The following is a 115,343-nucleotide window of genomic DNA, read 5'->3' on the forward strand; positions in this document are numbered from 1 at the left end:
GCCGTAAGGCGATGTATACGGACTGACGCCTGCCCGGTGCTGGAACGTTAAGGGGACCGGTTAGTCGATCTTTTGGGTTGGCGAAGCGCTCACCGGCCGCTGCCGGGCCCCGCCAGGACACCGCGGCGAGCGGAATCCCCCGCGAGGGCCGGGACCGGGCGCGGGGCCCCGGCCGCACGGGGGCCGGGGCACCCCCGCGGACCTGCGGCGACACGGCGGACGCCGGAGCGTCACGCCCGGGCCGCGGGGGCCCGCGTGGCGCCGGGGCGGAACGCGGGAGGCGCGGCGCGCCCGGTGCACGGCGGCGCGGCGGCGCGCGGGGTCCGGCGGCGGGAATGCCGGGAGTCGGGTTACCGTTCGAGGGGCCGTTGCGGGATTTCGCCGTTTGACACAGGGGCGGGTTGTACCGTCACACTCCGCAGCGGGGGAGCGTCACAGCGGGGCCGCGCCACGGGCTCCGTGGGCCGGCGCCGTACTGTCGTAAGAGGTGCAGCAGTCGTACGGACCCGCAGGGCCCGTCAGTCGCACGGACCCGCAGGGCTCATCGAGCGTCGACCGGAGAGAGAAGAACGAAGTTGTCCCCGACCAGCGAGACCGCGAACGGCGGCCGCCGACTCGTCATCGTCGAGTCGCCCGCCAAGGCCAAGACGATCAAGGGGTACCTGGGTCCCGGGTACGTCGTCGAGGCGAGCGTCGGGCACATCCGCGACCTGCCGAACGGGGCCGCCGAGGTCCCCGAGAAGTACACCGGCGAGGTGCGCAGGCTCGGCGTCGACGTCGAGCACGACTTCCAGCCGATCTACGTGGTCAACTCCGACAAGCGCTCCCAGGTCAGGAAGCTCAAGGAACTGCTCGCCGAGTCGGACGAACTCTTCCTCGCCACCGATGAGGACCGCGAGGGCGAGGCCATCGCGTGGCACCTCCAGGAGGTGCTCAAGCCCAAGGTCCCCGTCCACCGGATGGTCTTCCACGAGATCACCAAGGACGCGATCAGGGCGGCCGTCGCCAATCCGCGCGAGCTCAACACGCAGATGGTCGACGCGCAGGAGACCCGCCGCATCCTCGACCGGCTCTACGGCTACGAGGTCTCGCCCGTCCTGTGGAAGAAGGTCATGCGCGGCCTGTCCGCCGGCCGCGTCCAGTCCGTGGCGACCCGGCTCGTCGTCGAGCGCGAGCGCGAGCGCATCGCCTTCCGCTCCGCCGCGTACTGGGACCTCACCGGCACCTTCGGCACGGGCCGCGCGGGCGACGCCTCCGACCCGTCGTCGCTGGTCGCACGCCTGGTCTCGGTCGACGGGCGCCGGGTGGCGCAGGGCCGCGACTTCGGCGCGGACGGCCGGCTCAAGTCGGACCAGGTGCTCCACCTCGACGAGGCCAACGCGCGGGCGCTCGCCGCCGCGCTCGCATCCACCTCGTTCGCCGTGCGCTCCGTCGAGTCGAAGCCGTACCGCCGCTCGCCCTCGGCGCCGTTCCGTACGACGACGCTCCAGCAGGAGGCCTCGCGGAAGCTCGGCTTCGGCGCGAAGTCGACCATGCAGATCGCCCAGAAGCTGTACGAGAACGGCTTCATCACCTATATGCGTACGGACTCCACGACGCTCTCCGACACCGCGGTCTCGGCGGCGCGCGCCCAGGTCACGCAGTTGTACGGCGGCGACTACCTGCCCGAGAGGCCGCGCACGTACGCCGGCAAGGTCAAGAACGCGCAGGAGGCGCACGAGGCGATCAGGCCCTCGGGCGACCGCTTCCGCACCCCCGCCGAGACCGGCCTGAGCGGCGACCAGTTCCGGCTGTACGAGCTGATCTGGAAGCGGACCGTCGCCTCTCAGATGAAGGACGCCGTCGGCAACAGCGTCACCGTCAGGATCGGCGGCCGCGCCGCCGACGGCAGGGACGCCGAGTTCACCGCTTCCGGCAAGACCATCACGTTCCACGGCTTCATGAAGGCGTACGTCGAGGGCGCCGACGACCCGAACGCGGAGCTCGACGACCGCGAGCGGCGCCTCCCGCAGGTCGCCGAGGGCGACCCGCTGAGCGCCGAGGAGATCACCGCCGACGGCCACTCCACCAAGCCGCCCGCACGCTACACCGAGGCGTCGCTGGTCAAGGAGCTGGAGGAGCGCGAGATCGGCCGCCCTTCGACGTACGCCTCGATCATCGGCACGATCCTGGACCGCGGCTACGTCTTCAAGAAGGGCACGGCCCTCGTGCCGTCCTTCCTCTCCTTCGCCGTGGTCAACCTGCTGGAGAAGCACTTCGGCCGGCTCGTCGACTACGACTTCACCGCCCGCATGGAGGACGACCTCGACCGCATCGCGCGCGGCGAGGCCCACTCGGTGCCGTGGCTCAAGCGGTTCTACTTCGGCGAGGGCGGCGACGACGCGGGCACCGCGTCCGTCGCGGGCAACGGCGACGGCGACCACCTCGGCGGCCTCAAGGAACTGGTCACGGACCTCGGCGCGATCGACGCGCGGGAGATCTCGTCGTTCCCCGTGGGCGACGGGATCATGCTGCGCGTCGGCCGCTACGGCCCGTACGTGGAGCGCGGCGAGAAGGACTCCGAGAACCACCAGCGCGCCGACGTGCCGGAGGACCTCGCCCCCGACGAGCTGACGACCGCGTACGCGGAGGAGCTGCTCGCCAAGCCGAGCGGCGACTTCGATCTCGGCGTGGACCCGGAGTCGGGCCACCCGATCGTCGCGAAGGCCGGACGGTACGGCCCGTATGTGACGGAGGTGCTGCCGGACGGCACCCCCAAGACCGGCAAGACCTCAAAGAACACGGTGAAGCCGCGGACCGCCTCCCTCTTCAAGTCGATGTCGCTCGACACGGTCACGCTCCAGGACGCGCTCAGGCTGATGTCGCTGCCGCGCGTGGTCGGCACGGACGCGGACGGCGTGGAGATCACCGCGCAGAACGGCCGCTACGGCCCGTACCTGAAGAAGGGCACGGACTCGCGCTCGCTCCAGACCGAGGAGCAGCTGTTCGACATCACGCTGGAAGAGGCGCTCGCGATCTACGCGCAGCCGAAGCAGCGGGGCCGCGCGGCCGCCAAGCCGCCGCTGAAGGAACTGGGCACCGACCCGGTCAGCGAGCGGCCCGTCGTCGTCAAGGACGGCCGCTTCGGCCCGTACGTGACGGACGGCGAGACCAACGCGACGCTGCGCACCGGCGACACCGTCGAGGAGATCACGCCGGAGCGCGGCTACGAGCTGCTGGCCGAGCGGCGGGCCAAGGGGCCGGCGAAGAAGACCGCCAAGAAGTCCGCGGCGAAGAAGGCCACGGCCAAGAAGGCCACGGCGAAGAAGTCGACGGCGAAGAATGCCGCGGCCAAGACGACGACCGCGAAGTCGACCGCCAAGAAGTCGGCTGCGAAGAAGACGACGGCGAAGAAGGCGGCCGCTTCGGCCTCGGCCGGCGGCTCCGGCGGCGCGGAGGGCTGACGCCCGCGCCGGTCTCACCCGGTACGCACGGGCGGTGACGGAGCGTCGGGGCGGGTGTCCAGGTGGTCGCCGATGGGGTGTTTTCGCACAGAAACGCCGGAGGGCCCGCCGCGTGCGGCTCCCCGCGCGGGCGGGCGCCGTGCCCCGGCGTCCGTACGGGCCGGGGCCTCCGGGCGCCCGTGCCGTCCCGATAGGCTGGGCGGATGACGCGAGCCGAGCAGCCAACGGTCGTGGTCCCCGCCTCCGGCCACGACGCACTTGCCGCAGACTCACGGGAGCGCGCCGTCCGTTCTCTGCTGCGCCTGCCCCCGCTGAGGCGGCTGTGGGGCGCGCAGTTCGCCGGCGGCATCGGTGACGTCCTCGGGGTCCTCGTCCTGGTGGTGCTGACCCTCCAGGCGGCCATCTCCGACGGCTCTTTCGGGTCGGGGTACCGGGGCGTCGCGTTCGCGGTGGCCGCCGTGTTCGGCGCCCGGGTCGTGGCGACGCTGCTGTTCGGCGCCGTCCTGCTCGGACCGCTGACGGCGCTCCTCGCACCCGGCAGCGGACGGCCGCGCCCCGCCGACGGCGGCAAGGACGCGAAGGACGCGCAGAGCGCGCAGGGCGCAGCGAACGCAACCAGCAAGGACGCGAGGAACGCCGGGGAGCCGGGAGCCGCAGGGAAGACCGCGGGCGGGCCCGCCGCCGGCGCCTCGGTGATCGCGCCGGGCGACAGCCGCCCGACGCTCGACGCGGGCTCGGCGAAGGGCGCCACCGCACCCAAGGCCGCGAAGAAGCCGCGCCCACCGCGCGACGGCGGCCCCCTCGACCGCCGCTGGACGATGATCGTCACGGACGGCGTACGGCTCGCCCTGCTGATCGTCGCGCCGCTGTGGATCGACTGGACGCCGGACCGCGCGCTGCCGATCCTGCTCAGCACGGTCTTCGTCGCCGGGGTCGCCGAGCGCTTCTGGACCGTCGCCAAGGACAGCGCGGCGCCCGCCCTGCTGCCCCCGCCGCCGCCCGAGGGCGACGCGGTCAGGCCGCTGCCCGACCACCTCGACGCGCTGCGCAGGCTGTCGCTGCGCACCTCGTTCCTCGCGGTGCCGGCAGCGGCAGCCGTGCTGCTCGTCGCGACCCTGATCGGCAATCTGCTCGGCACCGGCGTCGAGTGGTTCTCGCTGCACCAGGTGGCGCTCGCCTCGTACGTGGCGGCCGGCCTGTTCGCCGCCTCGGTCTCCACGCTCGTACTCCTTGAGATCCCCGAGGGCAGGACCCCGCGCCCGCGCTCCCCGCTGGAGGGGCTGCGCCGCCCGGCCGCCGCTGGCCGGGCGCGCGACGCCGCCGGTGCCGAGGCGGGCGCCCGCGGCGACGCGGCGGGGGCGGCGCCCGTGGCCGCCGCCCCCGCCGCGGACCGCGGCCGTACCGGAGCCGTACCGCTGCTCGTCCTCGCCTGCGGAGCCCTCGCGGGGGCGATCACCTCGGCGGTCGCGGTGTCCGTGCTCGACGCCAAGGACCTCGGCGGCGGCCCCGTCGCCTTCGCGCTGCTCGTCCTCGCCCTCGCGGGCGGCACGGGCCTCGGCATCCGGCGCGGCCCCAAGGTGCTGCCCGCGCTCTCCCGCAACCGCATGATGGTCCTCGCGACCGCCGTCACCGGTGTCGCGCTGCTCGCCATGGGCCTGGTGCCCGACACGGCGACCGTGCTGTTCCTCGCGCTGCTTGCCGGGTTCTCCGCCGGTGTCGCCGCGAACGCGGGCCACACCCTCGTCGAGCTCCAGGCCGAGGAGCGGCGCAGGGCCAGGTTCGCCGACCACCTCCAGGCGGTCGTACGGGTCTTCATGGCCGTCGCCGCCGTCGTCGCGCCGCTCGTCGCTGCCGCCATCGGCCCGCACCGCCTCGCGGGCGGCGACTTCGTCTTCGCGCACGGCGGCGCCGCCTTCACGCTGATGCTGGTCGGCGCGCTGCTGCTGCCCGTCGCCGCCGTCGTCCTCGCCAAGACCGACGACAGGTCGGGCGTGCCGCTGCGGCAGGACCTGCTCGACGCGGTGCGCGGCGGCGCGGAACCGGTGCAGGCGTCCGCGGCGGCCGGCTTCTTCATCGCCGTCGAGGGAGGTGACGGCGCGGGCAAGTCCACCCAGGTGGAGGCGCTCGCCGAGTGGATCAGGGGCAAGGGCCACGAGGTCGTCGTCACCCGCGAGCCGGGCGCCACCCCTGTCGGCAAGCGGCTGCGGACGATCCTGCTCGACGTGTCGAGCACCGGACTGTCCCACCGCGCCGAGGCGCTGCTGTACGCGGCGGACCGCGCCGAGCACATCGACTCCGTCGTGCGGCCCGCGCTCGAACGCGGCGCCGTCGTCATCTCCGACCGCTACATCGACTCGTCCGTCGCCTACCAGGGCGCGGGCCGCGACCTGGCGCCCACGGAGATCGCCAGGATCTCGCGCTGGGCCACGCAGGGGCTCGTACCGCACCTGACGGTGCTGCTCGACATCGACCCCGCGACGGCGCGCGAGCGCTTCACGGAGGCGCCCGACCGCCTGGAGTCCGAGCCCGCCGAGTTCCACCAGCGGGTGCGCACCGGCTTCCTCACGCTCGCGGCCGCCGACCCCGCGCGCTACCTGGTGGTCGACGCGGGCCGCGAGCCCGAGGCCGTCACCACCGCCGTACGCCACCGGCTCGACCAGCTGCTGCCGCTCTCCGAGGCCGAGATCAAGGCCCAGGAGGAGGCGCGCAAGGCGGCCGTCGAGGAGGCGCGGCGCCGCGCCGAGGAGGAGGCCGCACGCGAGGCCGCGCGCAAGGCGGAGGAGGAGCGGCTCGAACGCGAGCGGCAGGAGCAGCTCGCCAGGCTCCGCGCCGAGGAGGAGGAGCGCAAGCGCCGCGAGCTCGAAGAGGCGCGGCAGCGCGAGATCGAGCGCCAGGAGGAAGAGGCGAGGCAGCGCGCCGAGGACGAGCGCCGCAGGGCCGAGGAGGAGCGGCGCCGCGCCGAGGACGAGGCGCGCAGGCAGGCCGAGGAGCAGGCCAGGCGCGCCGAGGAGGAGCGGCGGCAGGCCGCGGAGGCCGAGCGCAGGCGCGTCGCCGAGCGCGAGGCGTACGAGGCGGAGCAGGAGCGGCTGCGGCAGCGGGCCGCCGAGGAGGCGCGCCAGCGCAAGGAGGACGCGGAGCGCCGCCTGGAGAAGCAGCGCAAGGCCGAGGAGGCGCTGCTGCGCGCCGAGGAGGCCAGGCGCCGCGAGGCGGAGGAGGCCGCCGCGGCCGCCCGCGAGGAGGGCGTGTCCGCCGAGGACGACACCCCGCCGTCCGGTGTGTCGTCTGTGTCGCCGAACGAGACCACGGTCCAGACCCCGGTCGTACGGGACCCTGAGGCGGAGCCGCCGGCCGCGGAGGGCCCCGCCGACGCGGAGCCCGGCACGCGCCGCAGGCCCTCGTGGGCGGCGGGCGGGCCGGCCGCGGCCGGGGCTCCTGCGGCGGGCGTCGATGCGCCGTCGGACGCACCGTCCGACGCGCCGTCCTCTGAGGAGGAGACCACGACGCTGCCCCGGTTCGCGGACGCGGACGCGGAGCTTCCGGTCTCCGCGGACGAGCGCGCGGCGGAGGAGACCGCGGTGCTGCCGCAGTACCGCACGGACCCGGCCGACGAGACCGCTGTCCTGCCGCAGGTACGGGACGAGCCCGAGCGCGGCGCCGGCACCTCCGACCGCTTCCCGAAGGGGTACTTCAGGGACGAGTCCGAGGGCGGGGAGAGCGGCAACGAGCGCACCCGCGAGATGCCCCGGTACCGGGGCGCAGGCGCGGGCGACGACCGCGGCGCGGGCGGCGGCAGAGGCGAGCGCCGCAGGTCGGACTGGGCGGAGGAGACCCCGCTCGACGACCTGCCGACCCTCGCAGACGAGCTGCTCGGCCCGCACGACGACGAGGACGACGGCAGGGGCGGCAGGGGCAGGGGCCGCGGCGGGCGCCGCTGACGGCGGCGGCGCGGCCGCGGCCGGCGGTGCGGGTGTGGCCGCGGCCGGCGGCGGCGCGGGCGTGACTGTCGTACCCACCCGCCACAATGGGGCGGGACGGCGGACGTCGCGGCGCCGTGGCGTGGAGGCGTCACGACGCCGTGGGCGTCACGGGGCACGGAGCTGGGAGCGCGAATGCCGGTCTGGGACGACCTGGTGGGCCAGGAGCGGGTCGCCGCGTCGCTTGCGGCGGCGGCGCGCGACGCCGACAGGCTGGTCACGGCCGCGGAGCGGGGCGAGGAGCCGCCCGAGGCGTCGAAGATGACGCACGCCTGGCTGTTCACCGGGCCGCCGGGGGCGGGCAGGGACACGGCGGCGCGCGCGTTCGCCGCGGCGCTCCAGTGCGTCAGCCCGGACCGCGCGCTCGGCGGCGAGCCGGGCTGCGGGTTCTGCGACGGCTGCCACACGGCGCTGATCGGCACGCACGCCGACGTCGAGGTCGTCCGCACCGATCTGCTGTCCATCGGCGTGAAGGAGACCCGCGAGCTGGTCAGGCGCGCCCAGCTGGCGCCCGCGGGCGGTCGCTGGCAGGCCATCGTCATGGAGGACGCGGACCGGCTGACCGAGGGCGCGGGCAATGTGCTGCTGAAGGCCGTCGAGGAGCCGGCGCCGCGCACGGTGTGGCTGCTGTGCGCGCCGTCCGTGGAGGACGTGCTGCCGACGATCCGCTCCCGCTGCCGCCTCCTGGTGCTCGGCACGCCCTCGGCGGACGCCGTCGCGGACGTCCTCGTACGGCGCGACGGCATCGAGCCCGAGGTGGCGCGGGCCGCGGCGCGCGCCACCCAGGGCCACATCGACCGGGCGCGGCGCCTCGCCACGGACGAGCGGGCCAGGGCCCGCAGGAGCACGGTGCTGAAGCTCCCGCTGCGCGTGGACGACGTGGGCGCGTGCCTGCGGGCCGCGCAGGAGCTGGTCGACGCGGCGGGCGAGGACGCCAAGCAGGCCGCCGAGGAGACCGACGCGAGGGAGACCGAGGAGCTGCGTGCGGCGCTCGGCGCGGAGAGCGGCGGCCGGATGCCCCGGGGCACCGCTGGCGCCATGAAGGAGCTCGCCGACCGCCAGAAGCGCCGTTCGACCCGTACCCAGCGCGACAGCCTCGACCTGGCGCTCACCGACCTGACCGGCTTCTACCGCGACGTGCTCGCGCTCCAGCTCGGCTCGCGCGTCCAGCTGGCCAACGAGGACGTGCGCGACGCCCTCGACCGCGTCGCGCGCGCCTCCACCGCCGAGCGCACCCTCCGCAGGATCGACGCGATCGGCGCCTGCCGCGAGGCCCTCGACCGCAACGTGGCCCCGCTGCTCGCCGTCGAGGCGATGACGATGGCCCTGCGGGGCGGGGGCTGAGAGGGGCCTGCGGGACGGGGCTGAGAGCGGCGGCGGCCCGGCTCCGAGGAGGCGTACGTCCCCGCCGGACGGCCCGGCGCCCTCACCCGTACGGGCGTCGCTGCGCCGTTCCGTACAGGCGGGGCGGTTAGGCTCCCCCGATGGACACCAGGCGCCTGCTCCGTACCTCCGCCGCCGTGTTCGCGGCGGCCGGACTCTTCCTCTCCGGCTGTAGCTCGTCCTCCTCGGGCAGCGACCCCAGCCGGGGTGCAGGACCGGCGAACCGGGAGGCGCCGGCGCGGTACTACGACCAGAAGCTTGACTGGCACGCGTGCGGGGCGTCCGGGTTCCAGTGCGCGACGATGAAGGCGCCCCTCGACTACGCGGAGCCGGACGGCGCGCAGATCGGCCTCGCCGTCTCCCGCAAGAAGGCCACGGGCCCCGGCAAGCGCCTCGGCTCGCTCCTGGTGAACCCCGGAGGACCCGGCGGCTCGGCCGTCGACTACCTGCAGAGCTACGCGGGGATCGGCTACCCCGCCCAGGTCAGGGCGCGCTACGACATGGTGGCGATGGACCCGAGGGGCGTGGCGCGCAGTCGGCCGGTCGACTGCCTGACGAACCCGCAGATGGACGCGTACACCGAGGTCGACCAGACGCCGGACGACCCGCAGGAGGTGACGGCGCTCACCGACGCGTACAAGAAGTTCGCCCACGGCTGCGAGACGCGCGCCGCGAAGCTGCTGCCGCACGTCTCCACGGTCGAGGCCGCCCGCGACATGGACATCTTCCGCCAGGTCCTCGGCGACAAGAAGCTGTCGTACGTGGGGGCGTCGTACGGCACGTTCCTCGGCGCGACCTACGCGGACCTGTACCCGAAGAACACCGGCAGGATCGTCCTCGACGGCGCGATGAACCCGGCCCTGTCCTCGCGGGAGACCAATCTCCAGCAGACGGCGGGCTTCGAGACCGCCTTCGAGTCCTTCGCGAGGGACTGCGTCAAGCAGGCCGAGTGCCCCCTCGGCACGTCGTCGCCGCAGGCAGCGGAGGACCGTCTCAAGGCGTTCTTCGAGCAGCTCGACCGGGGGCCGCTGCCGACCGGCCAGAGCCGCAAGCTCACCGAGTCGCTCGGCACGACGGGCGTCATCGCCGCGATGTACGACAAGGGCTCCTGGCCCCAGCTCCGCCAGGCCCTGCGCAGCGGCCTCACCGGCGACGGCGCCATGCTGCTCGCGCTCTCCGACTCCTACTACGAGCGGTCCCAGAAGGGCGACTACTCGAACCTGATGTATGCCAACGCCGCCGTGAACTGCCTCGACCTCCCGCCCGCCTTCACCAGCCCCCAGCAGGTCGAGGCCGCGCTGCCCGCGTTCGAGAAGGCGTCCCCCGTCTTCGGCGAAGGACTCGCCTGGGCCTCCCTGAACTGCGCCTACTGGCCCACCCGCGCCACCGGCTCCGCCCACCCGGCCAAGGCCGAGGGCGCGGCCCCCATCGTGGTCGTCGGCACCACCCGCGACCCGGCCACCCCCTACCGCTGGGCCCGGGCCCTCGCCTCCCAGCTCGACTCCGGCCGCCTCCTCACCTACGACGGCGACGGCCACACCGCGTACGGCCGCGGCAGCGCCTGCATCGACACGGCGATCGACACCTACCTCCTCGACGGCACACCCCCCAAATCCGGCAAAAAGTGCACCTGACCAGCCCGAACGCCCCCGCCCCCGGGGTGTGCGGAGCACCCCGCGGAACTGTGTAGACTTGGCGTCGCCGCTGATCGCACCATGGTGCGACCGGCAGGCCGCCTTAGCTCAGTTGGCCAGAGCAACGCACTCGTAATGCGTAGGTCTCGGGTTCGAATCCCGAAGGCGGCTCACCTCAAGCCCAGCTCAGACAGTGTCTGAGCTGGGCTTTTCGGTTCAGCGGATGCGGCGGCGACGCTGGGCGCGTGCCGCGCGGGTGTCGGGGGTCTCAGTTCTGGTCTCAGCCGGGCCTGTGAGGCAGGTCCCCATCCACGCCTCGACGGTCGGTTTACGGCCCGCCGCGGGTGCGCGGCCCTGGTCCCGCTGGCGTTCCAGCTCCTTCACCTTGCGCTTGATCGCGGGCTCGGACTTCGCGCGGCGGTGGCGCCGGTCGGGGCTGCCGTCGCTTTTCACGCCCATCGTCACGTGGCTGTGCCACCAGCCATCGCTGCCGAGATAGATGGACGACTCCATGCTGGGTTTCCGGGGAAGGTCGTCGAGGCTGGCCCGGTAGGCCGCGAGGGCCCCGAGGCCGGTTGCGGTGTCGAGCTGTGCGCACAGGTGGGCGAAGTCCGCCATCCGCAGGTCGGTCGGGGTCTCGGCGTCGGCGGCGCGGACCTTGACGGTGAGGTCGAGGAGGGAGCCGAGCACGACGGGCAGGACTTCCGCGTTCTCCGTCCACAGCTCTGCCTCGGTGCGCCGGACGCGGGGCCGCTCCAGTCGCAGCGGCAGGAGCCGCTCGGCGAGGTCGGGGCGGATGACGCCGACGTCGATGCCGGTGAGGAGGAGGGGGCGGCGGTAGCGGGCGCGGAAGACACCCCCGTCCGTGAACAGGGCGCGCTTGACGTTCTCGGCTCCGGTGACGATGCAGCACATGGCGTCGGACAGGTCCGGCGTCATGTGGGAGAGGTTGTCCAGCGCGGTGACCCATCCGGCGGTGACGGCGGCGATGAGGTTCTCCTCGTCCTCGGGGGCGCGTCGCAGGTCGCCGGTCACGCCCTCGATGATCCGTACGAGCATCCGGCCGCCGGTCGACTTGCCCGCGCCCTGGGGGCCGGTGAGGAAGGGCGCGGGGACGGGTACGGAGGGTCCGAGGCAGCCGATGAGCCAGGCGATGGCGAGGCATTCGGTCTCCGCGGTGGCGAAGTTGCACAGGCGCAGCAGTGCGTCGATGCCCTTGCCGCCGGTGTCCTTGGCCGGCAGCGGGAGCTCTCCGGTGAGCTGGGTTCGTCGCCGGCAGACTTCGCGGGGGCCGAAGTCGACCACGAAACCGCCCGGCCGCCTCAGGGGCACGGCGAACGTGGTGTTCCGGCGGGAGATCGCCGCGGCCGAGGGCCCCGAGAGCATGCGGCGCCAGAAGATCCAGCAGTACCGCGAGGAGCTGGTCCATCCGTACTTCGCAGCCGAGCGCGGCCTGGTGGACGACGTGATCGACCCGCGCGACACCCGCAGGGTGCCGTGCGCCACGGTCGCGATGCCGGCCGCGAAGTCCACCTCGCTGCCCGGCAGGAAGCACGGCAACCCGCCGCAGTGAGGCACCTGTGCACACCCCACCCGCCCGACAGCACGACCGGAGGAACACGATGGACGAGCAGGCGACGACCGTATCCGATCTCCTGCGGGTGCACCGGGGCTCGGCACGGCGCCGAGGAACTGGCGGCGCTCATCGCCGTACTGCACTCGCGGGCCGGCGTCTTCGACGCGGAACCGCACCTGCCGGCGCACGGCGCGCGTCCCCTCGCGGGCCGGCGCCGGATCGAGCGCCACTCCGCCTACGCCGACCCGCGCGCCTGGCACCGCGGCCCCGGCGCCTGAGGGGGACGGGAGCCACCCCGGCCGCCGTGGGCCGGGGTGGTCGCTCATGCGGGCGGGGTGCCGTACGGGGAGGGCTGGTTGAAGATGACGGTGAGGGAGACGATCCGGGCATCGCGTACGGAGAAGTAGTTGGTCATGACGAGCTCGTCGGGCAGGCCCGTCTTGTCGTAGTCGCCGTCGTAGCGGCCGCGGACGATGACGTCGCCGTAGTGGTCGAGGACCTCGACGGGGTCGATGGTGACGTGGTCGCCGACCATCTCCTTCTGCACCCACTGGCGGACCGCTGCGGCGCCGCGGATCTCGCGCCGGTTGTCGTTGACGTACGCGTCCGGCGCGAAGGTCCTCATGACGGCTTCGAGGTCGAAGGCGTTGACCGCGCGGAGGTGCTCGGCGACGACTCCGGCCAGGGGGATCTCGGTGGTGGCCATGTCTCTCCTTCCGGCCCGGTGCTTCCGGGGGTGTGACCACCGTCGGCGCTGCCGCGGCCGGAGGGTCAAGGGCCGCCCTGTCCTGGTGTCTCCCCCTGGGGGAGAGTCCACACTGGTGGGATGACCGAGCTGCTGTCGATCGGGGACTTCGCACGGGCCACGCACCTGAGCGTGAAGGCGCTGCGGCACTACCACGAGCAGGGCCTGCTGGAGCCCGCGCGGATCGACCGCGCCTCCGGCTACCGGCGCTACGCCCTCGCCCAGATCCCCACCGCGCAGATCATCCGCCGCTTCCGCGACCTCGGCATGCCGCTCGACGACATCCGCGCCGTCCTGCACACCTCCGATCTCGCCGCCCGCAACGAGCTGATCGGCGGCCATCTGCGACGGCTCGAACGCGAGCTGGCGAGCACCAGGGACGCCGTGGCCTCCCTGCGCGACCTGATCGAGCACCCCGAGGTCGTGGCCCCGGTCGAGCACCGGCGCCTGCCGGCCCGGCGGGCCGCCGCCGTCACGGCGGACGTCGACGTCGCCGACATCGACGCCTGGTACCACGGCGCGCTCGGCGAGCTGTACGCCCTCCTCGACACCGTGCGCGCGGTGCCGTCGGGACCCGCGGGCGGGATCTACGCCGACGAGCTGTTCAGCCTCGAACGCGGCAGTGCCACCGTGTACCTTCCCGTGGCCGCCGGTCTGCGGCCGGCCGGCCGGGTGCGGCTGACCGAACTGCCGCCGGTGGAACTCGCCGTCATCCTGCACGAGGGCCCCGAGCAGGGCGTCGACCGCGCCTACGGCGCCCTCGCCGACTATGTCGGCCGTCATGCCCTGGCCGTGGACGGCCCCATCCACGAGTTCTATCCCGTCAACCGGCACCACACCGCCGACCAGGCACGCTGGCGTACCGAGATCGGCTGGCCGATCTTCGCGACCGCCGCCCCGGCGGAGCCCGGGCGGCGCGGGACCGGCCGGGGCCGGGAGGGCTGACCCTGCGGGCCGCCCGGGGGCGCGCGGCGTCAGCCGGACGCTTCGAGGGCGCCGAGGAGGGCGAGGCGTTCGGCGGTCGACTGGCTCCCGACCGTCGAGACGGCCTGCGGCGACTCCGGCGTCCCCGCGCCGCGCTGAGGGCGCGCGCTACGGGGTGTCCGCGTCCGCCGGGTCGGGGAGGTGGGCGTTGACCGCGCGGGCTGCGGCGGCCAGGGCGGGGATCTCCACGACCGTGATCCCGGCTTCCCGCAGGCGTTCGACGCCTACGCAGTCCGCCACGAAGGTCGCGGGTTCGCGCCAGGCGATGACCACGCGCCGGATGCCCGAGTCCAGGATGAGGCGGGCGCAGGGGCGGGGCCTGGACGCGCGCTGCGAGCAGGGTTCGAGCGTGCTGTAGAGGGTCGCGCCCGGCAGGGCGGGGTGGCCGGGGGCGAGCGCGGCCAGCGCGGCCTCCTCGGCGTGGACGTGCGGGTCGCCGTCCTGCCTGCTGTGGCCCCTGCCGAGTTCGCTGCCGTCGCCGGCCACGACGATCGCGCCCACCGAGTACGCGCCGTCGGACGGCGGGCATCGGCGCGACAGCTCGATCGCGCGGGTCAGCCATGCGATGTCCGCGTCTTCCCCAGCGGATTTCCGGGCGGTTTCCCGGCCGGTTTTCCGGGTGGGCTCCCGGGGGGTTTTCCGCGTGGGTTCCCGGGGGGCTTCCGGCATCACGTACGCTCCTTCGGCGCGTAGCGGAGCAGGACGACGTCTCCGACGCGTGCGGTGCCGAGCAGCCGCATCCGCGAGGTGCGGCCGGCGCCCGGGTAGGGGGCAGGGGCGAGGAAGGCGGGTGCGCCCGCCTCGCCGACCAGGACGGGCGCGACCGCCAGGTGCAGTTCGTCCGCGAGGTCGCGCGACATGAGCTGGGTGTGGACGGAGCCGCCGCCCTCGACCATCAGCCGCCGCACGCCGCGGCTTCCGCACTCGTCGAGTACGCGGTCCCAGTCGAGCGAGGGGCCCGTGCCGACCACCTCGGCGAGGCCGGCGAGGCGGCGGCGGAGCCCGCCCGCCACCGCGTCCACGGTGAAGACCAGCCGGTCCCCGCCCTCGTGCCACAGGCGCAGGGAGGGGTCGAGGTCCCCGGTCGCCGTGACGGTGATCCGCAGCGGGTGCGGCGGCAGGCCGCGGGCGGCACGGGCGGCCCGGCGGGCGGCGGAACGCACCAGGAGCCTGGGGTTGTCGCGGCGCAGCGTCCCCGCCCCCACCAGGATGGCGTCGGCGCCCGCCCGCACCTCGTCGACCCGGTCGAGGTCCTCGGGGCCCGAGAGGAGAAGGCGCTGCGGCCCCGCGCCGTCCAGGCGGCCGTCGAGGCTGACGGCCGCGGACAGCAGCACGTGGGGGCGCGCGGGCGGCGGCTGTTGTGGAGGGCGTACGGGCGCGGGGGCGCGCGGGTGGAGGGTCATCGGCGCGGTGATCCGTTCTGCCATGGCGTCCTCGCCGGCTGTCCTGCGGCCGCCGGGTCGGCGGGCGCGGTGCCGGTGAGGGCGTCGGCTGGGCGGGGCGCCGGTGCGGGCGCCGGGTGGATGCGGCTGGGCGGGGGGAGGACGCGGCTTGCGGCCGGGACGTCGGTGACCACGAGGGCGTGGGCCCCGACGAGGCAGTCCGCGCCGACGTGCACCGGGCCGAGGACGGAGGCGTTGGCGCCGACCACCACGCGGTCGCCGAGCGTCGGATGGCGGCGCTCGCCCGGCGGCCTGCCGCGGTCCCGCCACCAGCCGACGGCGCCGATGGTGACCTGGTGGTAGAGCGTGACGTCGTCGCCGATCACGGCGTCCTCGCCGATCACCACGGCGGCCCCGTGGTCCACGAAGAAGCGGCGGCCGAGCCGCGCCCCCGGGTGGATCTCGACGCCCCCCGACAGGGCCCTGCCGAGCAGCGACACGATCCGGGCGGTGCAGCGGTGGCCCGCGCCGTGCAGCCGGTGGGCCAGGGGGTGCAGCCACAGCGCGGGGAGGTACGACGAGAGCAGCGCCTCGCGCTTGCGGTGCACGGCGGGGTCGCGCTCGACCACGACCGCGAGGTCCTCGTGCATCCTGCGCCAGGCGGCCTTCAGGGCGCTCACCGGGCGCCTCCCGGTTTTCTGACGGGTGCCGGGCTGTCCATCAGACGTCCTCCGGGTCGTGCTCGTCCGCGGCGTACTCGACCGTGGTGTGGGCCTCGACGAACGCCAGGCGCTCGCGCACCTCGCGCTGCGTCGCACCGGTCACGACATAGGTGGCGAGGCCGCCGCCCGCCATGTGCGCCGGCCTGAACCACTGGCCGGGCTCCACGGCGAGCCGCCGCTCGACGAGCCACTTCCTGGGGACCGCGTCGTCGTCGATGCGGGCGACCTTGCCGTGCCTGCCGTAGACGAGGAGCATCCCGGCGGCCGCGCCGCGGCGCGGGTAGGCGGTGGTCGGCGCCTGGCCGAGGGCCAGGCGCACCATCGCCTCGTGGATGCTGACGCCCGTGACGGACCTGACCATCGCGCCGATGCTGCTGCCGCCTGCCCGGCAGGCCACCTCGCTGAAGACCAGCCGGCCGTCGTCCGTCAGGAAGGCCTCCAGGTGCAGCACGCTGTCGGTGACCTTGAACGCCTCGACCACCTGTTCCGTGAACCGGACGCACCGCGCGACCAGTTCGGGGTCGTCGAGGGTGACGGTGGACAGGGGCCTGCCCTCGGTGAAGGCGAGCGTCGAGGTCAGGTAGCGGGACGGTACGACGGTGTGCAGCCTGCCCTGGAACACCGCGGCGTCGATGTGCACCATGGGCGCGTCGATGAACTGCTCGGCCTGGCTGTACGTCAGGTCGGTTGCCCGGTCGGCGTCGAGTGCCCGCAACTCCGCCTCGTCGGACACGATGTGCAGTCCCGCGGAGCCGTAGCCCGCGCGCGGTTTCAGCACGATCCTGCCGTGGGCCGCGAGCAGGGGCAGCGCCTCGGCCGCGGTGTCCACCTCGGCCCACTCGGCGACGGGCAGGCCGCCGCCGCGCGCGACGGCCTTCATGGCCGACTTGTCGCGGAAGGGGACGACGGAGTCGGCTGAGGGGCCGGGGATCCCCAGCCGGTCCCGCAGCCGGGCAACCGGCAGCAGGAGCCCCTCGGTGAAGGCCAGGACGCGGTCGAGGCCGACCCTGCGGTGCACGGCCTCGGCGATGCCGTCGCGCAGTCCGTCGTCGCCGATGTCGAGCGTCATCACCTCGGCGCACTCGCCGGGCCTCGCCCGGTCCCCGAGCCCGGGCCGGGTGAGCAGGGTGACCCGGTAGCGCTCCGGGTCGAGCACGGGCCCGCCGTCCGGCATGCGGTACCAGTCGTAGCCGACCCGGTCGATGAACAGCACGTTCTCCCGTCGGGTGTGCAACATGACCTCCAAGGGGTCTGGTGGCGGGTACGGGACTGCCGCCGCCGCTCAGTCGCCGGAGCGCCGGGCCAGCACGAGGAGGTAGGCCCAGCCGGGGCGGCCTCTGGCGACCCGCAGGGCCGAGGCGACGGTGAAGCCGGCCCCGGCCAGCAGCGAACGGGCCTCGGGCTCGGTGAACTCGCGGGACAGCCGCCCGTCGTCGAGGACGTGCAGCCTCCCCTCCGACTCCTGCTCCCCGCGCACGAACAGGCTGACGCCGAGCAGCCCGCCGGGGCGCAGCAGCGCGTGCAGCGCTGCGAGGTGCGCGGGCTGGTCCTCGGGGAGCTGGTGGTGCAGCACCCCGTTGTCCAGCACGGCGTCGTACGCCCCCTCGTCGCGCAGGGCGCGTACGTCGCCGACGGAGAAGCGCACCCGGTCGCCCCAACGGGCCGTGATATCGGCCCACTCGGGCAGCTCGACCAGGTCGGCCGCGGTGACCCGGTGGCCCGCGGCGAGCAGGACCCCGGTGTCCCTGCCGCGTCCTGCGCCGACGTCGAGGACCCTGCTGTCGGGGGCGAGTCGCGCCAGGACCAGCTCCACCAGGTGCCGCATGGCGGGCTCGTCGGTCCAGCGGTCGTCCTCGCTCACGTACAGGTCGTGGAACGAGCGGCGCAGCAGCTCGCGGTAGGTCTCCGTCTCCGGGTGTCCACCGGTGGTGGCCATCAGCCGATACGCTCCCATTCCTCCGGGGTGCCCGCGTCGGGGAAGACGGTGAGCACGGTGGACGACGGGGGGAGCGAGGCGGCGATCTCCCTGGCCACGGCCCAGTTGGCGGCGGCCGAGCTGCCGATGCGCACACCGGTGAGGTCGCGGTACTCGGCCATGAGATCGAGGCACTGCGGATACGACACGTTCCTGTGCTCGATCTCCGCGTCGTACGCGGCCACGAAGGGCTGCTTGAGCCCGTGGCCGAAGCCGCCGGAACCGCCGTACTTGGGCAGCCCGTTGGGCGGTTCCTCGCTGCCGTAGGGGAGTTCGCTCGGACAGACGCCGACCGCGCGGACTCCGGGGAAGCGGCCGCGCAGCGCGCGCAGCACCCCGATCAGGGTGCCGCCCGTGCCGATCGAGGCCACCCAGGCCTCCGGTGTGCGCCCGCCGGACACGGCAGGTAGCGCGTCGAGGATCTCGGCGCCCGTGGTGCGGGCGTGGAAGGCCGGGTTGGCGGAGTTGCGGTGCTGGTAGAGGAGGGTCCAGTCGGGCTCCTTCTCGGCGACGGCGAGCGCGGTCCTGATGACCTCGATGAAGCCCAGGTCCGCCTCGACGAGGTCGAAGCGCGCGCCCCGTTCCTCCAGGGTGTCGAGGAGGCTGCGCGGGCTCGCGGACGAGAGGACGAACCGGGCGGCGATCCCGAGGTCGCGGCAGAGGCCGGACAGGGCGCGGGAGAGGTTGCCGCCCGAGTACTCCAGTACGCGCAGCTCCTCCACCGGCCGTTGCCCGTGCGCCTGGAGGGCCGCGCCGACCAGCGCGTACGCGACCCGGTCCTTGATGGATCCCTCGGGGTTGTGCCACTCGCACTTGGCGAGGACTGCGGCGCCGCCCGCGGGCCCCGGCGCCTCGATGAGCGGGGTGCCGCCGAGCCGGGCGCCGAAGGCGCGGAAGGCGGGGTGGCGCCGCTCCACCCCGAGGTAGTCCACCGCGGTGTCCACCGGCACCCATGGTGTGTCGATGGGTTCCACTGTTCGCTCTGTGCTGTTCACACGTCCTCCGCGAGGCGGAAGCCCATGGCGTAGATGGGCTTGCGGTACCAGCCGTGGCGCCGGCTGCAGCGGGTCAGGTCCCCATAGCGGGTGAAGCTGCCGCCGCGCGCCACGCGATAGGACTCGGCGTCCGTCAGCAGGTCGTCGGCGACGAACGCGCCGCCGGGGTAGGGCCGGTAGTCGTCCGAGACGTACTCCTCGACGTTCCCGCCCATGTCGCTCAGCCCGAACGGGCCCCGGCCCGCGGGGTAGATGCCGACCGGGGTCGTGCTGAGCGGCCCCTGCTCCACGGTGTTGGCGGCGTCGGCGGCGAAGGCCTCGCCCCACGGGTGGGCGCGGCCCGCGCCTGCCGCGTACTCCCACTCGGCCTCGGTCGGCAGCCGGAAGGGCCGGCCGGTCCGCCGCGCCAGCCACGCGGCGTAGGCGTCCGCGGCCTCGGGGGGCACGGTCCACACCGGGTGGTTCGCCAGGTGTGCCGGGTAGACGCCGAACTGCCAGGAGGTGGGCAGCCATGCGGCGGACGTGTCGGCGAGGAAGCCCCGGTACTCCAGGTTGGTGACGGGGTAGCGGGCGAGCCGGAAGGGCGCCATGTCCACCGGGTGGCGCGGGGTCTCCTTGGCGATCCACTCGGACCGCACCCCCACATGGCTCCACCGGGCGGTGACGCCCTCCACGTCGGCCTCGGGCAGGCCGATGGCGGCCCGGCCGCCCGAAATCGCCGCCATGGCGGGGGATTCGGGGTCGATGCGGGGGTCGCCGGCGAGCGCGAGCAGCGAGCCCGCCGTCCAGCGGTCGGCGAACGGGCGGTCCCCGTCCTCGGCGATCTCCGCGAGTCCTGCCGGGTCCGTGCCGCTCAGCCTGCCGTACGCCGCGCGGATGTCGGCGGGGTCGAGCCGGGACACGAAGGTGTGCGGCAGGCCCATGGCGGCCCGGTCGTCCAGCAGGTTGGGGTTGGTGGTCGGGGCGCTGCCCACGGTCACGACGGCACCTCGACCGGGTACACCGAGCCGTCGTACGACCCGGCGAGGAAGCGGTCGCCGTCCCCGTCGAAGCAGATCGAGGAGATGCCCGCCGTGGTGGGCCTGACCACGACGGGCCACTCGCCCGTGGCGCGGTCGTGGAGCGCCACCAGGCCGTTGTAGCCGCCGGTGGCGATGTAACGGCCGTCAGCGGACGTGCTGATGCTCTTGATGGAGTGGTCGTGCGGTGTGTCCACCACGTCCGCCGTGCCGCCGGTCCATATCCGCAGCTTGAGGTCGCGGCTGATGCTCACGAACTCGCCGGTCGCCGTGCCTGCGCAGCCGTTGGCGATCTTGTCGTGGGCTTCGGGGACCCGGGCGATCTCTTCGAGCGTCTCGGTCGAGAACCAGGCCGCCTCCGCGTCCGCGCTCACGGAGAAGATGACACCGCCCGCGGTGGCCACGCCCTTGACCGCGTTGGCGTGCAGCGGGAGCGTCGCCTCCAGGGTGAAGGCGCCGTCGTCGCCGAGTGAGAACACCAGCCCCTCGCCCGTGTAGGTGCCGATCACGACGTGCCTGCGGCCGGCGCGGTCGAAGGCCGCGCCGCAGTTCAGCGGGGACCTGTGCTGGTGTACGGGGCTGCCGGTGAGGGCGTCGAAGACCGTGCCCATCTGGCCGCCGGTGAGGACACGGTCGCCGACCGCGGTGAGGAAGTTGCACAGGCTCCCGGTGCGCGCCACCTCCCGGCCGTCCCGCCACAGCAGCCCGGCGTCGCCGATGGTGAGGGTCGAACCCTGGTGGCGGAGAACGGCGTTCACACCGAACGTCGGCTCGACACCGGCGAGGTCCCACTCCTCGGCCGCGATGTCGTACGTCGCGTACGAGGAGCCGAAGGTGGCGAACACCAGGGTCGTGTCGTCGAGGAAGGCGCAGGAGCGCGGCCACACGTCGCTCGGCAGCGACGAGGAGGCGACCTCGCGGAGGTCCTGGCCCGAGACGTCCCAGACCCGCAGCTTGCGGTCGTAGCTGAGGCTGACGATGAGTTCGCGGGCCGCGTTGTACACGAGGCGCTTGATGCCGGCGTCGTGTGCGGGGTGCGCGGTGGTGCCGGTCTCCTCGACCACCACGATCTCGCCGTCGTCGTTGCCCGCGTACACCGTCCCGGTGGAGGCCAGGGCCACGGTGTCCGTCTCGACCCCGCCGAGGTCGACGTCCTTCACCATGGTGCCGGTGGCGAGCGACCACCGCTTGACGGTCCCGTCGTCGCTCGACGAGATCAACTCCTTGCCGTCCGGGGACCATTCGACCGAGATGACATCGGCGGTGTGCCCCTCGAAGACGGCCTTGAGGCTGCCGTCGAAGCCGTAGACGCGGACATGGTGGTCGCGTGAGGCCGTCGCGATCAGCGGCTCCGCCGGGTGGAAGACCGACATCTCCACGTCGTCCTCGTGGTCGGAGAGGACGCTGACGAGCTTGAGGTCGGGCAGCGACCACAGGCGGGCCGTGTAGTCGCTCGACGAGGTGAGCAGGTACGCGCCGTCGGGGCTGAACGACACCTGGTTGGCCAGGTGGTCGTGGACGGAGCGGCTCAGCGGCCGCTTGCTCGCGGCATCCCAGAGGATGACCTGGTTGTCGTAACCCGCCGTGGCGACGTACGTGCCGGCGAACGCGGCGATCCCGCTGATGGGACCGGAATGGTGCATCACAGGGCCATTCCTTCGATGTCGATGGTGTGCTGGGTCTCGGAAACCTTCGCGCTGAGATAGCGGTAGTTGTTCGGGTTGACATGGGCCCCGGTGGGCACCGCGTGCCGGATCCGGATCCCGAGCGATGTCAACTGACGTACTTTGTCGGGGTTGTTGGTCAGCAGGTCGATCTCGGCTGTGCCCAGGACGCGCAGGATCTCCGCGGCCGCCGTGTAGTCGCGCTCGTCGGCCCTGCGGCCGATCGAGAGGTTGGCGGTGTAGGTGTCCTGTCCCTCGTCCTGGAGGCGGTACGCGTCGAGCTTGTTGTAGAGCCCGATTCCCCTGCCCTCCTGGCGGAGGTAGACGAGGTAGCCGCCCCTGTCGTGGATGCGGGTGAGGGCCTCGCGCAGCTGCGGACCGCAGTCGCAGCGCAGGGAGCCGAGCACGTCTCCCGTGAGGCACTCGGAGTGCAGCCGTACGAGCGGGACCGCCTGGGGTTCGCCGAGGCTGAGGGCGAGGTGCTCCCGTCCGTCGCTCAGGCCCTCGAACGTGATCGCTCTGACGGTCACCGGGCTGTCGAGTCCCAGGTCGAGCGGAACGGGAGTAACTCCGCGGATTCGAACCGACCCGGACACATTGTGACGAGTGTTCATTTCCTGGGTTTCGCCACTCATTCGCGCGCCTTTCTGACGGCCTGATGAATGGATTCGCTTCAACCATAAGGTGATCGACGCGACTGGCGAACAGGTGAAAATGAGCCAGGTCGCTGGCCAGAAACCGTCTGTCGTGCAAGCGGAAGGTGTTGCATCCTGCCTCGGGTGGTGTGACCGGGGAGTAACCCGGGATATCCGCATTCCCCCCACAGATGCTTCCCTGGAGTCGAGAATGTCGACTTTGATCTCTTTCACCCGAAGATGGCCCAGAATCTGGTTCTCGTCCTAGAGCGAGCCACGGAACGCGGCGTCCGGGAATCGCCCAGCAGTCGCAGAAGTGGCCGATCCGCAGCCGAGCAAAGGATATCCGGTGAAGATTCTCTGCATACTGGGAAGCCCGAGCCCCGCGGCGTGGTCCCGCCGGCTCGCGAGGGCGGTGGCTGACCTACTGCGGGTGAACGGCTGTGAAGTCGACGTGCTTGACCTGCGGGACATCCCCCTCGCCATGCTCGACACCGAGGCCTACGGCAGGGGAGGGGTCTATCCGCACGAGGGTGGCAGGGAGCTGCGCGCCCGCGTCGCGGCCGCGGACGGAGTGGTGCTGGCGACCTCTGTTTTCCATTCGAGCTACTCCGGCCTGCTCAAAAGCGCCCTCGACCATCTGGAAGCCGACGCGTTCGAGAACAAACCGGTCGCGCTGCTCGCCAACGCGGGTTCAGAGCGGGGTGCGACCATTGCGTGCGAACATCTGCGTTCCGTGGTGAAGGCACTCTCCGGATGGGCCGTTCCCATGCAGGTTGCGAGTTCGCAAGCGGACTTCGACGAAGAGACCGGGCAAATCAAACCCGGCAATGTGGTAAGGCGCTGTGAAATAATGTGTGACGAGCTGGTGAAATTCGTCGAAGCATTCTCCTCCCTGCGGGTTCCCCGTTGAACAGGAAGACGGCGCAACCCACCGAGGCGCAGGCGGCGCAGCAGGGGCGCTTCAGCACGGCGCTCCGCGCGCTCAGAGTCCGGCAGTACCGCAATTACCTGATAGCGGAGACCGTCTCCCTGATCGGCACATGGCTCCAGTTCACCGGGCAGATCTGGCTGGTCGTCCAGGTGCTCGCGCCCAACGACGGCTTCATGCTCGGTGTGACGTCCGCCGTCCAGTCGGCGCCGATCCTGCTGACCCTGTGGGGCGGGGCCATCGCGGACAGCCGGGACAAGCGCAAGGTGCTGCTGGTCACCCAGACCGTGTCGGGGATGGTGGCGCTCGGGCTCGGGCTCACCACCTGGGCCGGCGCGATCAGCCTCCCCGTCGTCTGGGTCGCCGCCTTCGTCCTCGGCATGACCAACTCCGTGGACTCGCCCGCCCGCCAGGCCCTCGTCGCCGAACTCGTCGACGACGAGACGCGGCCGAGTGCCGTGGCCCTCAGCAGCGCCGTGTTCCAGGGCACGCGGGCGGTGGGGGTGGGCCTCGCGCCGGTGCTCGTGGCGGCCTGGGGGCTGCCGGCGCCCTTCCTGATCAACGCCCTCTCGTTCGGTGTGGTCCTCTTCATCCTCGTCAGGATGAAGGTGCGCCCGGTCGTGCCGCAGGCCGACTCGCGCAGGGCGCTGGTCCGCGAGGGGCTCTCGGAGCTGCGGACCCGGCCCACCGTCATGGCGCCGCTGGTGATCCTCGCCGTCATGGCGGTGTTCGCGCTCAACTTCGACGTCACACTGCCGCTGCTCGCCACCAACACCCTGCACAGCGGGCTCGGGCTCACCAGCACACTGCTGACGGTGAGTTCGATCGGCGCCGTCGTCTCGTCGTTCCTCATCGCGACGACCCGCCAGGTCACCGACAGAACCCAGCGGACCTATGTCCTCGTGCTGGCCCTCTCGATGTGCGCGCTCGCCCTCACGCGCGTGCCGTGGCTCGCCATCGTCATCATGTTCCCGCTCGGCGGCGCCATCGCCGCGACGACGGCCAGCACAAGCACCCTGCTGCTCCAGCGCAGCGAACCCACGATGCGGGGCCGCATCATGTCCGTGTACGGGCTGATCATGCAGGGCTCGTCGCTGATCGGCGGCCTGATCCTCGGCGCGCTCGCCGACCCCGGCGTCTGGGGCGCCCCCGGCAGCCTCTACGTCGGCGCCGCCGCCATCGGCTTCGGCGTGGCCCTCAGCCTCCTGGTGCTGGCCGGCCGGCTGCCGCTGCTGGTCGCCGCGGCGGTCAGGAAGCGCGGCGCGGGCCGGGAAGCCGGCCGGGAGGGGGACACCCCGCGCGGGAGCGCCCCACCGGAGGGGGACACCGCGGAGACCTGACCCGCGGCGGCGTGGCGCGTCCCCCGGGGGACGCGTGTCAGCTCTCCTGCCCGTAGGCCCAGGGGGCGAGGATCACGACCCAGCCGTCGGGGTCCTCGAAGGCGACCGCGCCGCGGTCCGACCAGTACGGGTTGGCCGTCACCACGGAGCCGTGGCCCGCCGCGAGCACCGGCGCGGCCGCGGTCTCCACCGCGGCGGTGTCCCCGAGGTAGAGCACGACCTGGTTCTCCGGCGACGGCTCAGGTACGGCACCGCCGTCGTGGACCAGCTCCAACTGGACGGCGGCGTCCGGCAGTCCGATCACCACTCCGTCGTATCCGGCGTGCCCGGAGAACTCGGCGATCACCGGGAGCCCGAGCACCTCGTGGTAGAAGCGCCTGCACTCCGCCAGCTTGGCGGTTGGCCGAGCGAACCTCACGTTGGCGAGGGGGAGTTCACTCAGCCGGCCGTTCTTCGGCATCTTGCTCCTCAACGTCGCTGCTGCTGGCGGCCACTGTAACGCCGCCCGCCGCACGCGCCCGTGGCCCGTCCGCGGGGGCCCGCCCCCGCACACCGAACGCAACCCAGGGAGGCACCGTGAACACCCCGCAGCCCGACCGGACACCCCTGCAGGACACCACCGCCGGCTGGAGCGCCGCCGCCGAGGCGGGCGCCCCCACCGTGCTGGTCCTGCTGCGCCACGGCGAGACGGCCCTCACCCCGGAGAAGCGGTTCTCCGGGAGCGGCGGCGGCGACCCGTGCCTGTCGGCCACCGGCCGGGGGCAGGCGGCGGCGGCCGCCGCCGGACTCGCGGCGCGCGGCGGCATCCAGGCCGTGGTCTCCTCGCCCCTCGGGCGCTGCGTCGAGACGGCGGGCGCGGTCGCCGCGCTGACCGGACTCGACGTCCGCGTCGAAGACGCCCTGCGCGAGGCCGACTTCGGGGCGTGGGAGGGGCTCACCTTCGCCGAGGTCCGCGAGCGCCACCCCGCGGACCTGGCCGCGTGGCAGTCCTCGCCCTGGGCCCCGCCCACCGGAGGGGAGAGCTTCGGCGCGCTCGGCGAGCGGGTCGAGGCCGCGCTCGCCGCCCTCCGCACGCGCTTCGTGGGGCGCACCGTCCTCGCCGTCACCCATGTGACGCCCATCAAGACACTCGTCCGGCAGGCGCTCGGCGCACCGCCAGAGGCCCTCTTCCGCATGGAGCTGTCGCCCGCCTCGGCCTCTGTCATCGCCTACTACCCGGACGGCAGCGCCTCGCTGCGCCTCTTCAACGACACGTCCCACCTGCGCTGACGTCAGCGGGTGCGGCAGGACACCGGCCGTGGCACGGAGAAGGGCCGCCGCGTACCGGTACAGGTGAGTACCGGTACGCGACGGTCGGGCGGTGACGGGTCAGCGGGCCAGTCGCCCACCCCCTCCGGCAGTGGCACCTGTGGTCTGCCGGGCTGCGCCGGCGGAGGGCCGCACGTGCAGGGTGGCGGGGAGGTCGAGGGCCGGGTACGGGGTGTTGGTGGTGCCGAGCACGACGGTGGCCGTGTAGGTGCCCGGCCGGGTGATCCGCCCGGTCGCGGGGTCGAACCGCACGGTCACCGTCCTGGAGGCGCCGGGCGCGAGGGTGAACGTGGCCGGAGTCTCGGTCAGCCACGGCACGCTGGTGGCCTCCGTCTGGTCGTAGCCGGGCAGCAGCTCGACGCCGGTCAGCGGCGGTGAGGTGGCGCCGTTGCCGTCGTTGCCCCCGACCTTGTAGAGGCCCAGGGTGCTCGCGCCGCGGTACCCGGGGGTGCTGGAGGCGGGGAGCTGCGACCAGACGTCGGCCTCCGGGTCGTAGGCGTAGGTGGCGTTGGTGACGGCGTTGGAGTCGTCGACGACGCCCCCGGAGAGCACGAGCCGGCCGTCGGCGGCCGCGTAGGCCGTGCCCCAGGCGTCCTCGGGCAGGTCGGCGAGCCTGGTCCAGCTGTCGGCGTTGGGGTCGTAGGAGAAGGTGGCGGTGTGCGAGCTCTCGCCGTCGTACCCGCCGGCGCAGACCACCTTTCCGCGCAGCCCCCCGCACGCGAGCCAGGAGGTCGGCACCGGGTAGTCCGCGGCGCGGCTCCAGGTGTCGGACTTCGGGTCGTACTTCTCCACCTGCGTCGATCCGCAGGTGTACAGGCAGCCGCCGACGACATACAGGTCGCCGTCGAGGACCGCGGTGCCCGCGCCGGCGAGCGGTGCCGGGTTGTCGGCGACGGTCTTCCAGACGTCGGTCGCGGGGTCGTAGACCTCGGTGCGGGGGTCGGGCAGGTAGTCGGAGCCCCAGCCGCCGGTGGCGTAGAACCTGCCGCCGATCGTGGCGTACGCGGGTGCTTCCCGCACGTCGTGGGGGCTTGCCTTCCGGGTCCACGCCCCGGAGGACGGGTCGAGGGCGTACATGCCGGTCGCGTCCGCGGTGCCGTCGAACCCGAAGGCCGAGTACAGGGTGCCGTCCGAGCCGGCGTACGCGGCGCTGTCCTCCACGCCCGCGGGCAGGTCCGCCAACTGCTGCCAGGGCGACCCGGCAGCGGGCGCGGAGGTGCGGTGGTGCGGCGCGGCGGCTGGTCCGCCCGGGATGTCGCGCAGGGGGCTCACCCGGGCCTTGACGGTCCGCGTCGGGGTGGCGGCGCGCGCCGCCGCGTCCGCGGCGGGTGCCGCGCGTTCGGAGAACGAGACCTTCGCCGGCGCGGAGCCGGTGTTGGTGACGGTCACCCGGGTGGCGGTGGTGTGGCCGAGGGCGGTCGACCCGCTCAGGCCGGTGCGGCTGACGCGGATCCGGCCCGCCTTGAGGGAGACATCGGCCCGGGTCACCTTGTCCGCGGCGGCCCTGACCCGCAGGGTGGTGCTGCTGTAGTGCACGCGGGACGCGGTGAGCGCCTTCACGCCGGCGTTCTCGGTGAACAGCTGGTAGAAGCCGTCACCGAGTTCGGGGTCGCTCGACGCACTGCTCGATGTGGCCTTCTCCGCCGGTGCGGCCGCGTTGGTGACGGTGGCGGCGCCGACGCCCCGGTGGGTGTTGGCGTCACGGGTGTGCCCGGCGACCACGCCGCCGGGGATCTTGATGAGCGACGCCGGGCCGATGCGGACGTTGTCGATCTCCCACAGGTCGCCCCAGGAGGCGACGTAGCGGAAGCGCACCTGGACGCCGTGGGCTCCGGCGAGGGCGGGGACCGGGATTTCCTGGTGTCCGACGACGGAGTCGGTGGTGCCCGTCCACACGTTCGTCCAGGTCGTGCCGCCGTCGGTGGTGTAGTCGACGTAGCCGGTCTGGTGGGGGAAGCTGACGTAGAACGAGTCGAAGGAGACCAGCGGGATCGTGCCGGACGGGAAGTCGGCCGGGGGCGAGATCAGGGAGGAGTCCTGGCTCTTGCCGTACCCGTAGTAACTGCTGTCGGCGATGGCGAAGTGGTCGTCACCCGCGTAGTCCGGCTCGCCGCCCGGGTTGTCGAAGGCCCAGCCGCCGCCGTCGGTCGCGTTCTGCACCGTCCAACCGCGGGGCGTGGTGGTCCCGTCGAAGGTCTGGAGCTCCCCGCCGAACCGGGTCCTGTATCCCTCGGCGGTGCCGGCGAGGGTGTCGACGGCGAGGGCGGCGTCGACGGTTTTGTTCTTCCTGGCGACCTCGACCTGCTTCGCGGCCGGCAGGTATCCGGGGTAGGCGGCGTCGATGTCGAGGGTGTAGGCCGCGCCGACCGGCACCTTGAGGCGGTACTCGCCGGTCAGCGGGTCGGTGTGGACCGGGCTGCCGGGCACGCCCTTGAGGCTGATCGCGGCGTACAGCGGCCAGCGGTGTCCGGACCCGTCAGTGACCTTCCCGCTGATCGTCACGGTCCGTGCGGGCGTGAGGGCCACATTCTCGGTGGCCGTCCGCGCGTCGGCCACGGTGACGGCCGGGGCGGACCTGGTCACGTACCCGTAGGCCGAGACCGAGAGCCGGTAGCGTCCCGGTACCACCGTCAGGTCGTAGGTTCCGTCCTTGCCGGTGGTCGCCGAGTAGGGGCCTGCGGTGACAGTCGCCCCGGTGATGGGCGAGCGGGTCCTGGCATCAGTGATGACGCCCTTGAGCTCGCCGTGGGGCCCGCTGGAGAACGCCGCGGTCCCGTGCGGGGTCCCGAGGCCGGTCGGCCCGTCCCAGCCGGGGCCCGCGGTGCACCACCGCGCCGTCGTGCAGGTGCCGTTGGAACCGGAGGTGACGTCGTTGAGAGCCGACCGGTTGGTGTAGGGCAGGGTGTTGGGGTAGCTGCCGCTCGCGACCGGGCCGGCGTCGGCGTAGACGCCGGTGACGATCGGCGCGGCCGCGCTGGTGCCGCCGTACTGGGCCCAGCCGCCGGCCTGGTAGCTGTTGTAGACGGCGACGCCCGTCTGCGGGTCGGAGACGGCGGACACATCGGCCACGGCCCGCTGGTCGCAGCCGGTGTCCGCACTGTTCTGGAAGGCCGGCTTGGGTTCGTAGGCCGAGCAGCCCGACCCGGCACCGCCGCCGCTGCCGCTCCACACCGACTCCGCCCATCCCCGGGGTCCGCCGTCCTTCACCAGGCGCGTCCCGCCGACCGACGTGACGAACGGGGAGGCGGCCGGGTAGGAGACGCCGTATCCGCTGTCTCCGGAGCTCGCCACGACCGCGACGCCGGGGTGGTCGTAGTACGGGTCGAAGGACGTCGGCTCGGCGGGGTCTTCGCCGCTTCCCGACTGTGCGGTGTAGTTGCTGCCGTAGCTGTTGGAGACGTAGCCGGCTCCCAGGCTCACCGCCGTGTCGACCGAGGTGGCAAGGTCGGTGAAGTTCGCGGTGTCGGCCTCGACCAGGACGATCCTGGCCTGCGGCGCGACCGCGCTGATCATGTCCAGGTCCAGGGACACCTCGCCGGCCCAGTCCGCGTTCGCCGCCGGGTAGAGGTCCTGGGCGCCGCGCTGGTTGACCTTCTTGAAGCAGCCGTTCGCGGTGGTGCAGGCGGGCAGGCCGAACTGCCGGCGGTAGACGGCCAGATCCGCCTCCGCGCTGGGGTCGTCGTAGGCGTCGACGATGGCTATCGTCGCGCCCGCGCCGCCGTCGGACGGCAGGGCGTAGGCCGACTGGAGGTCCGCGGGCGTGTAGCCGACCGGCTGCTCGTCGAGCGGGCGGATTCCGGTGCGGTGCAGGGTCAGTTCGGCCCGCTGGGCGTAGCACTGGGCCTCGCCGGGAGAGGGGGTCGTGCACAGCTTCGTGACCGGGGTGCGGGTGTTCGTCACCGGCTTCCCGTGCAGCCGCGTGCGCTGGTCGCGCTGGGGCGCGGGTGAGGTGGGCGCCTGTGTGGCGTGCGGAGTCGAGGGGGTCGCGGAGGCACCCGCGGCCGTGAGGGTCATGGCGACCATGGCGAGGCCGAGCGCGGCGACTGACGCGGCGAGGCCGCGGCGCCGCCGCCGGCCAGGCCCAGGTGGTCTGGGCGCTGATCCGTGTTTCATTCCCGTTCACCTCTCGAAGAAGGCTGACCGGCGGCGCGCCCCGGGGACGAGCCATCTGACGAACCGCCGTGTTCCCGAGTCGTCCTGAAGGAGCCAGGAGACGTGATCTCAGGCCCCACCGCACCGCCCCTGCCGCACCGTCGCGGGCCGAGGGCGGGCTGTGGCTGTCCGGACGCACGGGAGCCTCGGAGGTCCGTGCCACGGCCTCCGCAGTGGTGCCTGATGCCTTGGAATGCTGCCAACAGGCATTCTGTAGCGACAAGAGGTTCCGGCTGGCCGGTCGTTGTCACGTGGCACATCACTGCCACACAGGGAGGCGTCATGGAGTTCGCCGTGCTCGGTCTGGGCGAAGCAGAGGAGCGGACGTACCAGGCCCTGGTCGCCAGCCCGCACACCACAGCCGCTGAGCTTGCTGCCGACATGGGCACGTCCACACCGGTGACGGCACACCTGCTCGCGGTGCTCGTCGCCAAGCATCTGGCGACGCGCAACGGGCGGCCCGCCCGTTATCTGGCAGCGCCACCCGACGTGACGCTTGCCCGTCTGATCCAGGAACGCGACCAGGACCTGAGTGCCGCCCGCGCCAAGGTGAACGCGCTCACGGAACTCCACCGCAACGCCAACAACGTGAGCGGTCCCGAGCTCGGCATGGAGCTCCTCACCGACCGTGCCGCGATCGGCGCCGCCGCCCGCCTGCTCACCTTCGAGGCGCGCGACCAGGTGCGCGCACTGGACCGGCCGCCCTATGTAGACCGGCCCGGCAGCCATCTTGAGGAGCAACTCGACCGCATGCGGCAGGGCGTGGCCTACCGGGTCGTCTACAGCCGGGCGGCGACCGAGTGGCCGCACCGGTTGAAGGACGACATTCTGCCCGCGCGGGAAGGTGGCGAGCGCGCCCGGGTCAGGCCCGAGCTGCCGATCAAACTGGTCATCCGCGACGACCAGGACGCCTTGATCCCCTTCAATCTGGGGCCAGGAGGACAGCAACTGGCGGTTCTGGTACGCCGGTCACCCGTCCTGACGGCTCTCGAAGCCCTCTTCGAGGCTGAATGGGACCGCGCCGTGGCGATCGACCAGGGCGGCGCCGCCTCCGATGCCCGGCCCCGGGAGGAGGCCGACGAGATCACCAGGTCGCTCCTCGCCCTGCTGACCACCGGGATGTCCGATACCGCCATCGCCCGTGCCCAGGGGTGGAGTCTGCGCACCACTCACCGGCGGCTCAGGCGCCTGATGGCGCAGCTCGGCGCCACCACCCGTTTCCAGGCCGGACTCATCGCAGGCCGCCGCGGCTTGATCTGAGGTCTCTCGTTTGGATCATGCCGGGCTCGCGTACCCCGGTGCCTCCCCCAGCCTCCGGCCGGGGGCACCCCCAGGCACCGGACCCCGCTCCCCCATCCGCCCTGATCCAAACGAAGGACCCTGGCGGCGTGCCGGGGGCCGCGGAGCGGCCGGCCCGGTCTGCCGGCTCGCGGACCCGCCCCCGCAGCGCCGGGTCAGGAAGACGAGAGGCGCATCGCCGAGCGGGCCCGGCAGGGCCGGGGCGTTCACGGCTCGGTGGCCGAGGCGTCCCGCGGCGGGCGCGCCGTGCGCAGGGCGTGGTCGGCGTCGGCGCGCGCCAGGGCGAGCAGGTCGGCCATGGCCGCAGCCGCGCGGTCCTGGTCGCGCTCGCGCACGGCGTCGAGGACGGCGCGGTGGCTGGGGACCGGGTCGCCCGCAGCGCCCGCCGCGCCGTGGACGAGACTGTCCCTGGCCTGGAGCGCGGCCTTCATGAGGTCGTCGAGCCTGGTCAGCATCTCGTTGCCGGAGGCGCGCAGGAGTGCGCGGTGGAAGGCGGCGTCGGCCTCGGCTGCCGCGCGCTCGCCGCGGGCCCCGGCCATCGCCCCGAGCGCCAGGTCGAGCGCGGCGAGGTCGTCGTCCGTGCGGCGCAGGGCCGCGCACCGCACCGCGGCGGGCTCGACGATCACGCGCAGCTCCTGGAGGTCGCGCAGCAGCGACTCGCCCTTGCCGCAGGCCACGCGCCAGCGGATGACGTCGGCGTCGAGCGTGTTCCACTCGGCGCGCGGGCGGACGAACGTCCCGCGCTTCTGCCGGGAGGCGACCAGCTCCTTGGTGGCGAGGACCCGCAGGGCCTCGCGCACGACGGTGAGGCTGACGCCGAGTTCGCCGACGAGCTCCCGGGGGTCGAGCGTGGCGCCCTCGGGCACCTCGCCCGAGACGACGCGGTAGCCCAGCTGCTCGACCACCCGGCCGTGCGTGCCCCGGCCCGCGTACGACGCCATGGCGCTCCGTCTCCTCGCTCCCCGCGGCGGTGGCCGCGCCCCCGCGGCGCTGCGGCCGCCTCAGAGGGCGATTATCGCCGCCCGTGCCCGTGTGACGCAGGTCACCATTGAGGAGCCTTATTAATTCATATTTAATGGCGGCCGTTCGATGGCGCACAGCCGCCGCCCGCACCCCCACGCCGGCGGTCGCGGCGCCGGGAGGAGGAGCCTGGATGCGTACGACCTCCGGCAGCCCCGAGGGGGAGCCGTCGCCGCCGGGGCGGCTCCCCCTGGTGGAGCGGATCGGCATACCCCGCCCCCTGGCGTGGGGCTATCTGGCCGTCCTCGTCTTCATGATCGGCGACGGCGTCGAGTCGAACTACCTGGAGCCGTACCTCACCGACTGGGGCTTCAGCGACCACTCCGCCGGCCTCGTCATCAGCGTCTACGGCGCGTTCGTGGCCATCGGCTCCTGGTTCTCCGGCGCGCTGTCCACGCTGTGGGGCCCGCGCCGGGTGATGCGGCTCGGCGCCGCGCTCTGGGTCGCGTTCGAGGTGTTGTTCCTCGCCGTCGCGCTCCCCAGCGGCAACCACGCGCTGGTGTACGTCTGCTACGGCCTGCGCGGGGTCGCCTACCCCCTCTTCGCCTACGCCTTCCTGCTCTGGGTGCAGCTGACGAGCCGCAGCGAGCTGCGCGGTTCTGCCGCCGGCTGGTTCTGGTTCGCCTACAGCGCCGGTCTTCCCACCATCGGTTCCGCCTTCGCCGCGGTGGCGATCCCGCTCGTCGGCGCGTACGCGACGTTCTGGCTCTCCCTCGCGCTTGTGGCGGCGGGCGGGCTCATCGGCTCCCTCGCCGTGCGCGAGGCGCACGGCACCCGGCCCGTCACGGCCGGCGAGCGGCCCCGCGCGCGGACCGAACTGCTGCGCGGGATCAGTGTGCTGAGGCGCTACCCGCGCACCGGTGTCGCCGCGCTCGTCCGGATGATCAACACGACGCCGTACTTCGGCTTCTTCGTCTTCCTGCCGTCCTTCTTCGGCGACCGCATCGGCCTGAGCACCTCCGAGTACCTGGCGCTCGTGAGCTTCATGGGCGTCATCGGCATCCTCGCCGACCCGGTGTTCGGGCGGCTCAGCGACCGCTTCGGCTGGCGGTACACCATCGCCCTGGCCGGCGGCGCCGGCTGCGCCGCCGGTGTGCTCGTCCTCTACTGGCTTCCCCAACTCGACCCCGGCAACTACCCGTTGGCGCTCGCCGCGACCGTGCTCTACGGCATCATGCTGGCCGGCTACATCCCGCTCTCCGCCCTGCTGCCCTCCCTGGTGCGCGAGGAGGACAAGGGCAACGCGATGGGCGTGTACAGCCTCGCCGCCGGCCTCTCCACCTTCGTCGGGCCGCTCACGTACGCGGTGTTCGACCCGCTCGTCGGCCACACCGGCGTGGTGCTGATCTACGCGGGGATGTACGCGGCGGGCGCCGTGCTCACCTGGCTCCTGCTGCGCGTCGACGAGGATCCGGGAGAGCTGCGGGCCGCCGCGGCGGCGAAGGAGGCCGCCACCGCGGGCGCCCCGCCCGCCTGACCCGCCGCCATCCGCGGGAGCGCGCCACGCGACCGCGCCAGAAGGACAAGCAACGAAGGGCAGGGACCACCATGACCGCCTCCGCCTCACCCTCAGGGGCCGCCGCCCCCGCCGTGCCCGCCCGGATGACGGGCGCCTACCTCCCGGGCGACGGCACGGTCGCGCTGCGCGAGAGAGCGGTGCCCGCGCCCGGCGAGGGGCAGGTGCTGCTGCGCACGCGCGCCTCCGGGGTCTGCGGCAGCGACATCCACTACATCTACAACGGCCACATCGGTGAGGGCGGCGCCGCCTACCGCGGCGTCGTCGCGGGCCACGAGCCCGCGGGGGAGGTCGTGGCGACCGGCCCTGGCTGCCGGCGGCTGCGCCCCGGGGACCGCGTCGCCGTCTACCACATCTCCGGCTGCGGCCAGTGCGAGGAGTGCTCGCGCGGCTACTTCATCGGCTGCACGTCCGAGCTGCGTGCCGCCTACGGCTGGCAGCGCGACGGCGGCCACGCGCCGTACCTCCTCGCCGACGAGAACACCTGCGTGCCGCTGCCCGAGCCGCTGACGTACGTCGACGGCGCGTTCATCGCCTGCGGCGTCGGCACGGTGTACGAGGCGCTGACGCGCATCGGCGTCAGCGGCGCCGACCGGCTCCTCGTCACCGGGCTGGGGCCGGTCGGCGCCGCCGCCGCGCTGGTGGCGCGCGCGCTCGGCGTCTCCACCGTGTACGGGGCCGAGGTGGTGCCCGCCCGGATGGCGTGGGCGCGCGGCCTCGGCCTGTTCGACGAGGTGATCGACTCCTCGGACGCGCCGCTCGACGCGGTGCGCGCCCTCACCCGAGGCACCGGCGTGGAGGCCGCGGTCGACTGCTCAGGCCACCCCGCGGCCCGCTCGCTCGCGCTCACGTCGCTGCGGGTGCGCGGCAGGCTGGCGCTGGTCGGCGAGGGCGGCCCGATGACCCTCGACGTCTCCGACGACGTCCTGCACAAGCAGGTGCTGATCTCCGGCTCGTGGGTCACCTCCGTGCCCGGCATGACCCGGCTCGCCGAGCTGCTCGCCCGCCGGGGCCTGCACCCCGAGGCGCTGGTCAGCGACCGCTTCCCGCAGTCGGACGCGGGCCTGGCCTACGAGGCGGCGGCGGGCCGGGCCGCGGGCAAGGTCTGCCTCGTCTTCGACGACTGAGCGCGACGGAGCACCCCAGCCAACGTCCCCGCACATTAATTACGAAATAAATATTGACCTGGCCACCGGCGGAATGGTGCAGTCCTGCCCGGAAGGCTCCCCCTGCCAGACCCCCGGGAAGAACTCATGACCCCCACACCGTCCGCCCCACCCGTCCCCGGCCTCGCGGCCCCCACCCGCCTGCGGCAGGTCGTCCTCGTCGCGGCCGCGGCGGCCATGGGCGGGTTCCTCTTCGGCTACGACAGCTCCGTCATCAACGGCGCGGTCGAGGCCGTGCGCGACAGGTACGACATCGGCTCGGCGGCCCTGGCCCAGGTCATCGCCGTCGCGCTGATCGGCTCCGCGATCGGCGCGGCCGTCGCGGGCCGGATCGCCGACCGCATCGGGCGCCTTGGCTGCATGCGCATCGCCGCGGCCCTGTTCTGCGTCAGCTCCGTCGGCTCCGCGCTGCCCACCGGCATCTGGGACCTCTCGGCCTGGCGGGTGATCGGCGGCTTCGGCATCGGCATGGCGTCCGTCATCGGCCCCGCCTACATCGCGGAGGTCGCGCCGCCCGCGTACCGGGGCAGGCTCGCCTCGTTCCAGCAGGCGGCCATCGTGACGGGCATCGCGGTCTCCCAGCTCGTCAACTGGCTGATCCTCAGGCTCGCCCACGGCGACCAGCGCGGCACGCTCGCCGGTCTGGAGGCGTGGCAGTGGATGCTCGGCGTCATGGTCGTGCCGTCCCTGGTGTACGGGCTCCTCTCGTTCGTGATCCCCGAGTCGCCGCGCCACCTCATCGCGCGGGGCCACACCGAGCGTGCGCGCCGGATCCTGGTCAGGCTGGAGGGCGAGGGGCCCGGGCTCGACGGGCGGATCGCCGAGATCCGCGACCACCTGGCGAGCGGCGCCCGCCCCGCCTTCCGCGCCCTGCGCGGGCCCGTGCTCGGGCTGCGCGGCATCGTCTGGGTGGGCATCGGCATGGCGCTGTTCCAGCAACTCGTCGGGATCAACGTCGCGTTCTACTACTCGGCGACGCTGTGGCAGTCCGTGGGCATCGACCCGGGCAGCTCGTTCCTCTACTCCTTCACCACGTCGCTCGTGAACATCGTGGGCACCGTCGTCGCGGTGCTGCTGGTGGACCGGGTGGGCCGCAAGCCCCTCGTGCTCTTCGGCTCTGCCGGGATGGCGGTGTCCCTGGCCTGCGAGGCGTGGGCGTTCTCCGCGCACCTCGTGGACGGCAGGCTCCCGCACGCCCAGGGCCTGGTGGCGCTCGTGGCCGCCCATGTGTTCGTGCTGTGCTTCGCCTCGTCGTGGGGCGTGGTGCTGTGGGTCATGCTCGGGGAGATGTTCCCCGTCGCGATCCGCGCCGCCGCGCTCGGCGTCTCCTCGGCCGCCGTCTGGGTCGCCAACTGGGTCATCACGGCGACGTTCCCCAGCCTGTCCGACTGGAACCTGGGCGGGACCTACCTCATCTACACGGCCTTCGCCGCGCTCTCCCTCCCCTTCGCCGCGAAGTTCGTCCGCGAGACCAGGGGCAGGAAGCTGGAGGACATGGGCTGAGCCCACCGGCCCTTCGGGGCGGGCCGGGCGCCCGCGCGCAGCCCCTGTCGGGGCGGGGCCCAGCGCCCGCGCGCAGCCTCCGTCGGGCGGGGCCGGACGCCCCGCCGGCAGCCCCCGTCCGGGCGGTCCCGGCGTCCGCGCGGGGCCGCTCGCCAGCATGTGGTCCCTTCTTGACGTGGACGGCTTCGACCTGTTTGGCTATTTGGTATGAAGGTCGGATCAACGCTCACGCGGCGGCGCCACGTCGACTACGGTCGTCTCGCCAGCACCTTCTGCTGTCCCGCCGCTCACTGAGGGCGCGCCTCTTCGTACCGCGGGCCCCTTCCGCCGCGGCCCCCGCGCCTTTGCGCCTCGCCCGTCCGGACCGCTGAAGCTCCGGACCGCCGCAGCCCCTCTCCTTCCGATCGCCCCGGCCCCGGTCCACGCTGTCCAGGGACGGCTCAGCCACTCGTGCCGCACGCCCGGCAGGACCGCCGTGCCCGGGTGTGCACGGCGGGGTGCTCCGGCGCACGCTCACGACGAAACGAGTGCTCATGGCCACCGTCCTGTCCCTCTCCGGAAGCCCGTCCGCCTCATCCCGCACCGCACGGCTCCTGCGCCACCTGGACGCCAGGGTCGCCGAGCACGGCCACACCGTCGTACCGCTCGACGTGCGGACGCTGCCGGCCGGGCCGCTGCTGCACGCCGACACCTCGGACCCGGGCATCGCCCGCGCCGTCGACCTGGTGGAGAGCGCCGACGGGATCATCGTCGGCACCCCGATCTACAAGGCGGCCTACTCGGGGCTGCTGAAGGCGCTGCTCGACCTGCTGCCGCAGTCCGCGCTCGCGGGCAAGACCGTGCTGCCGCTGGCCACCGGCGGGACGGCGACGCACGTCCTCGCCATCGACTACGCGCTGCGCCCTGTGCTCTCGTCGATGGGCGCCCACCACGTCGTGCAGGGCTGGTTCGTGCTGGACCGTCACATCACCGTCCACGACGGCGGGGTGAGCGTCGACCCGGCCGCCGAGGAGGGGCTGCACAAGGTGGTCGACCGGTTCACCCGGGCGCTGGCCGCGCACTCCTTTGACCTGAGCGCCGTCCGCTGAGCCCTGCCCCGCGTTTTTCTCGCCTCAGACCGTATAAATTATTTTTTACCTGAGGCGGGCCCGTACTCTTCCGCACCTCCTGGAGCACCCGTGTCCGTACGCGACCGCACGACCCTCGCCGTGCCACCCCAGCCGCAGGACTTCCCCGACAGCCCGCTGAGCCTGGCCTTCAGGCAGCCGCTGATGCTGGGCGTCTTCCTGCCGCTGCAGACCGGCGGCTGGTCCCAGTCCACGCTGCCGCGCGGCACCGACTGGACCTTCGACTACAACCTCGAACTCACCCGCCGAGCCGAGGACTTCGGCTTCGACATCGCATTCGGCCTCTCGCAGTGGCTGCCGAAGGGCGGCTTCGGCGGCGCGAGCCGGTACCGGGAGAACTTCCTCGACCCGTTCGTCTCCGCCGTCGCCCTCGCCTCCGCGACCCGCTCGATCCTGCTGCTCGGCACCATCCACGCGCTCTACGGCCCCTGGCACCCGCTGCACGTCGCCAAGTTCCTCGCCACCGCCGACCATGTCTCGGGCGGCAGGTTCGGGGCCAACATCGTGACCGGGTACGCCGACACGGAGCCCGCCATGTTCGGCATGACGCGCCCCGAGCACGACCGCAGGTACGCGATGGCCGACGAGTTCGTCTCCGTCGCCAAGGACCTGTGGGCGGGCGAGGACAACCTCACCTTCGAGGGCGAGCACTGGTCCCTGCAGGAGGCGTACGTCTCGCCGCGGCCCGCCTTCGGCAGGCCCGTCCTGGTCTCGGCGAGCGGCTCGCCCGCCGGATTCGCCTACGCGGGCCGCCACTCGGACATCGTCTTCATCTCCAGCCCGGCGGGCGAGCAGATCGAGGACGCGCTCGCCGCGCTGCCCGCGCACGTGCGGGCCGTGAAGGAGGCCGCGCTCGCCCAGGGCCGCGAGGTGCGCGTCATCATCAACCCGACGGTGGTCTCGCGGCCCACGAGCGCCGAGGCGCACGCGTACTACCGGGCCATCCAGGACCACGCGGACCTGGAGTCGATCGGCGCCTTCCAGTCGCGGCACGCGGCGGGCGACAGCAGGTCCTGGCTCGAACACACCGCGCGGGGCCGGGCCGTCGGCGGCCACCTGCACGTCGTCGGCTCGCCCGACGAGGTCGCGGAGCAGCTGGACCGACTGCACGCCACCGGCGTGGACGGCGTCCAACTCACCTTCTACGACTACCTGCCCGACCTCGACCACTTCGGCAGCGCGATCCTGCCGCTGCTTGAGGAGGCCGGGCTGCGCAAGCCCGTGCCGCCCGCGGGCGAGCGGTACGCGGCCGGCGCCCGCACGGCCCGCCAGGGAGGCGCGTCATGACCGCGGTCTCGCCGCCGGCCGTCGAGGGGGCGAAGGGCCCGGCGGTAGGCCGCGCGTCCTGGCTCGTCCTCGCCATCACCCTGGTGTTCTGGGTCGCGGACGGCTACGACACCTTCGTCCTGATCATCACGGGCAAGCCCGCCCTGCTCGACCTGCTCCCCGCGGGCCAGGCGGCCGCGGTGCCGCGCTACATGGGCTACCTCCTCGCCATCACCCTGGCGGGCTGGGCCACCGGCGGCATCGTGGGCGGCATCGTCGGCGACCGGCTCGGCCGCCGCAGGACGATGGTCGCGGGCGTCGCCCTCTACAGCCTGGCGACCGTGGTCGCCGCCACCACAGGTACCTGGTGGCTGCTCGGCGTCACCCGCTTCTTCACCGGCGTCGGCATCGGCGCCGAGTGGGGCGTGGGCACCTCGCTGCTCCAGGAGACCTGGCCCGAGCGGTGGCGCACCCGCGGCGCAGGACTGCTCCAGGCCGGGTTCTCGCTCGGCGGCCTCGTCGTCTCCGCGCTCTGGGTCCTCGTCGGCTCCACCTGGGGCCTGTCGTGGCGCTGGATGTACGTGTTCGGCGTGCTGCCCCTGGTGGTGATCGCCCTGGTGTACCGGCGCATCCCGGAGTCCGCCCGGTGGGCGAGCGGCGGCGGGCGCGGGGAGCGCGCCGGGCTGCTGCGCGGCGCGACGGGCCGCAGGTTCCTCGCCGCGCTCGGGGTGTCCGTCGCCATCACCGTGGGCTGGTGGGCCGTCTCCTCGTACCAGCCGACCTTCGTCGGCGGCCTCGTCGCCGACCCGCGCAGGACGGCCTTCTACACCGGCTGGGCCGGGGCGCTCTACAACGTCGGGGAGATCGCCGGCTGCATCGCCTTCGGCTTCCTCGCCGAGGCGTGGGGCCGCAGGGCGACCACCCTGGTCTTCCTCGCCGGGTCGTGCGTGATCGTGCCCGTGGTGTTCCTCGGGCTGCACGAGGCGGGCCCCGCGACGCTCGCGCAGCTGGCCGCCGGCCTGTTCACCGGCGGCCTCTACAGCTGGTACGCGGTGCACACGCCCGAACTCTTCGCGACGCGGATGCGGGCCACGGCGATCAGCGCGGTGTTCTCCGGCGCCCGCTACCTCGCCATGATCGCCTCCGTCGTCTCCGGCTCCCTGGCCTCAGCGCTCGGCGGCTTCGACCGGGCCGCCGTGATCTTCACGCCCGTCTACCTGCTGGGCGCCGTCGCCGTGCTGTGCCTGCCGGAGACCCGCGGCAAGGGGCTCCCGGCGTGAGCGCCGCGCCGTGGGCGCCCGCCCCGCCCCCCGTACCGAACCGCCCCCGCGCGCAAGGAGCGCACCGATGACACGTCCCGCCCCCGAATTCCTCTGGTACTACGTGACGCACGACGGCCCCTACCCGTGGGAGCCCGAGGGGCGCCGCGACATCAGGCTGCCCGACGTCACGGCCCTGGCGTCCGCGCTCGACCGGCTGCCCTACAGCGGCGCCCTGCTCTCCACGACCGGCCACAACGTGTGGGTCACCGGCACCGCCGCGGCCGCCGTCACCCGCGACTTCCGCCCGCTGCTCGCGCTGCGCCCGCAGTTCACCTCGGTCACCGAACTCGCCAACATGGCCGTCAGCTTCGACGACCTCTTCGACGGCCGGCTGCTGATCAACGTCATCAACTCCGAGACGCCGGTGTGGCGCCAGCACGGCATCAGGCTGGAGAACGACGAGCGCTACGACCTGCACGCCGAGTACTGGGAGGTCTTCAACCGCCTGGTGGCGGGCGAGACCGTGACCTACCGCGGCCGGTACGTGGACGTGGAGAACGCGCGGGCCAACCCGTGGGTCGAGCCGCGCCGCGACCACATCCCGCTGTGGTTCTCCGGCTCGTCGCCCAAGGCCCTCGACGTGGCGGGCCGGTTCGCGGACGCGTACCTCACCTTCTCCGAGCCCCTCGACCAGTTGAACGAGAAGACCGCGGCCGTACGGGAGAAGGCGGCCGAGCACGGCAGGTCGCCCCGGATCGGGCTGCGTGCCTCGCTGATCACAGGCGCCACCGACGAGGACGCCTGGGCCAAGGCCGACCGGCTGCTCGCCGCGACCAGCAGGGCCACCCTCGACCGCAAGCTCGGGCTGATCGCGAAGGGCGGCAACGGCGGCGGCACCTCCGTCACCCAGTCCCGCGTCTTCGCGCACCTGCCCGCGAAGGCCCTCGACGTGCTGCGCGACGGCGGGCTGCCCGCCGCACGCGACCTCGCCCACGACGACAACCTGTGGCCGGGCATCTCGCTGCTCCAGCAGGGGCCGCCGATGGCCCTGGTCGGCGGCCACGACAGCATCGCCGCCCGGCTGAAGGAGTACCACGCGGCGGGCGTCGACATCTTCATCCTCGACTCGCTGCCGCTGCTCGAAGGGGCCTACGAGGTCGCCGAGCACATCCTCCCCGCCTTCACGGCCCCCTGAGCCCCCTCGGGCATCCGCCCGAGGCAGGCCCGAACCCCCTTACCACTCCCACGACCTGCGCTCCCACGACCTCAAGGAGAGACACACCATGACGACGTACGACGACAGCGTCACCGTCACCACCACGCGGACGGCCGGCCGGTTCCTCGCCGAGGCGCGCGAGCAGTTCCTCGTCACCGACTCGACGGGCGGCCGCGGCGGCCTCGGCCAGGCGTGGCTCGCGGGCGAGTTGCTGCTCGCCTCGCTCGGCACCTGCGCCGTCAGCAGCATCACCCACTTCGCGCGGGAGGAGGAAGCGGCGCTCGACGACGTCGAGACCAGCGTCGGCTACATCCGCGACGCGTCCGACCCCACCCGCTACGAGGAGGTCGCGCTCTCCGTCACCACCTGGGGCGTCGACCAGGAGACAGCTCAGCGGCTCACCCGCCTCTACACCGAGAACTGTCCGGTGTACGGGACGATCTCGCGCGGCGGCAAGGTGACCGTCGCCGTGGAGGCGCGGCCGGGCGATCCGGCGCGCCGCGGGCCCGGTGTCGCGGGCATCGCGGCCCGTTAGGCTGGCGGGCATGAGTCTCGGCCCGGCGCACGCCCCCACCAAGAGCGAGGTCGCCTACCAGGCGCTGCTGCGCGCGATCAGGACGGGTGAGCTCGCGCCGGGCCAGCGGGTCGTACTGGCCACGCTGGCCGAGCAGTTGGAGATGAGCCAGACGCCGGTGCGCGACGCGCTGTCCCTCCTCGCCGAGCAGGGGCTCGTGGTGCGGCGGCCGAACCACACCACGGTGATCGGCGGCCAGCCCGCCGAGCGCTCGTCCGAGGTCTCCATGCTGCGCTCCATCCTGGAGCCCGAGGCGGCGATGCTCGCGGCCATGCGCAAGGACCCGGGCGACGTGGCGGGCATGGCGGCGGCCTGCGACGCCATGGACCGGGCGCTCGCCGACGGCGGCCCGTCCGCCACCGGAGACCTCAACTCCCGCTTCCACCTGGCGGTCGCGCGCGCCAGCGGGTCGCCGCTGCTCGCGGACTTCGTGGGCCGGGTCTGGCGGCAGATGCCGCTCGAAGGGCTGACGGCGAGCGGTCAGCTGGCCCGCGCCGCGCGGGAGCACCGCGCGGTGCTCGACGCGGTCGAGACAGGCGACAGGGACGCGGCGCGTGCCCTGATGGCGGAGCACGTCGGCCATGCGGCAGAGGCCACGGAGGACTATCTGCGCCGGGTCTCGCAGGGCGGCACGCGCGCCTGAGCGCCGCGGACCCGGCGGCCGCGCGCCTGAACACGGGCCGCGCGGCCGTGGCTCACGGGTTGACCCAGGCCGCGGGGGTGTCGGCGAGCGCGACCACGTCGGCGGGGAGCCGGCCGCTGACCACGTCGTGCAGCGTGACGCCCTCCAGGATGCGGCGGACACCGGCCCGCAGGGCGATCCACAGCGGCAGCAGCGATTCGGCGGGACCGGTGTACGAGAGGTCGGGCGGCCTGACGCCCTGCACCGAGACGAGCGGCCCTTCGACCGTGCGGATCACGTCCGCGATGCTGATCGAGTCGGGCGTCTTCGCCAGCCGGTAGCCGCCGTTCGCGCCGCGCTGGCTGAGCACGAGGCCGCCCCTGCGCAGGTCGTTGAGGATGGCTTCGAGGAACTTGTGCGGGATCTGCTGGGCCTCGGCGACCGCCTCGGCCGTGAGCGGCTCGCCCTCGCGCGCCGCGGCGAGCTGGAGGGCGGCACGCACCGCGTAGTCCGCTTTGGCCGAGATCCGCATGGGGTCATTATCCCGTATGCGTGCCGGAAGGGCGCACGCCGGTGCCCCGGGCGGCCGGGCGCGGGGAGGGGGTGCGGTGTCCGCGTGCCGGTCGCCTCATGTCCGATGGGCGGACGCGCCCTTGCACGGCGCGGGCCTCGTGCCCCATATTCCCTACTATTCAGATAGGAATAATGGGGAAGTGGTGGGACGGTGGGAAGCGCGATCGCACGACGGCTCGGGGCGCACCGGTGAGCGGCGCGGCGGACGACAGCGGGGTCTTCTGGCTGCGGGTCGCAGGCGAGCTCGCCGACGACCTCGCCGTCGACGCCGCCGAGCGCGACCGCGCGGGCAAGCCCCCGTACGACGAGGTGGCGCGGGTCCGCGAGTCGGGCCTGCTGCCCGCGCTCGCGCCGCCCGACGGCCGGGGCCTCGGGATGGAGTGGCCGACCGGCTGCGCGGTGGTGCGCCGGATCGCGGCCGCCGACGGCTCGCTCGGTGAACTACTCGGCCGGCACTACGCGTTGTCCTGGAGCGCCCGGTTCTTCGCCGACCCGGAGCGCGCGCGGGCCGTGGAGGCCGAGGCGCGCACCGGGCAGTGGCTGTGGGCGGGCGACACGGGGACGCCCTCCCCGCACGCGTTCGCCCCGGAGGCGGGGGCGGGCGCCTTTCTGGTGCGCGCCGTGCGCCGCGGCGGCGCCGTCCTGCACGGCAGCCGGGCCCTGGCCTGCGCCGTGACCGTCGCCGACCGGTTCGTCCTCGACGCGACGGCGGACGACACGGGCGAGCCCGTCGTGGTGCTCGTGGACCCGCGGCACGCGGGCGTCGCGCGCGAGCAGGCGCACGACCGGCTCGGCCAGCGCCTCGCCGACGCGGGCACCTGCCGCTTCGACGCGGTCCCCGCGGGCGCGGACGCCGTGCTCGGCCCGGCCGCCGCCGACGACGAGACGGCGGCGCCCTTCACTACGCTCGCGCCGCTCGCGCTGCGTCTTGTGCTCACGCAGGTGGCGCTCGGCATCGCGGAGGGCGCGCTCGCCGAGGCGGGGGAGCTCAGCCGCGCCGCGGCGCGCACCGCGCGGGCCACCGAGGACCCGGGCGGCCCGCTCGCCCCCGCGGACGGCGACATGCTGCGCGCCTTCGGGTCGCTCGCGCTCGCCCTGCACGCCGCCTCCGCCGCCGTGGCGCAGGCCACCGCGGCGCTGTCGGAGGCGCTGGGCGCGGGCCCCGGGCTCGACGAGGAGCGCCGCGCCCGCGCTGCCGTGCTGGTGGTGGCGGCGGAGGCGGTGACCGTCCCGGCCGCCCTGCGCGCGGGGGAGCGGGTGCTCGGGCTCGCCCGCGCGGAGGGGCTCGACCGGTTCTGGCGCGACCTGCGGACCCTGGTCGTACGGTCCCCCGAGGGCCAGGGGCTGCGCGCCATCGGCGAGCACTACCTGAGCGGCGCGCTCGGCGCGGCGGCCCCCTGGGCGTGAGGCGCCGCGGGGGCCGCGCCGTACGTCAGGCGCGGGGCACGTACTTGTAGCCCACGCGGCGCACGGTGACGATGCTGCGCCGGTGAGCGGGCCCCAACTTCCGCCGGAGTCTCGCCACATGAACGTCCACGGTGCGGCCGTCGCCGACGTGGTCGTAGCCCCAGACGTGGTGGATGAGCTGTTCGCGCGAGTACACCTGCCCCGGGCGCTCCATCAGGTGCGCGAGCAGGGAGAACTCCAGGAACGTCAGGTCGAGTTCGGCCCCGTCGACCGCGGCGGTGCGCTGGTCGGCGTCGACCAGGACTCCGTCCCGCACGAGCGGTGCGCGCGCGGGGACGGAATCGGGGGCGGGCTGCGGCGCGGGCATCTCGTCGATCGCCACGGCCTGGATGTGCGGCCTGAGGCCGGCGTCCGCGAACAGCGGCGCGGGGTCGGTGTCGGCGGGCAGCAGCACGAGGTAGGCGGTCAACTGCTGGGTGCCGCCCGCCTCGACGGGCTCCGCGGGTGTCGCGAGCCGGAGGCGGGGAGCGGTGCGCGGTACGGGGGCGGGATCGGCTGAAGGCAGCGCCGTGGTCATGGCGGTGGTCCTGTCCTGGTGGGCCGGTGGGGGTGGATGGCCCGTGAGGGCCCGCACTGGTCGACGCGGCCCGCGGCTGCACAGGGCCCGCGGGGGCGACCTCAGGAGCGGCGGCAGACCGCGCTGGCGACGCGACGGAAGTCGACGTGCCTGCGGCGTACGAGCGGCTGCTGCGTGCGGGTCATGCCCCCATGGTCCCGGCGGCATCGGCCGCACGTCAACGCCTTCCCTATAAAAACAGTAGGAGAAAAGACAGGAAGGGGCCGGCTGTCACGGTCGGCGACGCGAACGGGCCAGCCGTGTCACGCAAGGTGACGGCCCATGCGCCGCGAGGGACGGTTTGTTGCCGCAGTGTTGCCCTTTCGTGGCGGCTGCCCCTGGAGCCCCACGAGCGGTTCCTGGACGCCCGTGCGGCGTGCCACCATCCCGCGAGCGGCAGCACACCTTCCGCGCCGGCGCGGGGGCGCCGCGCGGGCACGGCGCCAGGCCCCGAGCGGGCCGGTGGCGCGGGGCTGCCGCGCGCCTCGCACCTGCACCAGCGGCCGGGAGGGCCGGTACATGATTGTCTTCGAGTCCGTGACCAAGCGCTACGCGGACGGGACCGTCGCGGTCGACGGGCTCGACCTCCAGGCGCCCACCGGGCGGACGACCGTCCTCGTCGGACCCTCGGGCTGCGGCAAGACCACCTCGCTACGGATGATCAACCGCATGGTCGAGCCCTCGTCCGGCCGGGTCCTGCTCGACGGCGCCGACACCGCCGACTCGCCGCCCGCGCAGCTGCGCCGCCGCATCGGCTATGTGATCCAGCACTCGGGGCTGCTGCCGCACAGGACCGTCGTCGACAACGTCGCCACCGTGCCCCTGCTGCTCGGCGAGAGCCGCAGGACGGCCCGCGCACACGCCCGGGAGCTCCTCGAACGCGTCGGCCTGCCGGGCGCGTTGGCGGAGCGCTACCCGGCCCAGCTGTCCGGTGGGCAGCAGCAGCGCGTCGGGGTCGCGCGGGCGCTCGCCGCGGACCCGCCGGTGATGCTGATGGACGAGCCGTTCAGCGCGGTCGACCCGGTGGTGCGCGAGCAGCTCCAGGACGAGTTCCTGCGCCTCCAGGGCGAGTTGGGCAAGACCATCGTGTTCGTCACCCACGACATCGACGAGGCGGTCAAGCTCGGCGACCTGATCGCGGTGCTGCGGGTCGGCGGCCGGCTCGCCCAAGTGGCCCCGCCCGCCGAGCTGCTCGCCCGCCCCGCGGACGCCTTCGTCGCGGGCTTCGTCGGCCGCGACCGCGGCTACCGAGCCCTCGGCTTCGCCGCTTCGGGGCCCACCGCGCTCCAGGAGGAGCCCACGGTGCGCGTCGGCGAGAGCCTGGCAGCGGCGGCGGACCGCGCACGCGACGGCTGGGTGCTCGCCGTCGACGCCGACGACCGGCCGCAGGGCTGGCTGCGCGTACCGCCGAGCGCGCCCGCGGACGCGCAGGCCGCCCCCGGCGCACAGGCCGAAGCGGACGCGCGCGTCACCCATGGCCTGCTCAACCTCGGCGGCACCACGGCGCCCGCGGACGGCACCCTGCGGGAGCTGCTGGACGCCGCGCTCTCCGCGCCGAGCGGCCGCGGTGTGGTCACCGGCCCCGAGGGGCGGCTGCTCGGCACTGTCACCCCCGCGTCCGCCGTCGAGCTCATCGAGCGGCGCAACCGCGAGCGCGCGGACGCGCCGCTCGACGCGGCCGACGCCGGCACCGGGCGGCAGGCGTGACGCGCGCGAGCGGCGAGACGCCGCCGGGACTCCTCGCGTACTTCTCCGCGCACCACGCGGAGATCCTGCACTGGCTCTGGTCGCACACCTGGCTCTCCGTGCTGCCCGTGCTGATCGGCCTCGCCGTCTCCCTGCCGCTCGGCTGCCTCGCCACCCGCCGCAGGTGGGCGTACCCGCCGCTGGTGTCGGTCGGCGGGCTCCTCTACACGATCCCCTCGCTCGCCCTGTTCGTCGCCATGCCGAGCATCCTCGGCACGAAGATCCTCGACCCGGTCAACGTCGTCGTGGCGCTGAGCGTCTACACGGTCGCGCTGCTGTCCCGGGTGGTCGCCGACGGGCTGCGCGCCGTCCCCGAGGACGTCGCGGCCGCGGCCACCGCGGTCGGCCACACTCCGCTCCAGCGCCTGCTGCGGATCGACCTGCCGCTCGCGGTGCCGGTGATCGCCGCGGGGCTGCGGGTCGCGGTGGTCTCCAACGTCAGCCTCGTCGCCATCGCGGGCACCATCGGCGTCCCCGAGCTCGGCCAGCTGTTCACCAACGGCTTCCAGCTCTCCTCGGGCGGCCCGTACTACCCGCCGATCGTGTGGGGCATCGTGCTGTGCGTCGCGCTCGCCCTCGTCCTCGACCTGCTGATCGTCCTCGGCAACCGGGCCCTCACCCCCTGGCTCCGACCGGAGGTACAGCGATGAGCAACGCGCCGACCTGGCTCACGGACCCCGCCCACTGGCACGACGACCTCGGCACCCCCGGCATCCCCGCGCAGCTCGCCGCACACCTGGAGTACTCCCTGATCGCCGTCGCGATCGCCGCGGCCCTCGCGGTGCCGCTCGGCCTGTACATCGGCCACACGGGCCGCGCCAGAACCCTGGTGACCGTGGCCAACGGCGTCCGCGCGCTGCCCACCTTCGGCCTGCTGATCCTGCTGTACGTGCTGATCTCGCCGCACATCGGCGGCCGCGGCGACGCGCCGTACCTGGTGCCCACCGAGATCGTCCTCGTGCTGCTCGCCGTCCCGCCGGTCCTCGGCAACACCTGCGCCGGAATCCAGAACGTCGACCCCGCAGTGCGCGACGCCTCCTCGGGCGTCGGCATGACGGGGCGCCAGGTGCTGCTGCGGGTGGAGCTGCCGATCGCGCTCCCGCTGGTCCTCTCCGGGCTGCGCAGCGCCGTCCTCCAGGTCGTGGCGACGGCCACCGTCGCCGCGTACGTGGGGCTCGGCGGCATCGGCCGCTACCTCTACGACGGCCTGGCCGCGCGGGACTTCGGCCAGATGACCGGTGGCGCCGTGCTGGTGGCCGCCCTCGCGCTCGCCCTCGACGGCGTCCTCGCCCTGGTCCAGCGGTACGCCGTCTCACCCGGCGTCTCCGGCAGGTTCGGCGGCGCCCGCGGTGGCACCGTCCGCGCCGCCGAACCCGCCGACACCCCGGCGGAGCCCGCGCTGCCGTGACCCTGCCGCGCGCCCGCCGCTCCGCGCGGCCCGCGACACCCACCAAGGAGAAGAACCCATGAAGCGCACACCACTGCTCGCCTGCGCCCTCGCCGCGCTCGCCGCCGCCACGCTCACCGCGTGCGGCTCGGGACCGGGCTCCGGCGGGGGCGGCGACTCGGTGGCCGGTGGGATGATCCTGGGCGCCGCCCCCGAGTTCAAGACGCGCACGGACGGCCTCACCGGCCTGAAGAAGGTCTACGGCGTCGCCTTCGACACGTTCAAGCCGCTCGACGCGGGCGGCCCGCTCACCGTGAACGCCCTGAAGAACGGCCAGATCGACGCGGGCAACGTCTTCACCACCGACCCGTCCATCAAGACGGACCACTTCGTGGTGCTCAAGGACCCGGGGCACCTCTTCCTCGCGCAGAACGTCGTACCGCTCGCCGCGAAGAAGAAGGTGACACCCGGCGCGGCCGAGGTGCTCGACGCGGTCTCCGCGAAGCTCACCACCGACGCGCTCGTCGAGCTCAACGAGGAGGTCGTCGGGGAGAAGAAGGACCCCGACGCCGTCGCGGAGAAGTGGCTGGCGGCCAACGGGCTCGCCGCGCACGGCACCCGCGCCGCCGGGGCCCGCCTGACCGTCGGCTCCGCCAACTTCCAGGAGAGCGTCCTGCTCGCCCACCTCTACGCCGACGCCCTCACCGCCCAGGGCGCCACCGTCGCGAAGAAGCTGAACATCGGCAGCCGCGAGACCTACATCCCCGGCCTCCAGCAGGGCTCCATCGACCTGGTGCCCGAGTACACGGGCGTCCTGCTCCAGTACTTCGACAAGAGCGCGCACGCCGAGACGTCCGACGCCGTGTACACGGCCCTGAAGAAGGCCGCCCCCGCCGCGCTCACGGTCCTCGCCCAGTCGTCGGCCCAGGACACCGACGCCATCGTCGTCACCTCGGCCACCGCGAAGAAGTACCACCTCACCTCCATCGCCGACCTGGCCAAGAAGCCCTGACCCGGGGGCCGTACGCCCCGGACCCCGCCCGCCCGCGACCCCAGGACACCCCCGTGCACGCTTCCGCGCCCCGCGCACCGCTCTGGCTGAGGTTCCTCTCGGGACCCGACATCGAGGAACTCGGCATCACCTCCGGTGAGATCATCGAGGCGGTCGAGGGGGTGGTCGCCGCGCACGGCCGCGGCGAGACCGTCTTCGAGCCGCGCGTCCACCTCGTGCCCGACAACGGCGGCGCCGGCCACTTCAACGTCCTGCGCGGACACGTCTCCAGCCTCGGCGACCACGGCGTCAGCGGCGTCAAGGTCGTCGGCGACTTCCACCCCAACTACCGCCTCGGGCTGCCCAGCGAGCTCGCCCTGCTCACCCTGTACGACCCGGCGACCGGCGTGCCGCAGGCCGTCATCGACGCGACCTTCGTCACCGAGGCGCGCACGGGCGCCATGACCGCGGTCGGCGCGCGCCACCTGGCGCGTCCCGGCTCCCGGATCCTCGGCCACGCGGGCGCGCGCGGCACCGCCTTCTCCAACGTCACCATGCTGGACTCCCTCTTCGACCTGGACGAGATCAGGGTCACCAGCAGGAGGCCCGAGTCGCGTGAGGAGTTCGCGCGGCGGCTCGCCGAGCACACCGACACGCCCGTACGGGTCACCGGCTCCGTCGCCGAGGCGTTCGACGGCGCGGACATCCTGGTGGAGGCCACCCGGCTGACCGAGCCCGCGCCGCTGCTCCACCCGGGCCTCGTCGGGGCCGGCGCCTTCGTGGTGCCGTACGGGACGGTCAGCGCCGTCTCCCACGACCTGCTCGACGCCGTCGACAAGGTCGTCGTGGACGACTGGCGCGAGGCGCGCTCCGGCCGCTTCGGCGCCCTGCGCCACCACGTCGACACGGGCAGGCTGTCCGCCGACACCCTCCACGCGGAGCTCGGCGACATCCTCACCGGGCGCAGGCCGGGGCGCGAGGACGAGCGGGAGCGGATACTGCTGTGGCACCGGGGGCTTTCGATCCTGGACGTCGCCGTCGGTCACCTCGTCCTCGAACGTGCCAGGAGCGCTGATGCCGGCACCCTCCTCAGATACCGCTGACCACGCGCCGCACGTGCGGCGCCCCGACGACCTCGGGGCGCGCGCCGTGCTGCGGATCGCCCGCACGGCGCGCCCGCCGGTCCTCGCGCCCGCGCTGCTCGACCGGATCGGGGAGCGCCGGGCCAGGGTGCTCGCCGCGCTCGCCTCGGGCGCTCCGGTGTACGGCGTCACCACCGGCATGGGCGCCCTCAGCGAGCGGCGGCTGAGCGAGCCGGAGCAGGCCGGCCACCAGGAGGCCCTGGCGCTGGCCCGCTCGGTGGGCGCCGCGCCCTGGCTCGACCGGGTGGAGGTCCGCGCGGTGCTCGCCGTGCGGCTGCGCACGTTCCTGGGCGGGGACAGCGGCGTCGGCGGCGCTCTGTGCGCGCGCCTCGCCGAGCTGCTGGCAGCCGACGTCCTGCCGGCCCTGCCCCGTACGGCACTCGGCGCCGCCGGGGAGATCATCCCGCTCGCGCACCTGTCGGCGGCCGTCACCGGGCGGGGCGCGGTCCTCGACCCCGCGGCGCCGGGCGCTGCCGCGCCCGCGGGGCCCGCGCTCGCCGCCGCGGGGCTCGCGCCCCTCGCGCTCGGCCCCAAGGAGGGGGTCGCGCTGATCCAGGGAGTGCCCGTGACGACCGCGCTCGCGCTGCTGTGCGCGGACCGCGCCAGGACGGTGCTGCGGCAGTGCGTGCGGGCGCTTGCGGGCGAGTTCGCGCTCACCGGCGCGGCCCGCGACGCGCTGGACCCGGCGCTCGCCCGCGGCGACCACGCCCTCGCGGCGACCGCCGCCGACGTGCTGCGGCTCGCCGGGCGGCAGGACGGCTCGCGCGCGCTCCAGCCGCCCGTCTCCTTCCGGGTGTCGGCCCAGGTCCTCGCGCACCTGGAGCGCGCGGTCGGCGCGGTCGAGGAGGCGGTGGGGCGCGCGCTCGCCGGGGTCACCGACTCGCCCGCCTACGTCGAGGAGGCGGACGGCGCGGGCCGCTTCCTCGGCACGGCGGGCTTCCACGGCTACGACCTCGCCGCCCATCTGCACCTGCTGACCACGGCGCTCGCGGGGGCGGCAGAGCTGGGCTCCGTACGGCTGCACCGGATGCTCGACCCGAAGGTCACCGGGCTGGCGGCGCAGCTCTCGCCCGACCCGGGGCCGCACACCGGCGTCTCGCCGGTGCACAAGCGGGCCGTGGGCGTGGTGCACGGGCTGCGGCCGCTCACGGCGGCGCCGACGCTCGGCACGATGGAGACGTCGGCGGGGCAGGAGGACGTCCAGTCGTTCTCCGTGGAGGCGGCGGAGAGCTGCCGGCTCGCTCTCGACGGGCTGACCGACGTCGTCGCCTGCGAGCTGCTCGCGCTGCACCAGGCGCGCTGCATCGGCGCCGTACTGCCGGACGGCACAGCGGAGTTGGCCGAGGTGTTCGACGGCCTCGCCGCGGTCCTGCCCGCCTCGCCCGAGGACCGGTTCTTCGGCGAGGACCTGGCGGTCCTGCGGGGGCTGCTGCGGCGGGAGCAGACGGGGGAGTGAGGGGGCGCCGGTGGGGCGGTGCGTCCCCTGGGCGGGTCAGCCGTCCCGGCGTACGGGCGCGCCCGCGGGGCGTGCGGGCCGGGCGGCCCCCGAGCGGCAGGCGGCGCAGCGGCCGTGCAGGGTGAGCGCGCCGCACTCCTGGGGCGCCAGGTCCGCGAGGCCGGCCGCCGCGTCGAGCAGGTGCCCGAGCTGCTGTGCGGGCACGGAGCGCAGCGTGCCGCACTCCGTACAGATGGCGTGGTGGTGCGCCGGGTCGCTCAGGCCGTAGCGCGCGGCCCGGTCACGGATGGCGACGTGGTGGACCAGGCCGAGTTCCTGGAGCGTGGTGACGGTCCGGTAGACGGTCGCGCCGTCGAGGGGGACGCCGAGGGCGGCGACCGCGCGCTGCAGGCCGAGGACGGTGAGGTGTCCGGGGACCGCGCGGGTGGTGGCCGCGGGGGCGAGGTCGCGGCGGTCGACGCCCGGGGCGTCCGTGAGGGCCGCCATGACGGCGATACGGGCCGGGGTGGCGCGCAGGCGCTGGGCGTGCAGGCGGTCGCGCACCCGGCCGCCGAGGTCGCCGAACCTGTCCATGACGTCCCGCAGGAGCACGGGGGAGGTCCGCTCGTTCATGCCGTTCCGTTCCGTTCTCGCGCCGCGGCGGCCCGTGAGGGTGCGGCTCGTGAGGGGAGCGCGGTCAGTCGCCGTCCACGGTGCGCGGGGCGAGGTTGGTGGACCACTTCTCCTCGATGCGGCCCCAGCGCCAGACGAGGAGCGCGACGAGCCAGGAGAGGAAGAAGAGGCCGACGATGCCGTAGCCCGCGTAGTCGAGGTTGATGTCGGCGATCGCGGCGAGCGGGCCCGAGGTGATGTTGGCCTGGTCGGTCAGGACGCCGATCAGCTCGATGGTGCCGATGATCAGGGCGACGGCGACCGAGATGGAGGTGATGGTGATGTTGTAGAAGACCTTGCGCACGGGCTTGGCGAAGGCCCAGCCGTACGCGGCGTTCATGAACACGCCGTCGACGGTGTCCATCAGGCACATGCCGGCCGCGAAGAGGATCGGCAGGACGAGGATCGAGTAGAACGGCAGGCTGAACGCGGCGGCGCCGCCCGCGAGCACCAGCAGGCCGACCTCGGTTGCCGTGTCGAAGCCCAGGCCGAACAGGACGCCGATCGGGTAGATGTGCCACGCCTTGCGCACGGACTTGGTGAGCCCGCCCAGGAAGCGGTTCATCAGGCCGCGCTTGTTGAGCTGGTCCTCCAGCTCCTGCTCGTCGAAGTGACCCTGCCGCATCCTGCGGAAGATCTTGACGATGCCGACGAGGACGGCGAGGTTGAGGATGCCGAGGATCCACAGGAAGACGCCGGAGACCGAGGCGCCGATGATGCCGGTCGCCGAGTGCAGTCCCGAGTCGTCGTTCTCGACCTGCCCGACGAGCGCCTTGACGCCGACGGAGAGCAGGAAGGCGAGGGCGAAGACGATGGTGGAGTGGCCGAGGGAGAACCAGAAGCCCACCGAGAGCGGGCGGCGCTCCCTGGCGACGCCGCGGGCCTCGCGCTCGACGTTGTCGGCGAGGAGCTTGCGGGTGGTGTTGTCGACGGCGGCGATGTGGTCGGCGTCGAAGGCGTGGCGCAGGCCGAAGGTGTAGGCGAGGACGCCGACGCCGATGTTGAAGACCGGGTGGTCGCCGCCGAGGTGGTAGTGCTTCGGGGCCACCAGGCCGAACAGCACGCCGAACCCGACGACGTGCAGCAGCACGATGAAGCCCACCATGCCGGCGAGCGAGCGCCGGTCGTACGGCGTCAGTGAGCGCCGGAACGCCCCCAGGCGCTCGCCCAGCGACGGCTGTGCGGACGGCTGTGCGGATATGTCGGCACTCACGGAGCCTCTCCCGACGGGTAGGTGGACCAGCTCAAACAGCCTGACAGTAGCTCCAGAGCAGCCCTTGTCGCAACAAGTTCGCAAGAACGAGATCTGCGCTTGTGCGGAGCGGCGTGGCCGCGCCGTGCAGACATCTTGCTGCTAGCGTGCAGTTGCATAGTATGTGCAATAAGGACTACGGAGGGCTCGTACCGCCATGGCCATCTACACGCTTCCTGAACTCCCGTACGACTACACGGCGCTTGAGCCGGTCATCGACCCGCAGATCGTGGAGCTCCACCACGACAAGCACCACGCGGCCTACGTCAAGGGCGCCAACGACACCCTGGAGCAGCTCGAAGAGGCCCGGGACGCGGGCTCCTGGGGTGCGATCAACGGGCTGGAGAAGAACCTCGCGTTCCACCTCTCCGGCCACATCCTCCACTCGATCTACTGGCACAACATGACAGGCGACGGCGGCGGCGAGCCCCTGGCCGCCGACGGCGTGGGCGAGCTCGCCGACGCGATCGCCGAGTCCTTCGGCTCCTTCGCCGGCTTCAAGGCGCAGCTGACCAAGGCCGCGGCCACCACGCAGGGCTCGGGCTGGGGCGTCCTCGCGTACGAGCCGGTCAGCGGCCGCCTCGTCGTCGAGCAGATCTACGACCACCAGGGCAACGTCGGCCAGGGCTCCGTGCCGATCCTGGTCTTCGACGCCTGGGAGCACGCCTTCTACCTCCAGTACAAGAACCAGAAGGTCGACTTCATCGAGGCCATGTGGAACGTGGTGAACTGGCAGGACGTGGCCAAGCGCCACACCACCGCCAAGGCCCGCGCCCACTCCCTCCTCCTCGCCCCCTGACCTACCGCGCCCCGCTGCCCGAACGGCGGCTCTGGCCCTCGCGGTACGGGTGATCCCGCAGCCCGGCCCCGGCCCCGCGCGCCCCGGGGAGCCCTCGGGGCCGGAGTCCGGCGCGGGCGGTGCGGGCGTGTGGGAAGCTGGCGGTGCGCCGGTGCGGGTGGTGCCGGGGGTGTGGTCGGGAGAGGGGCCGGGTGATGGGGCGCAGGAGTTTCCGGCGGGACGAGATCGACACCAGCAGGCCGCATCCCGCGCGGATCTACGACTTTCTTCTGGGCGGCAAGAACAACTACCAGCTGGACCGCGAGGCGGGGGAGCGGCTTGAGGCCGTGGCGCCCGAGGTGCGGATCGGGGTGCGGGCCAACCGGGACTTCCTGCGCCGGGCCGTGCGGTACGTGGTCGGCAGCGGGGTGCGCCAGGTGCTCGACATCGGCACGGGCCTGCCCACCTCGCCCACGGTGCACGAGATCGCGCAGGAGGTCGCGCCCGACGTGCGGATCGCGTACGTCGACAACGACCCGATCGTGAACACCTACGCCGACGTGCTGCTCTGCCGGCCCGGCGCGACCAGCGTGGTGCTCGCCGACGTGCGGGACCCGGCGGCGCTCCTGGCCCACCCGGACGTGCGCGAGGTCGTCGACTTCGGCGAGCCGGTCGCGGTGCTCCTCGTCGCCGTGCTGCACTTCCTCGCCGACGCCGAGCGGCCCGCCGAGGTCGTCGCCGCCCTGCGGGACGCGCTGCCCGCAGGCAGCTTCCTCGTGCTCTCGCACGCCACCGGCGACTTCGCCGACCGCAGCGACGCGCAGGCCGTGTACCAGGGGGCGACGGCGAGCCTGAACCTGCGCTCGCGTGACGAGGTCGCGCGCCTCTTCGACGGCTTCGAGCTGGTGGAACCCGGCCTGGTCCAGGTCCCGTTCTGGCGGCCCGAGGGGACGCCGCCGCCCGGATCCGCCGAGATCGGCTTCTACGGCGGGGTGGCGCGCACGGCGGGGTGAGCCGGGGACCCGGACACCATTTGTGGGCGAGGTACGGACCAACGGAGCGATCCGTGTGAGAGTTCACGGCAGTTGGCGTGAGGTTTGTCACGGGGCGTCCGCGCGCGTCACCCGGAGTGTCGGACGTTAATTCTCGTTGAATTCATCCGGGCGGAATTCGGGCACGGCCGGACCGGGTTGGGGCACGGAAGCATGCCCGTACGGGCGCAACTGGAACTCCGGCCACCGCGGGTCAAAAGGTGCATACAGCGAGTTAACGGATGTCGGCTATGCCGGAGTTGGCGGCCTGTGCGGCTTTCGGTGGGAGGTGACCTCACCCCCTCTCGTTTGGTATAGATAACAAACTCCTCAAGAAGTCGAAGTTTTACCGGGGAGTGGTCGCCAGTTCTTTGTTGCTCCCTATAGTTGACAGCTCATTAGCATGCGCGCTGGAGCAGGAAAGAGAGCCGTTTTGAGCACTGTGGTCGCAAAGCGCTCACCACGTGCCGAAGCGCCCCGTATGCCGGAGGGGCAGGTCGAACTGGCCGAGCCACCGGTGCTGGGTGAGCCGGCCACCGCGGACTTCGGGTCCGCGATGATGTATCTGCCCATGGGCCTGGGCGCCGGGGCCATGGTGCTCATGTTCTCCATGCGGGGAGCCGGCCCGACGACATACATGATGTCGGGGATGATGGGCGTCGCGATGGTGAGCATGACGCTCACGCAGATCGGCCGGAACAGCGCCGAGCGGCGCAAGCGCATGCGCGCCGAGCGCCGCGACTACCTGCGCTACCTGGCGCAGAAGCGCATCCAGGCCAGGCAGGCGGCCGAGGAGCAGCGCGCGGCGCTGCTCTGGGACAACCCGGACGCCTCCGACCTGTGGGCCATCGCGCTCGGCACCCGGCTGTGGGAACGCCGCCCCGCGCACGAGGACTTCGCGCGGGTGCGCATCGGGCTCGGGGTGCGCAGGGCCGCGCTCCAGTTCCTGCCGCCGCAGACCAAGCCGGTGGAGGACCTGGAGCCGCTCTCCGCGATCTCCCTGCGCCGCTTCACCCGCGCCCACCAGACCGTGCCCGCGCTGCCGATCCCGGTGGCGCTCGGCCGCTTCACCAGCGTCGAGTTCGCCGGCGAGGCCGACGGCGCCCTCGGACTCGTCCGGGCCATGCTCGGCCAGCTCGCCGTCTTCCACTCGCCCGACGAACTGCGCATCGCGGTGCTCGCGGACGACCGCGGGCGGTCCGAGTGGGACTGGCTGAAGTGGCTGCCGCACAACCAGCACCCGTACGAGGAGGACGACGCGGGGCCCGTACGGCTCTCCTCCGACGACCACGACACGCTTTTCGACCTGCTCGGCTCCGACGTGCTCGGCCGCCCCGACCACGACCCGGCGTCCACGCCCGGCGTGGTCGAGCCCCTCATCGTGATCGTCGCGCAGGGCGCGCAGATCCCGGACGGCTCCCGCCTGACCGGCGCGGGCATCCGCGGCGTCGTCCTGCTCGACCTGACGGGCGCCATGACCGGCGGCCCGAAGGTGCTGCGCCTGACCACCCGCGGCAAGGACGTCGAGTTCCCGAGCGGCAGCGACATGGTCACGGCGCGCGCCGACTCGCTCAGCGCCTCGGGTGCGGAGAGCCTCGCCCGCATCCTCGCGCCGATGCACACCGGCGGCGGCGTCGACCTCTCCGACCGCGCCTTCGACTCCGACTTCGACCTCACCGCCCTGCTCGGCATCCGCGACCCGCGCACCTTCGACGTGCCGGGCAAGTGGCGGCCGCGCACCGAGCAGGCGGCCCGCCTGATGGTGCCGCTCGGCGTCAACGACGACGGCGAGGTCGTCCAGCTCGACATCAAGGAGTCCGCGCAGGGCGGCATGGGCCCGCACGGCCTGCTGATCGGCGCCACCGGCTCCGGCAAGAGCGAGCTGCTGCGCACCCTGGTGATGGGCCTCGTCGCGACCCACTCGTCCGAGGTGCTCAACCTGGTCCTCGTGGACTTCAAGGGCGGTGCGACGTTCCTCAACATGGACCGGCTGCCGCACACCTCCGCGGTCATCACCAACCTGGCCGACGAGATCCACCTCGTGGACCGCATGCGCGACTCCATCAACGGCGAGATGATCCGCCGCCAGGAGCTGCTGCGCGAGTCCGGCTACGCCTCACTGTTCGACTACGAGAAGGCGCGCGGCGCGGGCGCCGAGCTCACCCCGCTGCCCTCGCTGCTGATCATCGTCGATGAGTTCTCCGAACTGCTCGCCAGCAAGCCCGAGTTCGTCGACCTGTTCGTGTCGATCGGCCGCCTCGGCCGCTCCCTCGGCGTGCACCTGCTGCTCGCGTCGCAGCGCCTGGACGAGAGCCGCATCCACAAGGTCGAGGGCCACCTCTCGTACCGGATCGCCCTGCGCACGTTCTCCTCGATGGAGTCGCGCAGCGTGATCGGCGTCTCCAGCGCGTACGAGCTGCCGTCGGCGCCAGGCAACGGCTACCTGAAGGTCGACACCACCAACCTGGTCCGCTTCAAGGCGGCGTACGTCTCCGGTGCGGCGCCCGCGCCCACCGGGCAGGGCGACCCGTACGCGGTCGGCGGCGAGCTGTCCACGGAGGCCGTGCCCTTCGGCCTCGCGCAGAGCGGCGAACTGCGCTCCGCACGCGAGGAGGAGGCGCTCCAGGCCCTCACGGAGGAGACCCTGCGGGCCGCGGAGGAGAGCGAGGAGAGCGACGAGAGCCTCCTCGAAGTCCTCGTCAACCGCCTGGAGGACAGCGGCCCGCCCGCCCGCCAGGTGTGGCTGCCGCCGCTGACCTCCCCGCCCAGCCTCGACCAGCTGCTGCCCGGCATCGTGCCCGACCCGGTGCGCGGCATGACCGCCGCGGGGCACCCGGCGCTCGGCTCGCTGCGCATCCCGCTCGGCATGGTCGACCGGCCCTTCGAGCAGCTGCGCGAACTGCTGGTGGCCGACCTGTCGGGCGCCGACGGCCACGTCGGCCTCGTGGGCGCGCCGCAGACCGGCAAGTCCACCATGCTGCGCTCGCTGATGCTCTCCCTCGCGCTCACCCACACCCCCGACGAGGTGCAGTTCTACTGCCTCGACTTCGGCGGCGGCGGCCTCGTCTCCACGGCAGGCCTCCCGCACGTCGGCTCCGTCGCGACCCGCCTGGAGCGCGACCGGGTGCTGCGCACCGTGGCCGAGCTGACGCAGCTCCTGGAGCGCCGCGAGCAGCTGTTCACCTCGCGCGGCCTCGAATCCATGGCCGCCTACCGTGCGCTGCGCGCGAGCGGCGACATCGACGACCCGTACGGCGACGTGTTCCTCGTCGTCGACGGCTGGGGCACCCTGCGCCAGGACTTCGAGGACCTGGAGCCGCGCGTCAACGAACTCGCCGCGCGCGGCCTGTCGTTCGGCGTGCACGTGGTCGCCTCCGCGGTCCGCTGGTCGGAGATCCGCTCCCGGCTGCGGGACATGCTCGGCACCAAGTTCGAACTCCGCCTCGGCGACGCCATGGAGTCCGAGGTCGGCTCCAAGGCGCAGGCCGGCGTGCCGCACCAGCCGGGCCGCGGCCTGACCTCGGCAGGGCACCACTTCCTCGCCGCGATCCCGCGTCTCGACGGCTCGTCGGAGACCGCCGACCTCACGGTGGCCACCAAGTCGGCCGTCGTGGAGATCGACACCTTCTGGACGGGCCGCTCCGCGCCCGGCGTGCGGCTGCTGCCCACCGAACTGCCCGTCGGCCAGCTGCCGGCCGCCGAGGGCACCGAGGACCTGCGGGTCTGCATCGGCCTCGACGAGCAGCGGCTCGCGCCGTACTGGCACGACTTCAATGCCACCCCGCACCTCATGGTGCTCGGCGACGGCGAGACCGGGAAGACCAACGCGCTGCGCCTGGTCATCAACGGCATCACCGCCCGCTACACCCCGGACGAGGCCCGCATCATGGTGGCCGACCCGGGGCGCGGCCTGCTGAAGTCCGTGCCCGAGGAGTACCGCGTCGGGTACGTCGTCGACGCCGAGGCCCTCACCCAGCTCTCCAACAACGCGGCCATCTCCGTCGGCAAGCGGGTCCCCGGGCCCGACGTCACGCCCGAGCAGCTGGCGCAGCGCGACTGGTGGAGCGGGCCCAAGCTGTTCGTCATCATCGACGACTACGACCTCGTCACCGGCGCCCCCGGCATGGCGTCGCCGGTCGCCCCGCTCACCCAGCTGCTCGCCCAGGGCACCCACATCGGCCTGCACGTGATCGTCGCCCGCAGCACCTCGGGCGCCATGCGGGCGATGATGGACCCGATGATGCGGCGGTTGTGGGAGCTCGGGAACCCGGCGCTGCTGTTCTCCTACCCCAAGGAGGAGGGCAAGTTCCTCGGCGAGGCCAAGCCCCGCACCCTGCCGGTGGGCCGCGCGCAGCTGGTCACCCGGCGCGGTGTGCGGCTCGTCCAGACCGGTCTGGTGGAACCGCCGTCATGACCGACGCCCCGCGCGCGGGCACCCCGCGCCGCCCCCGCCCCTGCCTCTGTCCCCCTCCGTGCCCACCGGGAGCGTCATGACGACCTCGCCCCCCGCGGTGTCCGTGTCCACGAGCGACGTCTGCCGGATCACCGTAGAAGGCCCCACCGGCCGCGCCGACCTGGCGCTGCCGGTTGCCACACCGCTCTCCGCGCTGCTGCCGACGCTGCTGCGGCACGTCGGCACCGCGCAGGAGCGCACCAACGCGCCCTGGGTGGTGCAGCGCCTCGGCGAGGAGCCCCTCGACCTGGACGGCAGCCCGGAGAGCCTGGCGCTGCGCCACGGCGACGTGCTGTACCTGCGGCCCGCCGACGAGCCGCTGCCTGGCCTGTACTTCGACGACATCTCCGACGGCGTCGCGCACGCCGTCGCCGACCGGCCCGACCTGTGGCGGCCCGAGCTGACCAGGGGGCTCGCCCTCGCGGTCGGCGGGCTCGTCCTCGCCGCGCTCGGGGTGACCGCCCTCAGGGCAGGGCCCGGCGTCCTCGCCACCGCGGCCTGCGGGCTGACGGCCGCGGTGCTCGCCGCGGTCTGCGCGATCATCGCGCGGGCGGGCGCCGACCGGGCCACGGTCGGGGCCGCGGGCCTCGGCGGCCTGGTGTTCGCCGCGCTCGCCGGCTTCGCGCCGTTCCACGCGGCCGCCGTCCCCGCGGGCGGCCTGCCGGCGGGCGCTCACGGCCATGCGGCGCTCGGCGACTTCGCGCTCGGCTCGCACGGGCTGCTCGTCGCCGCGGGTGCGGTCGCGGTCCTCGCGGGCGTCCTGCTGGCGCTGCGCGTCCTGCCGTTCACCCTGACCGGCACGTTCCTGGTGTGCGCGATCGCCGCCGCCGTGGGCGTCGCGGTGGCGCGCATCGGCGGCATCGACGCGGTGCAGGCGTCCGGTGTGGTCGCCGTCGCGATGTTCGTGCTCGGCCACTTCGGGCCCCGCCTGACCCTGCGCGCCGCCCGGCTGCGCGTCCCGCAACTCCCGCGTACGGCCGAGGAGTTGCAGCAGGGCATTGACCCGGAGGACGAGGAGAGCGTGACCCGGCGGGTCAACATCGCCAGCTCCTACCTCAACACGCTGAGCATCTCGTCCGCGCTGGTGTACTCGGTCGCGTTCGCCGCGCTCGTGCGCGAGGGCGGCTGGATCGGCTGGCTGCTGCCGCTGGTGTTCAGCGCGGCGGTGCTGCTGCGGGCCCGCAGCCTCGGCGGCGCCTTCCAGCGCATCCCGATGACCCTCGTCGGCGCCTTCGGCCTCGCGGTCATCGCGCTGACCCGGCTCGCCCCGCTCAGCACCACGGCGCACGCCGTCGTCCTCGGCGTCCTGCTCGCCGCGGCCGGCCTGCTGCTGGTCGCCGCGTGGCGGCTGCCCACCGGCAGGCTGCTGCCGGTGTGGGGCCACCTCGGCGACATCGCCGAGACCCTGACCGCCGTCGCGCTGCTGCCGCTGCTGCTCCAGGCGCTGCACGTGTACGCCTTCTTCCGCCAACTGGCCAGCTGAGGAGCGCGCCGTGCAGACCCGCAAGGACCAGGTCCAGGCGTACCAGTTCGCGATGGGGCGCCTCGCCACCGCGCTCGTGAGCGGCAACCCGGGCGGTGGCGAGAGCCCCACGCGGCGCGCGTCCGTCGGCACGTTCTTCGGCGCCGCGGTCGTCGTGCTGCTCTGCATCGGCTTCGGCGTCTACGGGCTGATCTCGCCCGTCGCGACGACCTCGTGGAAGCAGGACGGCGCGGTCGTCGTGGAGAAGGAGAACGGCAACCGCTTCCTGTACGTCGACGGTGTGCTGCACCCCCTGCGCAACTTCGCGTCGGCGCTGCTGATCTCGGGCCGCGGCGCCGCCTCCCCGGAGTCCGTGTCGGCGAAGTCGCTCGCCGGGGTGCGGGTCGGCTCGGCCGCCGGGATCCCCGACGCGCCCGACGCGGTCCCCGACGCGGCCGCGCTCCTGAACGGCCCCTGGACCCGCTGCCTGCGCCCAGGACTGCCCGGCGGCCAGGTCGTGGACTTCTCGCCCGGCGGGCACACCGCCGCGCTCCCCGACGACCGCCAGGTCCTGGTGACGGACGCGGGCAACCACCGGTACGTGCTGTGGCACGGCGCCAAGTACCGCGTCACCGACACGGCGGTGCTCATCGCGCTCGGCATGGACGACGAGCAGCCGGTGCCCGCGCCCGACAACTGGCTCGACGCCGTGCCCGACGGCGCCGCACTCGCCCCCGCGAAGATCGACGGCGCCGGGCAGCCCGCGGGCCAGGTCGCGGGCAGGGCCGCCGCGGTCGGCGACCTGTTCACCACCGGGGGCACGGGCACCGACGCCCACTTCTACGTGATGCTCGACGACGGCATCGCCCCGGTCACCGCCACCGAGTCCGCGCTGATGTCCGCCACGTCGGGCGCCGCGAAGCCGCGCGCCGTGACGGCCGCCGACATCGCCGTGGCGAAGGTGTCCAAGGACCGGGACCTGATGCACCGCCTGCCCGACCTGCTCGACATGCCGTCGGCCGACACCAAGGGCGCGGCGGTGTGCGTACGGCAGGAGTCCAAGGGCCCTGCCCTGCGCACCGGCCTCGTGCTGGAGCGCGGCGCGGCGGCCACCGGCTCGCGCAGCGTCCTCGTGCCGGCCGGCACGGGCGTGCTCGCGCTCGACCAGGCGCAGGTCGGCAAGGAGGGCGTCACCCCGCGCGAGTTCCTCATCACGGAGGACGGCACCGAGTACGCCGTCGGCGACGACCAGGCGCTGGGCGCGCTCGGTTACGGTTCAGGCAGCGGCCTTCCCTTGCCGGAGAACGTCCTGGCCCTGCTGCCGCGGGGTCCGGAACTGAGCAAGAACGCCGCCATCGCCACCGTACAGAGGGGATAGCCGTGCACATCGGGCTCAAGCCACCACGCCTGCTCGGCGGTCCGCTCCAGACGAGGACCGCGGGGCACGCACTGCTGCTCCACCCGAAGGGCGAACCCGACCCGCGTGCGGTCGCGTTCGCCTCCGGGCTGGCCGCCGACACCCAGCACACGCTGGCCGTCGTCGACCTGCCGCCCGGCACGGTGGAGACCGAGTGGGAGTCCGTCGCCAAAACCCTCTCGGGCCGGACGGGGAGCGTGCGCATCGTCTTCGCGAGGCCCACCACGGCCCGCGAGTCCCGCGCCATGGGGCAGCGGCTCGCCGACCGCCTCGACCGCACCGTCGTCACCCCGGACGGCGAGGTCGTGCCGACCGTCGACGGCGGCCTCTTCATCCCCAGCGACCGCGGCACCGGCTGGCTCGCCTACCGGCCGGGGCGTGGCCCGCAGCGTGACTCGCAGCGCTTCCCCAAGCCGCCGTGGGAGTTCTCCACCTTCAGCCGCCCCTGGGCGACCAGCGCGCTCGGCACGGTCGAGCCGCTGCCGAGCGGTGTGTGGGTGCGCGGCCCAGGACCCGGGCACACCGCGCGCGGCCGCAAGTGGCTGATGGAGTCCCTGCCCTGCCACCCGGACATCCTCACGATCGTCCTCGGCACCCCCGGCGGGCCCGCCGTGCCCCTTGAGGACATCGCGAAGTTCTGGGAGACCGTGCTGCCGTCGGTGCGCTCCCGCGTCAGGTTCGTGCACTACGGGCCGCTCTCGACGCCCGAGGGGCGCGCGTACGGCCAGGAGGTCGCCGACCGGCTCGGCCAGCAGGTCGTGGTGTACGCGGGCATCCCCGTGGAGACGAGGACGGGCCTCGAAGCGCCCGCGGTGATCGCGCTGCACAAGGACGGCAGCGCCGAGTCCCGGCCGTTCGCCAGCGAGTTGATGTACTTCCCGCGCCACGCGCCCGCCGCCCGCCCTGCGCCGCCCGCGCTGTTCGGGGTGCGCCGCCCCATGGACGGCATCCCCGAGATCACCCCCGGCGTGTACGAGTACGCGGCGGACGCGGTGCTCGAAGTCGTGCAGAGCGGCCTGTGGATGCGGCCGCCCAACGAGCCCGCGGACGCCGACGAGGTGCGGTGCGTGCCCGCGGGCCCCGGCCGTCTCGCGATCCTCTACGACCGCAGCACGCCCGCCGTCGCCGCGCGCATGAAGGAACTCGCCGAGGACATGCTGTGGCGCCTCGACCCGGCGACCCGCGTGACCTTCAAGGTGGCCCCGGCGGACGACCCGTGGCAGGGCTTCGGCTACGCGGACGACGAGGTCTGGTCCGTCGCCGCCGCCACCGAGCAGGCCCCGGTCGTCCAGGCGCCCGGCGCGGCCGCTGCCCGGCGCGGCGAGGGCCGCGCGGGTGCGACGCTCCAGCCCGAGGCCGCGGAAGCCGCGCGCGCCGAGGGCGACATGGGCTCGCGGCTCGCGGGCGCCAGGCTCGCCCGCGCCCGCAAGGGCCGCGCGCGCCCGGCCGCGGCCGAGGCTCCGCCGCGCCCGGAGACCGAGACCGCGTCCACGGCGTCCGGTGCCGCCCCCGCCGGGGCCCCGGTCGCCGGCGGCCTGTCGTCCGAGGGCCCGGCGGCCGCGCCCGCGGAGCCCGAGGCCGCGGCCCCCGCGGCGACCGCGTCGGCAGCGGGCACCGCGGCCGCCGCTCCCGCCACGCCCGCGGCCCCCGCACACCCCGCGGGCCCTGTGCCGTCCTGGCCCGCCCCGGTGGACGGCGCGCCCGGCGCCGAGCCCGTCGGCCCGATACCGTCCTGGCCCGCCCCCGTGGGCCCCGGCGCGGGCCCCGCACCCGCCCCGGCCGCCCCCGGCGGCGGCTCTCCCGCCGCCCTTCCCGCGGCCCCGCGCCCGTCCGCCCTGTCGTCGGGCGGCCCGGCCGCCCCGGCCCCCACGGCGCCCGACCCCCGCACGCTCCCCGCACCGAGCGCGCCCGCAGGCCCCGCGCCCGACGCTCCCGTACCGCCTGCGCCCAACGGCCCGACGGGCGGCGGCCCGACACCGACCGCGCCCCCGAACGCGCCCGCGCCCGGCGGCCCCGCGCCGTCCGCTCCCGTACCGCCCGTGCCTGTGAGTCCCGCGCCCAACGGGCTTACGGGCAGCGGCCCGACGCCCGCAGCGCCGCCGAACGCGCTGACGCCGAACGCGCCCGTGGCCGGCGGCTCCGCGCCGTCCGCTCCCGTACCGCCCGTGCCTGTGAGCCCCGTGCCCAACGGGCTTACGGGCAGCGGCCCGGCGCCCGCAGCGCCGCCGAACGCGCTGACGCCGAACGCGCCCGTGCCCGGCGGCTCCGCGCCGTCCGCTCCCGTACCGCCCGTGCCTGTGAGTCCCGCGCCCAACGGGCTTACGGGCAGCGGCCCGGCGCCCGCAGCGCCGCCGAACGCGCCCGCGCCGAGCGGCCCCGCGCCGTCAGGACCGGGGGCGGCCGGGCCGGCGGCGCAGGACGCACCCGTGCCAGGCGGTCCTGCGCCCGGCGGTGCGGCGCCCGGCGGTGCGGCCCCGCAGGTGCCTGCCGCGCCGCGGATCCGGCTGGAGTCGGGGGCGCCCGCGCCGGTGCCCGCGGCGCCCGCAGGGGACGGCGCGGCGCCGGTGGTGAACGGCGCAGGGCCCGGTTCCGTACCTCCGTCCGTGAGCCCTCAGCCCGCCGCGCCGAGCGCCCCTGCGGCGCCCGCTGCCGCGCCGGCGCCGCAGCGCGCCGCCGTGCGGGTGCAGCCCGTGCCCAAGGCGGCCGCCTGCGCGTCGCCCGGCGACCGCGAGGTCGGCAAGGAGCGCGACTGGGTGCGGCGCACGTTCAGCGAGCAGTACAACGCCGTCGCGGGCTCGGTCTCGCGCGTCATGTCGGAGTCGCCAGGACTGCGCGGCGCCTCCCGCAGCGACGCGGCCGAGGCGCTCACCGACCTCGTCGCCGTCAAGCTGTACCTGTCGGGCGACAGCGCCCAGGTCGACCGGGCCGTGCGGTCGGCGACGGTCGGCCCGCACGTGCCGCTGGCCCGCTGCGTGGCCTCAGGACTGCGCAGGCTGCCCTCCTACCGCGGGCCCGCGCTGCTGCGCACCCGCGCGAGCGGCGCCGAGCGCGCCTGGTTCCGCGAGGGCAGGCTCGTCACCGAGTGGGGCTTCTGCGCGGCGCGCACCAACGTGACGCTCGCGGGGGAGGGCGACACCGACTTCCTGATCTGGTCGATGACGGCCCGCCGCACCAGCCTGGTGGACGCCGAACGCCCCGACCAGATCATCTTCGTGCCGGGCACCAGCTTCAAGGTGCTGCGCGGGGTGGACCCCGACGCCGGCAAGCCCACGGTGCTGCTGCGCGAGCTGCTGCCGTCGGAGATCGACTCGGACGGCCGGGTCGACGTGGCCCGCGTCCCGCTCGACGACATAGCGCTCGCCGGCCTCGAACAGGCCATGGGCATCGTCGAGAAGACCGAGAAGTCCGATGGCTCCGGCGGGAGTTCCGCCGCGTCCTCGGAGAAGAAGGCGGACGCGGCGGGCGAGCCCAAGACCGGCGGGCCCGGCAGCGGCTGGCCGCCCGGCCTGGTCTCCGGCCGCAAGGAGACGTCCGTACGCAACGAGGGAGCGAAGCCGTGAGCCGGCAAGTCCTGTTGGTCTCCCCGGACCGACCCGGTGCCCACCGGTCCATCGCGCAGGCGCTGGCCGACGCCACCGACGGCGCGCTGATCACGGTCGCGCCCGGCCGCTACGAGGAAGCCCTGCACATCACCAAGCCCGTGAGCCTGGTCGCCGGGGGCCGCAGCGGCGTGGAGATCCGCGCGACCTCGGGCACCACGGTCGTCGTCGACGCCGAGGTGCAGCTGTCCGGTCTCGTGCTCTCCGGCACGGACCGCGAGGCGCCCGTGCTCGACGTGCGGCGCGGGCAGGCCGCGCTCGACGGCTGCTCGCTGTCGGGCGAGGCGTGGGCCGCGGTGCTCGCCTGGCAGGACGGCGTGCTCGCGCTGCGCGGCTGCCGGGTCACCAACACCCAGGGCGCGGGCGTCGTGGTGACCTCGGGCGGCGGCAACGTGCTGGAGGGCTCCGAGATCACCGACGTCGGCTCGTCGGCCGTCGTCGTCGCCGAGCAGGGCCGTCTCACCGTGCGCGAGTGCGTGCTGAACCGGCCGCGCGGCAATGGCGTCTGCGCCAACGGCCGCGCCACGGCGGTCGTCGAGGCCACCCGCATCGACGGCAGCGGCAAGCCCGCGCTCGCCGTCGAGCAGCAGGCCACGGCCGAGCTGCGCAAGGTCGAGGTGAGCGGAAGCGCCGCGCTCGACGCGTACCTCACGAGCACCGGCGAGACAGTGCTCGCCCAGTGCTCCTTCACCGGCTCTGGCGGCCAGGGCGTGCACATCAGCGGCGGCGCCGCGCCGCTGCTGCGCGGCTGCACGGTCCAGGGCGCCTCGGCGAGCGGCGTGCAGGTGACCGGCGCTTCCCGGCCGCGCATCGAGGAGTGCACCGTCGCGGACTCCCCGGTGGGCGTGGTCGTGGAGGCCCGCAGCGAGGCGACGTTCACCGCGCTGGCCGTACGGGACGCGAGCGGCGCCGCCCTGCGGCTCGCCGACGCGGCCACGGCCCGTGTGGAGGGCCTCACGGTCTCGGGCGGCTCCGGTGCCGGCGTGGTCGCGGGCGGCGCCTCGACGCTGTCCGTGCGCTCCGGCGAGATCGCGGCGGGCGGCGCCGCCGTCCAGCTCGACGAGAAGTCCGAGGGCACGCTGACCCAGGTCAAGCTGCGGTCGACGGGCGGCGGCCACGGCGTCGAACTGGCGGGCGGCGCGCATGCGGTGCTGGAGGCGTGCACCGTCGCCGAGTGCGGGGCCCTCATCGGCGCCGATGCCGAACTGACCGCCCGCGAGAGCGAGTTCACCGGCTCGGACGCGGACGGTGTGCGGATCGTGGGCGGCGGCTCGCTGACCGCGGTGGGCTGCCGGGTGACCGGCGCGCGCGGCCACGGCGTGAACATCCAGGCGTCGTCCCGCGCGGAGCTCGACCACTGCACGGTCTTCGACAACGCGGGCGACGGCGTCCGCTGCAACACCGAGGAGCCCGTCGCCGTCCGCGACTGCGAGGTGCGCGACAACGGCGGCCGCCCGGTGCACCAGCTCACCGCCGGGCCGCACGTGACCGTGGAGCGGCTCGAAACGGGCTCGTCCGGCGGCGAGGGCGGCGAGAAGCCGGGCAAGCGCGCCGCCGCGGCCGAGGAGAGCGCGGGGCAGGAGGGCGGCTACGCGGGCGCCCACCACACCGGCACCGGGCCGCTCGCCGAACTCGACGCGCTGGTGGGCCTGGAGAGCGTCAAGAAGGAAGTCACCGGCCTCATCAACCTGAACAAGATGACGCAGCGGCGCATGGAGATGGGCCTGCCCATGCCGCCGATGAGCCGCCATCTCGTCTTCGCGGGGCCGCCGGGAACGGGCAAGACGACCGTGGCCAGGCTCTACGGCGCGGTCCTCGCCGAGCTCGGCATCCTCAGCCAGGGCCACATCGTCGAGGTGGCGCGCGCCGACCTGGTGGCGCAGATCATCGGCGGCACGGCCATCAAGACCACCGAGGTGTTCAACAAGGCGCTCGGCGGCGTCCTGTTCATCGACGAGGCGTACACCCTCACCAACCAGTCGCGCGGCACGGGGCCCGACTTCGGCCAGGAGGCCGTCGAGACCCTGATGAAGATGATGGAGGACCACCGCGACGAGGTCGTCGTCATCGTCGCCGGCTACTCCGAGCAGATGGACCAGTTCCTCGCGTCCAACCCCGGTATGGCGTCGAGGTTCGCGCGGACCGTCGAGTTCCCCAACTACACGCCGGAGGAGCTCGTCACCATCGTGCGCGGCCTGTGCGCCAAGCACTACTACGAGCTGACCGAGGACGCACTCGAAGCGCTCACGCAGTACTTCGTGGAGATCCCGAAGACGTCGACCTTCGGCAACGGCCGCGTGGCCCGCCAGGTGTTCGAGCAGATGATCAGCAACCAGGCGTCGCGGCTCGCGATGAACCCGCCGGGCGACGGGGCGGAACTGAGCCTGCTGACCGCCGCGGACACCGGCTTCGACCTCGACGCGTACGAGGACGGCCCCGAGGGCGCCGACGGCGAGGCGGGCGGCAAGGGCAAGGGCCGCGCGCCGCGGGCCCGCGCCGACAGCCCCGGCATCCGCAAGCTGACCGAGATGACCGGCCAGGACGCGGCCCGCGAGGCGCTGCGCACCCGCCTCGACACCCTCGTACGGCTCACGCAGCGCAAGGAGCGGATCGCCGGACTCGCCAACGTCGTCCTGGAGGCGCCGCCCGGCAGCGGCCGGCGCACCCTCGCCCGGCTGTACGCGCGCAGCCTCGCCGAACTCGGCCTCGCCGCCACGGGCGCCGTGCACCACCTGCCGCTCGCCGCACTGCCGGTGCGGTGGGCCGAGCAGCCGAGGTTCCTGTTCGCCGCGGCCTTCGAGGAGGCGGCAGGCGGGGTGCTCGTACCCGAGATCGACCCGGCGTTCGACCGTCGCTCGGAGCCCGAACAGGCCGCCGTGCTCGACGCGTTGGCGCATGTGATGGCCGCCGTGCCGGAGACCCCCGTGGTGCTGCTCGGCAGACCCCCGCACCTGATGGATCTGATGCGGGAGCGCATCGACCTGGCGCAGGCGTTCGCGACCTACCTGCCGCTCGACCCGTACACCCCCGAGGAACTCGCGCGGCTGACGGAGCGGCGGCTCGCCGCGCTCGGCTTCCGGCTCGCCGGCGAGACCGGGCAGGCGCTGGCGGAGCGCTTCGCGCAGGGCACGCCGGGCGGCGCCGCGTACGGGGCGCACCGGCTCGCCGACCGGCTCGCCGCGGTGGCCCGCACCCGCACGGTCGGCCCCGAGGACCTTCAGCGCGCCCTGGCGCAGCCGCAGGGCCAGGCGGCCGCAGCCCGGGGTGCCCGCCCCGCCGCGGGCCAGGACGCGGCCCGGCAGGCGCAGGCGCCGCAGGCCGCGGCCGGAGCGCCGGAGACCGCGCCCGAGGGCGCGGTCTCCGGCGTCCCCCCACAGACCACTGCCGGGACGGCGGAAGCGCCGCCCCGGCAGGAGGACACCCCACCCCTGGTGCACACCTGATGAACGACGTGCACCCGCAGGGCCCGTGGGGTCCCGACACCCGGCGGGAGACCGGCGTCCGCGCAGCGGGCCCGGCGACCGTCTCACCAGAGAGGAATCAAGGTGGCAACCAACAGCAACACCTCAGTTGACATTGAGGGCATGAAGCGTGCCCAGGGCACCTTCCAGACCGCTGTGGACGAGTCGTCCAGCTCGTACTCCAACATGGAGGGCCAGATCGAGGCCCTCGGCCCGGCCTGGACCGGTCAGGCCGCGACCATCTTCCACGGCGCCATGGGCAAGTGGCTGGAGGACTTCCGCACGGTGAACCAGCAGCTCCAGCGCATGCTGGAGACGCTGTCGCAGAACACCGGCGTCTACGCGAACGTCCACTCGGACACCGAGGACAAGGCGCAGCAGGTGCAGCAGCTGATCTCCTCCGGCAACCTCGGCGGCCTGCCGGGCTTCATGTAACAAGCAGCCCACCCACACACGACCTCACCAGGAGCCACCAGCATGACCACGTACACCGTCCAGATGGAGCAGGTCGACTTCATCGTCGGCGAGATGCAGAGCATCACGCAGCGCATCGCGCAGACGCTCCAGCAGCTGGACGACCAGTCGAAGAACGACCTGGCCCAGTGGCAGAGCGACGCCCGGGACACGTACTACGACGCCAAGGCGAAGTGGGACGCGGCCGCCGCGGAGATGCAGACCATGGCGACCCAGGCCACCCAGCAGCTCGGCACCATCAACGAGGCGTACGGCCAGGGCGAGCGCAACGGCGTGAGCCTCTGGCAGGGCTGACGGGCCCGGACCGCCGGACCCACGGCTTTTCGAAGGGCTGAGTCATGACTTACGGAACGCTCGACGGCACGCTGCCGCCGACTCCTACGCCACCCGAGCACAAGGCGCAGGAGTGGGACGGCTCGTCCGACCTCGGCACGGGGCACGGGACGTACAACAACCCGGACCCCTTCACCCCGCCGGCGGTGCCCAAGAAGGGCGGCGGGGGCAAGGGCACGTCGGTGGACACCCCGTCCATGGACGTGTTCGCGTCCAACATCGACCTGCTGCTCAAGCCGGTGCAGAAGGCGAGTGACGCGCTCACGCCCGTCACGGTCGCCTCGGGTGCCTTCTACCACGCCAACCAGATCCGGACGAAGGTCACGGGGACGAACGGCGACGACGGCCTCAAGGCGCAGTACATCAAGGTCCTCAACGACCTCACCAACGGTCTCACCGACCTGCGGGAGGGCGTGAAGACGCTGGCGGCGAAGTACAAGACGGTGGACGACGCCAACGGCATGAAGTCGAAGGACCTCACCGACGCCATGGACGGGGTCACCGACGACTTCAACACCATGATGTCGGACAACGGCGGGACCGGGGCGGTCAGCACCCCCGGCCTTTCGCCTACGGACGGCAACGGGGGCTGAGTCTGAAGTCCCCCGGCCCGTCGGCCTCCCGCCCGTTCCCCTCCCCGGTTCTCCCGTACGGGGCGGGGCCGGGCGGGGGGTCGGCGGCGCAGGGTGCGGGTGCGGGCCGCGGTGCGGCGCGGGTGTCGACAGGAGAGTGTGAGCGGGATGGGAACTGACTACGACGGCGGCGGGTTCAAGGACAGCGACGACGGCGTCTTCGGTGATCCCGGCCAAGGCGGCGGATCGGTCTCGGACTATGACAACTGGGACTGGAAGCAGATCATGGCGGCCATCGTCGGCATGTCCGCCGGTACCGAGAGCGACTCCAACGAGGAGCACGCGCAGTCGGTCTCCGACCCGCAGTCCCTCCAGGACGCGGCGGACGCGTTCTACCAGGTGCAGATGACGCTCAGCGGCGTGGCGAAGGCGCTCAGCGACCAGGCGAAGGCGCTCGCGGGCGACGACGGGCCGTGGAAGGGGGACGCGGCCGACGCGTTCCTCGACATGATGGAGACCTTCTCCAAGCAGGTGCAGGCCAACGCCGATGTGCTGGGTGGCGGTTCGGGCGGCGGCCACTCCGTGCCGCAGCAGCTCGCCGACAACGCGGTGAACCTCACCAACGCGATCAACAAGATCCACGACATCGACCACTGGTACGCGGACCAGGCCATCCAGATGGGCGTCACGCCCATGGACAACGGCCTCATCCCGATCAGCAAGAAGCCGCAGCTCGTCGAGATGATGGGCAACGACATGCGGGCGGTGCTCAAGAGCCTCGCGAGCGAGTACCAGGTCACCATCGACTCCGTGCACTCGCCTTCCGGCGTCAACTCGCCCGTGGGAAACCCGAATCCGGACGGCGGCCCGGACACGACGGGCGGTCCTGACATCGACATCCCGGACTACCAGCCGGCGTCGTTCGAGGCGCCGACCCCCGCCGACCTCACCCCGACCGACCTGAACGGCATGCCGTTCCCCGGTGCGACCGACACCACGGGCAGCGGCTACGACCCGACCGGCGCCGACGGGCTCAACCCCAACGCCTTCAACGCCCTGAGCGCCAACCCGTCGCCGTTCACCGGCGGCCTCGGCACCGACGGCTCCGGCCTGCCCTTCAACACCAAGAGCGCGCTCGCCATGCCGAACGGCAGCGACCTGGGCGGCCCCGACTCCGACACCCTCGACCCGAACGCCCTCGACAGCCTGCTCAACCCCAACTCCAGCCCGGCAGGCTTCCCCGACTCGACGGGCGTCGGCGGGGACAGCAGCCTCGGCGCGGGCGACGGCATCCCCTTCAGCCCGACCGCTTTCGGCGGGAGCACGGGCACGAACGGCGCGGGCAACTTGCCCAACTTCAAGAGCCTGGCGACGAGTTCTCCGAACGCCTTCAAGTCCAACCTGCCCGCGGAGGAGTTCCCCGGCTCGACGGGTACCGGCGGCAAGGGCCTCGGCATGCCGGACACCGACGGCATTGGCAGCGGCCTCGGCTCGGTCAAGCCCGCGGCCTTCCCCGGCAGCAAGTCGACCGAGTCCGGCCTGCCGTCCTCGCTCGCCAACCCCGCGGGGCTCAAGAACAACGCCCTGCAGTCGGGCTTCCCCTCCGAGAACCTCGCGGCCTCCCCGTTCACCGGCGGCACCAGCACCGGTGGCAGCGGGATGCCGTTCTCGCCCATGGGCGGTATGGGTGGCGGTGCGGGTCAGCAGGGTGCGGGTGGCGAACCGTCCGATGCTTCGGGCCTGTTGGATCCGAGTGTCGCGCCGTGGACGGGTGATCCTGCGGTGGATGGCGAGGTCGGTTCCGATCTCGGTACGGACGCGGGTGGTGAGGGTCTGCATCTGCCGAACGACGAGTCGCTTGCGGCGATGCCGTTCACCGGTGGTACCAGCACGGGTGGCAGTGGGATGCCGTTCATGCCGGGCATGGGTGGCGGTATGGGTGGCGGTGCGGGTCAGCAGGGTGGTGCGGGCGGTGAACCGTCCGATGCTTCGGGCCTGTTGGATCCGAGTGTCGCGCCGTGGACGGGTGATCCTGCGGTGGATGGCGAGGTCGGTTCCGATCTCGGTACGGACGCGGGTGGTGAGGGTCTGCATCTGCCGAACGACGAGTCGCTTGCGGCGATGCCGTTCACCGGTGGTACCAGTACCGGTGGCAGTGGGATGCCGTTCATGCCGGGCATGGGTGGCGGTATGGGTGGCGGTGCGGGTCAGCAGGGTGGTGCGGGCGGTGAACCGTCCGACGCCTCGGGCCTGTTGGATCCGAGTGTCGCGCCGTGGACGGGTGATCCTGCGGTGGATGGCGAGGTCGGTTCCGATCTCGGTACGGACGCCGGCGGCGAGGGCCTCGACCTGCCGGACGAGAACGCGGCCGCGTTCCCGGGCCTCGACGGCGAGGAGGCGGCGGCCGGGACTCCGGGCGCCGGGATGCCGTTCATGCCCGGCATGGGCGGCGGCATGGGCGGCGGCGCGGGGCAGCAGGGCACGGGCGGCGAGCCGTCCGACGCGTCCGCGCTGCTCGACCCGAGCGCGGAGCCGTGGACCGGCGATGCGGACGGCGACGTCGAGGTCGGCTCCGACACCGGCGCGGCGCCCGGCGTGCGGACCGCGTTCGCGACGAGCGACGGCGAGCCCGCGACGGCCGCCGCGGGCGAGGGCGCCCCGTACCTCCCGTACGGCGGCAGCGGCGCCGGCGCGCCGGCCGGCGGCGACCAGGGTGAGCGCTCCGACGCGTCGGCGCTGCTCGAACCGAGCGACGACGCGTGGACCGGCGACGACACGGACGGCGAACCGGCCACCGACGGCGCGCCCGCGGGCGGCGAGGGCCTGACGGCGACCACCGGCGGCGTGAGCACCGGGGCCGCGGTCGCCGGCGCTGCGGCCGTCGCGGGCGCGGTGGCGGCGGTCGCCGGGGCGGCAGCGGCCGCTTCGGGGGCCGGTACGGGCACGGACGCGACGCGTACGTCCGCCGCACCCGGGACAGGCGCGGCGGCCTCGGAGCCGGCGGCGTCGAGCGCTCCCGCGGCGGCGAGCGGGCCCGCGGCTCCTGCGGCGCCGACCGCTCCTGCGGCCCCGGCAGCTCCCGCAGCTCCTGCGGCTCCCGCTGCCACGGTTTTGCAGGGCACGCCCGCAGTGGCGACAGGACAGGACCGGACCGTGCAGGCCACCACGGAACCGCAGGGCCCCACGGGCTCGTTCGACGACGACGCGGAGTGGACGTCCGAACTGGGCGCCCCCGACGGCCCCGACGCGACCGGCGGTAACGACGGCACCGGCGGCACCGGTGCGGAGTCGTCGGCCGCGTCGACCGCCGCGGCGGCGACGGCGGGTGCGGGCCTCGGGGCGGCCTCCGCGGCCTCCGCGGCCGCCGGCTCCGGCGCGGCCGGTTCCGGCGGGGCCGGTTCCGGTGCGGGCCGTACCGCAGGCGGCAGCGGCTCGGGCAGCGGCGGCCAGAGCGGCGCGGGGGCCCGGGGGACCGGCGCTTCCGGCGCGGACGCCGAGGGGTCGGACCGCGCAGCGGGCGACCCGGCGGGCGCCAGCCGCGAGGGCGCGGCCGGGGCAGGGGAGCACCACGACAGGCACCGCCCCGACGGGATCGTGCTCGTCGGCGTGCCGGTCGGCACCTCTCGCAAGACCGAGGACGAGCGGGACAAGGACGAGAAGCGCGGCGGGGCCGAAGGCGACGAGAAGGCCGAGGGACGCCCCGACGAGGGCGGCGGGGACGACGACCCGCCTGCGGGCGGCGGCCCCGGCCCCGAGGACGAGTTCGACACCGAACTCGACGGCCCTGACGGCCCCGAGGCTCCGTACGGCGACGGGCCCGACGACCGGGTGGCGGTCCTGCGCGCCTCGGGCGACGAGGTGCTGGAGGAGGACACCGCGGCCTGGGACGCCGGAGGCGGCCCCTTCGTGCCGGGACTGTGGTCGGGCCGCGCCGGGGACGAGCGTGACGCCCGGGCGCCCGGCTACGCGTCCGCAGACGAGGGCACCTGGGGCGAGACCCCGCCGCCCCCGCCCGCGGCCGCGGGCGTCGTGGACGAGGAACCCGCGCTCGCGACCTGGAAGCCCAGCCGTTCGGGGGCGGCCGGCACGACCGGCTCGGCCTCCACGTCCCTCCCGCGGCAGGTCTACCGGTCCTCCGCCGCCATGCCCGACGTACCGGCCGAGAGCGAGGAGCCGGAGGCGGAGGCCGCTCCCGGCAAGGACGCGAAGAACGGGAAGGCGGGGAAGGCCGGCAAGAGCGGCAAGGCCGGAAAGAACAAGAGCAGGAACGACAACGACGAGGACGAGGAGAGCCGCGGCATCGCTGACCTGCTCGTCCAGGACACGAACACATGGGGCGCACCGCCCGCTGACACAGGGGTGATCGGATGACTTCGCCGTACGACCAGCCGATCGAGGACCTCCTCGCGCAGTACCGCGCCCAGCGCGAGGCGGCCGTGGAGACGCGCCGCCGCATCAACGAGACCACCGGCACCGCGACCGCGCCCCGCCAGACGGTCAAGGTGACGGTGGGCGCGCAGGGCGAGGTCACCGCGATCGAGTTCCCGACGTCCGCCTACCGCAGGCTGCCGCCGAAGGAGCTGGCCGAGGTCCTGATGACCACCATCGCGCAGGCGAGGGCCGACGCGATGGAGAAGGTCGGGGACCTGATGTCGGACCAGCTCCCGCCGGGTGTCACCATGGGCGGTCTGCTGAAGGGCGAGGTCGACCCGACGCAGCTGCTCGCCGAGGACCCGACCATGCCGGACTCCGTGAAGGAGTACGTCGACAAGGGAGGCCCGGAGAGCTCGTGAACGACTGGGCGCGCACGGCACGAGTGACACGGACGAGCCGAGGAGGCTTCGATGGGTGACAACAACTCGTTCTCGGTGGACACCGAGGGCCTGTCCCACGTCATTCCCGATGTGGAGAACCTGGCGAACAGGATCAGGAGCATCGGCACGCAGTTGCAGGGCAAGCTCGCGTCCCTCGGCGAGTGCTGGGGCAACGACAAGAGCGGTGAGCAGTTCCTCAGCCAGTACACGAAGCCCAAGTCGGAGCTGATCGAGGGGATCACCAGCAGCGGCGAGGTGCTCGACAGCACGGTCGAGGGCATCTACACGATGGCCAAGCAGTACGACCGGCTGGAGCAGGAGAACATGCTCGCGCTCCAGAAGCTGAAGGTCGCCGACCCGGACGTGGACATCACGGGCAGCGGTACAGGTGACGGCTCGGGCGGCGACAGCTCGCTCCAGCCGCAGCAGCTCATGCGGGCCACGGAGACCGAGAAGCCCGCCATGCGCGTGCGCCGTTCCGCCCTCCAGCCGGAGACGGAGGCCCGCAGGACGGGCGAGCTCGAACCGCAGATGCGGGCGCGCAGGATGGACCCGCTGCTCCCGGAGACCGAGGCGCGCAAGCCGGTCGAGACGACGGGCGAGCCGCTCCAGCCGACGCACATGCTGCGTGCACAGCGGCGTGAAGTGGGCACGCCCACTGAGCCGTTGCAGCCCACGCACATGCTGCGTGCGCGGCGGCGCGAGGCCGACGCCCCGACGGAGCCGTTGCAGCCCCAGCACATGCTGCGTGCGCAGCGGCGCGAAGTGGACGCTCCGACGGAGCCGTTGCAGCCGACGCACATGCTGCATGCGCAGCAGCGCGAAGTGGGCACGCCCACCGAGCCGTTGCAGCCGGAGCAGCGGTGGGAACGCGCCGAGGCCCCCAGCGAGTTCGTGCGCTCCACACGGCCCGAGGCGCCCCTGCAGCCGCTTGAGGGCGAGCGGATGACGCCGCAGACCCCGGTCGAGCCCCTCCAGCCCCAGCACCTGGTGGAGCGGCGCGATGCGGAGGTACCGGCGACCCCGGTGACGCCCGGGCAGGAGACGCCGCGGCACTTCGGCGTCGAGCGTACGCAGGAGGTACCGGCGACCCCGGTGACGCCCGCGCACCAGACCCCCGTACATTTCAGTGCTGAGGGCACGCCCGAAGTGCCCGCGCACCGACTTGAACCCCTGGAGCCCGAGACCATGCTTGAGCCGCGGATCCCCGCGTTCAGGACGACCGAACGCGTGGACGAGCCCGATCAGGCATGAGCGTCAACCTGCCCCCAGAACTCAGCTGGGTCGCCTATCTCGCCGTCGGCCAGGCATGGCCCAAGGGCGACGAGGACAAACTGCTCGAACTCGGCCGTGCGTGGGACGAGGCCGCCGAGCAGCTGTCCAACATCGTGGGCGAGCTCAGCCCCGCGGCCGCCGGCGTGCTCAACAACGTCGGTGGGCAGGTCGCGGACGAGTTCAAGGACTTCATCCAGCAGCTTCAGGGCAATCTGCCCCAAATGGCGACTTCCGCCAAGCAGTTGGGTGATCTGGGCAGGAACACCGGGGTTCAGGTCGAGTACTCGAAGTACATGATCCTGGCCCAGCTGATCTGGCTCGCGGCCGAGATCGCCCAGTGGGCGTTCTTCGCGCCCGAGGCCATCCCCGTGATGATCACGGCGGCGCGGGTCGCGGTGCAGATGATCCTGCGCCGCCTGCTGATATCCATCGCCACGGGCGTCGGCATGATGCTCGGGATGGACGCGGTCATCCAGGGCATCCAGATGCTCAAGGGCGACCGTACGAAGTGGAGCACGCAGAACACGCTCCAGGCCCTGGAGTCCGGCGCGATCGCGGGCGCGATCGGCGGTGGCATCTTCGGCGGCGCCGCGGCCTTCGTGCCGAAGTTCGAGGCCGGTCTCATCGGCAAGCTGGCGCTCGGCGGCCTCACCGGCATCACCACCACCGAAGCCATGAACGGGATCTTCGGCACCAGCGAGGAGGGCGTCGCAGGCGCCCTGACCTCCGGCGCGATCGGCGCGCTCGGCGGGGGCGGGCGCCGCAGGTTCGGCGGCGGTGACGACACCAAGGTCGACCCCGTCAACGTGCACACCCCGACCGACATCAACTTCGACCTGCCCAAGCCGCCCGACCTCCCCCCGGTCAGCGGCCTCGGGGACGTACCGACCCCGATCGACCGGTCCAGCATCCACACCGAGAGCAGCGACGGCGACGACTTCGGCGACGGCGCCCACACCGGCGGTACGGGCGGGCACGGCGGCCGCCCGGAGACGGTGACGTCGGGGCCGGACGAGGTGACGTTCCACAGCAGCGCGCCGACGCACACCCCGGCGGAGTCCGAGGGCCCCGCCACGACGTCGTCGACGACGGGCTCGACCACGTCGGCACCGCCCCCGCACACCACCACGTCCACGACGACCGGCACCGGTGCCCCGCACACCGAGACGGGGGGCGTGCAGCCCCCCGCGCAGGGCCTGACCGGCTTCGACACCGTCCTGACCAACGGCGACCACAGCAACACCGAGGCGTTCACGGGCACCGGGACCGGCACCACCGGCATGGGCACCACGGGTACGGGTACGGGCACGGGTGCCACGGGTACGGGCGGCGCGCGGGCCCAGACGCCCAGCACGACCACGACGTCGACCCCGACCGGCGGCACGACAGGCCGCGGCCCCACCACCTCCGAGCCTCCCGCGACATCCGCGGCCCCGCGTCCCGTGACCACCACGTCGGGCCCCACCGACACCCGCCCGGTGACCAGCACGTCGGGCCCGACCGACACCCGCCAGGTCACGGGCGCGTCGGGGCCCGCCGACACACGCCCGGTCACCAGCGCGCCAGGACCCGAGGAGACGCACCAGGCGCCCCCCACGACCTCCGGCCCCGCGGACTCCGCGCCGGTGCACCAGGCGCCCGCGACCACGGACACCGCGACCCCGCACGACCCCGCGACGCAGGACACCGGGAACACCCAGAACACCCAGGACACGGGGAACACCCAGGACACGCACAACACCGGGACGACCGCCACCCAGACCCCCGGCCCCACGCACACGGAGACCACCAGGCCCGCCGAGAGCACCCAGGACACGCAGCAGGCGCCGGCCTCGAACGGCACGCAGGCCACGCAGCGCCCGGACGTCCCCGACACCACCACGACCCGGGCGACCCCGCCTCCGCACGAGACGCTCGGCGGCGGGAACACCGAAACCCACCAGTCGGCACCGCCGCCCGAGGCGCCCCACACGGCCCCCGCCGACAGCGCCCCCGTACCGCACGAGCCCGCCGTACCGCACGAGCCCGCCACGAGCGGGACCGGCGGCGACCACCTCGACCTGCCGAGCGTGCCCCACACGGAGCCCGGCGGCCCCGTGGTGCACGAACCGGCCGCAGGCACGGGCGAGTTCACCGGCGGCGGCACACACGACACGGAGACGACGGCGCAGGAGCCGCCCCCGGTCACCGGCTCGCGCGGCGGCGCCGACGAACTGAACCTGCCGAACGTGCCGCAGACGGAGCCCGGCGCTTCCGGCCTCCACGAACCCACCACGGGCGACGGCCCACACAGCGGCGACGAACACACCACCGGGCCTGAGACCACGCAGACCGGCCCCGTCGACCAGACGTCCGGCGGGCAGGTGCCGCCCCAGACGCAGGCAAGGCCAGGATCCACCACGGGCACCGGCAGCGGCGCCCAGGGCACCCACCAGCCGCCCGCCACGCAGGGCGCGCGCCCGCCCGCCGGCACGGGCGAGACCACCGCGTCCCCGCGGCCCTCGGGCACCGGCCAGGACGGGCCGCGCCCGGTGACGACCACCAGCACGGAGCACGCCCCGGGGAACACCGGCCCGAGGACCGAGACCGAGACGCCGGACACCACCGGCACCGGCGGCTCGCGCGGCAACGACGACACCGTCCAGCAGGCCCGGCCCGTCACCGAGTCGGCGACCGACCACCCGGCGGCCTCGGGGCCGCACACCGACACGGACACGACGAGCGACGCCGTCGCCGACACCTCGGGCCCCGGGGGGCGCGACTCCTTTGACGAGACGCCGCCCGCGTCCGACGAGACGCACCCCGCGTCCGAGGACGGGCACCCCGACCCGTTCGCGGCGCTCGGCGACCTCGACGTGCCGACCCACGACCCCGGCAGCGAACTCGGCCCCCTGCGCGACGCGCCCGAGGCACCGACCGCGGCCCCGGTGTCGCCGCGCGCCCAGGTGGACCGGCGCGCCGACGCCCTCGACCAGGTCGCCAAGGACGCCGGCATGTCCGGCACCGCGCGCCGGATGTACACGGACTCCATCAAGGACGCCGCGCGGAACAACGACTGGAGCGAGGCCACCCGCAAGCTGGCCGAGTTCCGCGAGATGATCGACGTACGCTCCCTCAACCAGCGGCTCGACGCGTTTAACGACCATGTCGCGGGCGGCTTCGACCGCCTGGGCGACCTGGGCGCGAACCGCGACGAGTGGCAGGCGAAGGTCGACGCCGTCGACAACGCGCGCCGCAGCGCCGACCCGGACCTGATGGACAGCACGCTGCGCGAGTACACCAACTACGTCGAGCAGCACGTCCCCGCAGAGGTCCTGACGGGCAGGGACGCCGCCAGGCCGTTCGACTCCGACCTGGAGCGGGTGCGCCAGGAACTCGCGGGCGCGAGCGGACGCGACGCGCAGCGCCTCCACGACGAGCTGCGCGACCTGCTGAAGACGGCCGCCCTGCGCGACCGGCTCGACCGGCTGCGCGCCGACGAGAACGCCGACACCGAGGAAGCCGCGCTGCGCCAGCGGCTGGCGAACGCCTCCTCGCGGGAGGAGGCGGAGCGCGCGCTCCAGCAGCTCGACGAGCACCGCGAACTGCAGGAGTTGCAGGACAGGATCAACCGGCTCAACTCCGAGGAAACACCCGAGGACAACGGCACGGGCCACCCGCCGGGCTCGGAGGAGGACCTCCAGGCGCGCCTCGACCGGCTGCGCGAGAGCCAGGACGACCGCACGCGCGAACTCCAGGAGCGCCTGGCGCAGGCGCACACCGAGGAGGAGTCGCAGCGCGCCCTTGAGGAGCTCCAGGAGCACCGTGCGGAGCAGGAGCTCCAGGAACGCCTCGACCGGCTCAAGGAGTTCGAGCCGTCACGCGACGAGGACGGCAGCGGGCCGCGCCCCGAGGACATCACCGAGGAGGAGCTCAACAGGCGCCTCGAAGCCCTGCACGAGGGCGACGACGCCAGGACGGCGGAGCTGCGGCAGCAGGCCAGGGACGCGGAGACGCAGGAGCAGGCCGACCGGGCACTCCAGCAGCTCGATGAGCACCGGGCGCAGCAGGAGGCCGACCGCCTCGAACAGGTCGAGCGGCTGCGGCAGGAGCTCGACTCGCTGCGCGACCAGCACAGCGAGCAGTTCCTCACCGACCGGTTCGACGACGCGGCACGCACCGGGGAGCGCATCGAGGAGGTCCAGCGCAGGCTGGACGACACCCTCACCTACGACGAGCGGACCAGGGCGCTCGACGAGGAGCTGCACCAGGGCGTGGAGCGCCCCGAGGGCGACGGCAGGCTCGACCGCATCGTCTCGAAGGGCCTCGACGCCCAGTCGGGCGGCCGCGACGACGACGGCTCCGAGCCCGGCGAGGGCGGCGGCTCCCGCACGCCCGAGGAGCTCGAAGACCTCCTCAACTCCCTCAACCTCCCCGACGACAGCCTCGACCTGCCGTCCGTACCGCGCGGCGGCCCCTCGGACCACGACGACGCCCCCACAGGGCCGCCGGACGAGCCCGCGTTCCCTTCCGTGCCCCACGATCTGCCGTCCGTCCCGCACGACCTGCCGTCCGTCGACCGCCTCGCGGACCCCGCCACCGAGCACGGCGGCTCCCCGCACACCGGCGACGAGGTCCGCACCGGCGGCGAGGTCCGCACCGGCGGCGAGCCCCACTCCGGCGGTACGGAGACCACGAGGCGCCCGGACCCGTCCCGCGGCGACGGCACCCGCCAGGACGGCGACGCGCGCCCGCCCGCGCAGCGCCCGGCCCCGCACACCGAGACGCCAGGATCCGAGACGCTCCAGGCCCAGCGCGAGCACTCTGACGAGAACACCGAGAACGCTGAAAACACCGACACGAGGACCACCCCGGACGACGACTTCGGACTCCACCGCGTCCCCGACATCCGGGACCTGGACGACCTGCGCGCCGCCATCCAGTCGCACGCCGACGACGACGCCCTCACCGCCGGCCCCCAGGACCACGAGAACCACCAGCCCACCGAGGACGCCCCGGCCACCCGGGACCATGAGCCCACCACCCGGCCGCCGCATACGGCGGACGACCACGAGGCGACGCAGACGCCTCCGGCGACGGACGACCACGAGGTCACCCAGGCCCGTCCGGGCACGGACGACCACGAGGTCACCGGCACCCGTCCCGACACCGACGACGACGCGACGTACGACGCCGTCGCCGACAGCACGGGCGGCCGCGGGCAGCAGGAGCACCAGCCCCCCGCGCACCAGGAGGAGACGGACTCCGAGCAGTCGGAGCACAGCGACGCGGAGGAGTCCGTCCACGAGGACACCGACTCGGAGCACACCGACTCGGAGTCGGAGCACAGCGACACCGACTCCGAGCACAGCGACACCGACTCCGAGGCCGGCGGATCGACGGTCTCGGGACACGACTCGACGTCGGCCGAGACCGGGTCGGAACACCCAGGCGAGGACAACACCACCCACCACTCGGAGAGTTCGTCGGAGTCGGCGGAGGCAGTGCCCCTCCACATCGACACGGACGAGGCGCAGCCGCACATCGAGCAGCAGCTCGTCGACTTCGACAAGGACCTGGCCAGGACGCTCGACCAGCACAACTGGGGCGACCCGAAGGAGACCGAGGCGGCGGCGCGCGGCGTCATCACGCGGCTCCTCGACAGCGTCGACCCCGCCGACCACGCGGCGGCGCTCGGCGAGGCCCGCCGACGGATCGACACACTGCCCGACTACCTCTCCGACGGCACCGTCAACGCCACGCTGAAGGCGCTCAACAAGCTCGACCCGAACCGGCCTGCCCTCAACATCCCCGGTGCCACCTACCTGGGCGCGAGCCGGGTCGCCGACGGACCGGGGCAGGGGTTCATCAACCGCGACATCCCCGCGGTGGTCACCATCGAGCACGAGCCGTACGTGCCGATCTACATGGCGGTGTACGGCGACCAGACGCACAGCCCTGTCCCGTCCTTCAAGGACGTCGGGCAGGACGAGGGCGGGGCCGTCCAGATCCACACCGGCGAGCCGGGGCGCGGGGACCGCGCCCTGTGGGTCAGCATCGGCCAGCCGCTGCGCCAGATCAAGTGGGTGGAGAAGTACGCGGGCGACAAGGCGCCCAACCCGATGATCCGCTCGTTCCTCGTGCCGCTGAAGGTCGCCAACGACATCTCGCGCGACGCGGTGACCGAGCACGGCTCGGGCGGGCACCCGCTCGACCTCAACGTCGACAAGCACTTCGCGTCCAACCAGTTCGGCATCATCAAGCCGGAGTCCCTGGAGCAGCTGCGCTCCTCCGCCCTGCCGAACTCCCTGCGCACGTACACGGACGACGTGTCGTCGGGGCGCGAGACCTGGGGCGACGTGCGCCCCCTCGACGAGTTGCGCGGCAAGGTGGGCGTACCGCCGCTCAGGCTGAAGGACTTCCCCGTCTTCACCCAGGACAAGGAGTTCCTCAACCAGAAGCAGTACCACGAGACGACCCAGAAGCTCCGTATCGTGGTCGCCGCCCACTACCAGAACGAGGACCTGCTCTCCCCCGGGGACACGCTGCCGAGCCCGGACGCCGTCGAGCAGTTCTACCGCGACCATGCGCCGGACCAGCTGGGGCCGCTCGACACCAAGGGCCCCGACGAACGGGAGCGCGCGCTCGACCAGTTCGTGGAGGAGTACGTCGCTCCGTGGGCCAGCCAGGCGCGTATCGCGGAGACGATCTACGAGAACTTCGACGACCGCATCGCCGAGGGGGCGCCCGAGTCGCCCGTCGAGTACACCCTCAGCACGGACGACCCGACGCTGCGCGGCGAGCGGCGCGCCGACGACGTGGACACCTCCGTCAACCGGCGCATCCTCATGGACGTGCGGACGACGATCAGGTCGGGCTTCGAGCAGCTCAAGCTCGACGGGGACACGTTCAGGGACGCGGGCCCCGGCATCAACGGCCGTACCGTGCTGGGCCAGTTGCGCACGCAGCGCGACGAAGCGCTCAACGACTACACCTTCAAGGTGGGCGACAGCACAGCCCTCCCGGACAAGCTCGACCACTACACCGGAGTCGCCGCGCAGGCCCACCGCGACCTGTCGGCGGCCTACCCGCCCGGAGAACACGGCCGCCCCGACGCCGTCCAGTCCCTCCTCGACACGCTCCACCGGATCGAGACGGCCGGGCACAGCTTCCCGGAGAGCACCGGGGCCGTGCACGAACTCCCCCCGGAAGTGCACCTGCTGCACGAGGTGCGCAGCGCGCTCGCCGACGTACCCGACCGGCCGCAGGTCACGCCGGAAGAGGTCGCGGGCTGGCACCAGCAGCTGGCGGACCGCGGGCTGACCGTCCAGCGCACCACCCGGCAGATCGCGCAGGACGTGGCGGCGCTCGCGCTCGGCCACGAGCCGCCCCGCCTGCGCGGCGGCGGATGGTTCACCTCCGCGCCCGCGGTGATGATGTCGTCGGGCGGCATCCACTTCGCGAACCTGTCCTCCGAGCGGCCCGAGTTCGTGGAGAAGGCGGCGCAGGTCGTGGACCTGCTCTCGTCCCACCCGGGCATCACGGAGTTCCTCGGCGACGGGCAGGCCAGGATCATCCTGGAGAACCGGGCCCTCGACACGCCGGCCGAGGTACGGCCCGACGGCCGGGGCGGGTACGAAGTCCAGCTGGCCGCCTACTACTTCGAGAACTACAGCATCGGCTTCGTCGCGGGGATGCTGGCGCACGAGTTCGGTGTGCATCCGATGGCGAGCGTCCGGCGTGACGTGCATATCGAGGACGACATGTTCCGCGACATGCCGATGCCGGTGCCGGGTCTCGACGGCCGGTTCATGGATGCTTCGCAGGCGAAGCAGGCGGACCATGTGCTGGGTGCGATCCAGGGCAACGCGCGGTACGAGGTGTACCGGCAGGCCGTGGTCGACATGGCCCGCGTGGTGCTCCAGCAGGCGCACGCCTTGGTCGGCGGCATCACGCACCGCGACGTGTCCGACGTCCTCGACTCGTACTTCATGGACCTGGCGTCCATCGGGGCGACCAACGACAACCGGCTCCTCGGCGTCCCGGGGCGCGGCGGCAGCACGCAGGTGCGTCAGGACATCGCGACGGTCTACAACGCCTACCGGCAGTTGATGCACGACGACCCCGCGCTGAGCGACCTGCATCCGCACATGCCGCCGCCGAAGACCGAGGGCGACGTGGCGGCCGACTACCGGACGCTGCTGAAGCAGGTGGCGACGGCCAAGCTGCTCAGCGGCGCCAGCGTCAGCAAGGAGATGCTGCCTCCGCCGCAGCGCCCGGTCACCGCCGACCACCCGGCCACGGAGTCCGCCCACCCGGAGCCGGCCACCGCCCACCCGGACACCGCATCAGGCCAGGAGCACGCGCCGGGCGACAGGACGGGCGGCAAGCAGCCCGAGCGCACCGGGCAGGGCGGCCAGAACCTCACGCAGCAGCGCACGGCGCCTCCCCAGGACCGCGACGGCACCGAGGAGGAGGTCCCGCACGAGGCGTACGGCGACGCGCTGCGCCGCGTCGCCGACGCCCAGGCCGATCTGGACCGGGCGGAGGAGCTCGACGCACGCGGCATCGGCACCTCGTCCGACGTGCACGGCCAGGCCCACGCCGCACAGGAGCGGCTGCGGGCGGCCGAGGAGGCCCTGGCGCGCGCCGAGCTGCGCCGCCAGGCCCAGGAGGACGTCGGCCCGCGTCCCGACCCCGACGTGCGCCACGGCTCCACCGAGTCGGTGGGGCAGCAGCACAGGCCGGGGGCCACGCGGCAGGAGGGGCACGAACTGCCGCCGGACGTCGCGCTGTTGCACGAGGTGCGCAGTGTGCTCGGCGACACGGAGGGCAGGCCGCAGATCTCCGCGGAGGAGGTCGCGGAGCACCATCAGGAGCTGGTGGACCGCGGGCTGACCGTCCAGCGCACCACCCGGCAGATCGCGCAGGACGTGGCGGCGCTCGCGCAGGGCCAGGAGCCGCCGAGGCTGCGGGGCGCCGGGCTGCTCGGCGACTGGCTGAAGCCCGCGCCTGCCGTGATGGTCTCCTCGGGCGGCATCCACTTCGCGAACCTGTCGTCTGCGCGGCCGGAGTTCGTGGAGAAGGCGGCGCAGGTCGTGGACCTGCTCTCGTCCCACCCTGGCATCACGGAGTTCCTCGACGGCGCCCAGGCCAGGATCATCCTGGAGCACCGCACGACGGAGACGCCCGCGGACGTGCGGCCCGACGGCCGGGGCGGCTACGAAGTCCGGTTGGCGGCCTACTACTTCGAGAAGTACAGCATCGGCTTCGTCGCGGGCATGCTGGCGCACGAGTTCGGTGTGCACCCTATGGCGAGCGTTCTGCCCAGGGTGCACGCCGAGGACGCCACGCTGTACGACATGCCGATGCCGGTGCCCGGCCTGCCGCCGCACCGGACGATGGACGCGTCGCAGGCGCGGCAGTCGGACCATGTGCTGGGCGCGATCAGGGGCAACGCGCGGTACGACGTGTACCGGCAGGCCGTGGTCGACATGGCGCGTGTCGTGCTCCAGCAGGCGCGCGCGTCCGCAGGTCCCACGTACCGCGACGTCACGGACGTCCTCGACTCGTACTTCATGGACCTCGCCTCGATCGCGGCGACGAACGACAACCGGCTCCTCGGCGTGCCGGGCCGCAGCGGCAGCACGCAGGTGCGCCAGGACATCGCGGACGTCTACAACGCCTACCGGCAGTTCATGCACGACGACCCCGGCCTGAGCGACCTTCAGCCGCACCTCCCGCCGCTGAAGACCGAGCCCGACGTCGCGGCCGACTACAAGCTGCTCGCCGGGCGCGTGGCCACCGGCCTGATCGGCGGCGCAAGCGTCAGCAAGGAGATGCTGCCCCCGCCGCAGCGCCCCGCCACCGAAACGGCGCCGCCGCGGACGGAGTCAGGGCACCCGGCCACGGAGACAGCCCCCGAGCAGCAGCGCCCCTCCGAGTCCACCCAGGACCAGGACCACACCGCGGACCAGGATCACACCGGAGACCAGGACCGCACCGGCCAGGACCACACCGCGGACCGCACCGCGGGAGGCGGCGGCAAGGGCAAGGAGCCCGCGACCGCCGACCACGAGAACGGGCAGCAGCAGCCGCCCCGCACCCGGGACGCGTCGGACGACGACCTGGAGGTCCCGCACGAGGCGTACGGCGACGCCCTGCGCCACCTGGTCGAGGCCCAGCACCATCTCGCCGAGGCCGAGTGGCTCGACGCGAGCGGCATCGGCGGCTCGGGCGACGCGCTGCGGGGACGCGCCCACGAGGCCCAGCAGCGGCTGCGCGCCGCGGAGAACGCCCTCGCGCAGGCCGAGATGCGCCGCCAGATCGAACAGGCCGAGACCGCGCACGAGCCGCGCACGACGACCGCGGACGACACGACCGCGGGCGGCCTCCAGCAGACGCCCCCCGCCGTCAGGCCCGCGACCGACGGCGGCCACCTCGCCGGCACGGAACATGAACTGCCGCCCGACGTGGCCCTGTTCCTCCGCGTGCGGAGCCTGCTCTCCGACGTGCCGGACGCGCCGCGCGTCTCGGCCGACGACGTCGCCACCTGGCACGGGGAACTCGCGGACCTCGGCAGGACCGGGGGCCACCGCACCACCGACCAGGTCGCGCACGACATCGTCGCGCTGGCGAGGGCCGAACACACCGGCAACGCCGTCGAGTTCCCGCGCCTGCCGGGCGCCGGCATGCTGGACGGCTGGCTGAAGCCGGCGCCCGCGGTGATGATGTCGTCGGGTGGTATCCACTTCGCGAACCTGTCGTCTGCGCGGCCGGAGTTCGTGGAGAAGGCGGCGCAGGTCGTGGACCTGCTCTCGTCCCATCCGAGCATCACGGAGTTCCTCGGCGACGGGCAGGCCAGGATCATCCTGGAGCACCGCACGACGGAGACGCCCGCGGACGTGCGGCCGGACGGCCAGGGTGGCTACGAGGTCCGCCTCGCGGCGTACTACTTCGAGAAGTACGGCATCGGCTTCGTCGCGGGGATGCTGGCGCACGAGTTCGGTGTGCATCCGATGGCGAGCGTCCGGCGTGACGTGCATATCGAGGACGACATGTTCCGCGACATGCCGATGCCGGTGCCGGGTCTCGACGGCCGGTTCATGGATGCTTCGCAGGCGAAGCAGGCGGACCATGTGCTGGGTGCGATCCAGGGCAACGCGCGGTACGAGGTGTACCGGCAGGCCGTGGTCGACATGGCCCGCGTGGTGCTCCAACAGGCGCGCGCGTCCACCGGCTTCGGCTCCCGTGACGTGTCCGACGTCCTCGACACGTACTTCATGGACCTCGCTTCGATCGCGGCCACCAACGACGACCGCCTGCTCGGGGTGCCGGGCCGCAGCGGCAGCACGCAGGTGCGCCAGGACATCGCGACGGTCTACAACGCCTACCGGCAGTTGATGCACGACGACCCCGCCCTGAGCGACCTGCGCCCCCACCTTCCGGCGCTGAAGACCGAGGCGGACGTCGCAGCGGACTACCGGCTGCTCGCGGGGCGCGTCGCCGCCGGGCTGATCGGCGGCGCAAGCGTCAGCAAGGAGATGCTGCCCCCGCCGCAGCGCCCGGTCACCGAGACGGCACACCAGGGCGACACCGACACCACGTCGGAGGCCGTCGCCGACCAGGCGGGCGGCTCGCGCGTCGGCGTGCCGCACGGCGGGGTGAACCCGCGCAGCCGGGTGGCGCGCGAGGTCTCGGACTTCGGCCGGCGGCTGAACCGCGCCCTCGCCGGATACCACAGCCGGCGGGATACGCATGCGCTGCGGAACGACCTGCACGGCTATGTGCGCCAGCTGCTGGAGGACGCGGGCCCGCTGGGCCGCGCGGAGGCGGTGTGGGAGGCCCGTAAGCTGATTGACGATCTGCCGCGTACGTGGTCGGACACGGCGGTGAACACGGCGTTGCGGGTGGTCGGGGACTACGACACGGATCGTCCGGTGCTTGGCATGCCGGGTGCGACGTTCCTGGGTACGAACCACATCACGCAGGGCCCTGGTCAGGGTTTCGTCAACCGCGACATCCCGGCCGTGGTGACGATCGAGCACCGCCCGTATGTCCCCATTTACACGGCAGTGTTCGGCGACCAGACCCACCAGGCCGCGCCCGTCTTCAAGGACGTGGGCCAGGACGAGAACGGCGCCGTGCAGATCCACACGGGTGATCCGTCGTCGGGTGAGAAGGTGTTCTGGCTCAGTGTGGGCCAGCCGCTGCGTCAGTTGAAGTGGGTGGAGAAGTACGCGCGTCAGCAGGGTGCGCAGAACCCGATGATCCGCTCGTTCCTGGTGCCGCTGGACGTCGCGAACGACATTTCGCGTGACGCGGTGACCGAGCACGGCTCGGGCGGGCACCCGCTCGATCTGAATGTGGACAAGCACTTCGCGTCGAACCAGTTCGGTATCAACCGGCTGGACTCGCTGGAGAAGCTGCGGGCGAATGCTCTGCCGGGTTCCCTCCGTACGTACGTGGACAACGTGCCCCAGCGCGCCCCCGAGGCGTGGGGAGCCGTGCGCCCGATGGGTGAGTTGCGGCAGAAGGTCGGCGTGCCTCGGGCGATGCTGGAGGGCTACGCGGTCTTCACGAGTGAGGACGGTGACTTCCTCGGTCAGCGGCACTACGCGGACAAGACGGCGAAGCTGCGTGCCGTGGTCGCGGCTCATTTCCGCAACCGGCATCTGCTCGAACCGGGCGAGGTGCTCCAACGCCCGCAGTTCGTCGAGAAGTTCTTCAAGGACCACGCCCCGAGCGAGCTCCGCCAGCAGGACCTCAGGGACCCCGCGAGGCGGGCGCGGGCGGTCGACGAGTTCGTCAACGACTATGTCGTGCCGTGGGCGAACCAGGCGCGGATGGCGGAGGTCATCTACGAGTCGTTCGACGACCGCATCAGCCGTGGTGCGCCCTCGCGTCCTGCGGAGTACACGCTCAACGCGCAGACTCCGCTGTTCCGCGGCGAACGGCGCACGGCCGCGCTCGACGCCTTGGAGAACCAGCGCATTCTGATGGACGTGCGCAACCGGATCCGTACCGGTTACGAACGCCTCAACGTGGCACCGGCGTTCCGGCAGGCGGGCCCCGGGCACGCCGCGCGGATTCTCGGCCACCTCGATGCGACACGCAAGGCGGTGCTGTCCGACTACGCGTTCAAGGTCGGCGAGAGCGACTCGCTGGCCGAGAAGCTCGACCGGTACCGCGAGGACGCGTCGGCGGCCCTGGAGGACATCCGCAGCGTCTTCCCTTCGAGCAGGCACCGGCCGCCGGCCGTCCAGGACCTCGTGGACGGGCTCAAGCGGATCGAGAGCGCCAACACTTCGGCAAGCACCCGGCACGTCCTCGCCGACCAGGCCGGTCGCGACGCAGTGGCCGGTGGTGGCCGTGCGGAGGAGGTGAAGCTGCCTGACTGGAATGCGGCGCTGCACCGTGACACGGCGGTCCAGACTCTGGACAACACGGCTGTGGTGGAAGGGCAGTTGAGTGTTGCCCCGCTGACGCGTGGCGCTGACAGCCCCGCTGAGGGCATCGGCAGTTACCGCCCGTCCGACTGGGCCACCCGCGTGGACCGCATCCCGGCCCTGCTGTCGGAGCAGACCTTCCGCGGCCACACCCCGCTGCACCAGACCGAGGGCAGCCGCTTCGTCACCCCGGTGCGCGAGGTGCCGTGGCATGAGTCGAAGGTGTCGTTCTTTGCGGCGCATGGTGCGTCGAACCATGTCGAGTTGGTGCTCGGTGATGGTCAGGTTGTGCGGGTCAGTGGGCGTGAGCTGGGTCGTTATCTTGAGCGTCACGCGGATGCGTTGGGCCCTGTGGATCGGGCGTTGGTGTTGTTGTCGTGTGCGACGGGTGCGGTGCCGGAGTACGGTGGTTTGTCGGTTGCGCAGCATGTGGCCAATGTGACGGGGCGTACGGTGTATGCGCCGTCGACTGCGTCGGGCACGGTGCGTGGTGGTGACGGCAAGCTGCGGCCTGTGCTGTTCGCGGATGGGCAGGGGCGTGAGGGTGAGTGGTTGACGTTCCTGCCGGAGCCGTCCGGTGGGGAGTTGGCCCGGATCGCGCGGGTCGCGGGGTTGCACGAGGGGGATGGGCATCCGGATCCGTGGGTGGCCAACCGTGCGTTGCAGTACGTGCGGACACTGCGCGGGACGTTCGGCGCGGACTTCGAGAACACGGCCGGGCACGACGCGGCGCTGCGCGGTCTCGGGGACCTGGACCGGCTGCGGTGGAACCCGGGTCCTGACGGCGAGCTCGCGACGCACACCGCGGGCCGGATGAACCCCGATGTGCTGCGGAACATCACCCGGGACGTGCTGGGCCTGCCGCAGGATGCGCGGCAGACGCCGGAGCACTGGACCTCCGTGCTGGACGCGGCGGCCACCGCGCACGCCGACGACCCGACCGCCTCGCTGACCGGGCTCGCCCTACGTCCCGCCGAGTCCATGGCGCCGCACACCGCGGCCCCGGACACGCCCATCGAGACCCAGACCCAGGCCGCGCACCAGGAACCCGTCGCGACCCACGCGGAGCCGCCCGCCGTCCACGAGGAGCCGCCCGGCGTCCGTGAGGAGCAGCGTGCGGAGTCGCCCGCCCTTCACGGTGAGGCCGTGGCTGTGCGTGGGGCGGAGCCGGAGCGCGAGCAGAACGCCGATACGACCGATGACGCGCTGGCGGATCCGGGTGGCAGGCATCGGCACTCCTCGTCGCGGAGCGGCGCGGTCGCGCCCTCGCACGGCGGGGTGAACGCGCGCAGCCCGATCGCGGACCACGTAAGGGCGTTCGGGCGGCGGTTGAACCGCGCGCTCACCGGTTACCAGGCCTCGGGAAGCCGACGTGCGCTGCGCGACGAGGTCCACGACCTCATCGGCCGGCTGCTTGAGGACTCCGGACGCCTGCACCGTTCCGAGGCGATCTGGGAGGCCCGCAAGCTCATCGACGACCTGCCGCGTACCTGGTCGGACACGGCGGTGAACACGGCGCTGCGCGTGCTGTCGGACTACGACATCGACCGGCCGGTGCTTGGTGCCCCGGGCGCGACCTTCCTGGGGACGAACCACATCACGCAGGGCCCGGGTCAGGGTTTCATCAACCGCGACATCCCGGCCGTGGTGACGATCGAGCACCGGCCGTATGTCCCCATCTACACCGCCGTGTTCGGCGACCAGACCGGTCTCGACATGCCGGTGTTCAAGGACATCGGCCAGGACGAGGCCGGCGCGGTCCAGATCCACACGGGTGATCCGTCGTCGGGTGAGAAGGTGTTCTGGCTGAGTGTGGGCCAGCCGCTGCGTCAGTTGAAGTGGGTGGAGAAGTACGCGCGCCAGCAGGGTGCGCAGAACCCGATGATCCGCTCGTTCCTGGTGCCGCTCGATGTCGCGAACGACATTTCGCGTGACGCGGTGACCGAGCACGGTTCGGGCGGGCACCCGCTCGACCTCAACGTCGACAAGCACTTCGCCTCGAACCAGTTCGGCATCACAAAGCCGGAGTCCCTGGAGAAGCTGCGCACGTACGCGCTGCCCGGCTCCCTGCGCACCTACGCCGAGCACCCGCCGCACCAGGCCCCCGGTGCCTGGGGCGATGTGCGCTCGATGGGTGAGCTGCGGCAGAAGGTCGGCGTGCCCCGGGCGATGCTGGAGGGCTACGCGGTCTTCACGAGTGAGGACGGTGACTTCCTCGGTCAGCGGCACTACGCGGAGAAGACGGCCAAGCTGCGCGGTGTGGTGGCCGCGCATCTCCGCAACCGCAGCCTGCTCGAACCGGGCGAGGTGCTCCAACGGCCGCAGTTCGTCGAGAAGTTCTTCAAGGACCATGCCCCGCAGGAGCTGCGGCAGCGTGCCGCGCTCGACCCGGCGGGGCGTGGCCCGGCCATCCACGAGTTCGTCAACGACTACGTCATCCCCTGGGCGAGCCAGGCGCGGATGGCGGAGGCGATCTATGAGTCCTTCGACGACCGCATCGCCGGTGGCGCGCCGGCGCGTCCCGTGGAGTACGCGCTCAATCCGCAGTCTCCGCTGTTCCGCGGGGAGCGCAGGGCCGACGCGGTCAACGCGCTGGACGACCGCAGCATGCTCATGGGCATCCGCAACCGGATCCGCGGCGGATACGAGCACCTCGACATGGCGAGCGCGTTCCGGCAGGCGGGCCCCGGGGAGGCTGCCCGCGTCCTCGGCGGGCTCGACAAGGCGCGCAGGACCGTACTGGGCGACTACGACTTCAAGGTCGGCCACTCGGCGGTGCTGGCCCGACGGCTCGACGACTACCGGCAGTTGGCGTCCGACTCGCTGCGCAGGCTCCGCCGCGTCTTCCCCTCGGGGCGGCCGCGTCCCCCGGCCGTCGAAGACGTGATGGACACCCTCAAGCGGATCGAGGCGGCCGGCACCACGCGCTCCGGCACGTCCGGTGCGGTGTGGGACCAGGCTGGCGGCTCCTCGCGCAGCGGTGTGCCGCACGGCGGGGTCAACCCGCGCAGCCGCGTCGCCCGCGACGTGTCGGACTTCGGCCGCAGGCTGAACCGCGCGCTCGCCGACTACCACGGCACCCGCGACCGCCGCGCCCTGCGCCACGCGACGCACGGACTGATGGAGGGACTGCTCAGGCAGGCAGGACCGCTGCACCGCTCCGAGGCGGTGTGGGAGGCCCGTAAGCTGATCGACGATCTGCCGCGTACGTGGTCGGACACGGCGGTGAACACGGCCCTGCGGATCCTCGGCGACTACGACGTCGACCGGCCCGCGCTCGGGGTCCCGGGTGCGACGTTCCTGGGGACGAACCACATCACGCAGGGCCCGGGTCAGGGTTTCGTCAACCGTGACATCCCGGCCGTGGTGACGATCGAGCACCGGCCGTATGTGCCGATCTACACGGCGGTGTTCGGGGATCAGACCAACCAGGTCGCTCCTGTCTTCAAGGATGTCGGGCAGGGTGAGGACGGTACGGTCCAGATCCATACGGGTGATCCGTCGTCGGGTGAGAAGGTGTTCTGGCTCAGTGTGGGTCAGCCGCTGCGCCAGTTGAAGTGGGTGGAGAAGTACGCGCGTCAGCAGGGTGCGCAGAACCCGATGATCCGCTCGTTCCTGGTGCCGCTGGACGTCGCGAACGACATTTCGCGTGACGCGGTGACCGAGCACGGTTCGGGCGGGCACCCGCTCGATCTGAACGTGGACAAGCACTTCGCGTCGAACCAGTTCGGTATCAACCGGCTGGACTCGCTGGAGAAGCTGCGGGCGAACGCCCTCCCGGGCTCCCTGCGTACGTATGTGGACGAGATGCCGCGTCGGGTTCCCACGACGTGGGGCGATGTGCGCTCGATGGGTGAGTTGCGGCAGAAGGTCGGCGTGCCTCGGGCGATGCTGGAGGGCTATGCGGTCTTCACGAGTGAGGACGGTGATTTCCTCGGTCAGCGGCACTACGCGGAGAAGACGGCGAAGCTGCGTGCCGTCGTCGCCGCGCACTACCAGAACCGGCATCTGCTCGAACCCGGTGAGGTCCTGGAGCGGCCCAAGTTCGTCGAGAAGTTCTTCAAGGAGCATGCTCCGCGCGACCTGCAGCGGCGCGATCTGCGGGACCCGGCGCAACGCGCCCGCACCATGGACGAGTTCGTCAACGACTATGTGCTCCCGTGGGCGAACCAGGCCCGGATGGCGGAGGTCATCTACGAGTCGTTCGACGACCGCATCAGCCGTGGCGCGCCCTCGCGTCCTGCGGAGTACACGCTCAACGCGCAGACCCCGCTGTTCCGCGGCGAACGGCGCACGGCCGCACTGAACACGCTGGAGAACCAGCGCATCCTCATGGACGTGCGCAACCGCATCCGCTCGGGCTTCGAACAGCTCAATGTGCGGGGCGCGTTCGCGCAGGCGGGCCCGGGGCACGCGGCCCGCGTCCTGGGGCGCCTCGACGCGACACGCAAGGCGGCGCTCTCGGACTACGCGTTCAAGGTCGGCGAGAGCGACACACTGGCCGAGAAGCTCGACCGGTACCGGGAGAGCGCGTCCGCGGCCCTGGACGACCTGCGGGGTGTCTTCCCCTCGGGCAGGTACCGGCCGCCGGCCGTCCAGGATCTGGTGGACGGGCTCAAGCGGATCGAGAGCGCCAACACGTCGGCCAGCACGCGCTATGTTCTCGCCGACCAGGCCGGTCGCGATGCGGTGGCCGGTGGCGGCCGTGGGGAGCAGGTGAAGCTGCCGGACTGGAATGCGGCGCTGCACCGTGACACCGCGGTCCAGACCCTGGACAACACGGCTGCGGTGGAAGGCCAGTTGAGTGTCGCCCCGCTGACGCGCGGCGACGAGCACCCGGCTGAGGGCATCGGCAGTTACCGGCCGTCCGACTGGGCGACCCGCGCGGACCGTATCCCCGTCCTCCTCGGCGAGCAGGCCTTCCGCGGGCACACCGCGCTCGACGCCACGGAGGCGAGCCGGTTCACGACGCCGGTGCGCGAGGTGCCGTGGCATGAGTCGAAGGTGTCGTTCTTTGCGGCGCATGGTGCGTCGAACCATGTCGAGTTGGTGCTCGGTGATGGTCAGGTTGTGCGGGTCAGTGGGCGTGAGCTGGGTCGTTATCTTGAGCGTCACGCGGATGCGTTGGGTCCTGTGGATCGGGCGTTGGTGTTGTTGTCGTGTGCGACGGGTGCGGTGCCGGAGTACGGTGGTTTGTCGGTTGCGCAGCATGTGGCCAATGTGACGGGGCGTACGGTGTATGCGCCGTCGACTGCGTCGGGCACGGTGCGTGGTGGTGACGGGAAGCTGCGGCCTGTGCTGTTCGCGGATGGGCGGGGGCGTGAGGGTGAGTGGTTGACGTTCCGGCCGGAGCCGTCCGGTGGGGAGTTGGCCAGGATCGCGCGGGTCGCGGGGTTGCACGAGGGGGATGGGCATCCGGATCCGTGGGTGGCCAACCGTGCGCTGCAGTACGTGCGGACACTGCGCGGCACCTACGGGCCCGGTCTTGAGGAAGGCACCCCGCACCACGACACCCTCCTCTCCGGCCTCGGCGCGATCGACAAGCTGCGGTGGAACCCGGGTCCTGACGGCGAGCTCGCGACGCACACCGCGGGCCGGATGAACCCCGATGTGCTGCGGAACATCACCCGGGACGTGCTCAGGCTCCCCGAGATCACCGAGCAGACGCCGGAGCACTGGACCTCCGCCCTGGACGCCGCGGCCACCGCGCACGCCGCTGACCCGACGGCGCCCCTGACGTCGATCGCCCCGAGCACGGCGACCCACGACGAGAGCCCCGCCGTGGCCCACGACGAGCCCCTGGCGGCCCACGAGGAGCCGCCCGGCGTCCGTGAGGACCAGCGTGCGGAGTCGCCCGCCGTTCACGGTGAGGCGACGGCTGTGCGTGGGGCGGAGCCGGAGCGCGAGCAGAACGCCGATACGACCGATGACGCGCTGGCGGATCCGGGTGGCAGGCATCGGCACTCCTCGTCGCGGAGCGGCGCGGTCGCGCCCTCGCACGGCGGGGTGAATCCGCGCAGTCCGATCGCGGACCACGTGAGTGCGTTCGGGCGGCGGTTGAACCGCGCGCTCGCCGGCTACCACGCCACGGGGGATCAGCGCGCGCTGCGCGACGAGGTCCACGGCCTGATGGGCAGGCTGCTTGAGGACTCCGGCACGCTGCATCGCGGGGAAGCGGTGTGGGAGGCGCGCAAGCTGATCGACGACCTGCCGCGTACGTGGTCGGACACGGCGGTGAACACCGCCCTGCGGGTGCTCGCTGACTACGACGTCGACCGGCCGGTGCTCGGTGCCCCGGGTGCGACGTTCCTGGGGACGAACCACATCACGCAGGGGCCGGGTCAGGGTTTCGTCAACCGTGACATCCCGGCCGTCGTCACGATCGAGCACCGCCCGTACGTCCCCATTTACACGGCGGTCTTCGGCGACCAGACCCACCAGGCCGCGCCCGTCTTCAAGGACGTGGGCCAGGACGAGAACGGCGCCGTGCAGATCCACACGGGTGATCCGTCGTCGGGTGAGAAGGTGTTCTGGCTCAGTGTGGGCCAGCCGCTGCGTCAGTTGAAGTGGGTGGAGAAGTACGCCCGTCAGCAGGGTGCGCAGAACCCGATGATCAGGTCCTTCCTGGTGCCGCTGGACGTCGCCAACGACATCTCCCGTGACGCCGTCACCGAGCACGGCTCCGGTGGTCATCCGCTCGATCTGAACGTCGACAAGCACTTCGCGTCCAACCAGTTCGGTATCAACCGCCTGGACTCGCTGGAGAAGCTGCGCACGTACGCGCTGCCCGGCTCCCTGCGCACCTATGTCGAGCACCCGCCGCTCCAGGCCCCCGAGGCGTGGGGAGCCGTGCGCCCGATGGGTGAGCTGCGGCAGAAGGTCGGCGTGCCCCGGGCGATGCTGGAGGGCTACGCGGTCTTCACGAGTGAGGACGGTGACTTCCTCGGTCAGCGGCACTACGCGGACAAGACGGCCAAGCTGCGCGGTGTGGTGGCCGCGCACTTCCGCAACCGCAGCCTGCTCGAACCGGGCGAGGTGCTCCAACGGCCGCAGTTCGTCGAGAAGTTCTTCAAGGACCACGCGCCCCACGACCTGCGGCAGCGTGCCGCCCTCGACCCTGCGGGCCGGGGTCCCGCCATCCACGAGTTCGTCAACGACTACGTCATCCCCTGGGCCAATCAGGCGCGGATGGCGGAGGCGATCTACGAGTCCTTCGACGACCGCATCGCGGGCGGCGCACCCGCGCGTCCCGTGGAGTACGCGCTCAATCCGCAGTCCCCGCTGTTCCGCGGGGAGCGCAGGGCCGACGCCGTCAGCGCCATGGACGACCGCAGCGTCCTCATGGGCATCCGCAACCGGATCCGTACCGGCTTCGAACGGCTCGACGTGGCACCGGCGTTCCGCGACGCCGGGCCGGGACGCACGGCGCCCCGAGTCCTCGGCCGACTGGACAACGCGCGCAAGAGGGTGCTCGCGGACTACGACTTCAAGGTCGGCCACTCGGCGGTGCTGGCCCGACGGCTCGACGACTACCGGCAGTTGGCGTCCGACTCGCTGGACGAGCTGCGGGGCGTCTTCCCTTCCACCCGCTACCGGCCCCCCTCCATCCAGGCGCTGGTGGACGGCCTCAAGCGGATCGAGGCGGCCGGCACCACGCGCTCCGGCACGTCCGGTGCGGTGTGGGACCAGGCTGGCGGCTCACGCCTCGGCGTGCCGCACGGCGGGGTGAACCCGCGCAGCCGGGTGGCGCGCGAGGTCTCGGACTTCGGCCGGCGGCTGAACCGCGCGCTGGCCGGATACCAGAACGTGCGGGACCGCCGCGCGCTGCGGGACGACGTGCACCGCTACGTGCGCCAGCTGCTGGAGGACGTGGGGCCGCTGGGCCGCGCGGAGGCGGTGTGGGAGGCCCGTAAGCTGATCGACGACCTGCCGCGTACGTGGTCGGACACGGCGGTGAACACCGCCCTGCGGATCCTCGGCGACTACGACGTCGACCGGCCCGCGCTCGGGGTCCCGGGTGCGACGTTCCTGGGGACGAACCACATCACGCAGGGCCCGGGTCAGGGTTTCGTCAACCGTGACATCCCGGCCGTGGTGACGATCGAGCACCGGCCGTATGTCCCCATCTACACGGCGGTGTTCGGGGATCAGACCAACCAGGTCGCTCCTGTCTTCAAGGATGTCGGGCAGGGTGAGGACGGTACGGTCCAGATCCACACGGGTGATCCGTCGTCGGGTGAGAAGGTGTTCTGGCTCAGTGTGGGTCAGCCGCTGCGCCAGTTGAAGTGGGTGGAGAAGTACGAGCGTCAGCAGGACGCTGAGAACCCGATGATCCGGTCCTTCCTGGTGCCGCTGGACGTCGCCAACGACATTTCGCGTGATGCGGTGACCGAGCACGGCTCGGGCGGGCACCCGCTCGACCTCAACGTCGACAAGCACTTCGCGTCGAACCAGTTCGGTATCAACCGGCTGGACTCGCTGGAGAAGCTGCGGGCCAACGCCCTCCCGGGCTCCCTGCGCACCTATGTGGACAAGATGCCGCGCCGGGTTCCCACGGCCTGGGGCGATGTGCGCTCGATGGGTGAGCTGCGGCAGAAGGTCGGCGTGCCGCGCGCGATGCTGGAGGGGTATGCGGTCTTCACGAGTGAGGACGGTGACTTCCTCGGTCAGCGGCACTACGCGGACAAGACGGCGAAGCTGCGTGCCGTGGTCGCGGCTCATTTCCGCAACCGGCATCTGCTCGAACCGGGCGAGGTGCTCCAACGCCCGCAGTTCGTCGAGAAGTTCTTCAAGGACCACGCCCCGCAGGAGCTGCGGCAGCGTGCCGCGCTCGACCCCGCCGGCCGTGGTCCCGCCATCCAAGAGTTCATCAACGACTACGTCGTGCCGTGGGCGAACCAGGCGCGGATGGCGGAGGTCATCTACGAGTCGTTCGACGACCGCATCAGCCGTGGTGCGCCCTCGCGTCCTGCGGAGTACACGCTCAACGCGCAGACTCCGCTGTTCCGCGGCGAACGGCGCACGGTTGCGCTGGACACGCTGGAGAACCAGCGCATTCTGATGGACGTGCGCAACCGGATCCGTACCGGTTACGAACGCCTCAACGTGGCACCGGCGTTCCGGCAGGCGGGCCCCGGGCACGCCGCGCGGATTCTCGGCCACCTCGATGCGACACGCAAGGCGGTGCTGTCCGACTACGCGTTCAAGGTCGGCGAGAGCGACTCGCTGGCCGAGAAGCTCGACCGGTACCGCGAGGACGCGTCGGCGGCCCTTGAGGACATCCGCAGCGTCTTCCCTTCGAGCAGGCACCGCCCGCCGGCCGTCCAGGACCTCGTGGACGGGCTCAAGCGGATCGAGAGCGCCAACACCTCCTCCAGCACCCGGTACGGGCTCGCCGACCAGGCGCTGCGGCCCGGCGACGGCCGCACGGGCGGGCTCGACAGCGCCGGCCTGCCCGGCTGGGACGCGGCGCTGCACCGCGACAATGCCGTCCAGACCCTCGACGACACGGCAGCCACGGACGGGCTGTTGAGCGTCGCGCCGCTGACGCGTGGGGCCGAAAGCCCCGCCGAGGGCATCGGCAGCTACCGGCCGTCCGACTGGGCGAGCCGCGCCGACCGCATCCCCGTTCTTCTCGCCGAGCGGACCTTCCGCGGGCACACCGCCGTGGAGAGCCTGGACTCCGGGACAGGGGGCAGCTTCACCGGGCCGCGCAGGCCGGTGCCGTGGCACGACGCGGAGGTGTCGTTCTTCGCGGCCCACGGCGCGCCCAGCCACGTGGAGTTGGTGCTCGGCGACGGCCATGTCGTGCGGGTCAGCGGGCGGGAGCTGGGCCGCTACCTGGTCCGCAACGCGGACTCGCTCGGCCCCGTGGACCGGCCGCTGGTGCTGCTGTCGTGCACCACGGGCACGGCACCCGCGTACGGCGGCCTCTCGGTCGCCCAGCACGTCGCCAACGTCACCGGGCGCACGGTGTACGCGCCGACCTCGCCGTCCGGGACCGTGCGCGACCACGACGGCACCCTCCAGCCGGTGCTCTTCGCCGACATGCGGAACCAGCCCGGCGCGTGGAACACGTTCAGGCCGGAGCCGCGGGGCACGGCACTCGACGACCTCGCCCGCACGGCGGGGCTGCACGAGGGCGACGGGCCCGCCGACCCGTGGACCGCCAACAGGACGCTCCAGTACGTGCGGACGCTGCGCGACACGTACGGCGCGGACTTCGAGGGCACGGCAGGGCACGCCGAGTCGCTGCGCGGCCTCGCCGCCCTCGACCGGCTGCGCTGGCAGCCGGGCCCCGACGGGCAGCCCGCCCTGCACACCGGCGGCCGGATGACACCGGACGTCCTGCGGCAGATCACCCGCGACGTGCTGGGGCTGCCGGACGGCGCCCCGCAGACGCGCGGGCACTGGAACACCGTCCTGGACGCCTCGGCCGTCGCCCGCGGCCTCGACCCCGACGCGTCGGGCGCCGCGCTCCACGACCGGCTCGCGCCGCACCGGGAGCAGGCGCAGGCGCACAGCACGGCCGCCGACGACACGCGCGCCGTGCCCCGCGAGGACACGGCACCCGCGCACGACGCGCTCGCCGACCACGGAAGCACCGGACGCACCGCGGTGGAGCACGGCGAGACGGCAGTCCAACCGCCGCGCCCCCGCGTGCACTTCACGGACGGTACGGTGCCGGGCCAGGCGATCGAGCACCCCGCGCGTGCGCCGTTCACCGTGCCCCGGCACACCACCGTCGAGACCAGTCTCGACACGTACCGCAGGCCGCGGGTGGACCGGACGATGGTGCCGCCGCCGCTCAACGGGCGGGTCGTGACGTTCGACGACGGCACGCGCCTGCCGACGTACCTCACCGGCGACGGCACCGACACCGGCCGCTTCGGCACGTACGGCGACAGCCGGGTCACCCTGCGCGGCCGGCAGGACGTGGCGGAGGAGATCGCCCGCCGCGCCGGCCTCGCGCAGGGTGGGACCGATGACAGGGTGCGCGCCCTCGACGACCTGCGGCGCGCACTGCGGGACACGCCGTGGCAGTTCCACGGCGAGGGCTACCGCTCACACGGCTTCAAGGACGCCGACGGCCACATCCGCCATCTCGTGGTCGCCACGCGCCCGCACAACACGTGGGAGCGGTACGACGACGCGTTCGGCGCGCCGTTCAAGTACGACACCGTGCAGCGCAGCCAGGTCACCACGGGCGCGGGTGCTGTGCAGTCCACCGGCCTGCGGATCGCGCCCGGCTTCTCGCTCGGCCCCGCCTCCGGCATCGCCGCGTACGGCCGGGTCGGCGGCGGGCTCGGCTACGCACGCACCTACGACTACGGCCTGCAGAACCAGACGCTCAGCCAGGCCGAGACGCGCCTGGGCGACGGCTCGCGCCTCTACCTGGACGACGTGCAGTACGACGTCCGCCTCGAAGGCGCGGCGCCCGTCGACGCGCACCACTTCACCTTCGGTGTGCGGGACGGCCTCGCCGTGCGGCTCTCGCAGAGCGAGACCAAGGGCGGGCCCGGCGACACCCAGGCGCCGCGCGAGATGACTGTGCGCCCCGGCGCCGACTACCGCCTCGTGCACACCGAGGGCTTCGGTCCCGTCAAGGAGATCAGGGACTGGGCGGTGCGGCGCGCCCACGCCAGGCCCGACACGTCGGCGCACGAGGAGATCAGCGGGTTCTTCAGCACGGAGAACTTCCACCGCATGGCGGACCGGCTCGGCCACGGGCTCGTCACCACACGGCAGTTGACGGGCGACGACAAGGACCGCACACCGCTGGGCGCGTTCGTCGTGGAGCGGGTCGTGCCGGGCAGGGCCACGCTGCTGACGGAGACCAAGGCCGCCGAGATGCGGATGACCGTGCAGCAGGCCGTGCGCAACGAGCGCACCCTGTCGAAGACGTACACGCAGGAGGTCAGCGCCGGCGCGGGACCCAGCTTCGACGCCACGTCGTTCTTCGGGCCCGCCGCCGGACTGCGGGCCATGGTGGGCGCGTTCGGGCGGTACGCGCGCTCCACCCTGCACGGCACGGTGTTCGGCGGGTCCGCCGGTCGGAAGCTGGTCGGGCAGGCCAAGAAGGTGCCGACGCACCTGTACCTGGTCGAGAAGACCGTGTACGTGCGGCGTACGGGCGATGCGGAGCCCACGGCGTTTTCGACGTGGAGCCTCGACCGGATGACCACCACGGAGGCGCGCCGCCTGGCCGGGTGGGACGACGGCACCGCACTGCCCTCACGCCTCGCCAACGAGCCCTTCGCACCCGCCTACCTGGCCAAGGACCACCCGACCGTCCTGGGTCTCAGCAGGCCCGAGGCGTTCCTCCACGAGACGCAGCCGGTCAGGGACGTACCGGGCACCCGGGAGGCCACCGAGGCGCGGGAGGCCGCGGACACCCGCGAAGAGGCGCGGCCCGAGCCCTCGCTGCTCCAGGACTTCACGCAGCGCGTGCTGCGGTCCGCTGCCGAGAAGTACCCGGAGATGATCGCGCCACTCGAGGACTTCGCCGGGCTCGCCGGCTCCCGGTGGACCGGCCGCGAGCACTACCGCATGGCGCTCCAGAACACCCTGAACGTCGTCAACACGCTGTCCCACCACAGCATGGCGGGCAACCTGGAGACCCTCGTCACCACCGGCGTCCGCATCGACCTGGTCGGCCCTGGGCGCCTCCACAGGTCCCACCGCTACCTGTGGATCGACGGCACGCTCACCGACCGCCGCTACGAGGGCACCCAGAACGACCTGCACGTGCGCACCAGCGCGCCGGGCACCCGGCGCATGGACGGCATGCGCAACGTCGTCCGCGGCTACGAGGGCGGCGTCGAGGGCTCCCTCGCCGTGCGCGACTCCGTGCACGACGTCGTGGGCAGGCCCGACAACATCGGCACGCTCCAGGTCGGCCCGCGCTGGGGCCGGCAGACCGGGCACAGGACCGGCTACGGCTCCACCGCCTCGTTCGAGGCGCTCAGCAGCAGCACCTCCCCGTCCCACCTGCACAGCTACCGGCTGGAGTTGACCGCGTCGACCGGCGGCTACCGCCGCTTCAGGCACCTGTGGCGCGGCACGGCGTCCCTCGGCGTGCTCGGCACGCAGATGTTCGTGCGCAACGAGCCCCACACCGACCTCGTCGGCGGCACCGCGGGCGCCCCCGTCACCGGCCGCGTCCTGCTCTCGGTGGCGTCCGAGCACACTCCGGCGACCGACCCGCACACCGCGGCGGCCGACAGCCGCACGCCCACCGTGGCGCCGCTCACCACGGCGGAGGCGAAGGCCCTCGTCACCGGCGACCTGCTGGGCGCGCCCCCGCAGGCGGCAAGCCGCTTCGGGGACTTCCCCGTCCACACGGTCAGCGTCGGCGCGCACCGCGAACTCGTCGACGGTGCCGAGCAGATCATGCAGCAGGTTTCGGGCGACTCGTGGTTCTTCCGGCAGCAGGGGGCGCCGGCGCACGAGGCGATCGTGCGCTCGCTCCAGGCGCAGCCGCTCACCGCCGACTTCGACCAGCTCTCCGCGCCCGCGGGCAGCCGCATCAACGGCCTGTTCGGGCAGGGGCCCTACCTCAACCGGCTGGGCGCCCTGGTGCACCGGCTCGGCGTCGGCAATCTGCGGGTCGCCTCCAAGCCCGTGAAGATCGACACGGAGCAGAACCTCGGCTCGGACACCACCGCCTCCGGTGCCACCACCACGACGCACACCTTCACCCTCGCGATGGCGGGCAACGCCGTCCACACGCACGACGGCTCGCCCAGCGTCGCCGGCACCTACGGCACGGTCGGCCGCATCGGCAGCACCCACGGCGTCACGAAGACCGTGAACAGGACGGTCACCAGCGACATCAACCCCGTCGACACCAACCACAAGGTGCTGGTGGTCGGCGACACCGAGCACGAGATCGCCGGCACGGTGCGCGGCGACGGCCTGCTCGCGCCGGTCCACGCGCTCGCGACCAGGCTGCGCACGGCATGGGCGGGCAAGCGGTTCACCTTCCACAACGACTGGGTGGGCCACATCACGGAGAAGGCCGCGCACCGGCTCGGGCTGCTGAGCGACGGCGCGGGCGAGGTGCCGCGCTACACCGAGCAGGAGTGGCAGCTGCCGCAGTGGTGGCAGGACAGCCCGTTCGGCGCGTACCCCGTCAACTCGCTCGACGCGGCGAAGGTCGTCGCGGAGTTCACCAAGAAGCTGGAGGACGTGGGCGCCGACGCGGCCACCCGCGACGACGCGTGGTCCCGCACCTCACCGCGCCCGCTGCGCGCCCTGTACGGGCGGCTGCTGACCGGCGGCACCGAGACCCGCGGCAGGATCGGCGGCCCCGGCTTCGGCGCCTTCAGGGTCGGCGGCCGCACCCGGCCCGTCAGCGTCGAACTCATCAAGGGAGAGGCCCAGTTCGACGGCCTCGGCCACAGCACGGCCTTCAAGGACGGCCGCCACGCGACCGAGACCACCGAAACGACGCGCACCGATGCGAAGATCAAGGCGCTGGGCGTCCAGCTCGGCGAGGCGGTGCGCACCGGCAACGAGATCGCGAACGCGGCAGGCCCCACCTACTCCGAGCTCGGCTCCAGCACGCAGCAGGTCGCGGCGGGCAGTTCGACGGCGCGGATGAAGAACACGGTCTTCTACACCAACGAGCCGCACGCCGAGTACCTGACCCCCTACCGGCTCAGGCTGACGCTCGACCTCGGCGACGGCAGGAAGATCACCGCCGAGGGCGATGTCGGCGCGCTGCGCGAGCAGGTGCCGCTGAGCCTGACCGTGCCCGCCGAGCCGCGCACGCAGGCGCCCGCGACGGACGCAGCCTCCGCGACGGACGCGGTGGACGCGGCGGAGCAGGACGCCGGGCACGAGGGCACGGGACAGGCCGTGCACGGGGACAGGGAACGGCCCGTGCTGCCCGACCCGTTGGCGGGCACGGAACCGGGCGGCTGGGGCGAGGACGTCGAGCGGGCGCTCGACGAGGCCCGCAGACACGCCGAGGCGGACGACACGCCCGCGACCGGCACGGACACGGCGCCGCCCGCCGTGACCGCGGACACCCCGGCCACCGACGGGCACACCACCCCGGCCGAGGACAGCGGCGCCGAGGACGCCGTCACCGTCCCTGCCGAGGATGCCGCCCCCGTTGTGGGCCCGCTGGACACGCCGGAGTTGGCGGCGCCCGCCGCGAGCGCCACGGTGTGGAGCCCCCGCGAGGTCACCCAGGAGGCCATCGACCGCTGGCGCGCCACCGTCCACCCGGACGGCACGCGCAAGCCGTTCACCGTCCCCGACGTGGGCTTCCACGTCCGGCAGGTGGTCGGCCTCGCCAACCTGCGTGCGGCGGGCGATCTGGCGGTGGCGAAGGCGTACGGTACGTCGCTGGGTTCCGCGGTGCGCGGCGGCGGCCGCCTGGAGGGCGACGCGCTGGGGCGCGCGCTCGCCAAGGCGCACGGCTCCGGCCTCACCAGGCCCGGCACTGCGTCGTCGCTCGCGCTGCACGACGGCACGACGGCCGAGTCGCTCGCCGCGTTCTTCGAGGACACCGCGCAGCAGGACGGCTACCAGGTCGCGGGCCTCTCGGAGGACACCTTCGCGGGCGGCGCCGAGGGCGCCTACCGCCTCTACTCGCGGCCCGACCTCCAGGGCGCGCGGCTGCTCGCCGTCGCGCCGGACGCCAGCATGGAGAGCGCGGAGCGCTCCACGGCGTCCACCGACACCTCCGTGACCCGCAGCGGCGCCCAGCAGCCGATCCTCGGCGGCGGCCCGGTGCTCGCCGGCGGCGACCCCGGCAGGGCCCAGCCCGGTGTGCAGGGCGCCGACGCCACCGCGACCGAGGCCGACAGCAGGCGCCAGGGCGGCGCGGAGGCCGGGCAGATCACGCTCAAGCCCACCGCGGGCAAGGCGTTTCTGTTCGCGGTCCCGACGAGGTGGCTGGGTGTCGCGGATGTGCACCGTACGTTCAAGGACGGTGCGGTGGGTTCGTGGATGTCGCGGAATCTGGGTCCTTTCGGTCCGGTGAAGCCGGGTCCGCAGGCCGTGGAGTCCGACACGCATGTCCTGGCGTGGGTGCGCGAGGATGTGGCCCGCGGGCTCGGGCTCATCGACGACACCACCTTCCCGCAGGGCGTCGCCGACGCCTGGGCCGCGGTGAAGAAGGCGGGCGACGCATGGGTCGCCGCCGACAACGCGTACTGGAAGACCCGGCGCGGCCTGCCCGAACTCAGCGAGCGACGCGACGCGTTCGAGAGCGACCTGCGGGCGGCGAAGCAGGCGCTCGCCGACGCGTTCGCCAGGCGGCACGCGCAGGACGCGTCGCCGGGCACCGCCGTGCGCGCCGCCGACGACACGGCGCTCGACACCGCGGGCCGCGAGGACGCGGCGGCCGAGCGGGCCGCCGCCGTGCGGGAGGCGGTCGCCCGGGTGCGCACCGCGCGCGCCCTGTCCGACGGCGCCGCCCGCACACTGGACGCCGCGCACGCGTCCCTCGCGGGCGCGGAGGCCAAGGCGAAGGCGGCCGCGGCCGAGTTCCACCGCGTCCGCGCGGGCGCGGACCGGCTCACCCGCTGGCACCGGCTGCCGGACGGCGCGCGCGCGACCGTGGCCGAGCCGGCGGCCGTGACCTACACGGCGCCGCCGAAGGCCGCGCCCGGTACGGCGCCCGGCGGCCCGCGCTACACGGTCGAGCCGGGCACCGACGACATGCCGCCCCAGCTGACCGCGCCCGACGGCACCGCGTACACGGTGCACGATGTGCCGCGCGACGGCGACGGCTTCTTCCGCTCGCTCGCCGCGGGCCTCGACCACCTCGACCCCGGCCTGCTCGCCGACCGGGTGCCGGTGGGCGACGTGCGGCAGACCAACGAGGCGCTGCGCGACCTCCTCGCCGACCAGCTCGGCGAGGAGGAGAACGCGGACCTGCTGGACTTCACCGCGCCCGACACCCGGGACGCCTTCACCGCGGACGAGGCGGCGGCCGCGGGCCTGCGCTTCGACGAAGAGGGCCCGCAGCAGCGGGAGTTCGACGCGACGGGCCGGATGCCGCTGCACGAGGTCCTGCCGGGGGACGCCCGCACCGCGCTCGCCGCGGCCCAACTGCGCAGGCCCGCCGAGGGCGAGGGGAGCTGGGACCACGGCGCGGCCGATCTGCTGCCCGCGCTCGCCGCACGCACGTTCGGCGTCAGGGTCACGGTCGTACGGGACGGCGGGACGTTCGACGAGTTCCTGCCCGAGGGCTCGAACGGCGGCGAACTGCCGCATGTCGTCCTGCACTTGGCCGACCGGCACTACAGTCCGGCCCTGCCGGAGACCGTGCGGGGCACCGGCCTCGGCCACGGCTTCGGTCGCGGCCTCGGCTCCCGCGTCCGTACGGCCCGGCAGGGCGACCTCGCGACGGCCGTGCGCACCGCGCCCGACACGCACACCCCGGCGGCCGGGACGCGCGAGACCGCCCCCGCACGCGACGCCGCGACGACCGGTGCGCCGCCGCGGCTCCGGGTGCACTTCGAGGACGGCTCCGTGCCGGGCGGCTCGCTCGCCACGCCCGTCAGGGAGGCGCTCACACCCTCGCGGTACACCACCGCCGAGGGCAGTCTCGACACGTACCGCAGGCCGCAGGTGGACCGGACGATGGTGCCGCCGCCGCGCAACGGGCGGGTCGTGACGTTCGACGACGGCACGCGCCTGCCGACGTACCTCACCGGCGACGGCACCGACACCGGCCGCTCCTGGACGTACGGGGACGGCAGGGTCGCCCTGCGCGGGGCCCGGCAGGTCGTCGCCGAGATCGGGGACCGCCTCGCCCTGACGCACGAAGGCCCCGAGGAACAGGCCAGGTTGCTCGACAACCTGCGGCGCGCGCTGCGCGAGACACCGTGGCAGTTCCACGGCGAGGGCTACCGCTCGCTCGGCTTCACGGACGCGGCGGGCCGCACCAGGCACCTGCGGGTGACGACCCGCCCGCACAACACGTGGGAGCGGTTCGAGGACGCGTTCGGCGCGCCGTTCACCTTCGACACCGTGCAGCGCAGCCAGGTCACCACGGGCGCGGGCGCGGTGCAGACGACGAGCCGCAGGATCGCGCCCGCCGTCTCGCTCGGCCCGGCGTCCGGCATCGCCGCGTACGGGCGGATCGCCGGCGCGGTCGGCCAGTCCCGCACGTACGAGTACGGGATGCAGAACCAGACGCTCAGCCAGGCCGAGACCCGCACGGCGGAGCCGTCGAGCCTCTACCTGGACGACGTGCAGTACGAGGTCCGCGTCGAGGGCGGGGACGACACGGCGGCGGCGCCGCACCGCCCCGGCACGGTCGGCGCGCTGCCCGACCACTTCACCTTCGGCGTGCGGGGCGGCCTGGCCGTACGGCTCCTGGAGAGCGAGACCCGGCAGGGCGTCGAGAGCCCGGGACGGGCGCCGCGCGAGATGGCGATCGACCCGGACGCGGCCTACCGCCTCGTGCACACCGAGGGCTTCGGGCCCGTCAAGGAGATCAGGGACTGGGCCCTGGAGCGCGTGCACGCCAGGCCCGACACGTCGGCGCACGAGGAGATCAGCGGGTTCTTCAGCACGGAGAACTTCCACCGCATGGCGGACCGGCTCGGCCACGGGCTCGTCACCACACGGCAGTTGACGCGGGACGACAAGGACCGCAGCCCGATGGGCGCGTTCGTCGTGGACCGCGTCGTGCCGGGCAGGGCCACGCTGCTGACCGGCACGGCGGCCTCCGAGATGCGGATGACCGTGCAGCAGACGCTCAGGAACGAGCGCACGCTGTCGAAGACGTACACGCAGGAGGTCAGCGCCGCCGCAGGACCGAGCTTCGACGTCGTATCGTTCTTCGGGCCCGCGGCCGGGCTGCGGGCGATGATCGGCGCCGTCGGCCGCTATGTGCGCTCGACCGTGCACAGCACGGTGTTCGGCGGGTCCGCCGGGCGGAAGCTGGTCGGGCAGGCCAAGAAGGTGCCGACGCACCTGTACCTGGTCGAGAAGACCGTGTACGTGCGGCGTACGGGCGATGCGGAGCCCACGGCGTTTTCGACGTGGAGCCTCGACCGGATGACCACCACGGAGGCGCGCCGCCTGGCCGGGTGGGACGACGGCACCGCACTGCCCTCACGACTGGCGAACGAGCCCCTGGTCCCTGCCTACTTGGCCCAGGACCACCCGACCGTGCTGGGGCTGAGCCGCCCTGAGGCGTTCGTCCACGAGGCCGAACTCGACCGCCAGGCCCCGCACACCGCCGTGGCCGAGGAGACGCCGCACACCGCCACGCCCGAGGAGACCGGGTCGGGCGAGCTGACAGGGGAGCGCGACGAGGCGCCCCCGCGGCGCGAGGACGCCGCCGGCACGGTCGCCGAGGCGGGCCCGAGGCCCCGGCCCACGCTGCTCGACGAGTTCGCCGGGCAGGTGCTCGCGGCCGCGGCCGCCAAGCACCCCGACATGATCGCGCCGCTCGCCGACTTCGCGGACCCCGCGGACCCCAGGTGGCACGGCCGCGACCACTACCGCACCGCGCTCCAGAACACCCTGGACGTGGTGAACACGCTGTCGCACCACAGCATGGCGGGCAATCTGGAGGCGCTCGTCACCACCGGCGTCCGCGTCGACCTGGTGGGCCCGGGACGCTTCCAGCGCGCCCACCGCTACCTGTGGATCGACGGCACGCTCACCGACCGCCGCTACGAGGGCACGCAGAACGACCTGCACGTGCGCACCAGTTCGCCCGCCACCCAGCGGATGGACGGCTCCCGCAATGTCGTGCGCGGCTACGACGGCGGCGTGGAGGGCTCCCTCCAGGTGCGGGCCGCCCAGCACGACCTCGTGGGCAGGCCCGACAACAGCGGCACCCTGCAAGCAGGTCCGCGCTGGGGCAAGCAGACCGGGCACAGGACCGGCTACGGCTCCACCGCGTCCGTCGAGGCGCTGAGCAGCAGCACCTCACCGTCCCACCTGCACAGCTACCGCATCGAACTCTCCGCTTCCATGGGCGGCTACCGCCGCTTCCGGCACCTGTGGCGCGGCACCGCGTCCCTCGGCGTGCTGGCCGCGCAGCTGTTCGTGCGCGACGAGCCGCGCACCGACCTCGTCGGCGGCACGGCGGGCGACGCCGTCGCGGGACGGGTGCTGCTCGCGGTCGCCTCGGAGCACACCCTGTCGCCCGGCGCCTACCGGGCCTTCGGTACGGGCCGGCACACCCCCGCCCTCACGGAGCGGCGCCTGACGGCAGCCGAGGCCAGGGCGCTGGTGACCGGCGACCCGCGCAACGCGCCGCCCGCCGAGGCCACCCCCTTCGGCAGCCACCCGTTCAGCACGGTCGGCGTGGGCGCCCACCGGGAGCTGGTCAGCGGCGTCGAGCAGGTGATGCGCGAGACCTCCGGCGACTCCTGGTTCTTCCGGCAGGTCGGCGCGCCCGCGCACAGCATGATGGTGCGCCCGCTCCAGCCGCACGCCCTGACCGCCGACTACGACCTGCTGTCCGCCGCGGCCGGCAACCCCACCAACGGCCTCTTCGGACAGGGCCCTTACCTGAACCGCCTGGGCGCCCTCGTCCACCGCGCGGCCGTCGGCAACGTCACGGCGGTCTCCGAGCCGATGCGGATCGAGACGGAGCGCTCGCTCAGCTCGGACACCCAGGCGTCGGGCGCCGTCACCACCCACCACACCTTCACCCTCGCGCTCGCGGGCAACGCCGCGCACAGCCACCCCGTGGGCGAGAGCGTGTCGGGGACGTACGGCCTGGCCGGCGCCTACGGGCGCGAGAACACCGTGACCCGGTCGGTGAATCGGACCGTCTCGGCGGACGTCACGTCGGTGGAGACCAGCCACCAGGTCCTGGTGGTCGGCGACACGACCCACGACATCGCCGGCACGGTGCGCGGCGACGGGCTCCTCGCCCCGCTGCACGCGCTGGCCACCCGCGCGCGCAGCCTGTGGGTGGGCAGGCGGCTCACCTTCGGCTCCGACTGGGTGGGGCACGTCTCGGAGAAGACCGCCCACCGGATCGGGCTGCTGCGGGACCGGCTCGGCGACGTGCCGCTGTACCGGGCGAAGCAGTGGCGGCAGCCGCGCTGGCTGCGGGAGTCGCCGTTCGGCTCGTACCCGGTCAACTCTCTCGACGCGGGCGACGTCGTCGCCGAGTTCGAGCGCAAGATCAGGTCGCTCGGCGCCGACGACGCCAGCCGGGACCTCGTACGCTCCCTCAACACCCCGCGCGCGCTGCGGGCGTTGCGCGACCGGCTGGCGTCCGGCGGCACCGAGTCGCGGCTGCGCGTCGGCGGTCCCGGCTTCGGCACCGTGCGCATCGGCGGCAGGACCCTGGAGCTGCGGGCCGAACTGCTGCCGGGCGAGGCCGAGTTCGACGGCCTGCACCATGGCACCCTGCTCGCGGAGAGCCGTGGCGCCACCGAGACGAGCGACGTCACGCGGACCAGGACCAGCACCAGGGCGCTCGGCGTCCAGGTCGCCGAGACGCCCGGCACCGGCGACCGTGTCGTGCCTGCCGCGGGACCCACCTACGGCGAGCAGGGTTCGAGCAGCCGGCAGACCACGGCGGGCAACGCCACCGTGCGCAGCCGCAACAGCGTCTTCTACGCCGACGAGCCGCACGCCGAGTACCTCACCGGCTACCGGCTCAGGCTGACGCTCGACCTCGGCGACGGGCGGACCCTGCGGTCCGAGGGCCCGGTGGGCGAGATCAGGGACCAGGTCCCGCTGAGCCTCAGCACCCCGGTGGCGGACGGCACTTCGACGGCAGGACGCACCGAGGACACCGGCCGCGGGGCCACCGCGGAGGTGCTCGACGCGCCCGTGCAGGTGGAGCAGCAGCCGGGCGTCACCCTGTGGCGGCCGCAGGACGTCACCCCCGAGCACATCGGCAGGTGGCGCACCGAGGCCCCCGCGGGCGGCGAGCCCTTCGCGTTCCCGCCGACCGGCTTCCACGTCAGCCAGGTCACCGGCGCGGCCAACCTGCGTGCGGCGGGGGACCTGGCGGTGGCGAAGGCGTACGGTACGTCGCTGGGTTCCGCGGTGCGCGGCGGCGGCCGCCTGGAGGGCGACGCGCTGGGGCGCGCGCTCGCCAAGGCGCACGACTCCGGCCTCACCAAGCCGGGCACGGCCTCCGCGCTCGCCCTCCACGACGGGCAGGCGCCCGTCTCGCTCGCCGCGTTCTTCTCCGACGCGGTCGAGCAGGACGGCTACCAGGTCGCGGGTCTTTCCGAGGACACCTTCGCGGGTGGTGCCGAGGGCGCCTACCGGCTGTACGCGCGGCCCGAGTTGGGCGCGGCGCAGCTGATCGCCGTGGCGCCCGCGGCGGGGATGGAGACCGAGTCACGCACCAGCGCGAACAGCGAGGCCTCCGTGGTGCGCGGCGGCGCCCAGCAGAACACCACGGGCGGCGGTCCGATCGCGATCGTCGACGAGGCGGCGGGCGCGGCGCAGCCCGTGATGCAGAGCCTCGACACCACCACGACCGCAGGCGACAGCAGGCGCCTCGGCGCCCTCGACACCAGCCAGGTCACGGTCAGGGCGCCGGAGGGCAAGGCGTTTCTGTTCGCGGTCCCGACGAGGTGGCTGGGTGTCGCGGATGTGCACCGTACGTTCAAGGACGGTGCGGTGGGTTCGTGGATGTCGCGGAATCTGGGTCCTTTCGGTCCGGTGAAGCCGGGTCCGCAGGCCGTGGAGTCCGACACGCATGTCCTGGCGTGGGTGCGCGAGGATGTGGCCCGCGGGCTCGGGCTCATCGACGACACCACCTTCCCCGAGCACGTCGCCGACGCCTGGGACGCCGTCAAGCGCGCAGGGGAGGCGTGGGCCGCCGCCGACACCGCGTACTGGGACGTCCGGCACGAACTCCAGGCCCTGCGCCAGGGCCACGCGCAGGCCCGGCGCGACCTGAGCCTCGCCAAGGACGCGCTGGGCCGGGCCCGCGCCGACGGCGACGCCGCCCGCGAGCGGGACGCGCGGGAGCAGGTGCGGGCCCGGGCCACGCAGGTGCGGGAGGCCGCCCGCGCCATGCGGGAGCGCTGGGAGGCGCTCGGCACGGGCCGGGCGGCGGCGGAGCGCGCCGCCGCGGACTTCCACGGCGTACGGCTCGGCGCCGACCGCCTCACCCGCTGGCACCGGCTGCCCGAGGAGCAGCGCGCCGGCATCCCCGAGCCCGCACGCGTCGTGTACGAGGCCGCGCCGGAACACACCGCTGTGCAGGACCGGCCGCGCTACACCGTCGAGCCCGGTACGGACGGCCTGCCGCCGCGCCTGACCTCGCCCGAAGGCACCGCGTACACGGTGCACGACGTGCCGCGCGACGGCGACGGCTTCTACCGGTCGCTCGCGCTCGGCCTCGGCCGCGCGGAGCCGGAGCGCCTCACCGCGCTCCTGCCCGCAGGCGGTGCGGAGCACCCGGGCCCCGCCCTGCGCGCCCTGTTCGCCGACCGGCTCACCGACCCGGACCACGCGGACCTGCTGGCGTTCGTCTCGCCCGACACGGACGACACGTTCACCCGCGCCGAGGCGGCCGGGGCGGGCCTGCGGTTCGCCCGCAACTCCCGGCAGGGTGCCGAGTTCGACGCCACGGGCCGGATGCCGCTGCACGAGGTGCTGAGCGAAGAGGAGCGCACCGCGCTCGCCGTCGCCCAACTCCGCAGGCCGGGCACGGTCCCCCCGGCCGAGGAGCACGCCCCCGGCACCGCCGACGGCTGGGACCACGGCGCCGCCGACATCCTCCCGGCCCTCGCCGCCCGGGTGTTCGGCGCCAGGGTCACGGTCGTACGGGACGACGGCACATACGAGGAGTTCACCCCGACGCCCCCGGCCCCCGCGCTCGCCACCCTGCCGCACGTCGTCCTCCACCTGGCGGGCCGCCACTACACGGCAGCACTGCCGGAGAGCCCGGCGGAGCACGCCCCGGCCGGGCGCGCATCGGCCGAGCGCGCACCGGTGGAGGCAACTCCGTTCGAGGAGACGCTGGTTGAAGACGCCCCCGCCGAGCACGCGCCGGCTGAGGACGCCGCTGTCCGCGAGGAGCCGGTCGAGGACGCCGCGGTCCGTGCGGAGCCGGCTGAGGACGCCGCGGTCCGCGAGACCTCGCGCCCGGCCGAGCACGCGCCGGCGACTCCCGTAGAGGACACGGCGGTTCAGGCCCGGGACACGGCGCCCGCGGTCGACGGCGCGGCGGCTCGGGATGCCGTACGGGACGACGCGGCGCGCGACGCCGTCGAGGCCCTGCACGAACGGCCGCTCGACGCCGGGCAGCAGGACGCGGCCCCCGGCCACGACGCGGACACCACCGCCACGCGCACGGCGCACGAGCCGGAGGAGCACGCACCCGCGGCGCCCCGGCCCGCGTCCGTGCCGCCGGAGCAGGACGCCTGGACGCAGCGGCTCGCCACCCGCGCCACCGAGTTCGCCGTCGGTTCTGTCCGGCTGCCCGACAGCCTCCGTACCGACGTGGACGCGCTCGCCGGCACCCTGGCGAGGACCGCCCTGACCATGCGCGCCAAGGGGCACCCGCACCTGCCCGCGGTCACCGTGACCGGCTACGACACCGGCACCGGCGGTGGGGGCGGGCAGCCGCACTTCGGCGAGGCGCTGCGGGTCGGCCAGGAGCGCGCCGGCGGCGTCGC

General features: G+C 73.4%; 54 protein-coding genes, 1 tRNA gene and 4 pseudogenes (1 of these 59 running past the window's edge). 41 read left to right on the forward strand and 18 right to left on the reverse strand.

Annotated elements, in window-relative coordinates; genetic code table 11:
* Window positions 1-575: 575 nt before the first annotated feature.
* From topA to AB0910_RS08205, 5 genes are all read left to right on the forward strand, one after another.
* Window positions 576-3,443: a type I DNA topoisomerase gene (gene topA, locus AB0910_RS08185; protein WP_366743710.1), complete on the forward strand. Its 2,868-nt coding sequence runs from the start codon at window positions 576-578 to the stop codon at window positions 3,441-3,443.
* A 203-nt stretch (window positions 3,444-3,646) separates the two neighbouring features.
* The gene (gene tmk, locus AB0910_RS08190; protein ID WP_366743711.1) at window positions 3,647-7,378 is read left to right on the forward strand and encodes a dTMP kinase; all 3,732 of its coding nucleotides are present in this window, start codon (window positions 3,647-3,649) and stop codon (window positions 7,376-7,378) included.
* A 174-nt stretch (window positions 7,379-7,552) separates the two neighbouring features.
* Window positions 7,553-8,761 carry a DNA polymerase III subunit delta' gene (locus AB0910_RS08195; RefSeq protein WP_366743712.1) on the forward strand — a complete coding sequence of 403 codons (1,209 nt, stop codon included), beginning with the start codon at window positions 7,553-7,555 and terminating at the stop codon, window positions 8,759-8,761.
* 140 nt (window positions 8,762-8,901) lie between these two features.
* Window positions 8,902-10,434, forward strand: a complete 1,533-nt coding sequence (locus tag AB0910_RS08200; RefSeq protein ID WP_366743713.1) for an alpha/beta hydrolase — start codon at window positions 8,902-8,904, stop codon at window positions 10,432-10,434.
* 97 nt (window positions 10,435-10,531) lie between these two features.
* Window positions 10,532-10,605 (forward strand) — tRNA-Thr (locus AB0910_RS08205).
* 357 nt (window positions 10,606-10,962) lie between these two features.
* Here AB0910_RS08205 and AB0910_RS08210 read toward each other — a convergent pair.
* Window positions 10,963-11,724: pseudogene (locus AB0910_RS08210) on the reverse strand (ATP-binding protein); the annotation flags it as partial.
* Between the two features lie 43 nt (window positions 11,725-11,767).
* Here AB0910_RS08210 and AB0910_RS08215 point away from each other — a divergent pair.
* A pseudogene (locus tag AB0910_RS08215) lies at window positions 11,768-12,007 on the forward strand (carboxyl transferase domain-containing protein); the annotation flags it as partial.
* Between the two features lie 325 nt (window positions 12,008-12,332).
* Here AB0910_RS08215 and AB0910_RS08220 read toward each other — a convergent pair.
* Complete coding sequence (locus AB0910_RS08220) at window positions 12,333-12,716, reverse strand: nuclear transport factor 2 family protein (RefSeq protein ID WP_366743714.1); 384 nt, start codon at window positions 12,714-12,716, stop codon at window positions 12,333-12,335.
* A 120-nt stretch (window positions 12,717-12,836) separates the two neighbouring features.
* Here AB0910_RS08220 and AB0910_RS08225 point away from each other — a divergent pair, with 120 nt between their 5' ends.
* Window positions 12,837-13,700 carry a MerR family transcriptional regulator gene (locus AB0910_RS08225; protein ID WP_366743715.1) on the forward strand — a complete coding sequence of 288 codons (864 nt, stop codon included), beginning with the start codon at window positions 12,837-12,839 and terminating at the stop codon, window positions 13,698-13,700.
* A 147-nt stretch (window positions 13,701-13,847) separates the two neighbouring features.
* Here the strand turns inward: AB0910_RS08225 and AB0910_RS08230 are convergent.
* The 9 genes and pseudogenes from AB0910_RS08230 to ribA form a co-directional block, all read right to left on the reverse strand.
* Window positions 13,848-14,312: pseudogene (locus AB0910_RS08230) on the reverse strand (deaminase); the annotation flags it as partial.
* Window positions 14,313-14,407: 95 nt separating this feature from the next.
* Complete coding sequence (locus AB0910_RS08235) at window positions 14,408-15,166, reverse strand: dihydrofolate reductase family protein (protein WP_366743716.1); 759 nt, start codon at window positions 15,164-15,166, stop codon at window positions 14,408-14,410.
* Window positions 15,139-15,801, reverse strand: a complete 663-nt coding sequence (gene epsC / locus AB0910_RS08240) for a serine O-acetyltransferase EpsC (RefSeq protein WP_366743717.1) — start codon at window positions 15,799-15,801, stop codon at window positions 15,139-15,141. The genes AB0910_RS08235 and epsC overlap by 28 nt, the downstream gene beginning before the upstream one ends.
* 40 nt (window positions 15,802-15,841) lie before the next feature.
* Entirely contained in the window at window positions 15,842-17,080 is a 1,239-nt protein-coding gene (locus tag AB0910_RS08245) for a hypothetical protein (protein ID WP_366743718.1), read from the reverse strand.
* A 45-nt stretch (window positions 17,081-17,125) separates the two neighbouring features.
* Complete coding sequence (locus AB0910_RS08250) at window positions 17,126-17,779, reverse strand: class I SAM-dependent methyltransferase (protein ID WP_366743719.1); 654 nt, start codon at window positions 17,777-17,779, stop codon at window positions 17,126-17,128.
* Window positions 17,779-18,813: a pyridoxal-phosphate dependent enzyme gene (locus tag AB0910_RS08255; RefSeq protein WP_366743720.1), complete on the reverse strand. Its 1,035-nt coding sequence runs from the start codon at window positions 18,811-18,813 to the stop codon at window positions 17,779-17,781. Before AB0910_RS08255 ends, AB0910_RS08250 begins: the two co-directional genes overlap by 1 nt.
* On the reverse strand, window positions 18,810-19,736 hold the full coding sequence (locus AB0910_RS08260; RefSeq protein WP_366743880.1) for an SUMF1/EgtB/PvdO family nonheme iron enzyme: 927 nt from the start codon (window positions 19,734-19,736) through the stop codon (window positions 18,810-18,812). Before AB0910_RS08260 ends, AB0910_RS08255 begins: the two co-directional genes overlap by 4 nt.
* 53 nt (window positions 19,737-19,789) lie before the next feature.
* The gene (locus AB0910_RS08265) at window positions 19,790-21,475 is read right to left on the reverse strand and encodes a WD40 repeat domain-containing protein (protein WP_366743721.1); all 1,686 of its coding nucleotides are present in this window, start codon (window positions 21,473-21,475) and stop codon (window positions 19,790-19,792) included.
* A complete protein-coding gene (gene ribA, locus AB0910_RS08270) occupies window positions 21,475-22,026 on the reverse strand; it encodes a GTP cyclohydrolase II (protein WP_366743722.1) in 552 nt (183 codons plus the stop codon). The genes AB0910_RS08265 and ribA overlap by 1 nt, the downstream gene beginning before the upstream one ends.
* Before the next feature lie 421 nt (window positions 22,027-22,447).
* Between ribA and AB0910_RS08275 the strand changes: the two genes are divergently transcribed.
* Together AB0910_RS08275 and AB0910_RS08280 are read left to right on the forward strand one after the other, a co-directional pair.
* Window positions 22,448-23,044, forward strand: a complete 597-nt coding sequence (locus AB0910_RS08275) for an NADPH-dependent FMN reductase (protein WP_366743723.1) — start codon at window positions 22,448-22,450, stop codon at window positions 23,042-23,044.
* Window positions 23,041-24,402, forward strand: a complete 1,362-nt coding sequence (locus AB0910_RS08280; RefSeq protein WP_366743724.1) for an MFS transporter — start codon at window positions 23,041-23,043, stop codon at window positions 24,400-24,402. The genes AB0910_RS08275 and AB0910_RS08280 overlap by 4 nt, the downstream gene beginning before the upstream one ends.
* 37 nt (window positions 24,403-24,439) lie before the next feature.
* Here the strand turns inward: AB0910_RS08280 and AB0910_RS08285 are convergent, their stop codons facing one another.
* Window positions 24,440-24,862, reverse strand: a complete 423-nt coding sequence (locus AB0910_RS08285) for a VOC family protein (RefSeq protein WP_366743725.1) — start codon at window positions 24,860-24,862, stop codon at window positions 24,440-24,442.
* 164 nt (window positions 24,863-25,026) lie between these two features.
* Between AB0910_RS08285 and AB0910_RS08290 the strand changes: the two are divergent.
* Window positions 25,027-25,671, forward strand: a pseudogene (locus AB0910_RS08290) (histidine phosphatase family protein); the annotation flags it as partial.
* Between the two features lie 99 nt (window positions 25,672-25,770).
* Here the strand turns inward: AB0910_RS08290 and AB0910_RS08295 are convergent.
* The gene (locus AB0910_RS08295; protein WP_366743726.1) at window positions 25,771-29,823 is read right to left on the reverse strand and encodes a carboxypeptidase regulatory-like domain-containing protein; all 4,053 of its coding nucleotides are present in this window, start codon (window positions 29,821-29,823) and stop codon (window positions 25,771-25,773) included.
* Between the two features lie 321 nt (window positions 29,824-30,144).
* Here AB0910_RS08295 and AB0910_RS08300 point away from each other — a divergent pair, with 321 nt between their 5' ends.
* Complete coding sequence (locus tag AB0910_RS08300; protein WP_366743727.1) at window positions 30,145-31,122, forward strand: helix-turn-helix domain-containing protein; 978 nt, start codon at window positions 30,145-30,147, stop codon at window positions 31,120-31,122.
* A gap of 245 nt (window positions 31,123-31,367) precedes the next feature.
* On the opposite strand, the gene AB0910_RS08305 is transcribed toward AB0910_RS08300, so the two are convergent.
* Window positions 31,368-32,102: an FCD domain-containing protein gene (locus AB0910_RS08305; protein ID WP_366743728.1), complete on the reverse strand. Its 735-nt coding sequence runs from the start codon at window positions 32,100-32,102 to the stop codon at window positions 31,368-31,370.
* Between the two features lie 212 nt (window positions 32,103-32,314).
* On the opposite strand from AB0910_RS08305, the gene AB0910_RS08310 reads away from it, so the two are divergent.
* The 9 genes from AB0910_RS08310 to AB0910_RS08350 all read left to right on the forward strand — a co-directional run bounded on the left by AB0910_RS08310 (window position 32,315) and on the right by AB0910_RS08350 (window position 42,454).
* Complete coding sequence (locus AB0910_RS08310) at window positions 32,315-33,658, forward strand: MFS transporter (protein ID WP_366743729.1); 1,344 nt, start codon at window positions 32,315-32,317, stop codon at window positions 33,656-33,658.
* A gap of 71 nt (window positions 33,659-33,729) precedes the next feature.
* Window positions 33,730-34,824 (forward strand): zinc-binding dehydrogenase, encoded by a 1,095-nt coding sequence (locus AB0910_RS08315; protein ID WP_366743730.1) that lies wholly within the window; start codon window positions 33,730-33,732, stop codon window positions 34,822-34,824.
* 126 nt (window positions 34,825-34,950) lie between these two features.
* On the forward strand, window positions 34,951-36,366 hold the full coding sequence (locus AB0910_RS08320; RefSeq protein ID WP_366743731.1) for a sugar porter family MFS transporter: 1,416 nt from the start codon (window positions 34,951-34,953) through the stop codon (window positions 36,364-36,366).
* Window positions 36,367-36,899: 533 nt separating this feature from the next.
* Entirely contained in the window at window positions 36,900-37,454 is a 555-nt protein-coding gene (gene ssuE, locus AB0910_RS08325) for an NADPH-dependent FMN reductase (RefSeq protein ID WP_366743733.1), read from the forward strand.
* 90 nt (window positions 37,455-37,544) lie between these two features.
* Window positions 37,545-38,780 carry an LLM class flavin-dependent oxidoreductase gene (locus tag AB0910_RS08330; protein ID WP_366743734.1) on the forward strand — a complete coding sequence of 412 codons (1,236 nt, stop codon included), beginning with the start codon at window positions 37,545-37,547 and terminating at the stop codon, window positions 38,778-38,780.
* Window positions 38,777-40,039 (forward strand): MFS transporter, encoded by a 1,263-nt coding sequence (locus AB0910_RS08335; RefSeq protein ID WP_366743735.1) that lies wholly within the window; start codon window positions 38,777-38,779, stop codon window positions 40,037-40,039. The genes AB0910_RS08330 and AB0910_RS08335 overlap by 4 nt, the downstream gene beginning before the upstream one ends.
* 67 nt (window positions 40,040-40,106) lie before the next feature.
* A complete protein-coding gene (locus AB0910_RS08340) occupies window positions 40,107-41,216 on the forward strand; it encodes an LLM class flavin-dependent oxidoreductase (protein ID WP_366743736.1) in 1,110 nt (369 codons plus the stop codon).
* 88 nt (window positions 41,217-41,304) lie between these two features.
* The gene (locus tag AB0910_RS08345) at window positions 41,305-41,772 is read left to right on the forward strand and encodes an OsmC family protein (protein ID WP_366743737.1); all 468 of its coding nucleotides are present in this window, start codon (window positions 41,305-41,307) and stop codon (window positions 41,770-41,772) included.
* Window positions 41,773-41,782: 10 nt separating this feature from the next.
* Complete coding sequence (locus AB0910_RS08350; protein WP_366743738.1) at window positions 41,783-42,454, forward strand: GntR family transcriptional regulator; 672 nt, start codon at window positions 41,783-41,785, stop codon at window positions 42,452-42,454.
* 52 nt (window positions 42,455-42,506) lie between these two features.
* Here the strand turns inward: AB0910_RS08350 and AB0910_RS08355 are convergent, their stop codons facing one another.
* The gene (locus AB0910_RS08355; protein ID WP_366743739.1) at window positions 42,507-42,965 is read right to left on the reverse strand and encodes an Rrf2 family transcriptional regulator; all 459 of its coding nucleotides are present in this window, start codon (window positions 42,963-42,965) and stop codon (window positions 42,507-42,509) included.
* A gap of 230 nt (window positions 42,966-43,195) precedes the next feature.
* Between AB0910_RS08355 and AB0910_RS08360 the strand changes: the two genes are divergently transcribed.
* Window positions 43,196-44,413, forward strand: a complete 1,218-nt coding sequence (locus tag AB0910_RS08360) for an acyl-CoA dehydrogenase (protein WP_366743740.1) — start codon at window positions 43,196-43,198, stop codon at window positions 44,411-44,413.
* Between the two features lie 25 nt (window positions 44,414-44,438).
* Here AB0910_RS08360 and AB0910_RS08365 read toward each other — a convergent pair whose 3' ends face one another.
* Window positions 44,439-44,990: a winged helix-turn-helix domain-containing protein gene (locus AB0910_RS08365; RefSeq protein ID WP_366743741.1), complete on the reverse strand. Its 552-nt coding sequence runs from the start codon at window positions 44,988-44,990 to the stop codon at window positions 44,439-44,441.
* Window positions 44,991-45,548: 558 nt separating this feature from the next.
* Between AB0910_RS08365 and AB0910_RS08370 the strand changes: the two genes are divergently transcribed.
* The 6 genes from AB0910_RS08370 to AB0910_RS08395 are packed head-to-tail and all read left to right on the forward strand — an operon-like array spanning window position 45,549 to window position 51,751.
* On the forward strand, window positions 45,549-46,736 hold the full coding sequence (locus tag AB0910_RS08370; RefSeq protein ID WP_366743742.1) for an ATP-binding cassette domain-containing protein: 1,188 nt from the start codon (window positions 45,549-45,551) through the stop codon (window positions 46,734-46,736).
* Complete coding sequence (locus tag AB0910_RS08375) at window positions 46,733-47,425, forward strand: ABC transporter permease subunit (RefSeq protein WP_366743743.1); 693 nt, start codon at window positions 46,733-46,735, stop codon at window positions 47,423-47,425. The genes AB0910_RS08370 and AB0910_RS08375 overlap by 4 nt, the downstream gene beginning before the upstream one ends.
* On the forward strand, window positions 47,422-48,183 hold the full coding sequence (locus AB0910_RS08380) for an ABC transporter permease (protein WP_366743744.1): 762 nt from the start codon (window positions 47,422-47,424) through the stop codon (window positions 48,181-48,183). Before AB0910_RS08375 ends, AB0910_RS08380 begins: the two co-directional genes overlap by 4 nt.
* A gap of 58 nt (window positions 48,184-48,241) precedes the next feature.
* Window positions 48,242-49,174, forward strand: a complete 933-nt coding sequence (locus AB0910_RS08385; RefSeq protein WP_366743745.1) for a glycine betaine ABC transporter substrate-binding protein — start codon at window positions 48,242-48,244, stop codon at window positions 49,172-49,174.
* A 53-nt stretch (window positions 49,175-49,227) separates the two neighbouring features.
* Complete coding sequence (locus tag AB0910_RS08390) at window positions 49,228-50,256, forward strand: ornithine cyclodeaminase family protein (protein WP_366743746.1); 1,029 nt, start codon at window positions 49,228-49,230, stop codon at window positions 50,254-50,256.
* Entirely contained in the window at window positions 50,228-51,751 is a 1,524-nt protein-coding gene (locus AB0910_RS08395) for an aromatic amino acid lyase (protein ID WP_366743747.1), read from the forward strand. Before AB0910_RS08390 ends, AB0910_RS08395 begins: the two co-directional genes overlap by 29 nt.
* A 36-nt stretch (window positions 51,752-51,787) precedes the next feature.
* Here the strand turns inward: AB0910_RS08395 and AB0910_RS08400 are convergent, their stop codons facing one another.
* Complete coding sequence (locus AB0910_RS08400; RefSeq protein ID WP_366743748.1) at window positions 51,788-52,363, reverse strand: transcriptional repressor; 576 nt, start codon at window positions 52,361-52,363, stop codon at window positions 51,788-51,790.
* Between the two features lie 64 nt (window positions 52,364-52,427).
* Window positions 52,428-53,507 carry a HoxN/HupN/NixA family nickel/cobalt transporter gene (locus AB0910_RS08405; protein ID WP_366743881.1) on the reverse strand — a complete coding sequence of 360 codons (1,080 nt, stop codon included), beginning with the start codon at window positions 53,505-53,507 and terminating at the stop codon, window positions 52,428-52,430.
* A 304-nt stretch (window positions 53,508-53,811) separates the two neighbouring features.
* Here AB0910_RS08405 and AB0910_RS08410 point away from each other — a divergent pair, with 304 nt between their 5' ends.
* The 14 genes from AB0910_RS08410 to AB0910_RS08475 form a co-directional block, all read left to right on the forward strand.
* Complete coding sequence (locus AB0910_RS08410; RefSeq protein ID WP_366743749.1) at window positions 53,812-54,453, forward strand: superoxide dismutase; 642 nt, start codon at window positions 53,812-53,814, stop codon at window positions 54,451-54,453.
* Between the two features lie 194 nt (window positions 54,454-54,647).
* Entirely contained in the window at window positions 54,648-55,445 is a 798-nt protein-coding gene (locus tag AB0910_RS08415; protein ID WP_366743750.1) for an SAM-dependent methyltransferase, read from the forward strand.
* 499 nt (window positions 55,446-55,944) lie between these two features.
* A complete protein-coding gene (gene eccCa / locus AB0910_RS08420) occupies window positions 55,945-59,877 on the forward strand; it encodes a type VII secretion protein EccCa (protein WP_366743751.1) in 3,933 nt (1,310 codons plus the stop codon).
* A gap of 76 nt (window positions 59,878-59,953) precedes the next feature.
* Complete coding sequence (gene eccD, locus AB0910_RS08425; RefSeq protein ID WP_366743752.1) at window positions 59,954-61,399, forward strand: type VII secretion integral membrane protein EccD; 1,446 nt, start codon at window positions 59,954-59,956, stop codon at window positions 61,397-61,399.
* A 10-nt stretch (window positions 61,400-61,409) separates the two neighbouring features.
* The gene (gene eccB / locus AB0910_RS08430; protein WP_366743753.1) at window positions 61,410-62,756 is read left to right on the forward strand and encodes a type VII secretion protein EccB; all 1,347 of its coding nucleotides are present in this window, start codon (window positions 61,410-61,412) and stop codon (window positions 62,754-62,756) included.
* Window positions 62,757-62,758: 2 nt separating this feature from the next.
* Window positions 62,759-66,355 carry a hypothetical protein gene (locus AB0910_RS08435; RefSeq protein ID WP_366743754.1) on the forward strand — a complete coding sequence of 1,199 codons (3,597 nt, stop codon included), beginning with the start codon at window positions 62,759-62,761 and terminating at the stop codon, window positions 66,353-66,355.
* Window positions 66,352-69,837 (forward strand): right-handed parallel beta-helix repeat-containing protein, encoded by a 3,486-nt coding sequence (locus AB0910_RS08440; protein ID WP_366743755.1) that lies wholly within the window; start codon window positions 66,352-66,354, stop codon window positions 69,835-69,837. Before AB0910_RS08435 ends, AB0910_RS08440 begins: the two co-directional genes overlap by 4 nt.
* A 102-nt stretch (window positions 69,838-69,939) precedes the next feature.
* A complete protein-coding gene (locus AB0910_RS08445; protein WP_366743756.1) occupies window positions 69,940-70,290 on the forward strand; it encodes a WXG100 family type VII secretion target in 351 nt (116 codons plus the stop codon).
* A gap of 42 nt (window positions 70,291-70,332) precedes the next feature.
* Window positions 70,333-70,623: a WXG100 family type VII secretion target gene (locus AB0910_RS08450; protein ID WP_345655236.1), complete on the forward strand. Its 291-nt coding sequence runs from the start codon at window positions 70,333-70,335 to the stop codon at window positions 70,621-70,623.
* 44 nt (window positions 70,624-70,667) lie between these two features.
* A complete protein-coding gene (locus tag AB0910_RS08455; protein WP_366743757.1) occupies window positions 70,668-71,255 on the forward strand; it encodes a hypothetical protein in 588 nt (195 codons plus the stop codon).
* 147 nt (window positions 71,256-71,402) lie between these two features.
* Entirely contained in the window at window positions 71,403-75,605 is a 4,203-nt protein-coding gene (locus tag AB0910_RS08460; protein WP_366743758.1) for a WXG100 family type VII secretion target, read from the forward strand.
* On the forward strand, window positions 75,602-76,027 hold the full coding sequence (locus AB0910_RS08465; protein ID WP_366743759.1) for a YbaB/EbfC family nucleoid-associated protein: 426 nt from the start codon (window positions 75,602-75,604) through the stop codon (window positions 76,025-76,027). Before AB0910_RS08460 ends, AB0910_RS08465 begins: the two co-directional genes overlap by 4 nt.
* Before the next feature lie 51 nt (window positions 76,028-76,078).
* Entirely contained in the window at window positions 76,079-77,302 is a 1,224-nt protein-coding gene (locus AB0910_RS08470; protein WP_366743760.1) for a hypothetical protein, read from the forward strand.
* A protein-coding gene (locus AB0910_RS08475) for a toxin glutamine deamidase domain-containing protein (protein ID WP_366743761.1) crosses the window boundary here: on the forward strand, window positions 77,299-115,343 show its 5' portion. 4,258 nt of this gene lie beyond the right edge of the window; the window shows 38,045 of its 42,303 coding nt (coding positions 1-38,045); the start codon lies at window positions 77,299-77,301; its stop codon lies beyond the right edge, outside the window. The genes AB0910_RS08470 and AB0910_RS08475 overlap by 4 nt, the downstream gene beginning before the upstream one ends.

The sequence above is a fragment of the Streptomyces sp. NPDC047002 genome, assembly GCF_040704505.1.
GTDB lineage: Bacteria > Actinomycetota > Actinomycetes > Streptomycetales > Streptomycetaceae > Streptomyces.

Coding starts and splice junctions, on each gene's coding strand:
- tmk (WP_366743711.1), top strand. CDS start 3,647: ATGACGCGAGCCGAGCAGCCAACGGTCGTGGTCCCCGCCTCCGGCCAC.
- AB0910_RS08195 (WP_366743712.1), top strand. CDS start 7,553: ATGCCGGTCTGGGACGACCTGGTGGGCCAGGAGCGGGTCGCCGCGTCG.
- AB0910_RS08200 (WP_366743713.1), top strand. CDS start 8,902: ATGGACACCAGGCGCCTGCTCCGTACCTCCGCCGCCGTGTTCGCGGCG.
- AB0910_RS08220 (WP_366743714.1), bottom strand. CDS start 12,716: ATGGCCACCACCGAGATCCCCCTGGCCGGAGTCGTCGCCGAGCACCTC.
- AB0910_RS08225 (WP_366743715.1), top strand. CDS start 12,837: ATGACCGAGCTGCTGTCGATCGGGGACTTCGCACGGGCCACGCACCTG.
- AB0910_RS08235 (WP_366743716.1), bottom strand. CDS start 15,166: ATGGCAGAACGGATCACCGCGCCGATGACCCTCCACCCGCGCGCCCCC.
- AB0910_RS08245 (WP_366743718.1), bottom strand. CDS start 17,080: ATGTTGCACACCCGACGGGAGAACGTGCTGTTCATCGACCGGGTCGGC.
- AB0910_RS08250 (WP_366743719.1), bottom strand. CDS start 17,779: ATGGCCACCACCGGTGGACACCCGGAGACGGAGACCTACCGCGAGCTG.
- AB0910_RS08260 (WP_366743880.1), bottom strand. CDS start 19,736: ATGGGCCTGCCGCACACCTTCGTGTCCCGGCTCGACCCCGCCGACATC.
- AB0910_RS08265 (WP_366743721.1), bottom strand. CDS start 21,475: ATGCACCATTCCGGTCCCATCAGCGGGATCGCCGCGTTCGCCGGCACG.
- AB0910_RS08285 (WP_366743725.1), bottom strand. CDS start 24,862: ATGCCGAAGAACGGCCGGCTGAGTGAACTCCCCCTCGCCAACGTGAGG.
- AB0910_RS08295 (WP_366743726.1), bottom strand. CDS start 29,823: ATGAAACACGGATCAGCGCCCAGACCACCTGGGCCTGGCCGGCGGCGG.
- AB0910_RS08300 (WP_366743727.1), top strand. CDS start 30,145: ATGGAGTTCGCCGTGCTCGGTCTGGGCGAAGCAGAGGAGCGGACGTAC.
- AB0910_RS08305 (WP_366743728.1), bottom strand. CDS start 32,102: ATGGCGTCGTACGCGGGCCGGGGCACGCACGGCCGGGTGGTCGAGCAG.
- AB0910_RS08310 (WP_366743729.1), top strand. CDS start 32,315: ATGCGTACGACCTCCGGCAGCCCCGAGGGGGAGCCGTCGCCGCCGGGG.
- AB0910_RS08315 (WP_366743730.1), top strand. CDS start 33,730: ATGACCGCCTCCGCCTCACCCTCAGGGGCCGCCGCCCCCGCCGTGCCC.
- AB0910_RS08320 (WP_366743731.1), top strand. CDS start 34,951: ATGACCCCCACACCGTCCGCCCCACCCGTCCCCGGCCTCGCGGCCCCC.
- ssuE (WP_366743733.1), top strand. CDS start 36,900: ATGGCCACCGTCCTGTCCCTCTCCGGAAGCCCGTCCGCCTCATCCCGC.
- AB0910_RS08335 (WP_366743735.1), top strand. CDS start 38,777: ATGACCGCGGTCTCGCCGCCGGCCGTCGAGGGGGCGAAGGGCCCGGCG.
- AB0910_RS08340 (WP_366743736.1), top strand. CDS start 40,107: ATGACACGTCCCGCCCCCGAATTCCTCTGGTACTACGTGACGCACGAC.
- AB0910_RS08345 (WP_366743737.1), top strand. CDS start 41,305: ATGACGACGTACGACGACAGCGTCACCGTCACCACCACGCGGACGGCC.
- AB0910_RS08350 (WP_366743738.1), top strand. CDS start 41,783: ATGAGTCTCGGCCCGGCGCACGCCCCCACCAAGAGCGAGGTCGCCTAC.
- AB0910_RS08355 (WP_366743739.1), bottom strand. CDS start 42,965: ATGCGGATCTCGGCCAAAGCGGACTACGCGGTGCGTGCCGCCCTCCAG.
- AB0910_RS08365 (WP_366743741.1), bottom strand. CDS start 44,990: ATGACCACGGCGCTGCCTTCAGCCGATCCCGCCCCCGTACCGCGCACC.
- AB0910_RS08370 (WP_366743742.1), top strand. CDS start 45,549: ATGATTGTCTTCGAGTCCGTGACCAAGCGCTACGCGGACGGGACCGTC.
- AB0910_RS08380 (WP_366743744.1), top strand. CDS start 47,422: ATGAGCAACGCGCCGACCTGGCTCACGGACCCCGCCCACTGGCACGAC.
- AB0910_RS08385 (WP_366743745.1), top strand. CDS start 48,242: ATGAAGCGCACACCACTGCTCGCCTGCGCCCTCGCCGCGCTCGCCGCC.
- AB0910_RS08395 (WP_366743747.1), top strand. CDS start 50,228: ATGCCGGCACCCTCCTCAGATACCGCTGACCACGCGCCGCACGTGCGG.
- AB0910_RS08400 (WP_366743748.1), bottom strand. CDS start 52,363: ATGAACGAGCGGACCTCCCCCGTGCTCCTGCGGGACGTCATGGACAGG.
- AB0910_RS08405 (WP_366743881.1), bottom strand. CDS start 53,507: ATGGTGGGCTTCATCGTGCTGCTGCACGTCGTCGGGTTCGGCGTGCTG.
- AB0910_RS08410 (WP_366743749.1), top strand. CDS start 53,812: ATGGCCATCTACACGCTTCCTGAACTCCCGTACGACTACACGGCGCTT.
- AB0910_RS08415 (WP_366743750.1), top strand. CDS start 54,648: ATGGGGCGCAGGAGTTTCCGGCGGGACGAGATCGACACCAGCAGGCCG.
- eccCa (WP_366743751.1), top strand. CDS start 55,945: ATGCCGGAGGGGCAGGTCGAACTGGCCGAGCCACCGGTGCTGGGTGAG.
- eccD (WP_366743752.1), top strand. CDS start 59,954: ATGACGACCTCGCCCCCCGCGGTGTCCGTGTCCACGAGCGACGTCTGC.
- AB0910_RS08450 (WP_345655236.1), top strand. CDS start 70,333: ATGACCACGTACACCGTCCAGATGGAGCAGGTCGACTTCATCGTCGGC.
- AB0910_RS08455 (WP_366743757.1), top strand. CDS start 70,668: ATGACTTACGGAACGCTCGACGGCACGCTGCCGCCGACTCCTACGCCA.
- AB0910_RS08460 (WP_366743758.1), top strand. CDS start 71,403: ATGGGAACTGACTACGACGGCGGCGGGTTCAAGGACAGCGACGACGGC.
- AB0910_RS08465 (WP_366743759.1), top strand. CDS start 75,602: ATGACTTCGCCGTACGACCAGCCGATCGAGGACCTCCTCGCGCAGTAC.
- AB0910_RS08470 (WP_366743760.1), top strand. CDS start 76,079: ATGGGTGACAACAACTCGTTCTCGGTGGACACCGAGGGCCTGTCCCAC.